A 113,434-nucleotide genomic window follows, 5' to 3' on the forward strand; every position below is an offset into this window, starting at 1 on the left:
ACGACTGGCTCGCCGGGCGGGACGGCAACGACCAGCTCAATGGCGGCGACGGCGACGACACGCTTTCGGGCGGCTATGGCAATGACGTCCTGACGGGCGGCAAGGGCAAGGACATCTTCGTCTTCGACGGCAAGCTGGGCACGGCCAAGACGGACCGCAAGGTCAACTTCGACACGATCAAGGACTACAGCGTCAAGGACGACTCGATCTGGCTCGACAACGCGCTCTTCAGCAAGAACAAGACGCTCTACAAAGCCATCATGAAGGCGACCGAGAACAAGCCCGTCAAGCTCGCCAAGAAGTTCTTCAGCCTGGACACGGCCAAGGACAAGGACGACTTCTTCATCTACGACACGAAGAAGCGCGTGCTGATCTACGATGAGGACGGCTCGGGTTCAAAGCAGGGCATCGAGATCGCCACCTTCTCCAAGAACAAGGCGCTGACAAAGTTCTCCTACACAGAACTGTTCTTCGTCTAAGCATCCAAGAAAAGCGACTGTCTCAAACGAGCCCCTGACTGCTCCCGCAGCCAGGGGTTCTTCGTTCACAATGACAGCGTTCAGATTTCAGGGGCCTCACCGCCCCGCCACCTGCTTCACCGTCTCCACCAGCTGGCGCAGGCTGAAGGGCTTGGGCAGGAAGTTGAATTCCTCGCCTTCGGGGAGGTTCTTCTTGAACGCATCCTCCGCGTAGCCGGAGACGAAGATGATCTTCAGGTCCGGGTAGCGCTTGCGCAATTCGCCGAGGAGCGTCGGGCCGTCCATCTCGGGCATCACCACGTCGGAGACGACGAGATCCACCGGCGCGCCGCGCTCGTCGATGATCTGCAGCGCCTCGACGCCGGAGGCAGCCTCCAGCACCGTGTAGCCGCGCGCTGTGAGCGCGCGGGCGTTCACAGCACGCACAGGGTCCTCGTCCTCTACGAGGAGAATAACCCCCTGCCCTGTCATGTCGGCGGCGGGTTTCTTGACCGTCTCGGTCTTCGTCTCCTCGACAGGCATCTCGGAGGGAACGTGGCGCGGCAGGTAGATGCGGAACGTCGTGCCCTGGCCGATCCTGGAATCGACGTCGATGAAGCCGCCGGATTGCTTGACGATGCCGAAGACTGTGGAGAGGCCAAGGCCCGTTCCCTTGCCAATCTCCTTGGTGGTGAAGAACGGCTCGAAGATTTTCTCCATCACCTCCGGCGTCATGCCGGTGCCGCTGTCGGCGATCTCGACCAGCACGTAATCGGCGGGCGGCATGCCGCTCACCTTGAGGCGCGCGGCCTCATGCGCGGAGACGTTCGCCGTGCGGATCGAAAGCTTGCCGCCACCGGGCATGGCATCGCGGGCGTTGACCGCCATGTTGACGATCACCTGCTCGAACTGGTTCACGTCCGCCTTCACGAACCACAGGTCGCGCGCGTGGGTGAGATCGAGCTGCACGCGCTCGCCGAGAAGCCGCTTGAGCAGCATGGAAAGGTCGTAGAGGCGGTCGTTGAGGTTCAGAACCTCGGGCCGCAGGGTCTGGCGGCGGGAGAAGGCCAGAAGCTGACGCACCAAGCTCGCGGCCCGGTTGGCGTTCTGCTTGATCTGCATGATGTCCTGGAAGGACGGATCGGTCGGCCGGTGGTTGCCGAGCAGCAGATCGCTGTAGCCGATGATCGCCTGCAGCACGTTGTTGAAGTCGTGCGCGACACCGCCCGCCAGTTGCCCGACGGCGTTCATCTTCTGCGATTGCGCGAGCTGCTCCTCGACGCGGCGGAAATCCGTGGTGTCTAGCGCGTAGAGGATCGCGTTCTCGCCCTCCGCCTCCGCGTCGCTGACCGGCGTGATCCAGACCCGAACGGATTTGTCGTCCTGTCCCGCCGGGTGCAATTCGAGAGGCTGCACCTCGCCACGGCCTTCAGCCACCGCCTTCAGAGCCGCCGCGATCTGGCCGCCTTCACCGTCACGGAAAGCGGAGGCGATGGGTGCTCCTTCCTCGCCAGTGGGCAGCGCGCCGAACAGCTTGGTGAAGGGCACGTTGGCCTGCACCAGATGGCCGGCGCGGTTCACGGTCGCAATCGCGATAGGCGTGTTGTTGAAGAAGCGGGCAAAGCGCACCTCGGCGGCGCGCTGGCCTTCATCGACGCCGAGCCCCGGCGAGCGGTTGAGCACCAGTGTGCGCGACGCGCCCATGCGCCCATCCTGCCCGAAGGCGATGCGATGATAGAGCCGCACCGGCAGGAACTGCCCATTGCGGCGGCGCAGGTCGAGATCGAAGGTTTCCGTGCGCACGCTGCCGGGTTCGCCGACAAAAGAGGTCATCATCGCCACGACATTGCGCGGCACTACATCGGAGAGGCTGAGGCCGCCAGAGCCGACCTGCGCAAGATCGTAATCGAGCCAGGATGCAAGCGTGGCGTTGAGATAGATGATCGCTCCGTTCGGGGCGATGGAGAGGAAGCCCGCGGGCGCATGATCGAGATAATCGATGGCGTGCTGGAGTTCCTGAAAGACATTCTCCTGCCGCTCGCGCTCATGCGTGATGTCGGCGACGGTCCACAACGTGGCGGGCCGGCCATTAGGGCGCTCGATCCCGCGAACGCGGACACGGTACCAGCCGAACTCGCGCGCCTTGTCGAGGGTGGGAGACAGCCGGATCTCCTCGCTCGCCGCGCGATGCTCCCGCGCCGCAAGAGCCAGACGGTAGATTGCCTCCGACACCTCCGGCGCGCCCGTGAAAAGGCGCTCGACGGGGCGCAGCTCATCTGCATGGGCGCTGCCCGACAACGCGAGATAGGCCTCGTTGGCATAAGAAATGCGCCCGTCGCTCTCCACCACGGCCATGCCCTCGGAGGACGTGTCGGCCATGATCTTGGTGATGTCGTTACGGGCGGACCTTGCGGAAAACCGGATGACGCCGATCACCAGGGCGAACAGGAAGAACACCCCGGCCATCGCGAAAAAGGCGAGCAGGGCGAGAATGAGCGGCTGGGCCTGGTCATTGCCGAGAAACCGCAGGCCGAAGATCGCGCCGGCGAGAACGGCGGCGAGCAGCAGCACCAACCCGGCATGGCCGGAACGATCAGACCGGTCGATGGGTGCGCCGGAGGGCGTATCGCCGTCGTGAGCCATGAAGTTCCCGAATCCTCGAAAGGTAATTGGTTATGCCGAACAAGAGCTTGGCCCGCAAGCGCACGCCGTGTGAGCCGATTGTTTGACCTTTCGGAATAAGGCCGAAGCTTTAACATCTCCCTTTCAAGATCGAAGACCACTGGCAAAGCCTGCCGCCGGGCTTTGAGGAGGCCAAGTTGTCAACATCCGGACACAGTATTGCGCCGCGGCTCAAAAAAGCCTCAAATCGCTTGTTCCAAGCCATCTCTTCCACTGACCGCCTGTCAGGCCGTGTCCAGCGACGGGCGGGCATTAACCATTCATTTACCTCTTTGCCCGTTTCGACTGGCATTGTGCTAAAAACTCCCGAACAGCCCTGTCTGGGCCTCAACGCTTGAGAGTTCATCGTGTTTTCTCAGATCGAAGGATCACGGGCCATCCTATACGTCATCGCCTTCGCGATCATTCTGGCCTTGGTCCTGCTTTTTGCCTGGGTTCTGCGCCGCCTGACCGGCGGTCGGCTTTTGCTGCCTGGCCAGGGTCGCGGCCGCTCGCGCCAGCCGCGCCTCGGCGTCGTCGATGTCTATGACCTCGACCGCCAGCGCCAGCTCATCCTCTTGCGCCGCGATAATGTCGAGCACCTGCTGCTCGTCGGCGGCCTCAATGACGTCGTCATCGAAACCAACATCGTCCGCGTGGCGGGAGCCCGCCTGCCGACCGGCCCAAGCGAGCCGGCCGTCGAGCGTGCAGAACCGGCCCTGGAAGCCGGCCCGCGTCCGCTGGTCGAGCCCTCGGTTCGCCCGAACATCGAATCCCAACTGGCCGCGCAACTCGGCGCCTTCATCCGTCGCCCGTCCGAGGAATCGGACATCGACGAGGAATTGGCCCCGGTCGCCTCCGTCAGCGCCCCGGTGACTTCCCAGCCCCTGCCCCAGGTGGAACCGCTGCTGAAGCCGACCCATGTGGAGCCCGCACATGTGGAGCCCGAGTTGAAAGTCACTCGCGAGGAATCCTTCTCGCGGCCCGCGCCGGCTTTCGAACCCAGGCTGCCCGAACCTCCGGCCCCGCGTCCGGAACCCCGCATCGTCACGCCTCCGCCCCCGCCGCCACCCGCACCGCCTGTTCCGCCGGTTTTCCGCGCAGAGCAGCCTGTGGCCCCGATCCCGCCGGAGCCCGCCCAGCCGGCAGCTCCGCGCGTGCCCGACGCTCTGATCCTGTCCGACATGGCCAAGCAGCTTGAGGAAGCCTTGAAGCGCCCTGCGGCTCCCGCACCGGAGCCGATCGTCGAGACCATCGTCGAAGAGATCGAGGAAATCGAGGAAACGGTTGAGATCGAGATCGCTCAGGTGGAGTTGCCTGAGCCTGAGATCGAGGAAGAGTATTTCGAGCCCGAGGAGGAACTGCCTCCCGCCCCGGCCCCCGAGCCGGTCGAGGAGCCCAAGGCGGCGGAAGCACCCTCCGAGCCAGAGCCCGCTCCGGCTCCCGCGCCGCGCAAGGTCAGCGACCCGTTCTCCGTCGAGGAGATCGAAGCGGAATTCGCCCGCCTGCTCGGCCGCCCGACGGATACGGGCAGCAAGGGCTGATCCTCGGCTCACGACTTACCAAATGAAAAGGGCTCCGTTTCCGGAGCCCTTTTTTATTGGTTCAGTCGTCCCGATGGACCCGCTCGTTGCGCTCGTGGCGTTCCTGAGCCTCGAGCGAGAGGGTCGCGATGGGCCGCGCTTCCAGGCGCTTGAGAGAGATCGGTTCGCCCGTCTCCTCGCAATAGCCGTAGGAGCCGTCGTCGATCCGGGCCATGGCAGCGTCGATCTTGGCGATCAGCTTGCGCTGGCGGTCCCGGGCGCGGAGCTCGATGGCGCGGTCGGTTTCCGATGAGGCGCGGTCGGCAATGTCGGGATGGTTTTCGCTCTCACTCTGAAGGGCGGCGAGGGTTTCCTGCGCTTCTCGCAGAATGTCCCCTTTCCACCGAATCAGCTTGCGCCGGAAATATTCCCGTTGCCGCTCATTCATGAAGGGCTCGTCCTCGGTCGGACGATAACCCTCATCGATTACGGTGTTCGTCATATGGGCCGTTCAATCCCCGTGAACTGTGCGGCCCCTATATATGGGGAGAAGCCCGACGACAACGCGTTCCGTGTCGCCCATTCAGCCAATTCGTCCCAAACCTTTGCTTATTTTCACGGCAGAATCCGTTTTTCTCAGACGAAAGAACGATTTGCCGCACCCTCCCTAGCGGAGCTTGCGCAGGGCCGCAGCCACATCGGTCTCGACCTTGCGGGCGATGGGGAGGCGGTAATGGGTCAGGTCGAAATAGAGATTCGGGTCCCGATTCTCCTCCCGGTCCACCCGCCAGTCGATCACGGTGGATTTCGGATGGGCCTCCATCGCCGCCCGCAAGGCCACCTTGCAGGCCTCGTCCTTGTAGGCGCGGGACGTCTGGGGCGGCGGCAGGTAGTTCTTGTAGTTCGGCGGGAAGACGAGAACGACGGCGAGGTCCGCCGGCATCGCCGAGACGACCTGTTTAAGCTTGTCGGCGACAGGGAAGGACCATTTCCCCTTCATCGGGTCGGACGGCAGGATCGTCTTGTCGGCGTCCGGGCGCGTCTCGAGGCGCTGACGCAGCACCGGGTCATTCGCATAGCCGAGGTCGATATAGTTCTGCTCGTAGTTCCAGTACCCGTCCGGGCGGGCCCGCTCGGCCTTGGCGTTGAACACATAGCCGAGGCGGCGCGGCACCTCTTCCAGAATGTCGTAGCGGACCAAGCCCTTGGCGTATTCGAGCGGGTTGGCGCTGAAGAGCCAGAACGGGAACGGCTTCGTGTTCGGCATCGCCGGGTCCTGCCCACACCAGCTCTCATCGGCGCTGATGACGAGAGCTTTGGCGGGATTCTGCCTGTGCCTCAGGAACCAGTCGATAATGACGAACTGCTCCTTCGGCCCGGATGCCGGCACGGAGAGCTGCACGAAGTCGAGCCCCGTCGTCTCCTTCAGATGCTCCGGCGAGAGAAGCTGGATATGGGAATTGCCGACGATGGCGGCGTTGTAGGACAGATCCCTGCCCCGGCTCGGCGCGGCGGTGCGCGGCCCCTGCGGGCGCACGCCCGCCTTGGCGAACAGCGAGGAGCGCCCGCTGTCGTAAGGATCGACCGCGTAGGCGAACACGACGATGCCGCAAAGAACGATGGCGGCGGTGGCGAGAAACGCCCCCGTGAAGCGCCGCCAGCGCCCGGCGTCAGAACTGGAAATAAATGAATTCATAGTTCGCATCATCGCCGATTTTGAAAAGGACGATCACGAAGAGGACTGCGAAAGCCACCGCGATCCAGCGGCGGGCCGGCAGCTTGTGGACAAAGGCCCATGCGGTCGGCCCGATCATCGCCACCGCCGCAGCGGCCGCAATGGCGCGCCACTTGAAGCCGGCGCCGAAGCCGCCGAAGCCGAAGAGCCCTTCATAGATCCGCAGCGCGCCTTCGAAAGTGGTGGCACGGAAGAGAACCCAGGTGAGCATGACGAAAATGAAGGTCAGCACCCAGCCGACGAGGTTCGGCATCGAGAGCCCGGCCTTGCGCCACAGCACTCCGGCGCAAAGGCCAAGGCCGTGCGCCGCGCCCCAGACCACGAAGGTGAGCCCTGCCCCGTGCCAGAGGCCGCCCAGCGCCATCGTCGTGAACAACGCGACGAGCTGGAGGGCAAGGCCGCGCCGGTTTCCGCCGAGCGCGATGTAGAGATAGTCGCGCAGGAAGCGCGAGAGGGTCATGTGCCAGCGCCGCCAGAAATCCTGCAACGAGACCGAGCGGTACGGCACATCGAAGTTCTGCGGCAGCACGATGCCGAACAGGAGCGCGAGGCCGAGCGCCATGTCCGTGTAGCCGGAGAAATCGAAATAGATCTGGAACGTGAAGCCGAGGGTCGCCTGCCACGCCTCTATCATCGTCACGGCCTTGCCCGCATCGGCAGCCTGGAAGATCGGATTGACGTATTCGGCAAGCTGATCGCCGATGAACACCTTCTTCGCGAGACCCGCCACGAGAAGCATGAGGCCGCGCGCAAACCGTTCAGCGGCGTCATGGCGCTGGTAGGGGCGCTCGTCGAGCTGGTGCATGATCTCGCTCCAGCGCACCAGGGGGCCGGCGAGAACCTGCGGGAAGAAGGCGATGTAAAGGGCGTAGCGGACGAGACCGTAACGGGGCGCTTTTCCGGCCCGCAGATCCGTCAGGTACATGATGTGGTGGAAGGTGAAGAACGAAATGCCGAGCGGCAGCGCGATATCGAATTTCGGCGCGTGAAGGCCGGGGATCAGGTTCGCGAAATCGGCGAAGAAATTGAAGTACTTGAAGACCGCCAGAACGGCGAGGTTGACCACGATAGCCACCGTCACCAGCCCGCTGCACTTCGATGCCAGGAAAGCCTGCGCGATCAACCAGTTCACCAGCACCGACGCCAGAAGAAGCGGCACGAAACGCCAGTCCCAATAGCCGTAGAACACGAACGACAGGAGAACGAGCAGCGGCAGCCGCCATTCGGGCCGGAAACGCTCGACCAGCCAATGCGTCAGAAGCGCGACCGGCAGGAAGGCGAAGAGAAAGATGAAGGAGTTGAAGAGCATCGAGGCGGGAACGTGATCGAACAACGAGCGGCGCTCTCGTCCGCGCCTGACGGGCCGCTGTTGTGGGGGAAGGCGGTGCCGACGTCAACCTTGAGGGCTGGAGGCCGCCTCCGCCCGGCTCACCAACTCCCCGGCCACATCCCCGATCCTGGGCGCATCTTCACGGATGAAGGGTAATGGGCGGCAGACGGCGAGCGCCGCGAGGCCGAAGCGCGCCGTCATCAGCCCGTTCAGTACCCCTTCCCCCAGCTTCGCCGAAATCCGCGCGGCGAGGCCGAGCCCGAGAACCTGCTGCATTAGGCTGTCGCCCACCGCCATGCCGCCCGTCACCGCCAGATGGTTGAAGGCGGCCCTCGCGAGCCGCAGGAACCCGAAGAGGCCGGGCCGCCCGCCATAGATGCGCGCGAGGGTGCGCAAAAGCCGCACGGCGGCGAAGATGACGAAGGCGACATCCACGATGGCGCGGGGGCTCACCGCCGTCACCAGGGAAACCTGCTTCGCCGCCGCCGCGATGGCGCGCTTGGCCTGTGCGTCGAGGGGCGCGAGCAGTTCCCGCTCGGCGATGGCGAGGCGGTCGTCGGCGTCGATGATCTCATCGTCGATATTCTTCAGGCGGGCCCGCCCGGGCGCGGCGCTCGCGCGCTTGTCGTAAAGCGCGACGAGGTCGGACACGATGTCCCTCGCGGCCTCGTGGTCCTTTACGGAAAGGGCATCGACCGCATTGTCGCGCAGCCGCTCGATCTTTTTCTCCCGCCAGATTCCGGCGGCCTCGCGGCCCACGATGGCGATGAAGGCGAGCGCGGCAAGGGCGGTCAGCGCGAGGGCGACCCACCCGAGCCAGGGCGCAATGGCATAAAGATCGACGATCAGCTTCTCGATCCCAAGACCAAGGCCGAGCAGGAGAAGGCCGGAGAGCGCCGAGACCAGAATGCCGACCCAGGGGGCGCGGCGCTTCTCACCCATCGGCACGACGATGCCGTCCGCCGCCTCGATGGCGTCGAAGGGTTCTTCCTCTACTTCGATGGAACCGCTCGCGACGTCGGGAGCGTTGAGGCGGAAGGCACGGGGTCGGCGGGTCATGTCAGGCGGTCCCCGATGAGAAATTCAAGGGCGCGGTCGAGGCGGATATGCGGCATCCGGGCCTGCCGGCCCGCCGCATCCACCGGCAGTTTCGGCGGCCTGAATCGCGGAAAGCGGAAAGAACCTACCGGGAGTGCGCCCTGAAACACCTCTTCCGGATTCTCGGGCAGCTCACCCGGAAAGATCGCCGCCTCGGTCTCGCCGTCGAAGATCTCGCCGTCGACCTCTTCCCCGGCCTCGGGCACGCCGGCGACAGCCTTGAGGGTTTCGCGGCCCTCGCGGACGGTCGTCTCGCGGGTCGCGCGCACAGAGGCCAGCGCCACCGTGCCAACCCGCGCGCCAGCCGCTTCCGTCCGCCGCGCGGCGCGGTTGACGAGAAGGCGCAGGATCGCGTCCAGCCGGTCATGATCCGTGTGGTGAATGTGGTCGGCCTTGGTGGCGGCGAACAGCACCCTGTCGGCGCGGGGCGCGAAGAGGCGGGAGAACAGGGTGTTCCGCCCCGTCCTGAAGGCGATGAGCACCTGATCGAGCGCCTCTTCCAGCTCCGCCAGCGCCACAGGCCCGGCATCGATCGCCGCGAGCACATCGACCAGGACGATCTGCCGGTCGATGCGCTGGAAGTGATTGCGGAAGAACGGCTTCACCACATGGGTCTTGTAGGCCTCATAGCGCCGCTCCATCAGCGCCGCGAAGCTGCCCTGCTGGATCGGCTGGCCGGCGGGTAGATCGAGCGGCGCGAAGGTCAGGGCGGGTGAGCCGGCAAGGTCTCCGGGCATGAGGAAGCGCCCCGGCGGGGTCGTCGCCACCGCCTCGGGCCCTGCGCGCAGAAGGGTCAGATAAACCTTGAACTCCTCGCTCGCCTTGGCCGCGAGAAGTTCGTCCGGAGGGCCTGAAGGGTCGAGACTTTTCAGGCTCTCCCGCCAGGGGGCGGCGATGTCCTCCCGCCCCGGCCTGCGGCTCGCCTCGATGGTACGTCGGGACCAGTCGGCATAGGAGGTTTCGACAAGGGCGAGATCGAGCAGCCACTCGCCGGGATAGTCGACGATGTCGAGGGCGAGCGAGGCAGGACCGGAGCGCCAGCCGCCCTTGCGCTCGTATTCCAGATCCACCCGCAACTCGCTGATGCGTTCCGTGGAAAGCGGCCAGCGGCGGGCATTGGTGAGAGCGTCGAGATGTTCCTCATAAGGAAAGCGGGCGACCTCATCGTCAGGCTGATGGGCGAGATAGGCGCGGCGGATGCGCCCCTCGGCGGAAGCCCTGAAGGCGGAAAGGTTCGTGCCCCGGGTCAGGTGGTGCACCAGGGCGGTCGTGAAAACCGTCTTGCCCGACCGCGCCAGCCCCGTCACGCCGATGCGCATGGACGGCTGGACGAACTGGCCGGAAACCTCCCAGAGCGATTGGGCCGCCGATCCGGCACGGGAGGCGAGATTGCTGATGGCGGACACGGACGGTTTCTGCCTTTTACAAGTCAAGCTTGAAGGTGGGGCCTCGGTCCCGAACAAGCAAGGCGGCGTCACCGGCCATCAAGCCTTGCTTCCGCATCGCGCACGGGCAAAGCCCTTGCGGCGGCGCGCTGCACGGCCCCTTCGACGAGATCGGGATGGGCCCGCAACATGCCAAGCTCGAACGCCGACATGGCAAGCATCACGGACTTGAGGTTCGGTTGCGGCAACCCTTCGGCGGAAAACAGCTTCAGATCGTCGTTCGGGCCGATGCCGAGGCCATCCACCATCTGCTGCGCATAGTTCTTCAGCCTCGCCTCATCGGGCGCGCAGGAGGATGTCGAAGCGACCTTTGCGGACGTGCCCGCCTGCCTGGATTTTTCCGGAAGACGCTGCGCGGCGGTCCGCGCGGCAGGCTTTGGCTTGGGATGTTCACCCATACCCTCCGCGATGTCCGGAACGCGGTAGATCGGCCCCGTTCGCGGAATGACGATGGAAACGCGCCCTGTTCGAGCGCCCTTCCCCGTTCCGCCCGCCGTGAGCTTAACCCGATGGGCGGCGAGCCAGCGGGCCCGCAGCGTGCCGCCGATGCCTTTGACCGCCAGCACCATACCGCCGATGCCGGTGATAGTACCGCATTCGGGTGGCGCCCAGCGGCGCACGATGTCGAGAGCGGACTTGCGGTTGAATTCGAGATAGTAGCGCCGCAGCAGTGTGGCGGCGGCATCCGCGCCCCGCTCGGCGGAGACGAAGCCCACATGCCCCTCGCCGTCCTTGCCGATCTCGCCCTCCCAACGGGCGCTCTTGATGCACCAGTAATTGTTGAGCTTGACGCAACGCGTGACGAGAGGCCGCTCGACGCCAAGAAGGGTTGCGAGAACGATCACGGGACCGGGCTTCAGTCCCTCGACCGCCTCTTCCCGCCAATTGGAAACCTGCCTCGCCCCGGCCTCGTAGCGCGCTTCGGCCGTGCCGGTGCTTTCGCCCTGCACACGCGCCGGCAAGGCAGGGACAACCCCGCTCAAGATAGCGTTACCGGCCAATACGATCGCCATGAAAGTCTGGGGCAGCATCGAAAAACACCATACCTGACCCGCCGACAAAAGGGCGCGGTCATTCCGTCGAAAGATAGGCGGGCCGATGCGATCGTCTAATCGTCCTCGTCCATACCAAGCTCCCGCGGCGTCACGAAGCGCTCCAACGTGCCCTCGCCCTGCGCGATATCGCTCCACGCATCCAGGTCGAAGTCGATGACGGCGAGGGCCGCCGTCGGGTATTTCTGCCTCATGTGCTGGCGCGTGCCTTTCGCGCCGTGGCCGACGAGCAGACCCGCCAATTCCTCGCAGCCGGGATTGTGGCAGACCAGAAGCAGGCTCTCGTTCTCGGGCTCAATTTCCTGCACCACGGCGAGAAGCTGCAAGGCATGCGCTGCGTAGAGCCGGGCGTCGTATTCGACCTTCACAATCCCCAGCGCCGGCTGGACGAAGCTCCATGTCTCGCGGGTTCTCAGCGAGGGCGAGACAAGCGCCAGATCCGGCACGAGCTTTTCGCCGCGAAGATAGGCTCCCATCCGCGTCGCGGCATCCTGACCCCGCTTCGCCAGCGGACGGTCGGTGTCGAGAACACCCGAGGGTGAGGAAGCCTTGGCGTGGCGCAGAAGCATGAGACGCAGCATGGGAAACATCCTCTCACGGAGAGCCGAGTCATGCGTTCTCCTGTGAATGACCCGGCCCGAACGAGTGACGCGGCTTTAGGCAGCCGCTGCCCTAGATTAAGCTCCACTCAGAATTGAGGATTGGAGTCCATGACACAAGATCGCTACCACAAGGATCGGATCGGCAACCGCAAATTGAAGCCGGAAACCCTTATGCTGGGCTACGGCTACGATCCGACCCTTTCGGAAGGCGCCGTGAAACCGCCGGTGTTCCTCACCTCGACGTTCGTGTTCAACAGCGCCGAGCATGGAAAGGAATTCTTCGACTACGTCGCAGGCCGCCGCGAGCCGCCCAAGGGCGAGGCGGCGGGTCTCGTGTACTCGCGCTTCAACCACCCGAATGCCGAAATCGTCGAGGACAGGCTTGCGATTTTCGAAGAGGCGGAAGCCGGACTTCTGTTTTCCTCCGGCATGTCGGCCATCGCGACAACCATTCTCGCCTACGCGAAGCCCGGCGACGTGATCCTGCATTCGCAGCCCCTCTACGGCGGAACGGAAACGCTGATCGCCAAGACGCTCGCCAATCTCGGCATCAAGGCCGTGGGCTTTGCCGATGGCGTCGATGAGGCGAGCGTACGCGCCGCCGCCAAGGAGGCCACGGCCAAGGGCCGCGTTTCGGTCATCATGATTGAGACGCCCTCGAACCCCCTGAACACGCTGGTCGATGTCGCGCTTATCAAGCGCGTCGCCGACGAGATCGGCAAGGAACAGGGCCATCGCCCCATCGTGGTTTGCGACAACACCCTTCTCGGCCCGCTCTACCAGCGGCCGCTGCGCAATGGCGCGGACATCTCCGTCTATTCGCTGACGAAATATGTCGGTGGCCATTCGGACCTGATCGCTGGCGCGGCGCTCGGCTCGAAAGAGCACATGAAAACCGTGCGCCTGCTACGCTCTGCCATCGGCACGCAGCTCGATCCGCATTCGTGCTGGATGATCGGCCGCTCGCTCGAGACACTGGCCCTTCGCATGCGGGAAGCCAACCGCAACGGCGAGATCGTCGCGAAGTTCCTGAACGAGCACCCCAAGATCACCAAGGTTCACCACCTCGCCTATCTGCCCAAGGGTTCGGCGGCGCTGAAGGTCTATGAGGCGCAAAGCGAAGCGCCGGGCTCGACCTTCTCGTTCGATGTACAGGGCGGCGAAGCGGAGGCCTTCAAGGTTCTGAACGCACTCAAGATCTTCAAGCTTGCGGTGAGCTTAGGGGGCACCGAATCCCTCATCAGCCATCCGGCCTCCACCACGCATTCCGGCGTGCCGAAGGAAACCCGCGACCGCCTCGGCGTCACGGACGCCACCATCCGCGTCTCCATCGGCATCGAACACCCGGACGATCTAGTGGCCGATCTCGCGCAGGCGTTGGACGTGTTGGGATAACAGCCGAGAGTTTGCTTTAAACCTCTGCTCGCACGACGTTCGTGCGAGCAGAGGCAAGTGCATCAGCTTTTCTGAAGCGCAACGTGAATGCCCAGGCCGACCAGCACCGCGCCGCCCATGCGCTGCGTGAGGCGTTGCGCGCTGCTCGATCGCCGTAGCCTTGCCGAAACGGCATCCGCCAAGACCACGCTGACAACGTCAGCGAGGGAAAACATCAAATTGACGATCGTTCCAAGCAGCACGAACTGAAGCCAGACGGGAAATGCGGCCGACGCATCGATAAATTGCGGCAGGAACGCCATGTAGAAAATCGCCGTCTTGGGGTTGAGAACCTCGACGGTGATGCTTTCGAAAAAGGCGCGCCATCCGGATTTCGGCTGGATGGCGGACATACCGGCATCTCCGTGCGCCTTTGCGCGAAACAGCAAGATGCCCAGCCAGATCAAGTAAGCCGCGCCGATAAACTTCACCGCCATGTAGATAACAGGCACGGCGTGAAAGAGGATCGCCAAGCCGGCAGCGGCGGCAACGACATGCACATAGCCACCGAGATGAATCCCCAATGCCGCCATGAGGCCGGGCAAGCGCCCGCGCGCGAGGGTCTGAGCCGCCGCGTAAAGCATGGCCGGCCCGGGAATGAAGGCAAAAATCGCCGTCGTGAGGAAAAAGGCGATAAGCAGCTCGAGTGACGGCATTCTCTCAATCCTTCTCAAAGGCCAACTTCGACGATTGTAGGCGAAAGAGAACTTCCCGCTATGGGAAAGCGTATTCTGCCTATCTGACATTCGGCGTGATCGCCCTTCAGATCAGGCCCTTCATCCGCAGCATGCCGAAGGACGCAACGGTTCCCGCGTCCTGAATGGTTCCGTTCAGGATCATTGCCTCGACTTCGGCAAGGGGGAAGGCCTTCGTGATCATGTCCTGCTCTTCCGGGGCAAGCTGACGCGGCCCCGGCGTGAGCTTCGTCGCGAGGAAAATCCGGAAGCTTTGCGACACTGTGCCGTAGAGCGGGTAAAGCCGCCCCGCCTCCAGGATTTCTCCGGCAAGAAGCCCGGTTTCCTCTTGCAGTTCGCCCCGCGCGAGATCTTCCGGGCACGCATCCGGCGCTTCCTCCCAGCTGCCTTGCGGGAACTCCCATTGGCGGCGCTGGATCGGGTAGCGGTACTGCTCCACGAGATGCACCACGCCGTTGTCGACGGGAACGATGATGGCGAAGTCCGCCTTGTCGATGACGCCGTAGATGCCGAGCGAACCGTCGCGCCTGCGGATATTGTCCTCTCGAACCTTCATCCAGCGGTTCTCGTAAACGATGCGACTATCGAGCGTCGTGATGTCTCGTTCCGACACGTTTTCCCCTTATTGTCTTGTATGGCTGAAACAGAGCCACGCCTTGCGGCAACCAGAAAACCAAATTCTGCGGCATTCGTGCAAGCAATGCTTGTAAGTGCTTGCATCCATATCCGCTTTCAAACCATCATGGGTGGAATCGGACAAATCAGATGGCAGCCGCAGTCGACCTGTACTCTTTTCAGGAGCCTATCCTTTTTCTCGCAACGGCGGCCATTGTCGTCCCTCTCTTCCATCGCTTGAAAGTCAGCCCCGTGCTCGGGTTTCTCGGGGCGGGCGCGCTGCTCGGCCCCTTTGGCCTCGGGCAATGGGTGAAGGAGCATCCCTGGCTCGACTGGATCACGCTGACCAACCCTGAGCGGGTTTCCCACATCGCGGAATTCGGCGTCGTGTTCCTGCTCTTCACGATCGGCCTCGAACTCTCGTGGAAGCGCCTGCGGAACCTGCGCCGTCTCGTGTTCGGCTTCGGTTTTCTGCAGGTCCTTCTTTGCGCCATTGCGCTGGGAGCGCTGGCCTACAACGCGTTCCACTCCGTCACCGCATCGGTTCTCGTCGGGCTTGCCCTCGCCTTGTCCTCGACCGCCATCGTCTTGCCGGTTCTGAACGAGCAGAAGCGGCTGAACGCTCCCGCCGGACGCGCCAGTTTCTCAGCCCTGCTCTTTCAGGATCTTGCCGTCGCGCCGATCCTCTTCGCCATCGCCGCCCTCGACACGAGCCGCCCCGAAGTGACCATGTCGTCCTTCGCGGTGCTGATCGCGCAGGCGGCGCTGGCCCTGTTTCTGCTCGTCAGCCTCGGACGGCTGGTGCTGCGGCCGTTCTTCAGGCTGGTTTCGGCCATGAAAAGCCCGGAATTCTTCATGGCGGCCTGCCTTCTGGTGGTGATGGTCACGAGCCTTGCGGCGGCGGCGACCGGCCTCTCCATGGCGCTGGGAGCCTTCATCGCCGGCCTTCTTCTGGCCGAGACCGAGTACCGGCGCGCCATCGACGCGATGATCCAGCCGTTCAAGGGGCTCCTGCTCGGCGTCTTCTTCATGTCGGTCGGCATGAAGCTCGATCTCTCCCATCTCGATGCGATGCCGAGACAGATCCTGGTGGCGGCAGCGCTGATCGTGATCATCAAGGCGGCGATCATCATGGGCCTTGGCCGCCTCGCCTTCGGGCTGAGTACGGCGGTCGCGGCTGAAACGGGCCTCCTGTTGGGACCGGGCGGCGAGTTCGCCCTCGTGATCCTCGGTGACGCCATCGCCGCCGGGCTCCTGCCCCGGGACATGGGGCAGAACCTCCTTCTCATCACGACGCTGACGATGATCGTCGTCCCGGTCATGGCGCGCCTTGGCCGCAAGCTCAGCCGTTCGCTGGAAGACCCCCGCGCACTCGACCCGGAAGCCAGAGTGCCGCCACCCTCCGACGAGGTAGGGCGCGTCATCATTGCCGGGTATGGCCGCGTCGGCCAATTGGTGGGCGAAATGCTGGAGCGCCACAACGTGCCCTATCTCGGCCTAGACCTCGACCCGTCTCGCGTCGCGGCGCAACGGAAGGCCGGAAAGCCGGTCTTTTTCGGCGACAGCGCCTATCCTGAGTTCCTGCGCGCCTGCGGCATCGAACATGCCCGCGCCCTTGTCGTGACCCTGGACACCCAAGCCTCCATCGAGGCCGTGGTAAGCGCCGCCCGACAAGAGCGGGAAGACCTCACCATCGTCGCCCGAGCGAAGGATGCACGCCATGCGGCGGAGCTTTACGAGTTCGGCGTCAATGACGCCGTGCCGGAAACCATCGAGGCCTCGCTCCAGCTCACCGAGGCGGTTTTGGCCGATGTCGGCATCCCGATGGGCCTCGTCATCGCCTCGATCCATGAGCGGCGGGACGAGTTCCGCAAGGAACTCAAGCAGAACATCCGCCAGGGGGATCCGGACCGCATCGAATTCCGCAGCCGCCGGACGGTCGGCAAATACGCGGACCCTGCCACAGAGCCGAACAACACGGCAGATGAAATCCGCCAGTCGGCCGGATAGAACTTTTCGCCCGCTTCGCACGGAGGCAAGGCCGGTCTAGAGGCTGACCAGCCTTTCGATTTCTATGACGCCGCTGCATTCAGGAATGAACGGTCCTATGGACGAAACCAAGCAGGAAACCGCCCTCACCTACACCCACAACCCGCGTCCCTTCAGCTCGCCGGTGTCCTTCTCCTTGAAGGGAGACCGCCTGACCGTCGATTCAGGCCGCAAGGTGAGCGAGGTCCGCCTCGACGCCGTCGAAGCGGTGCGGCTGAGCTTTGAGCCGGGGCGGTTCGGGCAGAAAGCCTTCAAAACCACGGTGAGGATGACCGATGGCAAGACCTTCCGGTTTTCCTCGCTAAGCTGGAGGAGTCTTGTTGAATCCGAACAGCTCACCCGGGAATACAGGGCCTTCGCTCAGGGGCTTTGCGGAGCCATTGCCACGGCATCGCCCAAGGCGCGATTCATCGCAGGACGCCCTTACCCGCTCTGGGCGGCCAATGCGGCGCTGGCGGGTTTGTGCCTGGTGGCGATGGCCATTCTGGTCTGGCGCGCCTTGCAGAATAACGCGACGGGCCTCGCCCTGCTCGGCGTTCTGTTTGCGGGAATTTGCATCTGGCAGCTGGAACCGATGATCCGGCTCAACAGGCCCCGGCCATTCGAGGCCGGGACCCTGCCGTCTGAGCTTTTGCCGCCGGAAACTTAATCCCGGACCACCAGCACCGAGCACTTGGCGTGGCGGACGATGGTGGCGGCGTTGGAGCCCAGAAGATAGGTCGCCATCGTGGGTCGATGGGAGCCGATCACGATCAGGTCGGCCCCGGTCTTCTCGGCCTCGTCCAGCACCTCGTTATAGACGGAACCGAGGCGCACGACGGCAGAGACGCGCTCGGACGGCAGCTTCACCTTGGCCGCGACCTCGGCGAGCTTCTTCTCCGCCTCGTCCTGCTGCTCGGTGTCGAAGGTCGGCGGCATGAATTCCATGTACGTGACGGGCACGAGCGAGCGCACATAGATCAGGCGGACGCTCCCCTCGGCGGCCTCGGCCAGGGCAACCGCCTTCTGGATGGCCGGCCTCGAGGCCTCGACCTCGGCCAGATCCACGGGAACCAGTAAAGTCTTGAACATGATGTCAGCCTTTTCTTGAGGTCAGTCTCTGGGGTCAGCCCTGGCGGGTCGGCGTGTGAACGATCAGGCCGTCCAGCTCGGGACGGACACGGATCTGGCACGAGAGGCGGGAATTCGGGCGCACGTCGTAGGCAAAGTCGAGCATGTCCGCCTCCATCGGCTGCGGCTCGCCCACCACATCCGTCCAGGCTTCGTCGACATAAACATGGCAGGTCGCGCAGGAGCAGGCCCCACCGCACTCCGCATCGATGCCCGGAATGCCGTTGCGGATCGCGTTTTCCATCACGGTCGAGCCTTCCTCAGCCTCGATTTCGCGCGCCGTGCCCCCGGCATCGACATATGTAATCTTGATCATTCTGGACCCTTCGGTTTCCGGTCCCTATCTAGAGCATGATCAGAACAAGTGGAAACCGGTTGTTCGCTCGGATCAGGCGGCCAATAAAGACAGACTTCGACGGAAAAACGAGTGCTTGGCGTCAAGCCGACAGTTACGTTAGTGTCGGTAAGCCTCCGACGGTTTTTTTGGTAACCAACTGGTTAAGACGTTAACGACGTTTAGAGGTGTCTGGGGACTTTGGGTTCCCCTGACCTCCCCCGAGGGCTAAAATCGTTTGATTGAATGGCGGGTTTTCCCTCGGAAAGCCTGTGCAGGAACGATTTTCAAGGCCCGGTCATTTTTCTCCGGCTCCTGATTTTCCGGCGCAGGCAGCGAGCAAGACCCACATGAGTTGCGTCATCGAGGGTGATCATGGCGATCGAAAACAAGAAGATGAAAGACCCGGCTGAGGCGGCATTGTCGGCCGTCGAGCATGCGCTCAACCTGGACGAGGCGTCCCTGGCGGGCGGCGCCGAGGGCTCGCTGAGCGAATTCGGTCCTCTTCCCGATCCGAAATTGCCGGATATCGACGATCACGATTTCACCCGTGGCCCGTTCCGTGATTTCGAAGGCGCCGACGAGTTGAAGATCTCCGAGCCCCTGCTCGAGTCGGAAAGCGGCGCGGCCCGCTCATCCTCCTTCCTCGCGCCCGACCGCACGGCCGTCGCTAACGACGACCGGCAGAATGTCGGCGTGATGCTGCAAGCGCTGCAGGTGCGCCCGTCCCGCCGCGCCTACACCATCGCGACCCTCGCCTCTCTCCTCTGGCTCGGCGGCGCCGGCGCCCTTGGTTACTCTCAGGGCATCACGACGCCGGAAGCCTTGCTCGCGGCCTTCTCGCCCCTGCAGCTCGCCATTGCCGGCTTCATGGTGCTGACGCCCGTGGTGCTGTTCTACGTTGCGGCCGTCATGGCCGTCCGCTCGAACGAGATGAAGCTCGTCGCCCGCGCCGTGGGCGAGGTGGCCGTACGCCTCGCGCAGCCCGAGAACTTCTCGACCGATGCCGTTTTGTCGGTTTCGCAGGCCGTGCGCCGTGAAGTGGCCGCCGTTGGCGACGGCGTGGAGCGTGCCCTCGCTCGCGCCGGCGAACTCGAAACCCTCGTGCGCAGCGAAATCTCGACCCTCGAGCGCGCCTATTCCGACAACGAAATCCGTATCCGCTCCCTCATCGACGAACTGGTCACGCAGCGCGAAGCCATTGTGACGACCTCCGAGCGGGCCCGCAGCGCCATCACCGGCGCGCACCAGAACCTGACCCATGAACTCGACTCCACCGCCGAGCGCGTCGCCGCCTCCGTGCAGCGCGCGGGCGATCATGTGTCCGAAGCTCTCGGCCAGCGCGGCGAGCAGATCACGCAGGCTCTCGGCCGCGCCGGCGAGCGCGTGGTCGAGGAAATGTCGAGCCGCGGCGTGGAACTCGTGGACCGCCTTTCGGGCGCAAGCGATGATATCAAGTCCGGCATTTCCGAAGTCGGCGTGACCATCACGACCGCCCTCGAAGGCAAGGCGCACGACATCACTGGCGCCTTCGAGCGCACGGGCGAACTCCTCACCCATCACCTTCAGGACGGCGCGAGCCAGGTGACCCGCACCTTGGCCGAAACCGGACGTGGCGTGATCGACGCCCTTGCCAAGCAGGGCAGCGACGTTCGCGAGGCGTTTGAAGAAACCGCGCGCAGCCTTGAAGACAGCTTCGCCCTGCGCGGCGGCGAAATCACCGAAAAGCTTGCCGCCACCGGCAACACCATCACGGACGACATCGCCACGCGGACGACGCATCTGCGCGATCAGCTCGCCGAGGCCGGCGTTCAGGTCGGCGAAGAGCTCGCGGCGCGCGGCTCCGTCCTGCGCGAGCAGATCACGTCCACCGGCACCTCGCTGGTGCAGCAGCTCGTCACCAGCGGCGAGACGGTGCGCAGCGAGTTCGCCACCACCGCGACCTCGGTTCTCGACGACCTGACGAGCCGTGGTTCCACCCTTCAGAGCCAGCTCTCCTCCACGGCGCGCGAAGTCGTCGACGAGATCGTCGAGCGTGGCGGCGAGGTGCGCGAGCAGCTTCAGGACGCCGTGCGCCTTGCGGATGAAGCCATCGGCAACCGTGTCGAGAATCTGGCCGACCGCCTTGAAACGGCAAGCCAGCGCGTCAGCGAGACCGTCTCGGTCCAGGGCGAGGCTCTGGAAAGCAGCCTGTCGCAGATGGGCACCAACATCACGACGCTCGTCGGCACGCAGGTCGAGCAGTTCCAGTCGGTCTTCGAGACTCGTGGCCGCGAATTCGCCGAGGCTCTGTCGCAGCACTCGAACGACGCGCAGCACCGCCTCGCCTCCACCGGCAAGGACATCGTGCTCGCCATCGCGACGCAGGGCGCGCGCGTCAATGAAGCGCTCAACCGTACTGTCGAGAACCTGTCGGATACCGTCACGCAGCGTAGCCGCGAGATCGAGGAAAACCTCGGCTCCCGCCTCACCGCCTTCGAGGATGTGGTGTCGCGCGGCAGCTCGATGGCCGAGCGCATGTCGAACGAGATCGGCAGCCTCACCGACACGGTCAACGGCCGTCTCGAGGAAATGGACCGTCTCATCACGGTTCAGGGCCGCACCGTCGCGGACACGCTCGCTGAGCGTACCACCGAGGCGACTTCCGCCATCGAAGCCAAGCTCCTGTCCTTCGAGGAACATGCGGGTCGCCGCACCTCCGAGATCGCGGCGAGCTTCGACAACATCGTCGAACGCGTCGACCAGACCCTCAGCGCCCGTTCCACGGCCCTCAACGAGGCTCTTGTGGTGCGGACCGGCGAGATGGCACGCGTCATGGCCGAAGGCGGCCGCGACGTGGCGAGCGCTCTCCAGACCCGCGTCGACGAGATCAGCCAGGCGATTGCCGCCAAGAGCACCTCGATCACCGATACGCTCGCCGCGAAGGCCGAGCAGATCGGCGAAGTGCTGAGCACCCAGGCGGACGAGATCAACCTCACCCTCGGCACACGCGCCGACCAGATCAACCAGATCCTCGGCGGCCGCGCCGACGAGATCGCCGCGGCGCTCGACCAGCGTGTGCTGGCCTTCGAGGACCGTGTGGTCAACCGCCTCGAGCGCGTGACTACCGCTCTCGACGAGAAGGGCACCGCCATCACTGGCTCGCTCGGCAACCGCATCGCCGAGATCGCGGAGATCTTCGACACGCAGGGCCAGTCGCTCGTGGCGACCCTGTCGGATCGCGGCGAAGCGATCAGCCGCGAGGTTCTCTCGGTCAGCGAGACGGCAGCCCGCATGCTCGCCGAGCGCAGCACTCTGCTCGTCGATACCCTGCAGGACCGCAGCGAAACCATGCTCTCCTCCCTGCAGGAGCGCACGACGGAGCTCACCTCGGTCTACACGCAATCGACCGAGTCGATGCGCGTCGCTATCGACGAAGGCACGACCCGCGCGGTCGCCACCCTCGTCGGCACCAACGACCGCCTGCGCAGCGAATTGTCGGGCGTGCTCGACCGTCTGCAGGACGCCAACCGCCTGCTCCAGCAGATCGCTGGCAGCGCTACAGCGGATCTCGGCGTCATCGGCGATGGTCTCTCCACCCGCGTCGAGCAGATCGAAGGCCTGCTCTCGGAAATCGCAAGCCAGACCGGCCGCGCTTCCGATCAGGTGGCCGAGCAGGTCGAGGCTCTGCGCACCGTCTCTTCGGGAGCGATGCAGCAGGCCTCGGAACTCACCTACAACCTCGAGGAGCGCAGCCGCTCCCTGTCGGAGAGCACCCGCGAGCAGCTGGAGCACCTCACGGATGCCGCCACCGCGCTGGAACGTGTCGAGGCCCGCATCAGCGTCGCGCTCAGCAGCCGTCAGAACGCCCTCGGCGATCTTCTGGCCCGCATCAACGAGCGCTCGGAAGATCTGGAGTCGGTCACAAGCGCCTTCACGAACCTCATCGAAGGATCGCTGCAGAGCGCGGAAGCCAAGGCTCGCCAGATCGGCGCCGTTCTTGCCGACACGGCGGAGGCGACCACCCACGCCATCGACGAGCAGTTCGAGCGCATCCGCTCCTCCAGCGGCGCGGAAAGCGAGCGCACCGCTGCTGTCCTGCGCAATGCCTACGAGCAGGCTGCCACGGAAATGGCCGAAGCGCTCAACGGCGCGACCGTCAAGTTCCGCGACACGATGGGCGATCTGCGCGGCATGACCGCCCAGATCCAGCGCGAGCTCGAGAACACCCGCGCCGAGCTGCGCCGTGGCGTCGTCGAGCTGCCGCAGGAAACCCAGGAAACCACGGCGAACATGCGCCGCGTCGTCGCCGACCAGATCAAGGCCCTCAACGAACTGGCCTCGCTGGTTTCCCGCTCGAACCGTGTCGTCGACGCGGCTCCGGCGGTGCAGCAGCGCCGCGTCAATGAAGCGCCTGCTGCGGCGGCCGTGGCTGCTGTTGCAGCCGCCGTGGCCGAGGCACGCCCGGCAACTCCGGTTCAGACGGTGGTGGCGCAGGCCCCTGCTCCGACCGCACGCTATGCCGAGACTTCGGCTGCAACGGCCCAGCCGGCTCCCGCGCCTGCCCGTCCGGTGCAGAAGGTCGCTGAAGTGCGCCCTGCTCCCGCTCCTGCTCCGGCTCCGCGCCGTGAGGAGATCGGCACGCCGCGTGACATCGGCGGCGGCGCTCGCAGCGGCTGGCTGTCGGACCTGCTCAACCGCGCCTCGCGGGACGATCAGCCCGAGCCGGCACGCCCCGCAGCCGGGCGCACCGATCGCTCGCGCGTGAACAGCCTTGAATCGCTCGACTCGATCTCGGTCGATATCGCGCGGATGATCGACCACGACGCGGCCGTCGAGCTGTGGGATCGCTACAAGAGCGGCGAGAGCAGCGTGTTCACGCGCCGTCTCTACACGATCCAGGGTCAGCAGACCTTCGACGAGATCCGCCGCAAGTATCGTCGCGACAGCGAGTTCAAGCAGACTGTCGACCGCTACGTGGACGAGTTCGAGCGCCTGCTCGCGGAAGTCTCTCGCGACGACCGGGACTCGATGCTGGCCAAGACCTACCTGACCTCCGAGACGGGCAAGGTCTACACCATGCTGGCTCACGCCAGCGGCCGCTTCGACTGATCGAACGCACCAATGAGATCATAAAAACGCGGCCTCCGGGCCGCGTTTTTGTTTTTGAAGGACCTTCTTCCACCATCTCCCCGGGGCGCGCTCCGACGAGGAGCGGCCAGCCGCGCCTCGAAGCCTCATTCTGAAGAGGTCGCGAGAGCGACCGTCTCGAAGGAGGTTCCAGCGCGCACTGGAGACGCCTCGCCCTTCGAGACGGTGCTGGCGCACCTCCTCAGGGTGAGGCTCCGGGAATGCGGCCCATCAAATGACGGAAGATCTATGCTGGCGACTGCCCTGCGGTCTGACTTGTCTGGGGCAGCGCATCCCGCACAGGGATGTGGCTGCCGCTGACCCATCGGACGATGTCGAGCATGACGATGGAGAGCGCGTCGTCGAGACCTCGCGCCGCGCCCGCGGCGTTTACGCCGGCCACCGGAACGCTCGCCCGGAAGATGCGGCCCGCCATGATGCGGCCCGTCTGATCGTTCACGAGCTTCACGGCGATTTCGACATAGGCCTCGTTGTTCGGCGTTACGACCTCGAAGCTGCGAAGCTCGGAGATCAGCTGCGCGTCGGCCACCGTGCCGCTGCTCGGGCGAGAGACGCCGCGGATCTGCGAAGCATTCTCGAACGTGTTAATCAGGCGCGTCTGAACGAGGCGGGGAAGGTTGTCTGACCACTGGCCATCCCCGAGGAAGGTGATGGTGCCTGAGACGTCCTTCACGATGATCTGCTGGGCCGAGAGTGCCTGAAGCGCCGCAGGCTCGTTGACCAGAACCTGGCGCCCTGCCCCCCCGATCCGCGCCGTCGGCGCCGAAAGATCGTACGTTGTCGGCGCGGCCCCCGACGAGCAGGCGCCCGTCAGAGCGGCAAGAACGATGACAGGCGCGAGAGCGCGCAGCTGCCTGCTCTTCTTTCTTGATAGGGGAAACACGGGGGACCAGCGCATTCAACGTCGTCCATTGTATTCGGGTAGCGGCGGCTTGCCGCCGAAAATCACCTGCTGCGGGTTGCGCTCCAGGCTGCGGACCGCGCGGCTGATGTCGGTGAGCGTCCGGCGCGCGTCCACGGCGAGCGCCTCGTATTCGCGCAGGCCTGAATCCGTGAAGCGGTTGACGCCGGTCAGCACTGCAGTCGAACGCTTGTCGAGATTGTCGGCAAGCTCGCGGATCGAAACCGCCGCCGCCTTGATCTCCTCGAACGCGCTCTTGCCCTCTTCGCCCGAGGCCGTACCGAGGAACTTCTGCACGCCATCGAGCACCGCGTCGACCTTGTCGGCCGAGTGGTTGAGCTTGTCCGTCAGGGAGCGCGCATCGGCAAGAATCTGGTCCACATCCGGGCTGCGGCGGCTGAGCGTCTGGCTGAAGGTGTCGATATTGTCGACGGCGCGCCCGATCTTCGCCGGGTCCACCGACTTCGTGAGGGTGCCGATCTGCGCCACGGCGGCATCGAGCTTGGGCGCGGTGTCCTTCAGGGTCTGGATGACGGAGGCTGCGTCTTTCAGCGCGTTGCTGATGACTTCCTTGTTTTCACCCAGCGACTGCGTGAAGCTCTCGACGTTCTGAACGATATTGGCGACCCGCTGGCGATCCACGGCGCGGACAAGCTCGTCCACGTTGGTGGCAAGCGTCTCGAGTTTTTCGGCAAGCGGGCCGACCTTCTCCGCCGCTTGGCCAACCTGCCCGAGGAAGCGGTCGATGCCGTCGGCGTTCTCGCCCAGGGCTTCCGAGAATTTCTCGACATTCTGGATGGTGCGGCCAACCGCGCCCTCGTTCTCGGCCACGACACGGCCGACACGCTCCAACACATCATCCGCCCGCCGGGCGATGTTGCGCGCGGTTTCGATGAGATCCTGGAAATCGGAACGGTCCGCAAAAATCGTCGGCATAGGCTGGCCGGGGCCGGCCACGAGCGGCGGCGCATTCGGCTCGCCGCCCGAAAGCGCGATCTGCGCCACACCCGTCAGGCCCTGATATTCGAGCCGCGCCCGGGTGTCCGCGCGGATGGGTGTGCTCTTGTCGATCTGGACGATGGAGACGACCCGGCGCGGATCTTCCGGCAAGAGGCTGATTTCCGTGACCTCGCCCACCCGCAGGCCGTTGAACAGCGCAAGCGAGCCCTTGGAGAGGCCGGACACGGAACCGGAGAAAACGATGCGGATGGATTGCTTGGCCTGGCCCCGGTCGCCGCCGCTGAACCAATAGACAAAGCCGAACGCCGCCGCGATCACCGCGAGGGTGAACACTCCGATCAGGGCGTAGTTTGCACGAGTCTCCATCGCAACCCTTAAGCCTCGCTGGCCGCAATGGCCCGCGCCCGCTTTCCATGAAAATAAGCGCGGAGCCAGGGATGATCCGATGCCAGCATCGTCTCGATCGGCCCTTCCGCCAGGATTTTGCCCTCCCCGAGCGCCGCGATTCGGTCGCAGACCGTGTAAAGGCTATCCAAGTCATGGGTTACCATGAATACGGTGAGCCCCAAAGTCCGCTGCAAAGTAGCGATCAATTCGTCGAATTCCCCCGCCCCGATGGGGTCGAGACCGGAGGTCGGCTCGTCGAGGAAGACGATATCCGGATCGAGCGAAAGCGCGCGGGCGAGCGCCGCCCGCTTGATCATGCCGCCGGAAAGCTCCGAGGGAAGCTTGTCGGCGGCATCGGGGTTCAGGCCCACCATCTCGATCTTGAGCATGGCGAGCTCGTCCAGAAGCCGCTCGGACAGGGAAAGATATTCCCGCATCGGCACCTGGACGTTCTGCTTGACCGTCAGGGATGAGAACAGCGCCCCCTGCTGAAACAGAACACCCCAATGCCGCTCGATCTCGCGCCGGGCCGCAGGAGACAGATTGTCGACGTTCTCTCCCAGAACTTCGATAGTGCCCGCCCGCTTCTGCACAAGCCCGAGGATCGTGCGCATCAGGACCGACTTGCCCTGCCCCGAAGCACCAACAAAGCCAAGGATTTCGCCCCGGTAAACATCAAGATCGAGATCCTTCATGATCGTGCGTTCACCGAACCCGACCTCGAGGCCGCGCACACGGATGATGATTTCCTTGTCCTGCTGGGCCGTGTGCTGACGAGTTTCGATCATGGCTTCAATACTTGATCGCCGCGAAGAACATGGCGAACAGGCCGTCGAGGACGATGACCATGAAGATCGCCTTCACCACCGACGAGGTAACGTGCTTGCCGAGCGACTCCGCCGAGCCTGCGACCGCGAGGCCTTCGAGGGTCGCGATGATGCCGATCACCAGCGCCATGAAGGGCGCCTTTATCATGCCGACCATGAAGGTGTTCATGCCGACGGCGCCGTTCAGGCGCGAGAGGTACACCTCATAGCTGATGTCCCCATAAATAAAGGACGTGATGCCGCCGCCGACGAGCGCCGCGATGGACGAGATGAAGGTGAGCAGCGGCAGGGCAAGAACGAGCGCGAGGATACGCGGAACGATCAGAACTTCGACAGGATCGAGCCCCATGACCCGCAAGGCGTCGATCTCCTCGCGCATCTTCATGGAGCCGATCTCGGCGGTGAAGGCCGAGCCGGAGCGGCCCGCCACCATGATCGATGTCAGCAACACGGCAAGCTCGCGCAGCACCAGAATGCCGATGAGATCGACCACGAAGGGCGTGGCTCCGAACCGGACCAACTGGAAAATACCCTGCTGCGCGATGATGCAGCCGACGAGGAACGAGATCAGCACGATGATCGGCACGCCCCGATAGGCGATCTGCTCCAGTTGGTTGACCACCGCCGGCGCGCGAAAGCGCCTCGGCTGAACAATCAACCGAAGCAGCGCGGCAACGATCTCGCCGAGGAAGGAGACGCCTTCGAGAAGATCCTTGCCCGCTCCGCTGACCGTCTTGCCCACATCGGCGAGGAACTCCATGACCTTGGAACGACGGACACGCGGCGCTTCCTGAAAACCGCGATAGGCGATTTCATTCAGGAGAATCTGCTGCTCGGGGCTGACACTGACGAAATCGGCGGAAACTTCGTGCCCGCCGAGCTCGTGCCGCGTGCGGTCGAGAACCCAGGCCCCCAGCGTATCGAGCCGCTTGATCTCTCCAAGGTCGATGATGACGCGGTGCTGCTTGGCCTCCGCAACCATTTTTGCGGCCAGGGTTTCGACACGGTTGGCGTGTTCGGCGGTCCAGAAACCGGCAAGTTTCACCGTCGTCCGGTCGCTTGTGCGGTCGAACTTCGCTTGCGGCTCTTGAGTGAGGCTGCTCCGCGTCACCTTTTCCCGTCGCCCCTTCGGCGCTGATTCCGCTTGGTGATACCGTGTCGCAGCGGCATAAGTCGAGCCGAAGTTCTGAGGATGTCCCAAATGGCTCGCAAATTGACCGTCTCCATCGAAAAATTCCCGATAGCAGGCAAATTCACCATCGCGCGCGGCTCCCGCACGGAAGCCGTTGTGGTGGCCGCGACGATTCGCGAAGACGGTGCCGTCGGTCATGGCGAGTGCGTGCCCTACCCCCGTTATGGCGAGACGGTGGAAGGTGTCGCCGCCGCCATCGAGGCCATAGCACCGCAAATTGAAGCCGGTATGACGCGGGAGGCCCTGCAATCCGCCATGCCGCCGGGCGCGGCGCGCAACGCAGTGGATTGCGCATTGTGGGATCTCGACGCCAAGCGCTCGGGCGTGCGTGCCCATCTAACGGCAGGCGTCAATCGCTGGCCTCCGGCCACCACCGCCTACACGATCAGCCTCGACACGCCGGAAAACATGGCCGAGGCCACCGCCAAAGCCGCAGGCCGCCCCATCCTCAAGATCAAGCTGGGAGCGCAGGACGGCGACATTACGCGCATTCAGGCCGTCCGCCGCGCCGCTCCCGACGCGACCCTCATCGCCGATGCCAACGAGGGCTGGCGCGAGGACAATCTCGCCGACCATTTCGCTGCCTGCGCGGAAGCGGGCTTCGCGTTGGTGGAGCAGCCCCTGCCCGCCAAGGAAGACGGGTTCCTGGCGAAGATCGCCCGCACCGTCCCGATCTGCGCCGACGAGAGTGTGCACGACCGCGCGACCCTCGACCGGCTGGTGGGCCTCTATGACGCCATCAACATCAAACTGGATAAGACGGGCGGGCTCACCGAGGCCCTGGCGATGGCCGAAGCGGCGGAGGCCCGGGGCCTTGCCATCATGATCGGCTGCATGGTCGGCACCTCGCTCGCAATGGCCCCGGCAATGGTGATCGCGCCCCGTGCGCGGTTCGTGGACCTCGACGGGCCGCTCCTTCTCGCCAAGGATCGCGAACCCGGCCTGCGCTATGAGGGAAGCCTCGTCTATCCGCCCGAGCCGGCGCTCTGGGGCTGAGCCTTTTCGACGCGCAGGGCGATGGCGGCCAGCACGAGGCCGACAAAGGCCAGCGGCACCATCGCCGCGAACACCATCGAACCCGCAACGCGGTAAACCTCACCGCTCGCCACCGTCGACAGAACTGTGGCGAGCGCGGTGATCGAGCCGTAGATCCCTTGTGCCCTGCCCCGCGCCGCCGCAGGCGCGAAGGCCGCGAAGCAGGCCATGATGCCGAGATGCGCGGCGGCGAAGGTCAACCCGTGCAACGTCTGCAGCATCAGGCTGGAAATCAGCCCCGGATGCAGCGACAGGCTCGTGAACCGCACGATGGCTGCAAGCCCTCCGACAAGCAGCAGGACAATGCCCGCATTCCCGCGTCCGACGAGACGTCCGAGAACCAGGAAGACGGCGATTTCGGCAAGGACGCCGACGGCCCAGAAATACCCGATGGTCGCATCGGAAAATCCTGCCGAGCGCCAATAGATGCTGCCGAAGGCATTGAGCGCACCGTGACTGCTTTGAATGAGAGCCCCACCGATCATGGCGAGCCACAACACTGCGGAAAGATTACGCGGCGCTTGCGGGACGGCTGCCAGTTCTCTCCCGGCCTGCCGACGCGCGACATCGGGCGGCAGCGCCAGAAGCACGACGGCGATGCCGAGCACGGGGATGAGGGTCAACGCCCAGACGACGACGTTCGCTCCAAAGAGGCCGACGAGATATCCGGCAAGAATGCTGGCAAAGAGGAACGCGATGGACCCCGCGCCGCGAATGCGGCCGTAATTGAGGCCGGGATGCTTCTGCACCTCGATTGTCGTCACGAGATCGTTGGCGGGAATGACGGCGGCCTGCGCAATGGAAACCGCAGCAACGATGGCCATGATGACAAGGCCGTTATCGGACAGCCACAGGAGCGGAAATCCCACAATCTGGCCGATATAGAACGTAATGAGCAAAAGGCGCGTCCCGACGCCCCGGTCGGACAGGCTCAGGAGCGGTGCGATCACGAAGACGCGGATGATGATCGGCACGGAGACGATCAGCCCGATCATCGTCGGATCGAGCGCCTTGCTCTGCAGCCACACCGGAAAGAACGGCAGATAAAATCCATGACTGAGGAAGGCAGCGGTGTGGAGGGCCGCAAGACGGGGCCCGAGCGCCTTCGCGTTGGACATGGTGAATTAGGCTTTCCGGAAACGTCGACGAAACTGTCTGAAGAATCGCAGGAAAGTTATCACCCGAATCCGGAGTGTTCCAGATCGCAAGACGGAGCCTTCGGCCGGCATTCATGCATTCTATGCAGGACCTATCCCGCGTTTCCGCTTTCGGGAATCAGTCGGGCGTGATTGTGTGCGCGCCTGGTTCGTTTGGCCGTTCGCCGTGAAGCCCGTTTTCGGAATTGTTCTCAAAGTCCTCTCCGCCCTTGCCTTCACGATGATGTCGGCGGGGCTGAAGATCGTGAGCGATCGTTATCCCACCGGAGAGTTGGTGTTCTTCCGCTCGGCCTTCGCGATGATCCCACTCATCGCCTGGCTGGGCTGGCAGGGTGATCTCATCAACGCGGTGAGAACGAAGGATGTGACGGGCCATTTCCTGCGCGGATTCATCGGCACCTGCGGCATGTCCCTCGGCTTTGCCGCGCTGGCCTATCTGCCGCTGCACGACACCATCGCCATCGGCTACGCGTCGCCGCTGCTTGCCGTCGTCCTCGCGGCGATCATCCTGAACGAGAAGATCCGCGGCTATCGCTGGACCGCCGTTGCCGTTGGGTTCACCGGCGTTCTGATCATGCTTTCCCCCTACCTCAACCCGAAAATCTTCACGGGCGCGATGGGGGCAGGCCCCACGCTGGGGGCTGGGCTTGCCTTCCTCGGCGCCCTGTGTTCGGCGGCGGCGACGATCCAGGTTCGTCGCCTGACGAAAACGGAGAAGACGGGAGCCATCGTGTTCTATTTCTTCGTCCTCTCGTCCGGTCTCAGCCTTTGCACCATCGTTTTCGGCTGGCGCATGCCGCCGGTTCAGGATTTCCTGCTGTTCATCCTCATCGGGATTCTGGGCGGCATCGGGCAGATCCTTCTCACACAGAGCTATCGCCACGCGGATACAGCCATCATCGCGCCGTTCGAATACACGACGATGATCTGGGCGGTACTATTTAGCTGGTTCATGTTCGGCGACCTGCCCGAACAGACCGTTGTGATCGGCGGCATAATCGTCGCCGGGGCCGGGCTGTTCGTTGTCTGGCGGGAGCACAAGTTGGGGCTGATGCGATCCGCCGAGCTGGAAGCCGCGTCAAGACGCCCCGGCGGCGGCTGAGCAAACAGCGGTTTTCCGGAACCCTTGACCGGGCAGCGCCTTTCCCCCACAACCGTTTTACGAAACGAACGTTCGGAATTCCGGAACGAGAGCGAGTTGTGTCATGGGCGTCGAAGGCAAAGAGCGGAACCGCGACTTGGATATGGGCGCGCAAGTCATCTCCGGGCAGATGGGCAAGACGATTCAGCGTCTGCGCAAGGCATACAACCTGTCCCTGTCGGAGCTGGCGGAGCAGTCGGGCGTTGCAAAATCGATCATCAGCCAGATCGAGCGCAATGAGACCAACCCCACCCTCGCCACCATCTGGCGCTTGAGCCAGGCGCTCGACGTCTCCATCGAGCGGGTGCTCGCCAGCGGGGACGAGGAGCCCTTCATCGAGAAGTCCTCGAAGGCCGACACGCCGATCCTCGTCTCGGACGACGGCAAGATGCGCCTCGCCATCGTGGGCTGGATCAAGACCATCGAGTGGCTGCAATGGTACGACGTGCAGTCCGATCCGGGCGGCGAGCTCGATTCCGATGGCCACCAGCGCGGCTCGGTAGAATGTCTTTCGGTTCTCGAAGGCGAGTTCGAAGTTCAGGTCGGCGACGTCACCCAACAGGCAAAGGCCGGGGAAACCCTGCGCTATCGCTGCGACCGGCGGCACATCGTTCGCTGTATCGGCGACACGCCCGGCCGCGCCACGATGGTCTGCATCCTCAAAGCCGCCGTGATGGACTAAAGCGGGGCGTTCAGCCTGAGTGCAAAAGCACCGCCTCTTCAGATTTCGAGAGGCGGCAACTTCCTGACCATCGTCCCTTCCCGAGTCGTGAAAAGCTGCCTGCGCTCCGGCTTGAGCGGCAGGAAAGCGTCGGGATTTTCCTCGATACGGTCCAATGCCGCGACCGGATCGTCCACGGGCAGGTCGGGCATCGATTTCAGGCTCCGGGGCAAGTCGTAGCGCCACCACTGCACCCGCTTGAAACGCTCGATCAAGGCCTCGTCGAACCGATATTTGACGACACGCCCCGGATTGCCGACGACGACCGCATAATCGGGCACATCCTTCGCCACGACAGCCCCCGCCCCGATGATCGCGCCGTTGCCGATCTTGACCCCGGGAATGACGATCACGTCCGTCCCCATCCAGACATCGTGTCCGATCTCTGTGCGCTTGGGATAACCTTCGAACGTCCGGGGCGGCGTGCCTTCGACGAAGCGGTTGAAGATGTTGACATGGGTGAATGGGTGGGACGACAGCCATTGCGTGGGGTGGGCGCTGCCGAAAAGCCGTATATTGGGCCCGATGGAGCAGAAACGCCCCAGCGTGACGGAATGAAGCTCGGTCCCGGGAGCGATGTAGGAATAAGCGCCGATCTCCACCTGCGTGGCATGAACACGCTCGTGAATCTTGGCGGGATATTCCCAGATCAGGCTCTCCGAGAAGGAGCCGCCCATGTCCAGGCCATTGTCCAGCAACAATTGCCGCGTCGAGGTTTTATTCTGGTTGGTCCCGGTCATCTGAATCAGAATGCGTAAGTGTTATTCAGTATCGTTACCACCTCACGCATTCCAGGGAAAGTTTTAAGCGGAAATCAGGGCTTCTTGGCGCTCGCCCGCGGTGCGAGCGAGAGAAGGTATTCCGCCATCGCCTCGCGATCCGCCTCTGAAAGCTGCGCTGTGTTGCGGATCACGGGAGACATCGCGCCGCCGACCGTGTCGTAGTTGGGCGTCTCGCCCGTCTTGAACAGGGTGGACAGTTCCTCCCTGCTCCACCCGCCGATCCCCGTCGGATCGGGCGTGATGTTGGGAACTGTGCCACGGCCGCCTTCGGGATCGGGACCGCCCGCGAACCGCCGGTCTTCGACGATCCCCCCCATGAAATTGCGCTCGCTATGGCACTCGGCGCAATGGCCGGGGCCGTTGACGAGATAAGCGCCGCGATTCCAGGCCGCCGACTTCGTCGCGTCCGGCTGGAACGGCTTTCCGTCGAGAAAGGCGAGCTTCCAGAGCCCCAATCCCCGCCGGATGTTGAATGGGAACGGCAATTCATGTGCTGGGGCACGTCCCTCAACAGGGGGAAGGGTGCCCATAAACGCGAAGAGATCCGCAAGATCGGCAGCACTCATGCGCTGGTACGACGTGTAGGGAAAAGCCGGATAGTAGTGCCGTCCGTCCGGCGCCACGCCCTCGCGCATGGCGCGGATGAAATCGGCCCTGCTCCAGGAGCCGATGCCGTCTTTCTTGTCGGGCGAGATGTTGGGAACGTGAAAGGTTCCGAACGGCGAGGTAAGCGCGTGTCCACCACCGAGGCGCGTCTTGTCGTTCTGATTGGGAACGGCGTGGCAGGAGGAGCAGCCGCCTGCGAAGAACAGCGCGTGACCGTTCTCGATGTTCGGCGAATAGCCGGCAGCAAGGACATCGCCCGCCCGGTCGCCCCCGCGCACGACCGCCCAGGCGGTGGGCGATGTGAGCGCGAAAAATCCGGCGACGCCGATGAGAGCCAGGATCAGCAAGGCTGCCAGCGTTTTTCTCATGCCCACACTCTCATGAATTGAAGCGGGCGGCCTGGAAGCCGCCCGTGAATGCTACGCTCAGCCCTTGCGGAACGTCTTGTGGCAGGTGCCGCAGTTCTGCAGAACCTTCGGGAACTCGGTCTTGAAGGTCGCCTCGTCCTTGATCGATGCAAGGGCGGTCTGCGCATCCTTCTCGAACTGGGAGAAGTTGGAGTCGAACGCGGCCTTGTTTTCCCACACGGTGGGCAGGGCATCAGACTTCTCTGCCTTGGATGAATCGGGGAACAGGCCGGGAGCCTGCTTCGCGACCGTGGAGAACGTCTCGAGGGCGGCCTTTGCCTGCCCGAGATCGAAAGGAGCCTGCCCCTTCAGCATGGCCGAGGCGGTGCGGACCTGAGAACCCAGTTGCTTCATGAGACCCTGACGCTGTTCGACCGGATTGCTCTGGGCAATCGCGGCGGAAACGCCAAGAACGACAAGACCGGCGACAAGAAGGCTACGCTTCATGGATACGATTTCCCCTTTGTGAAGGCCTGCGGGATTTGCCCCCCGCTACAAACCTGGGCCGCATCTTACACACTGCGCTCGGTCTGGCAGCCACCTGAAGGAACACATCTGTGTGACCAGCGCCGGCCCTATCGTTCGACAGGCCCGCCGGACATGACCCAATCCCTGAAGCCGCCCTTGTAATGCTCGTGAAGATCGAGCCCGAAAGCTTGTGCAAAACCAAGCGCGTGAAGGGAACGCACGCCCGCCGCGCAGGAAAACACGATCCGCCTGCCCGTCGGCAGGGCCGAGGGGTCGAAGGCGGAGAGCGGATTCGAGATCGCGCCGGGGATGTGCCCTGCGGCGTATTCGTTGGGTTCGCGTACATCGACAAGCAGAATGGAGCCGTCCTGCAGGCCCTGCCAGACGGTGTCGCGGTCGAGGTCGACGACGGCGCGTGATTCGCTCATGAATTCCTCCGGTTGCGGCGGACCATACCGACGCATCCCGGGGAATCGCAACAGATCAAGCTTGCAGCGCGGGAATACGCAGAACCCAGCCCGGCTGAATCATGTCAGGGTTCTTCACGGGCGGTGAATTGGCCTTCACGATCTCCGTGTACTTTGCGCCCTGCCCTTTGCCGTAGTGTTTTTCGGCAATGCCCCAAAGCGTGTCGCCCTTGACGACGGTGTACATGGTCGCCTCGGCAGCCGGCTTTTGAACCTGCAGGCCCGCCGTATCGACCTCGGCGACGCCAAAGGTGTTGCCGAGGGACAGGATGATCTTCTCGGCCTCTTCCTGTGTCATGGCCTGGCCGGAGAGCTTCACCTTTTCGCCGTCGACCTGGATGTTGAGCTTCGTCGCGTCGAAGCCATGCTGTTGAACCTCTTTCTGAAGGTTCTCGGCGGTGGCGGCAGTGGCGCTTCCGCCGAACAGCTTGGCGCCTGCATCCTTGATGAACTTGAACAGACCCATGATCGCCTCTCCTTCTGTCAGGCCCGACTGGCAAAGCCGTCAAGCTCGAAGGAGAGACGTCTGGAGGGTGCGAGAGGTTCCCGTTCCTAAAGGCTGATGCCGCCCTAGCCGATGGATGAGAAAATATCCGCCAGCGAAGGCAGCCGATCCTTCAATCGCAGGAGCGCGATGAGTTCGATCTGCACGACCGCCGTGTCGAATTCCTGTTGTTCATCGTGGTCGAGCCGCGTTTCGAAAGCGGAGAGGATCTCGCCCTTCGAGCGCCCCTTCACGGCCATGATGAAGGGAAAACCGAACTTCTGGCGATAGGCGTCGTTCAGGGCGAGGAACCGGTTCCGCTCCTCCTCGGTGAGGCTGTCGAGCCCGGCGGAAGCCTGCTCGTGCTGCGAATCCTCGGTGAGCTCGGCGAGCTTCAAGCGCCCGGCGAGATCGGGATGCACGCGGATGAGGGAGAGCTTCTGCTCCCGGCTTGCATCGGAAAGCACATGAACCATCGAAGCATGGAGCCCCTCCGCCGTGTCCTGCGCGGACGTCAATCCGGCATCATGGGCGCGCGCGGCGATCCAGGCCGAATGCTCGAAGACATCGCCGAAAGCCTCGACGAAAAGAGCCTTCGCCATCGTGCTCGGCTTGAGACCCATGGGCCTGTGGCTCTTGATCCAGTGGCGAGCAATGTCGATGCGCTTGGCCACCCACACGTCGTCATGGGAGGCGACGTAATCGAGGAAGCGGGCGAGCGCCGCCGCGCGTCCAGGGCGACCGACGAGACGGCAATGCAGACCGACCGAGAGCATCTTCGGAGCCGTCGCGCCCTCGGCATAAAGCGTGTCGAAGCTGTCCTTGAGATAGGCGAAGAACTGGTCACCCGAGTTGAACCCTTGAGGCGTGCCGAAACGCATGTCGTTGGCATCGAGCGTATAGGGCACGATCAGTTGCGGGCCCTTCGGGCCTTCGATCCAGTAAGGCAACTCGTCCGCGTAAGAATCGGCGCAGTAGAGAAAACCGCCCTCCTCCATCACCAGCCGGACCGTGTGCTCGGACGTGCGGCCCGTGTACCAGCCGAGAGGCCGCTCGCCCGTCACCTCGGTGTGGATGCGGATCGCTTCCTTCAGATGCGCCCGCTCCTCCTCGGCGGAGAAATCCTTGTAATCGATCCATTTGAGGCCGTGGCTCGCGATTTCCCACTCCGCCTCCTTCATGGCGGCGACGGTTTCCGGGTTGCGCGCGAGCGCCGTCGCGACGCCGTAGACCGTCACGGGCATGGAGCGCTCCGTAAACATGCGCCACAGCCGCCAGAAGCCGACGCGGGAGCCGTATTCGTAGATCGACTCCATGCTCATATGCCGCTGCCCCAGCCAGGGCGCGGCACCGACCATCTCGGAGAGAAAAGCCTCGGAGGCCCTGTCGCCGTGGAGGATGTTGTTCTCGCCGCCCTCTTCGTAATTGATGACGAACTGCACGCAGATGCGGGCCTTGTTCGGCCAATGCGGATGCGGCGGATTACGGCCGTAGCCGATGAGGTCGCGAGGATAAGAGGTGTCGGCCATACTCAACTGCCACGATAGGTGGAATAGCTCCAGGGGGAGACGAGGAGCGGAACGTGATAATGCCCGTCCGGCTCGGCGATGGAGAAACGGATCGGGACCACATCGAGAAACGGCGGATCGGAGAGAGGCGCGCCAAAAGAGCGGAAATACTCTCCGACATGGAAGAGCAGCTCGAAAGTCCCGGTCCGGAACGTGGCGCCGGTCATGAGCGGAGCATCCGTGCGGCCGTCGGCATTCGTCATCTCGGTCGCGACCGGGTGCCTCTTGTCGCCCTCGAGCGCGAAAAGCTCGATCCGGACGCCTTTCGCCGGCCTACCGTTGCTCGTGTCGAGAATATGCGTGGACAATCGGCCCATGTGATTTCCCTGGAATGAGGACAGGGAATCTCTTCTTGTGCCCTCGGAAGGTCAAGACTGTCGTAACAGCAGGGCCACCGGAGCCGGCCACGCCCCAATCTCCCTGTTGAAAAAGCGGTTCAGGGGCTCTTTCAGAACACAGCCCGCCATCCTAGGCTGGCTTTTTCACCCGCCGATGCAGAGTTCATGATCGACCCTCAAATCTCCGAATGGATCAGCCAGATCGCGCGCTGGATTCATGTCATTACAGCAATCGCCTGGATCGGCTCGTCCTTCTACTTCATTCACCTCGACCTCAGCCTGAAAAAGCGGGAGGGCCTGCCGGAAGGCGTCGGCGGTGAAGCCTGGCAGGTCCACGGCGGCGGCTTTTACAACATGCGCAAGTATCTCGTTGCACCGCCGGAGTTGCCCAAGGACCTCACCTGGTTCAAGTGGGAAAGCTACAGCACCTGGATTTCCGGGTTCTTCCTGCTGGTCTGGGTCTATTACCTGCAGGCCGACCTCTACACGATCAACCCCGAAATCCTGGCGCTGCAGCCCTGGCAGGCTTCTGCCATCGGCATCGGCGGGCTCATCGTGAGCTGGTTTATCTATAGCGGCCTCTGCCGCTCGCCGCTCGGCAAGAACGATGTCGCGCTCGGAGTGGTGCTGTTCCTCTATATCCTGCTCGCGGCCTATGCGTTCACGCATGTTTTCAGCGCCCGCGCCGCCTTCCTCCACACCGGAGCGATGATCGCCACGTGGATGTCGGCAAGCGTTTTTCGCGTCATCATCCCCAACCAGAAGAAGGTGGTCGCATCCCTTCTGGCGGGGCAAACGCCTGACCCTGCCTTGGGCAAGCAGGCCAAGCAGCGTTCGACCCACAACAATTATCTGACACTGCCCGTCATCTTCCTGATGCTGTCGAACCACTATCCGCTGGCGTGGTCCTCGAAATATGCCGTGGGCATCATCGGCCTCATCGTCATCGCGGGCGCGGTCATCCGCCATTTCTTCAACTCGCAGCATGCGGGCAAGGGCTCGCCCTGGTGGACCTGGGGGGTCGCAGCGGCGAGCATCGTGCTCGCGATCTGGCTGTCCATCATCGGCAAACCCGGCGCGGCGAACATGGCGGACGCCCAGAAGGACGTGACGCCTGCCACTATGGCGGCTGCGTTCGACGATGCCGTGCTCGCCATCCAATCACGCTGCTCCATGTGCCATGCAGGCGAGCCCGTGTGGGATGGCATACCCGTGGCGCCGAAGGGCATTCACCTCGACACGCCGGAGGCCATCGCACGGCATGCCGGCGCCATACGCGTTCAAAGCGTGCTGACGCATGCCATGCCGCCGAACAACATCACCGAAATGACGCTCGACGAGCGCAAGGCGGTGGCGACCTGGCTGGCGCAGCGCGATACCATAGCGCGCTAATACAAGGCCCCCGGCCCTCCCTTCGGCAAGCCTGCCGGCGGAGTGCCGGGATTCGCGCAAAGCAACTTAGTAAACAGGAGTTTTTGATGCCCGATCTCGATCTCAAGACGGCTCAAACCATTGTCGACGCCGCGCTCAAGACGGCCCGTGATAAGGGGTTCAAACCTCTTTCGGTTGCGGTTTACGATGCGCGCGGGGCCATTCGCGCTCTCGCCTCGGAAGATGGCACGAGCCTCAAGCGGGCGGAAATCGCGATGGGCAAGGCCTATGGCGCGCTGGCGCTCGGCGTCGGCTCCCGCGCTATCCACAAGATGGCTGTGGATCGTCCCTTCTTTGTCGCTGCCGCCACGCACGCGGTCGGAGGACAGCTGGTTCCGGTTCCGGGGGGCGTGCTGATCAAGGACGCCGCTGGCGCAATTCTCGGCGCCGTCGGCATTTCAGGCGACACTTCGGACAATGACGAGCTGGCAGCGGCATCAGGGATCGAGGCGGCGGGCCTCGTCTTCGACGCTGGGGCTTGACGCGAAATAAAATTTCGCGTTCATCAATGCCTAATTCACGAGCACCTCTAGACAGGAGGTCGCAAGTGAACAACTAATGATACTAGGTCACGCTTTCTCAAGCTTTTCCTAAAATCAGCCTGACAAACCTTCCAAAATCAGGGACGAGTCAAAATGTCATCATGGTTCAAAACTTTGGCCCTCGCGTCCGTCGCGACCGCGGCTCTCATGGGCTCCGCGTTCGCGGAGGTCGTCTATAACCGCGCCAATTCCGGCGAGCCGGAGACGCTCGACACGCACAAGACCTCGACCGTTCAGGAAGCCCACATCCTGCGCGACCTGCTCGAAGGTCTCGTGACTTACAACGCCAAGGGCGAAGCCATTCCCGGTCAGGCCGAGAAGTGGGACATCAGCGCCGACGGCAAGACCTACACCTTCAAGCTCCGCGACGGCATCAAGTGGTCGAACGGCGACCCGGTGAAGGCCTCGGACTTCGTGTTCTCCTACCGCCGCATCATGGACCCGGCGACCGGCGCGAAGTACGCGAACATCCTCTACCCGATCGTTAACGCGGAGAAGATCAACAAGGGTCAGGGCAAGGTTGAGGATCTCGGCGTCAAGGCAATCGATGACAAGACCCTCGAGATCAAGCTGGAAGCGGCTACCCCGTATTTCATCGAGCTGCTGACGCACCAAACCAGCCTTCCGGTTCATCCGGGCTCGGTCGAGAAGTTCGGCAAGGACTTCGTGAAGCCGGGCAATCTGGTGTCGAACGGCGCGTTCAAGCTTGCCGAGTTCGTGCCCAACTCGCACATCAAGCTCGTCAAGAACGACACCTATTACGGTGCGAAGGACGTCAAGCTCGACACCGTCATGTATTATCCGACCCCGGATTTCGCCGCGATGGTGCGCCGCTATGAGGCCGGCCAGCTCGACACCACCGACGATATCCCGGCCGATCAGACCAAGGCCCTGAAGGAAAAGTTCAAGGATCAGGTCAAGCTCGGTCCGTATCTCGGAACCTGGTATCTGGTAATCAACTCGTCCAAGGCGCCCTTCAATGACGTGCGCGTCCGCCAGGCCCTCTCGATGGGTGTGGACCGCGAGTTCATCGCTGAGCAGATCTGGGGCCAGACCATGCAGCCTGGCTATTCGTTCATGCCGCCGGGACTGGGCAATTATGGCGAGCCCGCCTATGTGGAGTGGAAGGACGCCTCGCCGATCGATCGCGAGGAGAAGGCCAAGGCCCTTCTCAAGGAAGCCGGCTTCGGCCCGGGCAAGCCGCTCAAGGTCGAAATCCGCTACAACACCACCGACAACAACCGCAATACGGTTGTGGCCGTGGCCGAGCAGTGGAAGCAGATCGGCGTCGAGACGTCGTTCATCAACACCGACGGCAAGACACACTTCGCGCATCTGCGTGACGGCGGCGACTTCGACGTGGCCCGCTACGGCTGGATCGCCGACTATTCCGATCCGAACGTCTTCCTCTTCCTGCTGAAGAGCGACAACAAGGGCTTCAACTACGGCAAGTACAACAACCCGGAGTATGACGCTCTTCTGAATCAGGCCGCTTCCGAACTCGACCTGAAAAAGCGCGCTGACCTCATGAAGAAGGCCGAGACCATCACCATGAAGGACATGCCCTGGATCCCGGTCATGTACTACGGCAAGAGCAACCTGATCTCGCCGAAGATCCACGGCTACGTCCACAACACCCGTGGCGTCTATCCGTCGCGCTTCCTGTCCAAGGACCAATAAGCTTTAAGCAATGGGGTGGCTCGTGCGAGCGAGCCACCCTTTTTTGTTTTTTGCTGTCCTGAGCATGGAGGCCTTCGCGTGCTCTCGTACATCTTGCGCCGATTGTTGTCGGCTATCCCTACGCTTTTGCTGATCGTTACGATCGCATTTTTCCTCATTCGCCTTGCGCCGGGCGGCCCGTTCGATCTCGAACGCCCCCTCGAAGCGAAGGTGATGGAAAACCTCAACAAGATCTATCAGCTCGATAAGCCGCTGATCGAGCAATACTGGCTGTATCTGAGCGCCGTCGTGCGTGGCGATTTCGGCCCTTCGTTCATTCTGCGCGACTTCACCGTGGGGGAACTGTTCGCCCGCGGCCTGCCCGTTTCCATGACCCTCGGCGGTCTGGCTCTGTCGTTCGCCATTCTGGTCGGCGGCACGCTCGGCGCAGTCGCGGCCCTGCGCCAGAACAGCCTCATCGATTATGTCGTGACCGGCATGGGGGCCCTCGGCCTCACGATCCCGAACTTCGTCGTCGCACCGGTCTTGCAGATCGTACTCGGCCTGGCTCTCGCCTGGCTCCCTATCGCCGGCTGGAACGGCGGAGCACCTCTCAATCTCGTCATGCCTGTAATCGTGCTGGCGCTGCCGCAAATCGCGGTGGTTGCGCGCATGACGCGCGCGGCGATGATCGAGAACCTGCGCTCCAACCACATTCGCACCCTGCGCTCTCTCGGCCTGCCGTCCCTGACGATCGTCGTCCACGCGCTTCGCGGCGCGGCCCTGCCGGTAATCTCGTATCTCGGCCCTGCGGCAGCGGCGCTTCTGACGGGTTCGGTGGTGGTGGAAACCATCTTCGGGCTTCCCGGCATCGGCCGCTACTTCGTCGAGGGCGCGCTCAACCGCGACTATACCCTCGTCATGGGCACGGTCGTCGTCGTTGCCGTGTTCGTTCTCTTGTTCAACCTCGTGGTCGATATCCTCTACGCGATCATCGATCCGCGCATCCGCTACGATTGAGGTTTGTGTCATGGTTGAAGGCGCTGTACTTCCCGCCGAGGTTTTGAAAGATCCTGTCGTCGGCCGCTCCCTGTGGGCGGAAGCGCGTGGGCGCCTCGTCCGCAACCGGGCCGCGATCACCAGCATCATCGTGCTGGGATTCATCGCGCTTGCTTGCATATTCGGCCCGTTATTGACCGGCCACCCCTTCGACAAGGTCTATCCTGACTACGTCAAGGTGCCCGCGAGCCTGGAGGCCTATCCAAAGGCGGATCAGATCGAGCCCAATGTGGAGCGCGTCGCCTCGCGCGTTCGCGCCAAGGCCGAGAACATCGCCGTCGAAGGCGACAAGATCCGCGTGACGCTCGTGGGGCAGCGCCCCATCGACGAGCGCCTCCTCGCCTACTTTGAACGCTCCGACCTTTTCGGGGCGGCAAAGGTCACTGAGCGCGCCGACGAAGGCCGCCGCATGGTCGTGGATGTCCCGATCAAGCGGAACTATTTCTTCTTCGGCACCGACACCAATGGGCGCGATCTTCTCACCCGCACTATGAAGGCGGGTCAGGTGTCCCTCGCCATCGGCCTTCTCGCGACCTTCGTCGCCATCGTCATCGGTGTGATCTACGGCGCGACCTCCGGCTATCTCGGTGGGCGGGCAGATCTCATCATGATGCGCGCGGTGGACGTTCTCTACTCGTTGCCGTTCATCTTCTTCGTCATCATGCTGGTGGTGTTCTTCGGGCGTAACTTCGTCCTGATGTTCATCGCGGTCGGTGCGGTGGAATGGCTCGACATGGCCCGCATCGTGCGCGGCCAGACGCTCTCCATCAAACGTCAGGAATATGTGCAGGCGGCGGAAGCGCTCGGCGTCGAAACCAAGGGCATCATCCGTCGTCACGTCATTCCCAACACGCTCGGCCCCGTGGTCGTCTACATGACGCTGCTCGTGCCGAAGGTCATCCTGCTGGAAAGCTTCCTGTCGTTCCTCGGCCTTGGCGTGCAGGAGCCGAACACAAGTCTCGGCGTGCTGATCTCCGAAGGCGCCAAGAACATTCAGGGCGCCACCTGGATGCTCCTCTATCCCTCCATCACGCTGGTCACGATTTTGTTCTGCCTGAACTTCATCGGCGATGGCCTGCGCGACGCTCTCGATCCGAAGGACCGCTGAGATGACGGAACCCGTTCTTGCCATCCGCGGCCTTCAGGTCCGCTTCCGTACCGGCGACGGCATTCTGCAGGCTGTGAAGGGTGTCGATATCGACATCAATGCTGGGGAAACCGTCGCCATCGTCGGCGAATCCGGCTCTGGCAAAAGCCAGACCATGATGTCCGTGATGGGGCTTCTCGCCTCGAACGGCTGGGCCGAAGGCTCGGTGAAGTATCGCGGCCAGGAGCTCGTCGGCCTCTCGCCCGAGAAGCTCAACAACTATCGCGGCTCCAAGCTCACCATGATCTTCCAGGAGCCGATGACCTCCCTCGATCCGCTCTACCGGATCGGTGATCAGCTCGCCCTGCCGCTCACCACCCACGGCGGTCTGAGCAAGACGAAGGCGCGCGAGCGCGCCATCGAGCTTCTGGAACTCGTGCGCATTCCCGATCCGAAGCGGCGCATCGACTCCTATCCGCATGAATTGTCCGGCGGACAGCGCCAGCGCGTGATGATCGCGATGGCGCTCGCCAACAATCCGGACGTGCTCATCGCCGACGAACCGACCACCGCGCTCGACGTGACGGTGCAGGCGCGCATTCTGGAGCTTCTCAGCGATCTCCAGAAGCGTCTCGGCATGTCCATCGTCTTCATCACCCACGACCTTGGCGTGGTGCGCCGCTTCGCGACACGTACCTACGTCATGAAGAGCGGCCAGGTGGTTGAAAGTGGCGAGACCTCCGCGCTCTTCGCCTCGCCGAAGCATCCCTACACGAAGATGCTGATCGACGCTGAGCCGCGCGGGCGGAAGGAGCCTGCTCCCGCAGGCGCGCCGATGGTCCTCGACGCCAAGAACATCGAGGTGAATTTTGCCACCAAGAGCGGATGGTTCGGCAAGACAAGCCATGTGCTGCGCGCCGTCGACAATGTGAGCCTGTCCGTGCGGGCGGGCGAGACCATCGGTGTCGTCGGTGAATCGGGCTCGGGCAAATCGACCCTCGGCCGCGCCGTCCTGCGTCTCCTGCCCGCCAGCGGCACGGTGCGTTTCGAGGATCGGGCGCTCATGCCCCTCGACCGTGCGGGCATGCGCCCCCTGCGGCGGCACCTGCAGCTGGTGTTCCAGGACCCGTTTGGTTCGCTCTCCCCCCGCATGACGGCAGGCGAGATCGTGACGGAGGGCCTTCTCGTTCACGAGCCGCGCATGAGCCGCAAGGAGCGCGACCGCCGCGCCGCGCAGGCCTTCGAGGAAGTGCGTCTGGAACCCGCCTGGCGCAACCGCTTCCCGCACGAGTTCTCGGGCGGCCAGCGCCAACGCATCGCCATTGCCCGTGCGATGATCCTGCATCCGAAGCTCGTCGTGCTCGATGAGCCGACATCGGCACTCGACCGCTCGGTGCAGAAGGAGATCGTCGATCTCCTGCGCGACCTGCAGAAGACCCATGGCCTCGCCTATGTCTTCATCAGTCACGATCTGGCCGTGGTGCGCGCGCTCTCCGACGAGATCATGGTGATGAAGAGCGGTAAGGTGGTGGAGCGCGGCACCGCGCAGGACATCTTCGAGCGGCCCAAGGAAGATTACACCCGCGATCTCATCGCGGCGGCCTTCCTGAACCAGCAGGAGCCGGACGCTACGCCCCTCGCCTCCTGAGCGGAACTCCCTGCCATGACGCGGATTGACTCCGCATCATGGCAAAGCTCGCCGCCTATCGCGCCAAGCGCGACTTCACGAAGACATCCGAACCGCGCGGCGGAGCGTCGAACGTGCGCGGCGCATCCTACGTGGTGCAGAAGCACGACGCGACGCGCCTGCATTACGACTTTCGGCTCGAACTCGATGGTGCCCTGAAAAGTTGGGCCGTCGCCAAGGGCCCCTCCCTCGACCCCAACGACAAGCGCCTCGCCATCGAGGTGGAGGATCACCCGCTCGACTATGGCGGTTTCGAAGGCACGATCCCGGAAGGGCAATATGGCGCGGGCACCGTCATGCTGTGGGATCGCGGCACATGGCAACCCGATGGCGATCCACACAAGGGCCTTGCCAAGGGGCATTTGAGCTTCACGCTCAATGGCGACAAGCTGAAAGGCCATTGGCATCTTGTGCGCATGCACGGCAAGCCGCGTGAGCGGCAGGTCCCGTGGCTCCTCATCAAGGGCGACGACGAGTATGCCCGCGCGGAAAACACTCCCGATATTCTCGACGAAGAGCCGTCATCCGTCGCCACGGGCCTCTCCCTCGGCGAGATCGCGGCAGGCACGCGCCCGAAGCAAGCCCAACGCAAAACCCGAAAAGCTCCACGCGATCCGCCAGCGTCAAAGAAAAGGCACGCACGAAGTCATGCTGCCGATCCGATGCCGAACACCATCGAGCCGTGCCTTGCAACACTTGTCGCGAAAGTACCGTCAGGCTCAGGCTGGCTGCATGAGATCAAATGGGATGGCTATCGCCTCATCGCGGTTCTTGAAGACGGACGGGCAAAGCTCCTCACCCGCAACGGGCTGGACTGGACCGCACGCTTTCCGGGGATCGCCAAGGCCTTCGCGGATCTTCCCGTCGAGACGGCGATCATCGATGGCGAGGCCATCGTGGAGGACGAGCGGGGAGTCCCTGACTTCTCAGCTTTGCAGCAGGCGCTTTCAAACTCCAACAAGGGTGCTGCTGATGCCGCAATCTTCTATGCGTTTGACCTGCTTTATCTCGATGGCCGCGACGTGAGAGCACTCCCCCTCATCAAACGTAAGGAAGCTCTCGTGCGATGCCTTGCCGGTGCGGCGAGTAACAGCGTGCTGCGCTATAGCGAGCACATCGTCGCGCATGGCGAGGAGATGGCGAAGGAAGTATGCCGGCAAGGCCTTGAAGGCGTTGTCTCGAAGCACATGGACAAGCCCTATCGCTCAGGCCGCAATGCGGACTGGGTCAAGATCAAGTGCATCAAGGATCAGGAATTCGTCATCGCGGGCTTTGTACCCTCGACCGCCACCAAGAACGCCATCGGCGCGCTGGTGCTCGGCTATAATGACGAAGGTCAGTTGACTTACGCCGGGCGCACGGGGACGGGCTTCACCGCCGATCTCGCACGCACGCTCTTCACGCGCTTAAAGCCCCTCAAGACCACCTCCTCTCCTTTCACCGAAAAGCTCACAACCGCGCAGCGCCGTGGTGTCGTGTGGGTGAAGCCCGAGCTCGTCGGCCAGGTCGAGTTTCGCAGTTGGACGGCGGACAATCTCGTTCGGCAGGCAGCCTTCAAGGGATTGCGCGAAGACAGGAACGCGCGGGAGGTGACGCGCGAGATGCCCGCTTCACCACAGAAAAGGTCTGTCAGAGCCATGCCCAATGCCGCGACCGAAATTGCCGGCATCACTCTCACACATCCGGATCGCGTGTTGTGGGAGGATCAGGATCTCACGAAAGAAGAGCTGGCCGCCTATTATCTCGATATCGCCGATTGGATCTTGCCGCACATCGTGGAGCGGCCCTTGACCTTGGTGCGTTGCCCGACAGGCACACGCCAGACATGTTTCGTGCAGCGGCACGCCTGGGCCGGGATAGACGATGCGGTTCATCGCGCAAAGGTGCGCGATAAGGACAGCGAGGAGGAAGTGGTTTTCGTTCGGGATATCCGGGGCGTGATCGCCCTCGTTCAGGCGAGCGCCCTTGAGATCCACACATGGGGCGCAACGCTCGCGAAGCTGGAACGTCCCGACCGCCTGACCTTCGATTTCGATCCCGGCGAACATGTGGAATGGCCGCTTATGATCGAAGCCGCACGCACCATGCGCGAGCGCCTGAGACTGCTCGGTCTCGAGAGCTTTCTCAAACTCACCGGCGGCAAGGGGCTTCATGTGGTCGTGCCGCTCACACCCAAGGCCGGCTGGGAAAACACTTCCGCCTTCGCGCGCGCGATGGCCCGCACCATGTCGGCGGACGAGCCGGAGCGCTACACTGCCTCATCCGTGAAGAAGGAGCGCGACGGCAGGATCTTCATCGACTATTTGCGCAACAATCGCAGTGCGACGGCGATAGCTCCCTACTCTCCCCGCGCACGCACGGGCGCTCCGGTGGCAACGCCCATCGCCTGGGACGAGCTGACGCCGCGCATGAAACCGAATGCCTTCAGCATCGCGACTTTGCCCAAGCGCCTCAAAGCGTTGCACCAGGACCCTTGGGCGCAGATCGGCAAGGTCGAGCAGACATTGCCGGATCTGAAGCGGCCTAGATGAAGGGCGCTTTCAACCCCTCGACTTCAAACGCCTCCTGCACTGCCGGGCGCGCCAGGACGCGGTCAGCGAGGCGTTGCAGGTTGGGAAGCTCTCTCGGCGGGCGCGGCATGGCGCGGCCCCAGCGGATCAGCATGAGCAGGAAAAGATCGGCGACGGAAAAACGCTCGCCCAGAAGCCACGTCCTGTCTTCGAGCTGATTGGAAATCACATCGAACATCCCGGTGAGGCGCTCGCCGGCCTTGCGCTTCACACTCTCGACGGCGGCTTCATCGGTGGTGTGCTCATGCGGATAGAACCAGGCGCGATATTCGGCCTGCGGCGTGTTCGTGAGGTGGATCATCCACTTGTAGAACTCCGCCCGTTCCGGCGTGCCGGGGGCGGGCGCAAGTCCGGCCTCCGGGAACTTGTCGCACAGGTGAAGCGCGATCGCCGCCGTCTCGTAAAGAACGAGATCGCCATCCACCAAAACGGGAATGCGCCCGTTCGGATTGAGCTTCAGATATTCGGGACTCTTCTGCGCGCGGTTGGGCTGATCGACGAACCGCATCTCGAAAGACGCGTTCGCCTCCCGCAAGATCATGTGCGGCAACAGGCTGGCGTTCCCGGGATAGTAATAAAGCGCAATCATCGGCTCCCCCTTTGTTCTTTGCCTCTTGGTACGCCCCTGGCCGCCCGCCGTAAAGCGCAGCGTCACAGTTTGCCGCAGGCCCATGAAGCTCTATTGTCTCTGTAGAGACTGGGAGGAAAGCCGACATGTCCGACACGCAGGCCCTCATCAAGAAGTTTCGGGTCAAGCCGGGCGAGCGCGTCAAGCTGCGCGACGAGGACGCGGGGCAAGAGTCGATCTTTCCCGACAAGGACATCGCAAAAGCGGCGACCGATGTTTTTGCGAAGGACATCAACAAGCTTCAGGACCGTCTCTACGCGGAGAACAAGCGCGCCCTGCTGGTCGTCCTGCAAGGCACCGACACGGCGGGCAAGGACGGCACCATCACCTCCGTCTTCCGCGAGACGAGCCCGCTCGGTGTTTCGGTCACGGCCTTCAGGCAGCCGAGCGAAGAGGAACTCGCTCACGACTTTCTCTGGCGGGTCCACAAGGCCCTCCCCCGTCGTGGCATGATCGGCATTCTCAACCGCTCGCATTATGAGGATGTGCTCGTCGTGAAGGTGCATCACCTCGTGCCGAAGGATGTGATCGAGCAGCGCTATGAGCAGATCAACGCGTTCGAGAAGATGCTGACGGAGAACGGCACCGTCATCCTGAAATTCATGCTGCACATTTCCAAGGGCGAGCAGAAGCAGCGCCTCCAGGATCGTGTCGACGACCCCAACAAGCGATGGAAATTCAACCCCGGCGACCTGAAGGACCGCGAGCATTGGGACGAGTTCCAGGACGCCTACGAGACCATGCTGCACCGCTGCTCGACGCCCTGGGCTCCCTGGCACGTCATTCCCGCCGACAAGAAATGGGTTCGCGACGCCATCGTCGGCTCCATCGTCAAGGAAACATTGGAGGAGATGAATCCCTCCTATCCCGAAGTTTCGTGGAAGAAGAGCGACTTCAAGATTTCTTGAAGCGCGCGTGCAGTCCGGTCTATGTGTCGCCTGATGGCACGAACGGGCGACCCGCGATGACGAACACCGCCGAAATCCTGAAGCTCTTCGACACGCACGTTCGCGGCTGGACGGGCGAGATCACGGCCGATTTCAGGTTCGAGAAAGACGGACCCGTCGTGCGCATGGTGGGGAACAGCCTGGAGGCTCACAGCAACGCCGTCCTCCTCACGGATCTTAACTCCTCCAATGCCGAGGCCATCATTGCGCGCGAGATCGCCTTTTTCGGCGCGCAAGGCCGCTCGTTCGAGTGGAAGCACTATAGCCACGACACACCTGCCGAACTGCCGGACCTGCTGACGAAGGCCGGCTTTCTGCCTGAGGCGCAGGAGGTCTTCGTGGCCTTCGACACCGAACAGAAGATCGAAAGCCCGGCCCTTCCTGCGGAGGTTGAGATCCGGGCCCTGACCGATGCGGCGAGCATTCAGAACGCCATCACATGGGTCAATGTCGCCGTATATGGCGATGCTGCTTATGCGGCGTGGCTTGCGAACACCATCGCCGCCGAGAAGCAGGCCAACCCGGACGGGCTGAGCCTTTATGCCGCCTACGCCGATGAGGAGCCCGTCAGCATCGCGTGGATGCGCCACCAGCGCGGCGATCTTTTCGGAGGGCTCTTCGGCGGCTCCACCGTCGAAGGCTGGCGCGGCAAGGGCATCTACTCCACCCTCGTCGCCATGCGGGCCGCCGAGGCGAAGGAACGCGGCGGTCGATGGCTCACCGTCGATTGCAGCCCCATGAGCCTGCCCATTCTGGAGCGGCGGGGGTTCCAGCGCCTGAGCGTCATCACGCCCTTTATCTGGGCCCCTCCGAAAGAATCGTAACAATACGAAGCGAAGCAGACTTGCCGGAACGACGGCGGCGGACAACATTAGAGGTATGAAGAACATACTCGTCCCCGTCGAAGACCACGGCGTTGTCGAGCAAGCGCTCGAGACCGCGCTTCTCCTTGCCCGCACCTTCGGCAGCTATATCGAAGGCATGGCCGTCTCCTCGGAATATCCCGTCGTCCTGCCGGTCGATATCGCCATCGGAGTCCCCTCCCCCTACACGCCCGAGAGCCGGGCGGACATCGCCAAGGCATGCCGCGAGCGGTTCGAGGGCCTCATGCTCTCGAAAGGCATCGCCCGTGCGGCACAGGGCGTCCCCGGGCCTTCCTTCGGCTGGCGGCAGGATGGGCTCATGGACGATGCCGATATCGGCTCCTATGGCCGCGTATTCGACATCACCGTGCTCGGGCGTCCGGACGGGTCCGACGGTCAAACGCGACTGGCGACAGTGGAGGCGGCTCTTTTCGAGACGGGCCGTCCCGTCCTGATCGCGCCGCCACAGGCTCCCCGCACGTTCGACCAGACGGCAGTGATCGCCTGGAACCGCAGCACGGAAACGGCGCGCGCTGTGTCGGCCTCCATGCCCCTTCTCACCAGGGCGCAGCGTGTGGTCGTGCTGGAACTCGAAGGATGGGGAACCAGCGGCCCTTCGGGCGGGGAATTGTCTCGCGCCTTGCGCAACCACGGCATCAATGCGGAAGCCGTCACCGCCGCCGATCCGCAGAACAAGCCCGGCGAGACGATCCTCACGGAAGCCGCCGCGCTGGGATGCGATCTCCTCATCAAGGGGGCCTACACCCAAAGCCGCCTCAGGCAGATGTTCTTCGGCGGCGCGACAAGCCACATCCTGGCGAACACGACCATTCCCGTGCTCATGGCGCACTAGGATCCAAGAGCGTCTGTCACGGCCAAGGTCTCGACTTTCCCGCACCACCTCATAAGTTTCCGTCAGCGACGAAGGAGACGATTATGCGACGTTCCGCAATCTGCTGTGGTGTGATCCTGGGTGCTCTCGCCCTGGCGGGATGTCAGTCGGCCAGGGCCCCCGGCGTCTTCAACGCGGGATCGGTCGCGCCTCCACCCTCGCTGGCCGCCACGAAGCAGAAGGCCACAGCCTCGAGCCCCGCAACGCCGAGAACCGGTGCATCGCGAAGGTCGCTCACGGTGCCTCAATAAAAGAGTTGGTCGAGGAACAACGTCTCCTCCAGGTGGATGGAAAATACCGGGCCTGCCCTAGAATTATTGTAGCACCCGGCATCCGACGCCTCGGAGATCGACCACGATGAACTTCGTGTCCGCTCTATTTCTCACCGGTCAGTTGATCCTTCCTGCAGCAGACGGACCACCCCGTCTGGATGTTCAACAAAGTTGCAAATCCGCCATGAAGCTCGACCCTCAAACCGGCAGCGTCGATGCATGCATGAAAGACGAGAATGATGCACTCGCCGAACTGAAGCGGTTATGGACAACCTTTCCCGCGGGCGACAGGGCGCGCTGTACCACGGAGACGAGCACCGGCGGCGCGCCAAGTTATGTGGAGTTGATTACCTGCCTCCAGATCGCGCAGGACGCGCGGCAGGCTCCAAAGAACTGACCGGCGAAGAAGATAAAGAGAACCCTAGGGAAAACACCTGATGGAAGCGGAGCGGCAGCGCCAAAAATAATGAAAGCGCGGCACCGCACGGGAGACTGTCTCATGAACGACATCTCAACACCCTCTTTCGAAGCCTATGAGAAACTCAGCCCGTTCGAGATCAAGGACAAACTGATCGAACTTGCCAAGGACAGCTCGAAAAAGGCCGCGCTGGTGATGCTCAATGCCGGGCGCGGCAATCCCAACTGGGTTGCCACGACTCCTCGGGATGCTTTCTTCCTTCTCGGGCAATTCGCGATGGAGGAATGTCGGCGAGAGAGGAACGAACCGAACATGGGTGGCATGCCGCAACCCAAGGGCATCGCCCAGCGGCTCGAAATATTTCTCAAGTCGCGACAGGACATGCCCGGCGCGGACATGCTCAAGCAGATGGTTCCGTTCGCCGTATCGAAGTTCAGCTTTGAGCCGGATGCCTTCGTCCATGAACTGGTCGATTCCATCGTCGGCGACAATTATCCAGTCCCCGACCGCATGCTGCGCCATGCCGAGAGGATCGTTCACGATTACCTGATCTGGGCGATGTGCGACAGCAAATCACCGGGCGGGCAGTTCGATCTCTTCGCGGTCGAAGGCGGCACGGCAGCCATGTGCTACACCTTCAAAGCGCTCATACAAAACCATATCCTGCACAAGGGCGACACGATCGCACTCGGCACGCCGATCTTCACGCCTTATCTCGAAATTCCGCATCTCAACGACTACGAGTTCAACGTCGTCCCCATTCGGGCCCCTCAAGAAAGCCTCTTTCAATATACCGACGAGGAATTGAAGAAGCTGGAAGATCCGAAGATCAAGGCGTTCTTCCTCGTCAATCCGGGCAACCCGACCTCCGCCGCGATCCTGCCGGAGGTGAGAGAGAAGATCGTCAAGCTCGTCAAAGAGAAGCGACCGGATCTCATCATTCTCACCGATGATGTCTACGGCACTTTCGTGCCGCATTTCCGCTCGCTCATGGCGGAACTGCCGCACAACACGATCGGCGTCTACTCCTACTCGAAATACTTCGGCTGCACGGGATGGCGGCTCGGCGTCATTGCGCTGCATCAGGACAACATCATCGACAAGATGATCGCCAAACACCCGAAGGCCATCACCGAACAGCTCAACAAGCGCTACGGCTCTCTCACGCTGAAGCCGGAGGAGATGAAGTTCATCGACCGCATGGTCGCCGATAGCCGAGACGTCGCACTCAATCACACGGCGGGCCTCTCCATTCCGCAGCAAGTGCAGATGACCCTGTTCTCGCTGTTCCAGATGCTGGACAAGGAGGAGACCTACCGCAAGGCGACCATGGAGATCTGCCACCGCCGTGCGGCAGCGATGATAGAGGGCCTGGGGCTAGATCCAAAGACCGGAACGCACCCGCAGTTCGCCGCCTATTACGGGCTCATCGACTTCGAATTCTGGCTCAAGAAATATCTGGGCGAGGATGTCGCGAAGTTCGTGCGCGAGCACTACCATCCGCTGGATATCGTATTCCGCCTCGCGCGCGAGCATGCCCTCGTTCTACTGAACGGCGGTGGGTTCGAAGCGCCTGACTGGTCCGTGCGCGTGTCCTTCGCCAACCTGCCGGACGATGTCTACGACGATATCGGGCGAATGGTCCGCTCCGTCGCCGCCGCCTATGTGGAAGCGTACCGTTTCTCGCACGGAAAAGCCGGCACGCCTGCCACAGCAAAGAAAAAGTGAAGGAACGCGCGCGGTAACTAACCGGACATCACCGACCGCCAGGGAGCGAAGCGATGATCGAGTGGTTCTTTCATACGTTGCGAAGCTATCCGGAGATTGCGATCTTTCTGTCGCTCGCCATCGGCTATTACGTAGGCTCCTTCACCTTCAAGGGTCTCGGCCTCGGCGCGGTGACAGCGACACTTCTTGCGGCGATCTTGATCGGGCAGATCGGCATCACGGTATCTCCGACCGTGAAATCCGTATTCTTCCTCATGTTCCTATTCGCCATCGGCTACAGTGTCGGCCCGCAATTCGTGCGTGGCATTGCGCGTGACGGTTTACCGCAGGCGCTGTTCGCAGCCATCATCTGCGTTCTTTGCCTCGCCACCGCTTACATCGCCGCACGCATTGCAGGGTACGATCTCGGCTCTTCGGCGGGTCTTTATGCGGGGGCCACGACGATCTCGGCTTCCATGGGTCTCGCGACGGACGCCATCAACCGGTTAGGTCTTCCCGCCGATCAGACCAAGCCGTTGCTCGATGCTATTCCGGTGGCCTACGCAGTGACCTACATTTTCGGCACGGTCGGCTCCGCAATCATTCTGGCGATCATCGGCCCTGCGCTTTTGCGCATCGATCTCGCAGCGGAATGCAAGCGCTACGAGGCGGAGCACGGTGGAAAGAAAGAACTCGGCGGGGCTGGTAGCGCATGGCATCGTTTCGCGTTGCGCGCATTCCGCGTGCGCGAAGGCGGCGTCGTCGTGGGTAAAAGCGTTCGCGAAGTCGAAGCCATGGTGCCCGAGGCGCGCGTCTTCATTGAGCGCATCCGGCGTGACGGTAAAATTCAGGAAGCCACGGAAGACATGGTCTTGCAGGCGGGCGATGTCATCGCCCTCGCGGGGCGGAGGGACATACTGGTTGATCTGGTCTCGCCTCCACCCAGCGGCGGCCCGGGGGGCATCAAGCCCGCAGGCGATGGTAAGATCCTGCTGCCGACCGGACAGGAAGTCGCGCCCGCAGACGAGGTGGACGATCCGGAGCTTCTCGCTGTTCCGGCAGGCGGCGTCGACATCTATGTCACCAATCGCGAAGCGGACGGCATAAGCCTGCTCGAGCTTTCACAATGGCCCACCGCGCGCGGCGTGTTCCTGCGCAAGATCACACGAGGCGCAACGGCGACGGAAATTCCGATTCTTGCCGACACCAAGATCCATCGTGGCGACATCCTCACTGTCGTGGGCCGTACGCAGGATATCGACAAAGCGGCGAAAGCTCTGGGTTATGCCGACAAGGCGACGGATGTCGCCGACGTCGCCTTCATCGGCGCAGCGATTACATTCGGCGCCTTGGTCGGCGCTCTCGTGTTCAAGATCGGAGCGGTGCCGCTCACACTTTCGACATCCGGCGGCGCACTCATCTCCGGCTTGTTCTTCGGCTGGCTGCGCTCGGTCCGCCCGACCTTCGGTCGCATTCCCTCGTCCACCGTCTGGTTCATGAACTCGGTCGGTCTCAACGTTTTCATTGCCGTCGTCGGCATCTCGTCCGGGCCGAGCTTCGTCGCAGGACTTCAGCAACTCGGCATCAGTCTCTTTCTGTGGGGGATTGTCGTCACCACGATCCCGCTCATCATCAGCATCTATATGGGCAAATACCTCTTCCGCTTCGACCCCGCGATCCTGCTTGGCTGCATCGCCGGTGCACGCACGACGACAGCGGCTCTCGGCATGATAACCGAACGCGCCAAGAGCCAGATCCCCGGGCTCGGCTACACGGTCACCTATGCCGTCAGCAATACGCTCCTCACGATCTGGGGCATGGTGATCGTGATATTGCTAAGCTGATCTCTCGAGGAGAGGACAATGACGACACCCACCCGTGCCGAGCGCCGTCTTCTGAGTGACGATGAATACGAACTGGTAGCGCAAACGCACCACCCGGCCCTTACCATGATCGAGACGCCGGAACTGTCGCGCCTGACATCGCTTATTCGCGAACGGCGCGACCGCGCAAAGGACATCGCCAACAAGCAACGCCGCGAGGTTCGTGGCAAAGGTCGTGCGAACACGAACTTCGCCGCAAAGGATCTCGGCAACCGCCGCAAGGCGGGTGTGTTGGGCGAAGCCTTGTCGCGGTTGAACAAGGAACGTTCGCGGCGCAATGCAAGGGCGCGCCTGAGCGAGAATGCGCACAAGGCGCTGGAGCTCAAACGAGACTCCGCTTCCCAGAAACGCCCTGCACCGGGACGGACAGCCGGAAAAGGCATGGCCTCCAGTGAGAACCCGAAAGCCGAGCGCATCGGGAGCGAGATGCACGCCGGACGGATCTCGCAAGCTGGGAAGACGGCGCAGGCCAAACGGGATAGCAAGTAGGACAAGGGCGCGCGTTGCTTGGAACGCGCGCCAGCCTTTCCCGTTGGCATGACGCATCACGGGAGCATGGTCCGAAACGAAGGATCATGGCCCGAAGATCGGAGGATCCGCCATGCTCACGAAAACCGATCTGGATGGGCCGGCCAGCCTCCAGTACGAACCGGTCGGCGGGAAAGTGGATGAAGCCCGCCTCGATTGGGAACACGCGCAAAACTTCACGTCGCTTCGCGAGGCCGTTCACTGGGCCATGACACAGGAGGCCCCAGCCGGGCAACACGCGGTCATCCGCACGTCGTCAGGAATGATCCTCAATCCCGACATGCTGGAAGGGATATGGTCGAGTCTGCAGGGGCCGTGACCTCAATCGCGTTATATGAAGAAGCCGAGGTCGGCGCCATCGTCGAGATGAGCGAACAGATGGCGCCCCACTATCAAGGGACGTGAACAAGCGCCGTCTCGCCATCAACGCAATGAAGAAGCTCGAGACTGGATGGGAGAGCACCCGAAAGCAACTGCTTGGAGGCACCGTCCATCGTCTGGTGAAGAACGCTTGATGAACGGAGTTTGGCAACCGTCGCGATATTTTGGCAACCGTCTCCGTATTGGAAACCCCTTATATCTGCCTAATTATCGATTTCATTGAAGATAAGTGGTGGGCGCACTAGGGCTCGAACCTAGGACCCGCTGATTAAGAGTCAGCTGCTCTACCAACTGAGCTATGCGCCCACTTACTTCTAAGTGTCTGGTGAAAGACACTTTATTTCTCTCGGCGGCTTGGTTTCCGCTGAGGTGGCGTGCGTGTAACAAACCGCACGGCCCCTGTCTACCCTTTTATTGGCCTCATGCCGCCGATTTTGGTTTTGTCCGGTGATAGCTGCCATCGCCCTTCGTCAGAACCTTGTCTACCGGCTGAAGATCGCCCGGTTCGATATCGGCTTCGGCCTCAAGTTCCTGCCAGAGCAGGATAAGCCGGTCGAGGTCGAGGGACGGCCATGCTTCGACACCGTCGAGGACGAAATAGGTCTCCTGGAAGTCGTCGATTCGATAGAGCGTGCGCATCACCCGCGCGAGATCGAAGGCGACCCGGTTGGGGGACGGGCTCTCCAGCGCGAAGACCGTCTCGGAGGGCGAGGACGCGATGCCCGCCCCGACGATCCTCAAGCCTTGCGGCGTTTGGGCGAGGCCGAACTCCACCGTGTACCAGTAAAGCCGTGCGAGGCGCTTCAAGGCCCCCTTCTCGGCGGCGACGAGGCCCGCCTTGCCATAGGCCTCGAGGTAGTCGGCATAAAGCGGCTGCATGATGAGCGGCACATGGCCGAATACGTCGTGGAAGACGTCGGGCTCCTCGATGTAGTCGATCTGTTCGGGCTTGCGGATCCAGAAGCCCGCCGGAAACTTGCGGTCGGCCAAGAGGCGGAAGAACGCGAGATCCGGAATGAGACCGGGCACGGCGACGACTTCCCAGTCAGTGGCGGCCCTGAGGCGCTGGTTCATCACCCTGAAATCGGGGATGCCCTCCTCCCCGATGCCGAGCCGGTCGAGCCCTTCCAGAAACGCATCGACCACCCGGCCTTGCAGGATCTCCCGCTGGCGCTTCGCAAGCGTGCGCCAGGTGGCGTGATCCGTTGGCGTGTAGTTCTCGAAACCTTGATCGACGAGATAATCGCGTGGGTCGTCGCTACCGGTCGCGGCATTCATGGCGTCCCTCCGTCATTGTCGAGAGAGAATATCACCCACGCGAGGGCAGAATGCGCCGAGTTGACCCGCAGGAGCCGCGAACTAGGTCACTTCATGACCTCATTGCGGATCAACGAGCATGACAAGGAAACGACCCCTCACCCCATCGGACCGGCGCATTCTTCGCGTGGTGCAAGGCGACGGGCGCATCACAAACGCGGCCCTGGCCGAGAAGGTGGGACTTGCCGCCTCACCGTGCCTGAGGCGGTTGAAGGCGCTGGAGGAGGACGGCGTGATCGAGGGCTATCGCGCGCTCGTCAACCGCAAGGCCCTCGGCTTCGAGGTCGAGGCCTTCGTTTTCGTCAAGCTGGAACAGTCCGAACCCGGATGGCGCACGCGCCTCGTGGAGCGCCTCAAGAGCTACGAGGAGGTCATCGCCTGCTATGCCCTGACGGGAGAGATCGATCTTCTGGTCCATGCTGTCGCCGAGGATATCGAAAGCCTCGGCGAGTTCACCATGAACCGCCTGCTCCCCCTGCCGGGCGTGGCGGATGTGCGGTCGAGCTTCGTGCTCTCGACCGTTAAGCCGCCAGGCGCCCTGCCGGTGCCGGAAGCGTGATGGTTCCCGCCGCTTACTCCGCCGCGTGCTGCGCGTGCAGGCGTGCGCCTCGGCTCATGAGCTTGTTGAGCGCACCGAGATAGGCCTGCGCGGAAGCAACCAGCGTATCCGGATCGGCAGCGCGGGAGGTCACGCTGCGCCCATCGGCGGCGAGCCGCACGGATACCTCGGCCTGCGCATCCGTTCCTTCGGTCACCGCATGGACCTGATAGAGCTCCAGCACGGCCTCGTGCGGCACCAGCGCCTTGATGGCGTTGAAGGTAGCGTCCACCGGGCCATTGCCCTCCTGCTCCTCGATCACCGTGTTGCCGTCCACCTGCAGGCGCATGGTAGCGCGCTGCGGGCCGCGCGTGCCGGCGACGATGGAGAGCGAGACCAGCTTGATGCGGTCATGCGCGGTGGCGATGTTCTGATCGACCAGCGCCTCGATGTCCTCGTCGTAGACGTGCTTCTTGCGGTCGGCCAGATCCTTGAAGCGTTCGAATGCATCCTGGAACTGGTTATCGGAGAGGTTGTAGCCCAGCTCTTCCAACTTGTTGCGGAAAGCCGCGCGGCCCGAGTGCTTGCCCATGACGAGGGATGTCTTGGACACGCCGACGCTCTCCGGCGTCATGATCTCGTAGGTCTGCGCATTCTTCAGCATGCCGTCCTGGTGGATGCCGCTTTCATGCGCGAAGGCGTTCCGGCCCACGATGGCCTTGTTGTACTGCACCGGGAACGAGGTGGCGGCAGAAGCGAGCTTCGAGGCGCGCGTCAGCATGGCCGCCTCGATGCCCGTCTCGTAGGGCAACACATCGCCACGCGTCTTGATCGCCATCACGATCTCTTCCAGCGCCGCATTGCCTGCACGCTCCCCGATACCGTTGAGCGTGCATTCGATCTGGCGCGCACCGCCTTCCAATGCCGCGAGCGAATTCGCGACCGCGAGGCCGAGATCGTTGTGGCAATGGGCGGAGAAGATCGCCTTGTCCGCATTCGGCACGCGCTCGCGCACGGCCTTGAACATGTCGCGATACTCGTCCGGCGTCGCATAGCCCACGGTGTCGGGCAGGTTGATGGTGGTGGCTCCCGCCTTGATGGCGGCATCCACGCATCGGCACAGGTATTCGATGGGCGTGCGCGTGGCATCCATCGCCGACCACTCGATGTCATCGACGAGGTTGCGGGCCTGGGTCACGGTCTTGATAATGATTTCCAGAACCTCTTCCTCGGTCTTGCGCATCTGATGCGCCAGATGGATCGGTGAGGTAGAGACAAAAGTATGGATGCGCGGGCGCGCCGCATGGCGCACAGCCTCACCGGCGCGCGCGATGTCGGCCGTGATGGCGCGGGCAAGACCGGCGACGGTCGAATTCTTGATGCGCTGAGCGATCAAGGACACCGCCTCGAAGTCGCCATTGGAGGCAATGGGGAAACCCGCCTCGATGATGTCGACGCCCATGGTGTCGAGCAGATCGGCGACCGCGAGCTTTTCTTCCAGCGTCATGGTCGCGCCAGGGCATTGCTCGCCGTCGCGCAAGGTGGTGTCGAAGATCAGGACGCGGTCTTTGGCGGAAACGGACATATTTTAAGCCTTCTCAGGGGGCGCTCACAAAAAAAGCGCTCAAGTGGTTTCGATGTCTTTTCGAACCCCTGAGAGCCCAGGCACATTCGCCCAGCCGACCCTCAGGGGCGACTAAGGAGAAGAAGGCCAAGGAGGCGCGCGCGACCGGCCGCGGAAGCGGCAAGGGTCGTCAGGGCGCTGGTGGAGCCGATGAACATCGCGGCCCGTTCCTCCTGGGAAGCGTCACCTTCAAAGCGACGCGATATCCGCTTTTATCGACCACCAGCCCGCCTGGCAAGCCGCATTGCAGATATGATGAGCTTGGCGGGACTTGAAAACCGCCTCGCCCAGCTCAAGCTAGGCCATGAGCGGGACATGTCCAACGAGGGGGATTTTCATGAGGAACGGTCTTTGCGCGCTGCCTGCGGCTCTTGCGGCTTTGATCCTGTCCGCCTGCACCCAGACTGGCGCGTCCGCCCCGCCCTCACCCGTCAACGCAGCGACAGGCTGCCAGGCCGAGATCGAAGAGTATCGGGCGATCATGGAGAACGATCGCCGGATGGGCCACGTCAATGCCTCGGTTTACAACCGCGTCGAGGCAGACATCGGCAAGGCCTCAGCGGCCTGCGCCGCCGGGCGCGATGCTGAGGCGCGCCGCATGATCAGCGCCACCAAGTCCCGCTACGGCTACCGCTAAGAAAAGCGCCACGCGAAGAACGTTTGCAGCCATTGCGGCATCGTCTTCGGATCGATGTCGGCAGGACCGCGAACGATCCTGACATCGGAGAGCTCGGGCTCCTCCTGCCGGACGATGTTCGCGCGGATCCGTTCGGCAAGAGCGTCAGCAGGCTCCGGCACGACGACCTGCCGGACCAGCGCCACCGCAGGCCAGCGGCGAACGACGATCCAGTCGTCGGACACGGCGTAGCCCGTCGCCAGCCCGGTTTCTTCTTCGAGTTCGCGAGTAAGGCTTGTCGCGAGATCGACCGTGCCATCTGGCAGAACGTCCGAGCGGTCCGGCGTCCCGGCGGCGAAATAAACCCGCCCGGCATTCGCCGTATGATCGGCCATGACGCCGCAGATGAAGCCACCGTCAGAGCCCTGCAAAGCCCCCACGGCAAAGCCGTTGGCGACGCCGGTGTCACGGTCGGGCAAATCGAGCCAGCCGACAAAATCGGAATAGTCCATCTCCGAATAGACCATGCGGCACTTGTCCGCGTTCAGCTCCATCTCGCGCAGGGCCAGAACGCGGCCATTGAACATCTTCGGCTTGAGTGCCTTGCGGCGCTGCCAGTTGGCTGCGATGCGCTCCCGGTTCGCCACGGCCCAAGGCCATTCCCGCTCTTCCACCCGCGCCTCCACGCTGGCGGCGTGAGTGATGAGGATTTCCTGATTCATAGGAGAAGTTCGCCCCGGCTCACCACAACGGCGCCACCGCCGATCTCGGCGGAGACGAGAGCGCCCTTCTCGATGGTGAGCTGCAGCGCGATCTGACTCGGACGCCCCATCTCGAAGCCCTGTTCGATGAGGACGTTGTGCTCGCCGTCGCCCAACGGCTCGCATTGCATCAACGCGCCGGCGAAGGCGGCTGCGGCGCTACCCGTCGCGGGGTCTTCGCCGATGCCCATGCCAGGGCCGAACATGCGCGCCCGGAAAGCAAGACCCGTCGCCGTTGCGGCGCGCGTGTAGACATAGGCCGCCGGATGGTCGCTGTCGCCGAACACCTTGTCGAAGGCTTCTCCCTGCGGCCTGGCGCGTGCAAGAGCATCGAGCGAGGAAACGGGGATGAGATCGTAAGCGACGCCCGCCGAATGACGGCTCGGCACATGGCGGTCAAACCCGATCTCCGCTGGATCGAGCCCGAGGGCCCACGCGCACTGGGACGCTTCCTTGCCATCGCCCCACACGGCGGGAAGTCGCGGCAGGCGAAAGCGCGCGTATCCCTTGCGGCTCGTCTCCACTTCCGCGACGCAAGGCACGATGCCGACCTTCTCCTTCAGGCCGAAAGCGAGAGCGCCGGCCTCGCCCTTCCTGTCGAGCACCGCCAGAAGCACTGCCGTGCCGACCGTCGGATGGCCTGCGAAAGGCAATTCACGCGCGGGCGTGAAAATGCGGATATCCGCACGTTGGCGCGGGTCCTGCGGGCGGAAGACGAACACCGTTTCGGAGAGATTGAACTCCCGCGCGATCGCCTGCATCCGGCCATCATCGAGCCCTTCGGCATCGAGAACGACGGCAAGCGGGTTGCCCGCGAGTTGCGTGTCCGTGAAAACATCGAGCGTGTAGAGGGGATAGGACATGAGGTCAGATCTCTTCGACGGAAAAACGGTAGGTCGGCGACACGAATTCATCCTGCGCCGCAACGGTGAGGATTTCGCGTGAGCCAGCCTCCTCGGTGCGCTTCAACAAGCCGTAGATCGAAGATGCCGCCTCTACAAGCGCCAACGCGGCAGAGCGCGTGCGCGCGTAGTGCACGAAGAAGAGCGCCGCAATCGCATCCCCCGCGCCATTCACGTTGACCGAGAGCCTCGGCGTCCGGATGGCCCAGAAGCGCCCGCCTTCGCCGACGACGAGATCCACGGAATCGCTCGGCGTCACATCGGTCTCGACCGACGTGACGAGAATGACCTTCGGGCCGATGTTCTGAACGGCGAGGATCGCTTTTTTCAGAGCCGCGACAGTGTTCGTCTCGATGCCGGAGAGATAATCGATCTCGAACTGGTTCGGCGTGATGATGTCGGCGGCAGGAACCGCCTGATCGCGCATGAATTCCGGAATGCCCGGACGCACGAAGATGCCTCGCCCCACATCGCCGATCACCGGATCGCAGCAATAGAGCATGTCGGGATTGGCCTCGCGCACCCGCGCGACCGTGCCGAGGATGGCGTTGCCGATATCGGCGGAGCCCATGTAGCCGGAGAGTACGCCATCGCAACGGGGTAGAACGCCGCGCTCGGCGATGCCTTCCACAAGATCCTCGATGGCGGGACCGTCAAAGACCCGCCCCTTCCAGGAGCCGTAACCGGTGTGGTTCGAAAACTGCACCGTGTGGATCGGCCAGACCTCGACTCCCAGGCGCTGCATGGGAAAGACCGCCGACGCATTGCCCACATGACCATAGGCGACATGCGATTGAATGGAGAGAATGTTCATTGCCGATGCCCCGTAGAAGGCTTCCGGGTTAACGCATTCAAGGTCCTGCATCAAATTGCGCAATGTGATCTGATCGATCACAGAATATGACAAAACCGCCTATCGCTCCTGTTCGACACGCCGGATCACCGACCCCGATGGACATCGAAACCCTCAAGACCGCCTTCGTCGCGTTCGTTCGCGCCAATCAGGACTATGCGCCGTTCGTCGTCGGGCTTCTGACATTCGGCGAGTCGCTGGTTTTTCTCTCCCTGCTGCTGCCGGCAACCGCGATCCTCGTCGCTATCGGGTTCATGCTGCCCGCAACGGATATTCCCTTTTGGCACGTCTGGCTGGGCGCAGCGCTCGGTGCGGGCGCGGGCGACTGGCTTTCCTTCGCTGTCGGCCAGCGCTTCAAGACTGCCGCTTATGGGCTCTGGCCGCTTTCGCGCAACCCGCATCTCGTCACTCGCGGCGAGCGCTTCTTTCTTCGCTTCGGCGCGTGGGCCGTCTTCATCGGCCGGTTCTTCGGCCCTGCCCGCGCAGTCATCCCGCTGATCGCCGGCGTCTTCCTCATGCCGCCCGTGCTCTTCCAGGCCGCGAACTGGGCGTCCTCGTTCGTCTGGGCCTTCCTTCTTCTCGCGCCGGGCATGGGCTTGATGGAGATCATCAGCCGCTGGTGAGCGGCGGACCTCTCGGCGAGTACGCAAGGGCTCAGGGCCGATCTTCAGCGCGTCCCTTCCCTAGGGTTGTAGGCTTGGGGCTTGGCGAATACGGCTCGGCGGCAGAGCCGGAAAGAAAATCAGGCCGCGCCCGCCCCTTTTATCGCTTTTCGCATCCATTCCTCTTTGTTTCGACAGGAGGCAAACGCTTCGTCCAATGTTACACAATTTCGATTATTGAATGATCGAAGTTGTCCCATGAGACATTTTTCTAACGACCATCACGATTGGTACGAAGACGACGAGCCTTTTGAAGTCGCCGACCAGCGGAAGGACCGGATTCCCGGCCTCCCCTTTTCCTGGCCGAGTTTCGGCTGGGGGCTGGCATGCTTTGCGTTTTCAGCCGCCTGGATTCTCAACAGCCTCAGCACGCTGGACAGCGCCAGCGATTTCGGTGGCATGAGCCGTGTTGCCGGCAGCTTGTGGAATCTGCTGCTCGCCATGCTGCTCTCGTACCTGCTGTTCCGGTTCAGCAGGCCTTACTTGCGTGGGCTTTCCTACGTTCTCTGCGGCTTAAGCGCGACTTACCTCCTTTTCACGCACAGCTTCTAAGCGATTACAAAGGAAGATTTTCACGTTTTCGCATCGTCACGTTAAGCAAATCCATTAAGCACGTTCGCACAAACAGCCTCAAGCTTGGCATATTTTGATTGAGATAACCTAAGGGAATGTCTTGAATTAAATAAACATTAACCAAACGCCGCTGCGGAGGCGGACTTACGATGAATTGCGGGGCTTCGTTTCGTAAAGAAGTATCGTTTCTACTTCTTCAGTCAAGCTTCGAAGAATTGTACGCTAGCGTACCAAGTATTTTTGGGAAAAATCATACTTCTGCCAAGAAAATTATTCCATTCTTCGGAGAAGCAAGCTTGCCAAGTTTATTTGGATTTCAATTCGACGCCGATCTTTCAATACCAAGGCAAGCTTTATTTGCCTCATATTAATTTTCGAGAGACGTTATGGCTATTAATCCAAATAATCTCGCCGGAACGGCAGTATTGACGTTCAGCGACGAGTTCAATGCGTTCAGCTATTGGAATGGCGCGGGCGGAACCTGGGACACAGGCTATCCCTGGGCGGCGGCGAACGGCGGCACCAACGAAAGCAACGGCGAAGAACAGTGGTATATCAACGCGAATTACGCGGCCACGCAGTCGCTCGGCACTTACAAGGTCAATAACGGCGTCCTGAACATCACCGCAGCGCCGACGCCGGCTTCGCTCAAGTCGGCGGTCAACGGCTACAATTACACCTCCGGAATGGTGACGACCTACCATTCCTTCAGCCAGACCTACGGTTATTTCGAGATGCGCGCCCAGCTCCCTGCCGGACAGGGCCTGTGGCCGGCCTTCTGGCTCCTGCCGACGGATCAATCCTGGCCTCCGGAAATCGACGTGATGGAGGTCATCGGCAGTCAGCCGAACACTCTCAACACGACGGTCCACTACGGCAATTACCAGCAGACCGGCAACGAGATCACCCTCTCGGGCCTGACAACCGGATTCCACACCTACGGCGTGGATTGGCAGAAGGATCTGATCTCCTGGTACTTCGACGGGCAACTGGTTTTTCAGACTGCGACGCCTGCCGGCATGGACAAGCCGATGTACATGCTCGCCAATCTCGCCGTCGGCGGGGTGTGGCCGGGAAGTCCAAACGCCAGCACCAGCTTTCCGGCGAGCCTTCAAATCGATTACATCCGCGCCTATGCGGCAATGCCTGGCGACATCGATACGGACACCGGTACGCCCTCCGAGCTCTTCGCGCTCAAGGCGAGCGCCAAGCCGACGAAGGCCATCACCGGGACTTACGATTGGGATACACTGACAGGCACCTCCGCCCGGAACTTGCTCGACGGAAAGGAAGGCGGGGACAGGATGCTCGGCTCGAAAGGTGACGACACCTACATCGTCGAGAACGTTGCCGACAGGGTCGTGGAAAAGGCCAATCAGGGAACCGATACGGTCAAGACCAATCTCCGCTCCTATCGGTTGCCGTCCAATGTCGAAAACCTGACCCTGACCGGCAAGGGCGATCAGACGGCGATCGGCAACAGCCTCAACAACTGGATCAAGTCGAACGGCGTCGGGGACAACACTCTCAAGGGCGGCGCAGGCAACGACATCCTGCAGGCAGGCTCTTATGCCGACACGCTCACAGGCAACTCGGGCAAAGATATCTTCCTCTTCACGAAGGCTCCCGTTCGCGCCGGCCATGTGACGGATTTCACGCCGGGCGTCGACATGCTCGATCTGCGCGCCCTTTTCAAAAACTACCAGGGGGCGGACCCGGTGTCGGACGGCCTGTTGTCCTTCACGTCGGACGGGAAAGGCAACACGTTGGTGAAATACAAGACGACGCCGATGGCAAAAGCGACGCTCGTCACCACGCTCGACCACGTCTCGCCCACGCAAATGCACCCGCAGGACGACTACTTCTTCGTCTGAGCGAAATTCTTGATCCTACAAGCGGCTTGCTGCGCGCCGGGTAAAACTGGGGCGCTCGACATGCTTTGCGAGTTGCAAATATCGCTGTTGGAGAGCGCCACTCGCGATTGGGAGGCGATTAGCGAAGCGAGAGCTTGGTTTGCCCCTTGACCGCAACGGCCTTCTCGCTGGTGCGACGCGCCTTGTTGCGGAAAGCCAGGGCGATGGCGGCGATTCCCGCCAGCAAGCTGCCGCCGAACGGCGCCGCGACGAGCGCCCATAACAGGCCGAACGACGACCACATGCCCGCAAACGTGGCGGCCCCGCCAATGAGAAGCGCCAAAACTATAGCCGCCATGCAACCATTCCTTCCAGGCCCACGCCTGCTTTCGCAGTTCCCCACGCGCGGACATGCACCAATAATGTTACGCAGAGGAACGTTGGTTTGGCAAGCCGCGCGGGGCTTCAATGGCCCACAAATGCTTGATTAGGTTAAGCTTTGCATAAGAACGGCGCTTTTCGACCACGCCGTTCAAGGCCAGTTGAGCCCGAGATTGCCGATTTCCCAGGGCAGGAATGGCACCCCGGAAAGAAGGGCGCGCAGGGCCGGCTCGGTCTGGTACAGCCCGTTGATGGAAACTCGCGGCAACGCCGTCAAATTCTGCGCGTGCTTTTGAAAGACATGCCCCGGACGTGTCGTGAGGCAAGTGGTGAACCCCGCCTCCCGGCTCAAGCGGAATTCGCGGTCGCCCGCCGAATTGCGATCCCCCAGCGGATAGGCCATGTGGCGAACCTGAATGCCGAGGCGCTCTTCAACGGCCGCTTTTCCTTGCAGCATTTCCCTGCGCACGAAATCGTCTTCGTGGCGCGCGAGAATGGGATGGGTGACCGTGTGCGATCCGATGGTGACATCGGAATCCTTCGCAAGGGCGCGCAACTCGTCCCATGTGGCGCAATAATCGCGCACGAGCCGGTTGGGATCGAGATTGATCTGCGCCGCAAGCTCGGCGGCAACCGCCCTCAGACGATCCTCAGGCCCAGCCTTCAACCGTTGAACAAGAGTTTCGAAAGCCGCTTTCTTCTCATCAAGCGTACGAACCTCCATCACTTCCATCGAGCCGTCGAGGCTGAAGCTGATCCTGTCCTGCCGTGCGATGGCGGCTTCGATCTCGTGCCACCACAATCGGCCATGCCCATCAGCAAAGTCCGCCACCACGAAGATGGTCCACGGCACCTTGTGGCGCTTCAGCACGGGCCACGCATATTCGATGTTGTCGCGATAGCCGTCATCGAACGTAATGACCGCGAAAGGCTTGTTCCCACGCGGGGACTTCAGACGTCGCGGAACCTCGTCGAGAGAGATGATGTCAAATCCCTCGCGCTTCAGAACCGTGATCGTCATGTCCAGGAATTCCGGCGTCACTTCCAGATACTGGTTCGGGCAGAACGGGCGCTCCCGTGCGGGCCGGACATGATGGAACATCAGGATCACGCCGTCCCCTTGAGCGAGCGGCCGCAGCCAGCGATCCGCGCGCGTCGCCTCGATGAGTGCAAAGCCTTTCGCAAAGAGATTGTGCCTGCGCGCAGCCGCGCCGCTGTCTTCGGCGACAGACGCAGGCATGTACGATGAAGAACTATTACTGTCGGGCATCGAGGCTTTCTTTCCGCTCATTTCGTGGAGGGAACGGGCGGAGCGAAAACACGTACGCTGTCGATACGATACTCTGCCGGAAAGAGTGTTGAGGAATCGGGAGGCCCGGGCCATCCACCGCCGACGGCGAGATTGGCAATGAGATACATGGGCTTGTGCATATCGGAAGGCGTCGGCGCATAACCAACGGCGCGTCCGTCGAAATACCAGACGATTTCCTCCGGCGTCCATTTGACGGCGTAGGTGTGATAGGCAGCGGAAAGATCGGGTGTTGAAATGCGCGCCTGTGATTGCACGCTTCCTCCGCTCCCGCTCGTGTGCATGGAGATGAACAGCGTTCGCGTTCTGTCGCCCAGAACCTCCATCACGTCGAGTTCCGGTGGCCAGCTGTGATCTTTCGGCGCCAGCCAGAAGGCCGGCCAGAGTCCTTTTCCATTCGGGAGCTTCGCCCGGATCTCCACATATCCGTAAAGCATGGTGAAGCTCTGCGCGGTCGAGATGAGGCCGGACACATAAGAGAACTTCACCTTTCCTTCCGCCGGACGTGCGCGAATGACGAGGCTTCCGTCCTCGATGGAAAACGGGTTGAGATCGTTGAAGTCACCCGCCTCTCCTCCCGGACGCGGATCGACGTAGTACTGCAATTCGTGATTGGGCGGGTTCGTCCGCGCGCCCCACGGATAATGCGGCTCCCAGATCCCGCCAGAGCCGTTCCACAACCGGAAACTCGAGAAGTCCTCGGAGAAGGCGAGCTTCCATCCCGTGGGCGGCATCTCGTGGCTCTCCTTGAGGCGACTTGGGACGGCGAAACTGTGCGTGATGGGGAACAGCCACGCGGCGACGGATGTGGCGGCAACAAGAATGATCTGAACTGCAATCACCCGCGCCATCGCGCGTCGTGAGAGCAGCCCGTGGACGTGCATGAGCATCGCGAGACTGATGACAAGCGTCAGCGCGGCGATGGTGCATCCCCATGCCTGGCCGGTTCCTCCGGCGAGCTTGTCTCCCATGAACATCGCACCGGCGAGAATGAGATAAGCCGGAACGAAAATCGTAAGCCCCTCGCGGCGCGGTCGCCGCGACATGGCCATCGAGATGGGAATGAGCCACGCGACGACACCGAGCGGAATGCACGAGATCGCGAACACGACAGTGAGCGAGGTCGCATCGCCATACGAAGGAAAGAGCCTGTCGATCACAGGCTCAACAAGCACGATGGCAAGCGCCGCAATGATCGTGAGGCCGAGCGCGACCAAGTGAGCCTCACGCTCGATAACATGCGAGCATGCTCCGCGCGGGGCATGCACGGCCTGTCCAAGAAGCTTCGGATAACGGACTTGCGCGATCGTCGAAAGAAGCCCGAGCCCGATGAAGGCGAGATTGGCGCCAAAGGCGAAAAGCCCAAGCTCGACGGGCGACGAAAAGATCGCGGCGATCCAACGATTGGCGGTCATATAAACCAGCCACAGGGCGTTGAACACGAAGAGTGGCAAGGCGCTTCGCAGAACTGGAAAGATCGGTGCGAGCGATCCGGAGCGCGGGCGCGGTGCCGGACGTGCAAGCGTTCCTGCCAGCACGCCGTACCAGACGAGCAGCACGACGAAGCAGCCCGTGACGCCCGCATAGAGAATGCCGCCAAGACGCGGAGCCGTCATCGCAACCTGCAGCAGAAGCGCAAGGACCGTGAACTCCCAAATCCGCGAACTTGCCCGATAGAGCGTTACAGGCGTGTTCGCGATCATGGCGAATGCGCCGCCCCCCACAGCCAGCGCCGTATCGATGGCCGAAAGGCGCCCGCTGAAGAAAGCAGCAAACGCCGCCAGCGGCACGACGACACTGAGGATGACAAGTCCGACGGCCCAACTGGCGCGCAGAATTTCGGCGCTCCGGGCCTGCGCTTCATCCGTTGATTTCGCCGCCGTCAATTCGCGATCCGCAAGCTGCGACAGGCCGAGATCGAATTTACCGGCATATTGGAACAGGCTGGAGAGAAGCGCGAACGCACCGAACGCGGATGGCCCGAGAAGGGTTGGCGCAAGAAGCGACGTTCCAGCGCTCAAGAGACTGAGAAGCGAAGTACCAACGGCATAGGCGAGCGGAACCCCCAGCCATGCGAGCGCACGGCTGTTCCGCAAACCTTGCACCGCACCCGGCAGCGCCAGAAAGTCCGCTGTTGTCGCGTCGGGCCTTAAGCCGGCAGGCATCGCTCGTTGCACCTTTCCGGTCGTGCCAGAACTTCCTGAACGATCTGTCCGACGCGCTCCGCAATGCTCTCCCAGCCGAGACTTTCCTGCGATGTACGCAAGGCGTTGGCAGAGCAGCTTTCGTAAAACTCCGCGTCATTCGCGAAGCGCGCGATGGCATCGGCGAGATCGCTCGCGGCCATGCCCTTCGCGATCACTCCCGTGCGGCCGTCGCTCACCTGCTCGACAAGGCCTCCGACCGGTGTCGCGACGATGGGAAGACCCGCCGTCAGCGCCGTTGCGGCAACGCCCGACTGGCTCGCTTCCACATAAGGCAGAACGGCAACATCCCCCCGCGCAAGCGCATTGGCGATCTCATCGTCATTGACCCATTTGTTCACGACGGAGATTCCGGGAAGCCCCTCCATCTGTGCGGCATGGGGCCCGAGATCGCCGGAGCCGACGATGTCAAGTTCCACACGAACGCCGCGCTCCACGAGAATGCGATAGGCATCGAGAAGATGCCCCAACCCTTTGTAAGCGACAATCCGTCCAAGAAAGAGCAGGCGCAACGGGCGCTCGCGCGGAAACGCACGGGGCGTGACGGCACCAGCACCATAGGTGAACGAACCGTGCGGCACGGTCCAGATCCGGTCGCGCGGGAAATTGTAAATGCGGTGCGCCTCGAGCCCCACATGGTCGGAGAGCACGATGAGCGCATCGGCAGCCTCGACCTCCCGACGGATCACCAGTTGGCGGAAGGGATACCAGTCGCCCGGATGCAGCTTGGCATCGTGCAGGACGAAAATGAAACGCTTCACGCGCCGCCGCAGCAGGGCGAGCGTTGCGGCATCCCAAATGGATTGCATGGTGCAGATGGCGACATCAGCGGAGCTTTCACGAAGAGCCCGCTGGAACTGGCGCTTCAGGCGCGGCAGGCCAAAGAGGCCGCGCGCGGCAGCAAGTTTTCCGGCCCACGTCGTCTTGTCGCCACGGAAAGTCTGCATGGCCCAGAGCGGCACATCCGGAATCGATTGCGCCAATGCCGCGAGCTCCGAACCTTCCGCCGCGGCGAGGAAGGGCAATATGCCCGGAACGCTTTTCAAGGCGCGCACGAGTTCATAGGTGAACTTCGAGCCCGCGCCTGCCCGCCCCCAATGCCAAAGCAGAACACGCCTGACACCAGGGCGAACAACAATACTTGCAGGCTGGTCAACACTTTGCGCCATGCTGCTCATTTCGTCTGTCTGGCTCGCTCCGATGCGGTTGAGAGCCATGTCGCAATCCATAGGTATGCTGCTCGCCATCGTTGTTCTCATCGTTAGGAATGAGCCGCAGGAAAAGCCATCGAACCGACGTGCCTTGCAGGAACATCGGATATCTTGTCGCCTTCGCGGGCGACAACCCAGAAGAACACCAGCGTCAGTAAAACGGGTGTCGCGAAAAGCTCTGCTTCACCAAGTCCATTGAGGATCAAGTAGGCGACCACGAGATCGCGCGCCGGATCGGGGTTGAACAGATAGCGCCCGAGCAGAATGGCAAGCATCGCAAAGCCGGGAATGGAGCCGACGATGCCCAGAGAGAGAAGGCTCTGGAGAAACATGTTATGCGTGTTGATGGCCGTTCCGGTGAAGTTCGCCCGCACGCTCCGCGCAATCAGATCCTCGGTGCCGTTGAAGCCCCAGCCAAAAAGCGGCCTCTCGAGAAGCCGCTCGAGCGCAACGCCCCATATTTCCGTGCGCCCGGTCAGGGTGAACACCTCGTCGGAGAGGCCCGTGCGGCTGAAGCTGCCGAGAAACTCCTTGATGAGCTCCCCGCCCCCGACCGCGATGATGAGCAGGAGAATGGCCAGCGCCAGCGCCGCCAGGAAGACGACGATAGGGCCAAGCGGGCTTTTCCGGAAAAAGACGACAGCGCCCGCTGCGCCGACGGCAATGAGTGCGGTTCGGCTCTGTGCGGCAAGAAGAACGAGAACACCGAACAGGAGCAGCGCCGCGAAAGCGGATTTCGAGATCAACTGCCGCCGAAAGCTGATGATGACGAGAACGATGAAAATACCGACCTGTTGCCCCAGCACATTCGGATGCCCGGCAAGTCCGCGGAAACGCCATGCCGTCTCCTCTACGGAGGGCGGCAGCCATGCGATGTCGGGAGCAGCGAACAGGGTAAGAATGGAACAAGCGATGTAGGCGAACAGCGTCCAGAGCATGACGCGCAGCGCCCTCTCCTCGCCGAGATCGACGACGGCGAGGCAGGCCAGCGCAAGATACGCAAAAAGCCCGAACGCACTGGCCGCCGAGTAGAGCATAACCTCCGACCAGAGAGCAGAGACGAAAGCCACTCCCGCATAAGCCAGCGCGAAAAGGACAACAGGCTCCCTGAACAGATATACGATCTGCCGCCAGCGCAGAAGGGCAAAGGCGACGATGGCAGTCCATGCGGCGAACTTCGTGCCGTTCTGCCAATCAAGACCAACCTCGCCCAGAGGTCTCACCCGAAAGTTGAGGCTCAAGAAGAATATCGCGAAGATCAGCAGGAACGCCGTGGTCCGGGTGTGGTCCTTCGTCAGCGTTCTGAGCGCAAACCCGCCCACAAGAACTCCGGCAACAAGCAAAGGAGCCGTGTAGGCAGCGTTTCCGTAGTTCGCCGTTTGCGTGAGAAGCAGAACCCAGCAGAACGCAAGGGCCGGCGGAAGCCAGGCCAATGGCGACGCGCAAAGGTTCCGTATCGCCGTCATGCCCTGCCTCGCAACAGGCCGGACAATGCTGTGATCACAGGCCGCCAGATCATCGTCAGACCGGCAAGAGTCGCCAACAGCAAAGTGCCCAGCGCGGTCAGGAGCGGATCGGGAAATGTCGCGCGCAGCGGCATTTCGGGTTGCGCCAGAACTTCGATATCAGGACGCAGCGCATCGGCGCGAGCGGTCTGGTCACGAAGCCGCGTCAAGGCATCGTCGAGAACGGTCTTGTCGATGGAAGCCTCACGGCGCAGCTCTTCGAGTTTGATTTCAGCCTGGCGCCGCTGGGAAACGACGCTGCGGAGGGACTGGATTTCCTGCTGCAGAAGGACATCGCGCTGAGCGAGATTTTGCGCTTCGGCTTCCGCCGCCTGCCAGATCCGGCTTGCTTCCAGCGTGATCTCGGCATTGATCGCCTGCAGATCGCGCGCCAGCACGACAGGCTTCGCGAAAGTCGCTGCAAGGCTCTCCTTTAAACGTTGAACGGTGGGCGACGACAGAACCTCAGGCGATTGTTCGAGCAATCCCGCTTTCTGCAGCTGCGTGAGCGCCTGGGCCCGAGTCTTCGCTTCGATCGCGCGGGCGCGGACCTGCGCCGCTTCCGTGCCGAGGGATGTCAGTTGCTGGTCCAGGGCGATCTGCTCGCCGCTGTCGATGAGATTCGACTGAACCATGAACTGACTGACCGTCCGCGAGGACGCATCGTACTTCGAACGCAGGATGGCGACGCGCTCGTTCAGCCAGCGCGTCATGCTGTCGATGCTCTGGCGCTTGCGGGCGAGCTGATCGTCCACATAGGCGGACAGCAGTGTCGAGGTCAGGGCAACAGCCTTCGCCGGGTCCGACGACCAGTATCCGAGCTTGACCGTGTAAGAACGCCTGTCACGCGACACGTTGAGATGCTGTTGAAGCTTCTGCCGCAGTTCGGCTCGAATCTGGTCGGAATTTCTGGACGGTCCAGCGAGCGAAGGGACGACTACGCTCGCCCATTGACGCAGGCGACCGCTCACACCGCCGATGCGCCGGTTGAACTCAGGATCGTCTATGAGCCGATGGCGGTCTATGACCGTCGCGGCGACACCGGGCGAGCCGATGATGTCGACCTCTGACTGGATGGCGCTCTCATCCAGAGACTGCCTCAATGCCGGCGCACGATCAGCGCGTCCCTCTTCATCGGTCGGGCGCATCACGATTGTCGCGTAGGATTCATAGCGACGCGGCAGAAGCGGCCAGGCGACAATCGCGACCAGAACGACAACTGAAAAGCCAAGCAAGAAACGTTGGGCGTTGGCCCGCCAATCCGCTCTCAACACATTGGGATGCCGGGGTGCTGCGCGTCCGATGGTCTCGAATGACATGTTGAACTTAGGGGTAATCTCGTCCATGGCGCCTCTCCGATTACCGCTTCACGGATGCGGAACAGGTTTCAAGATCGAGGATGCGGAAATCAGGTGCGTGCGAGAACATAGAGGTGGCGCCTCATCGGCCCCGATACGAGGCGGAACGCTGCATACATCGGTGCCACCACCAGAAACTGACCAAAGTTCAGAAAGCCCGAAGCAAGGCAGTCGAGGCGGAAGCGCATTTCCTTGAGGCAATAACGCAATCCCCCGCGCCTGTTGTGAAGAGCGGCGGATGCACGAACGCGCACAAGAACCTTGGGGATCACATGAAACCGCGCTCCGGACAGAGCGAGGCGCACGAAGAGATCGTAATCCTCGAGCATGCCGTATTTTGCACGATACCCGCCCACGCGGCGCAGCCATTCCGCCTTGATGAAGAGTGTCGGGTGAACGATGACGTTTCGCCAGCGCAGCGCGCTCACGACCGCATCATGAGAGACAGGCGACACCTTCATCCGGGACGGCGACCCATCCTCGAAAAACTCTTCTGACCATGACGAGATTACATCCGTACCGGGGTGAGCCTCCGCATAAGCGAGCTGCACCTGGATGCGGTCCGCATCGCACAGATCGTCGCTGTCCATCCGTAGGATGAACGTGCCGATGCAGGAACCGAGGCCAGAATTCATCGCCTCGGCGAGCCCCTGTGACGTCTCATGTCGGATGAGAGTGAACAAGGGAACACGCTTGTCTTCCCTGTAGCAAGCGATGACGTCCTCCTGCTCCCCGTCTACAGGACCGTCCACCACGAGCACTATCTGGTCCGGTCGGCGGGTCTGCTGGAAAAGGCTTTCGAGCGAAGCCTTCAGGTTGCACGCCTTTTCCTTCGCATATGTCGACATCAGGACGCTGATCGTCGGCGACGAAAACGCATTGTTCATGGAACGACCCGCCGACATGATTACCGCGCTCCCTGCCGCGACAGCACGACCATCGGAGTCCGTAAAAGGATGCTGGCATCGAGTGCCAAGTTCCATTCGCGCACATACCGTTCATCGAGCGCGACGCGCGTTGCATACCCGACATCGTTGCGGCCGCTGACCTGCCAGAGGCCCGTGATGCCGGGGCGCACACTCTTGTAGAACTCCACAGAGCTTCCGTAATGGGTGAGCTCACTGCTCGTCACAGGGCGGGGGCCGACGAGGCTCATGTCGCCGAGCAGTACATTGATGAGCTGGGGCAGCTCATCCAGGCTCGAGCTGCGCAGAAAGCGTCCAATCGCCGTCACGCGCGGATCGAAGTTCAGCTTCTGCTCGCGCTGCCACTCGATAGCCGCATGCGGATGGTGGGAAAGATACTCGTTGAGGCATCCTTCCGCATCGAGGATCATGGTGCGGAACTTGAGGCACCCGAAAACCTTGCCGCCACGCCCGATCCGCTTGTGCGCGAAGAAAACCGGACCGCCGTCCATCGCGACGAAAAGCGCGATGACCGCGAACAGCGGAAGAGCCAAAAAGAGAAGAAGCGCGGACGAGACGATATCGAATGCACGCTTTACGGCCAGTGCCAACCAGCGAAAGTTCAACTCGACCGGTGCGAGTGATGCGGTGAAGGAACCGGCCGCCTGCGGTTCACGAACCAGGACTGACGACGTTATCGACAACGAACGCTTATGACTCATTTGGCAATCCCTCCTCGGGGATCTCACGCATACCGACAGTAAAGCCTCACTCGGCGAACCTTCTGGCAATCAGCAACGCAGCTCATCATTCGCTGCATCTGCTGTCGTGAAACGCTGTCTTTGCAACGTTATTTTCACTCGCCAGCTAGTTTGCTTGGGTGCAAGGTTTGTTGTTCATGGAAATAGTTATTCAGGCGGTAGCTTAGCAATGACAACAAAGGGGTATTCGCCCTAAGGGAAAAGCCGCACCGAAGCGTAGCGCTTAAAGCCTACCTCTCTTCAGCGGAGTACCTCTTTGGGAGCAACGGCGCAGGCCGTGGCGATGGCTGCGGAGGTAATCCGAATCCCCATTGGTTCAGAGGTAGCCCAATCACTACAGTGCGTTTGATGAGGGGGAGAGGCTGCTCTCGCGGTGCGCCCCGCTTACGGCTTTGGCCCCATCTGCAGAAGAATGGAACAACGGAGGCATCGAGCGGCATTTTCCTCGAAGGTGGCCTGCGCACAAACACAAGGCCACACGCTTTAGCCGGAAAGTTCAAAAGCAATAAAACTGACTAAACCGGACTTTCTTTTGATTGGAGCAAGGCGGGCATGACAAGCGGGAACCTGCTCTATGAGCAATCAAGGTCAGATACCGGGACCTGGTGATGCGCAGCCTGGCGAGCACATCCGCCGGCACATCGCCCAGATTCTCAACCAGTTGTCGTCTAAATCCCACAAAGCGGGAAAACCGAACGACTGAATGGAGGGTGGTCAGGTCAGCTCGATGGAGAACATCGCCCGCCCGCCGGAATCGACAACCTCTAACCGCCAGTCTTCCCAATTGGCGATATCGTCGCCGATCTCCTCGCGCATTTCCTCAACCGCGCGGAGGGCTTGGGCGTGAGCCTGCATGATGTCCTCGACCTCGATCCCAACAGGGTCCGGGATCACCTCGTCCCCTCGCACGAGATTGAAAAAGCACCGCATCTTCAAAAGCAGAGGCTCCTATTCTGCATGCGGCAGCATCATGATCGAACGCGACCACCCCCTGCCTCTCTCGAGCAGGTGAGTTCTGTGTAATTGCCCCGCTGCACCATGTCCAGCAACTGCCGACGGTACGAAAGCAGTACCCCCAGCAGGGTCAGAAAGGTCGCGAAAGGCTTGCCGCCTGCCGAAAGCTGGCTTTCACTCGCGAACCCGAGTCGCACGCACCCCACAACGTCTCGCTGAAAAAAAGCCTCACCAAAATCTGACATGCGCACCTCGTCACTATTGACGATTGAAACCGCCTGCTTGATAGGCCGTTAGTATAAAACCAAAGAAACAACATTTCGCAACGTTATTTCTCTCTTTGATGCAAATCGATATCTTTATTGACGCAAGAAACGATTTGCATATTTAAACGTTTGTACGAAAGCGTACCTTAGGTTACCCTTTGGTTAACGTGGTGGTTGATAACTTGAAACCTTGTTTCGAGAACGGGCCCAGAAAGGCTCTACAATGCGCAAGTATAACGAACATATCAGCCTTGAGACCCCGATCCTATCGTCGGCCTCTGTAGCGCGCTCTTCGAACGCGTCGCCCATCGAATTTCCGCACGGCTCGCAAATGCCACGGCGAACCGCGACGTTCCTGGTCGAAACCAACATGCTTTTGCGTGAAGGCCTGGCCAGAATTCTTTCTGAGACGACATACAGCGTTGTGATGTCGGCCACCCGCTTCGGAGATCTGCAGGAAGCGCTGATCCCGCAGAGCGACAATGTTCTTCTTGTGATCGGTGCCTCGGTCGGGAGTTCCGACTTCGCCGGGGCTGTTCAATCCTTCAAGCAACGCCGGCCCGGCGCGAGGGCTGTCGTCCTTGTCGACGCTTATGACCTTAAGCAAGTTCAAACCGCATTTCGCGCGGGCGTCGACGCCTTTCTGCTCAAGACGATCAGCTGCGAAGCGCTCATCAAGACACTCGATCTCGTGATGCTGGGAGAGTCGGTTTACCCCGCCGCAATTCTGATGCTCAGTCGGGAAATCGCCACCTCGCAGGCGGCCCTCTCTGCCGGCACAGTCGACGACCACGAGGAGCGTGCATCCGAGCCGGAAGTTTCCGAGGTGCAGAGCCTTGCCGAAAAGCAGCAACTGGAACGCCTCTCCTCGCGCGAGACGGTGATCCTCCGTTGCCTCATGGACGGTGAATCCAACAAGCTGATCGCGCGCAAGTTCGACATTGCCGAAGCGACCGTGAAGGTCCACGTCAAAGCCATCTTGCGCAAGATCCGTGCGAAGAACAGAACCCAGGCGGCGATCTGGGCGGTGAACCACCTGCGTCAGCAACACACGCACGCCTGACCGACGGCGCGCACCATATTGGCCTACGCGACCTCTATCCCGCGTAGGCCTCTTTGGCGGTCGCGATCAGTTTTCGCCTGTTCAGAATGATGACAAGCGCGCGCCTGTGCTCGATCATCTTTTGCTCCGTGAGTTTTTGGAGCGCCACGGTCACTGTTGCGCGGCGCACGCCCAGCATTGCCGCGAAGAACTCCTGGGTGAGCGGAATCTCGTTGTCGTCCAGGCGATCCTGCGCCATCAGCAGCCACCCTGCCAGACGCTCACCCACACTGCAGCGGCCATTGACGAAAGCCGCGTGCGCCAATTGAGCATTGTAAGCATGCGCGTAGAGCAAAGCCTGCCGCTTCAGGGCCGGGATTTGCTCCATGGCGAAACGCAAGTTCTGCGCCGTCATGCGCTGCGCCACTCCTGACACTTGAGCGTAGCAGTGATGATGGGCATAAGCCGCGCCGAGGACGACCGGAAGGCCGACCATGCCCTCGCGCCCGATGAGGGCGACTTCCATCTGCGACTTTGCGCTCCCGACCATAATTGAAGCGAAGCCCTTCTCGATGAAGTAGATATACTCGACAGGCCTTGAAGGATTGGCGAGGTGATCGCCGACGTCGATGCGAACAAGCTCGAGATGGGACCACAGCCGATCAAGATCCGTTTCCGGAAGCGCGGAAAGAATTTCGTTCCGGGAAAGTCCCTCTCGATCCGCGAGCCTCATGGGGTTCACCTATGTGGGAAGAGGGTTCCTTTCGTATCACGCCGATCGGTAGGGCACCGACCAGCGCGCCATTTCTGCGATGATCCCCGGTCGAATTTCCGGCGGCAGAATCCGTGTGGGTGGAAGCAACGCCTCCAACCCGACGAGCAGCGGCGTCTTCGGCTTGAAATTCAAGAGCGTGCTCAATCGCGACGTGCTGCCCACCGATGTGAGAATATCGCCCGCCCGTGCCGGCCCGTTGGTGAGTTCGAGCGGGCGGTGAAGAAGCTGGGAGATGTACTCCGCCAACGTGCGGATGGACGTGCCTTGACCCGTGCAGACATTGCTCACTTCAGCGGCGGCGTCGGAGCGATTTTGAATACGGCGCATGGCCGCGCAGCAGGCGGCAACAGCATCGCCCACGAACACGAAGTCCCTTGTCTGCCGTCCGTCTCCGTTGATGAGAAGCGGCTGCTCCTGCAAGGCCTTTTGCATGAAAATCGAGACGACGCCGGAATAAGGTGAGCTCGCATCCTGCCGAGGGCCGTAGATATTGAAAAAGCGAAGGCCGAAGGAGTTCAGTCCACGCACGCGCGCGCCTGCATAAGCATGCAACTCCATCGCCAGCTTGTCAGCGCCATAGGGAGAAATCGGGCGCTTCTGATCCTCTTCGTCGATGGGCGTGTGAGGAGCATCGCCATAAACCGCCGACGAAGACGCGTAGACGACTGGCAAGTCCCTGTCGCTGGCCACCTCGAAAACGCCGATGGAGGACGAGAGATTCACGGTGTGCGCGGCATGCCATTGCTTGGTGCATTTCGGAACAGATGCAATCGCCGCCAGATGGAAGATGCCGTCGCAGCCCGTCGCGACCTTGCGCACGAGCGTCCTGTTGCGCACATCCCCGACGACGAGATCAGCTGCGATGGAAAGATTCTCGAAACGCCCGGTCGACATGTTGTCGAGCACGACCACATCGGCTCCACCGGCGATCAGCGCATCGACCAGATGCGAACCGATAAAGCCACATCCCCCCGTGACGAGATATCGCTCCATGCCGTTGTCCCCTGCAAATCGTCGTTGAGAGACAGCAAGAAACGGCCAGGAGATCAGGTTGTCAGGTCAATCGCATGGTCGGAGTTTCTTCTTGTCTTCGACTGCATTTAACGCCGCGCAAGCGTTGCAACCAAGCCGCTACGAAGTGGTACCCCCTTTGCCAAAAGAATTATTTCCGATGAACGAGCATCGATCTCGCCCATCGAAAGCTTCGGCAAAAAGAAAAGGGGCGGCCAAAGCCACCCCTTTCCAATCGGACGCTTGAAGCAGGCAAAAGCCTGCCGTCGCCTGTTTAGTTACGGCTCTTGTCCACGAGGGCCTTGGCCTTGATCCACGGCATCATGTCGCGAAGGCGGCCGCCGACTTCCTCGATGGGATGCGCGGCGTTGCGGGCGCGAACGGCCTTGAACGAGGTCTGGTTGACCTTGTTCTCCAGCATCCAGTCACGCGTGAACTTGCCGGTCTGGATGTCGGTGAGAACGCGCTTCATCTCGGCCTTGGTCTCAGGCGTGATGATGCGCGGACCGGTCACGTACTCGCCGTACTCGGCGGTGTTCGAGATCGAGTAGTTCATGTTTGCGATGCCGCCTTCATAGATGAGGTCGACGATCAGCTTCACTTCATGCAAGCACTCGAAATAGGCCATCTCGGGAGCGTAGCCCGCTTCGACCAGGGTTTCGAAACCGGCCTTGATGAGTTCGACAAGGCCGCCGCAGAGCACGACCTGCTCGCCGAACAAATCGGTCTCGCACTCTTCCTTGAAGGTCGTCTCGATGATGCCGGCGCGGCCGCCGCCGTTGGCGGAGGCGTAGGACAAGGCGATGTCATGAGCGTTGCCAGTCGCGTCCTGATGGATCGCGATCAGGGTCGGCACGCCGCCGCCGCGCTGGTATTCCGAACGCACGGTGTGGCCAGGGCCCTTCGGCGCGACCATGAGCACGTCGAGGTCCTTGCGCGGCTCGATCAGGTTGAAATGAACGTTCAGGCCGTGGGCGAACAGCAACGCCGCGCCGTTCTTCATGTTGGCCTGGAGATCGTCGCGGTAGATGTCCGACTGAAGCTCGTCCGGGGTGAGCATCATCACGACGTCGGCCCACTTGGCAGCCTCGGCCACTTCCATGACCTTGATGCCTTCCTTCTCGGCCTTCGCAGCGCTCGGCGAACCCTTGCGGAGAGCGACAGCAATGTCCTTCACGCCGGAGTCGCGAAGGTTCAGCGTATGGGCATGCCCCTGGCTGCCATAGCCGACAATGGCGACCTTCTTGCCCTTGATGAGGTTGATGTCGGCATCGCGATCATAATAAACGCGCATAATATTCCAGTCCCTTTATTTACGAGGGCGTTGCCCCCTACCCCAATCCGTGCTGCGCGAGCTTTGACCTTGCGCAACTTTTGTTTTCTCAGGGCCGCTTTTAGCGAACAAAACTGCCCTGACAAGTCGTCATTCGAAGGAAAACTTCGCATCGCCATGAAGGCGGTGCATCACATCCCCTCCGCACCCCGTGCCATTGCGGCAACGCCGGTGCGGGACACTTCCACGAGGCCGACAGCCGTCATCAGCTTGATGAAGCGTTCGATCTCATCCGTCGCGCCCGTCAGTTCGAAAACGAAGGATGTCAGCGTGGCGTCCAGCGTGCGTGCGCCGAAGGCGGAAGCGAGGCGCATGGCCTCCACGCGATGGTCGCCCTTGCCGACGACCTTCACGAGGCAAAGCTCACGCTCCACCGCCTCGCCAGTGAGCGTGAGATCGACGACCCGGTGCACGGGCACGAGGCGTTCGAGCTGGCTCTTGATCTGCTGAATGATGCTGTCAGTGCCATTCGTGACGATGGTGATACGCGAGATATGCGCCTCATGCTCCGTCTCGGTGACCGTAAGGCTTTCAATGTTGTAGCCGCGTCCGGAAAAAAGGCCGGCGATGCGGGCGAGAACGCCCGGCTCGTTATCGACAACGATTGCAAGCGTGTGCCGGTTACTCGTCTCGACGCGCGTCGGTTCGGGATAATGCGTACTCATCTGGGTCATTGGTTTTCTTTTATCCTGAGCGTGATGCGCTTACGCGACCTTGCGGAAAATGGCGATGGGTTCTTCATCCACCTCGTCGGCATCGACGATCCAGGGCTCTTCAAGCCCCGCGTTGCGCCATTCCTGGAACGAGGGAAGCGAAAGGACGGCATCCACATAGGCGCGCGTGGGTGCGTCGAGGTCGAAGGAATAGGTATCGAGGCGCGTCACGAGCGGTGCGAACATCGCATCCGCGCCGGAGAACGCACCGAACAGGAACGGCCCGCTTTGCCCGAACTTACCCCGCGCCTCTTTCACGATCTCCACGAACCGCGCCACGTCGCGGGCGACCGCCTCGCCGCGATCCTTGCGCGCAAATTTCTTGCCGAGATTCATCGGGCAGTTGGAGCGGAGCCCCTGGAACCCTGCATGCATCTCGGCGGCGACGGCGCGCGCCAGCGCGCGAGCCTTGCGGTCCTGCGGCCAGACCGGCACACCGAACGCATCGGCGACATATTCCATGATCGCGATGGTCTCGAACACCGTCACGTCGCCGTCGATGAGAACGGGCAACTTGCCGGCGGGCGAGTGCTTCAGCACCTGCGCCCTCGTGTCCGGTGTATCGAGGGGAATGAGAATTTCATCGAACGCCACGCCGAGCTGCTTCATGAGCAGCCACGGCCTGAGCGACCAGGACGAGTATAGTTTGTTGCCGATGACGAGGGTGGGCATTTGTGTTTCTCTCTCGCTCGATCAGACCAGCATCTTGCCCTTCTCGTCGATGACCGAGCCGATATCCGCCCCGCCCTCGCTGAGATAGTCATTCAGCAGCATCTCGTTGTGCGCCTTGCCCGAAGGGATCATCGGGAGGCAGTTTTCCGTCTTGTGGACGATGCAGTCGAAGATGACAGGACGCTTGACGTTGATCATCTCCTGAATCGCGCCGTCGAGATCCGACGGCTTATCGCACCGGATGCCGACGCCGCCGTAAGCCTCCGCGAGCTTCACGAAATCGGGGAGTGAATCGGAGTAGCTCTCCGAATAGCGTCCGCCGTGCAGCAGATCCTGCCACTGGCGGATCATGCCCATGAACTGGTTGTTGAGGATGAAGACCTTCACCGGCAGACGATACTGCATCGCTGTCGACATCTCCTGCAGCATCATCTGGATGGAGGCTTCGCCCGCGATGTCGATGACGAGCGCATCGGGATGCGCGAGCTGCGCGCCGATGGCCGCCGGCAGACCATAGCCCATCGTGCCGTGCCCACCGGAGGTCATCCACCGGTTCGGCTTCTCGAAATGGAAGTACTGGGCCGCGAACATCTGGTGCTGACCCACTTCCGTCGTGACGTAGGTTTCGCGATCCTTCGTCATCTCGTAGAGGCGTTGCACCGCATATTGCGGCATGATGATATCGGGCGAGTTGCGATAGCCCAGGCAGTTGCGCTGCCGCCATCCCTCGATCTTGCCCCACCAGTCCTTTAACGCGCTCTTGTCCACCTGCGACGCGCTCTGCCGCCAAAGGCGCACTATGTCCTCCAGCACATGCGCGCAATCGCCGATGATCGGAATGTCCACGGCCACGTTCTTGTTGATCGAGGACGGATCGATATCGACGTGAATGCGCTTGGAATAAGGTGCGAACGCATCGAGGCGGCCGGTCACGCGGTCGTCGAAGCGCGCGCCGATGTTGATCATCACGTCACAATCATGCATCGCGAGGTTCGACTCGTAGGTGCCGTGCATGCCGACCATGCCGAGGAACTGCTTGTCGGATGCAGGATAGGCACCCAGCCCCATCAAGGTCGAAGTGATGGGAAAGCCCGTGAGTTGAACAAGCTCGCGCAGCAGGGCCGATGCATGTGGACCCGAGTTGATGACACCGCCGCCCGTATAGAAGACAGGCCGCTTCGCATTCGCCATGAGTTCGACGGCGGCGCGGATCTTGTCCATGTCCCCCTTCACGATGGGGCGGTAGGTCTTGTGCTGGTTGCTGAGGGGGCGCGCGTAAGCTGCCGACTTGAACTGGATGTCCTTCGGCAGATCCACCACCACGGGGCCCGGACGTCCGTTGGCGGCGACATAGAACGCCTCATGCAGGATGCGCGGCAATTCCTCGATGGATTTGACGAGATAGTTATGCTTCGTGCAGTGGCGCGTGATGCCGACGGTATCGCACTCCTGGAAGGCATCCGAGCCGATGAGGTGCGTCGGCACCTGCCCGGTGATGCACACAAGCGGGATGGAATCCATCATCGCATCGGCAAGGCCCGTCACCGCGTTGGTCGCGCCAGGGCCGGACGTCACCAGCGCCACGCCCACCTTGCCGGACGAGCGCGCATAACCTTCCGCAGCATGTAGGGCAGCCTGCTCGTGACGGACGAGGATGTGCTTCACGTTGTCCTGATGGAAAAGCGCATCGTAAATCGGGAGAACCGCACCGCCGGGGTAGCCGAAGATATGTTCGACTCCCTGGTCCTGCAGAGCTCGGATCACCATTTCGGCTCCGGTCATCATCTCGCTCATCTGTCTCGCTCCGTCACGGTCCGCTTTGAGGGAATTCCTGGAATTCGGCGGACCTGCTTTTCTTGGGTTCTTAGGGTTTTCGGGGGAATTTAGGCAATAAAAAAGGCCCCAGTGGGGGCCTGTGCGCCATCGCCGGACCTGCGGGGTTATACCCGCTCCGTCGATGGCGTTCGTACTACGAGAATAAGATTGCGCATTGATGCAGCTCTCGGATCAAAAGTTGCGCAAACGCTAGCCGATCGAGATCTTTCGGTCAAGCGCCATCGAGCTTGGCGAAAAACGACCTAGCTTCTATGTTCAGCTTATCCCTCGTCTCCAACGTGCATCATGACCCCTGCCATTGCGTCCGGCCCACCGGGCACCCGAATTACCGCCCGTGCCCTTCTTCTCGGCGACCGCCTCGACCTGACGGGGCTTGAGCGCAGCGACGTTCTTTCCACCGCCCCCCTCGCCTTCCGGGCCGGTCAGGACGGTTTCGTCGCCCTCTTCCGCTACGGTGTCGCCGTCCTCGTCGGGCTGACCCCTCTGGAGGAAGACGAGGTGATTCGGGGGCTTGGCCAGCGCACAGCCGGTGAGTTCCCGCGCCGCGAAGAGGAAACCGCGATCATCGAACTGTCTCCGGACAAGGATGACCAGATCCCGCCGGGAGGCCCCATCTACATCAAAGGGCTTTCGACCGAACGCCTGATCGTCATTGCCGACGCCCTCTCCAAGAGCGCGGTTCTCGCCCATGACGAACGCGAAGCGGCAGCCTTCTTCGACGTGGTCGAACCTCTCGCCAAGCAGCTTGCCGAAAAGGGCCGTCGCCCTGGCGGTCGCCGCGAAATCCTCAAGCATGTCGGTAACGCGCTTCTCGTCCGCCAGCGCATTTCCGGCCGCGTGGCGGTGGAGGAAAAGCCGGACGTCCTCTGGGACAGGCCGGACCTTGAGCGCCTTTATGCGCGCCTTGAGGACGAATACGAGTTGAAGGAGCGAGCCGCCGCCCTCACCCGCAAGCTCGAAGTCATCGGCGACACGGCTCAGGCATTGACGGATCTCATCGACACCGAGCGCTCGCTGCGCCTCGAATTGATTATTGTCCTTCTGATCGTGTTCGAGATCTTCATCTCGTTCTATCAGATGTTCTCAGGCAGCCTTGGGCATTAAAGCGCTTCCATAGCAGCGTCGAACCCCGCTTCCGGTGTCACCCATGTCCAATCGGACAATTGGTGCCGGAACCAGGTGAACTGGCGCTTGGCATAGCGGCGCGTGTCGCCCTGCCCGCGCTCGATGGCGTCCTCCAGCGTAGTCTCGCCACGCAAATGAGCGAGCAATCCGGGAACGCCATGCGCCCGCATGGCCGGAAGCATGGGATCGAGGCGGCGCTCGCCCAAGGCGCGGACCTCTTCGAGCGCGCCCTGATCCATCATCGCGACGAAGCGGCTGTCGATGCGCCGCCGCAATTCCTCCCGCTCCGGCTCGAGGAAGAGCTTGAGAACCTTCCGGTCGTGCAAAAGGCCCGGCTGGCGCAGGCCGTGGAACGACACCAAGGGCTTTCCCGTCGCCGCGAAAATTTCCAGCGCCCGCATGATCCGCATGCGGTCCGAGGGACGCAGCGTCGCAGCGGTCTCGGGGTCGCGCTCGGCAAGAAGGCGGTGAAGGTCCGGCGTCTCGCGGCTCTCGCATTCCAGCCGCACGGCCTCGCGGATCTCCTCCGGGACAGGCGGGATGTCGGAAAGCCCTTCCGTGAGCCCCTTGAAATAGAGGCCGGTGCCGCCGACGAAGATCGGCAAGGCTTTGCCTTGAATCTCTTCCAGCAGTTGCGCCGCATCCGCCAGATAGCGCCCGACTGAGTAATTCACCGCCGCGTCCACATGCCCGTAGAGTCGGTGCGGCACCAGAGCCTCGTCCCCCGGCGTCGGGCGCGCAGTGATGACTCGCAGATCGCGGTAGGTCTGCATGGAATCGGCGTTGACGACCACGCCGCCGAGGGCCTGCGCCAATCTGATAGCCAATGCCGACTTGCCTGATGCGGTCGGTCCTGCGATGAGAACCGCGCCGACCCGATCGTTCCTCAAGCTCCGGTCCTCACGATGGCGATGCCCCACACTCTCGTTGCTACCCTTGTCGCAAACCCGTCCAATCCCGGCGTCACGGACGAGGTTATCGCCGCCGCCGCGCGCGCGCTTGGACATGAGCCGGAACACTCCGTTCTGGCAAGAGGCATCGCCGCCGACCTAATCTTTTCCGGCGAGGCCAAAGCGGCGGAACACGCGATCCGCGCAGCCTTGAAGGGGCTTTCCATCGACGTGATCGTCCAGCCCCTCGCCGACCGGCGCAAGCGCCTTTTCCTGGCGGACATGGATTCCACCATGATCGGCCAGGAATGCATCGACGAACTCGCCGATTTCGTCGGCCTCAAGGCCGAAGTCTCGGAGATCACCGAACGCGCCATGCGCGGTGAAATCGCCTTCGAGCCCGCCCTGCGGGAGCGGGTTTCTCTTCTGAAAAACTTACCCGTCGGCGTCGTGGACGAGATCATCCGTGAGCGCATCACCCTCACCCCCGGCGGCCGTGCGCTTGTCGAGACGATCCGCGCCAAGGGAGGCTATACCTGCCTCGTCTCCGGCGGGTTCACCCTGTTCACGGGGCCGATCTCCGCCATGATCGGGTTCAACGAGCACCGCTCCAACCTGCTCCTCGTGGAAGACGAACGCCTGAGCGGTGAAGTCGCCGAGCCGATCCTCGGCAAGGCAGCAAAGCTCGCGACCCTGAGAGAACTGCGGGAGCGTCTCGGCCTGCAAGCCCATGAAACGCTGGCGACGGGCGATGGCGCCAACGACCTCGCCATGCTCGAAGAGGCCGGCCTCGGCGTCGCCTTCCACGCCAAGCCCGCCGTCGCAGCGGCAGCCCACGCACGCATAGAGCACGCAGACCTTTCGGCGCTGATCTATGCTCAGGGATACCGGGCTGAGGACATCGTTAGCGGCTGAGAGCCGACGAGAACCGATAAACAAAAAAAGGCGGCCCGGAGGCCGCCTTTTTATTGTCATTCGCTGACGTTTATTCCAGCGGCAGGGCCACGAAGCGAACCTCGCCTTGTGCGTTCGCCACAAGAAGCAGCGCCGACTTGCGGCCTTCCTTCTTCAAGGCGTCGATGCGCTTGGTCACATCGGCGGGGTTTGAAACCGGCTCCTGACCGACTTCGACGATCAACTCGCCAGCCTGGATGCGCTTGTCGGCGGCGCTGGAGTTCGGATCGACGCGTGTGATCACGACGCCCTTCGCATCGTCCTTGAGGTTGAAGCGGCGGCGCGCCTCGTCCGTGATCGAGGACATGCTGAGGCCAAGGGCCTGACGGGTCACCGTCGGCGTCTCGGTGGAAGGCTGCTGCGCGTTGGCCTGCTTCTCGCCATCCTCGAGTCGGCCGAGGGTCACGCGCTTCGTCTCTTCCTTGCCCTTGCGGACGATGATGACATCGACGGCCTTGCCGACCGGGGTTGAGGAGACAATGCGGGGCAGATCCCGCGAGTCCTTCACCTCCTTGCCGTCAAAGCGGACGATGACGTCGCCCACATCGAGGCCGGCGGGCTTGGCCGGGCCGCTGTCGTCGATACCGGCGATCAGGGCGCCGCGCGGCGAGCCGAGGTTCAGGGCCTCAGCCGTCGCATCGTCGACGCTCTGGATGCGCACGCCGAGCCAGCCGCGACGGGTTTCGCCGAACTGGCGCAATTGCTCGATGACGGGAACCGCCGAAGACGCCGGAACGGCGAAGCCGATGCCGACCGAGCCGCCCGTCGGCGAAAGGATCGCCGTGTTGATGCCGATGACCTCGCCGTTCATGTTGAACAGCGGGCCGCCGGAATTGCCCTTGTTAATGGCCGCATCAGTCTGGATGTAGTTGTCATAGGGGCCGGAATCGATGTTGCGGCCGCGCGCGGAAATGATGCCCGCCGTCACGGTGCCGCCGAGGCCGAACGGATTGCCGATGGCCATCACCCAATCACCCGGGCGAATGGCATCGGAATCGCCGAACTTCACCGCCTTCAGGGGCTTGTCGGTCTTCACCTTCAGGACCGCGAGATCGACCTTGGAGTCCTTACCGATGATCTCGGCCTTGAGCTTGGTGCCATCGGAAAAGATGACGCTGATATCGTTGGCGTCGCCGATCACATGGTTGTTCGTGACCACGATGCCGGAAGGATCGATCACGAAGCCCGAGCCCAACGAATTCGACCTGCGCGGCCGGGCCGGTGCATCGCCCTGCCCACGGCGATTGAAGAATTCCTCGAAAAGATCCTCGAAGGGCGTGCCCGGCGGAAGCTGCGGCAGGGTGCGGTTCTTGGTCTCGACCGTGGTCGACGCCGAGATGTTGACGACCGCGCCTGTCACTTCCTCAGCGAGGTCCGCGAAGGATTCAGGTGCGGAGCGGGCCAGGACCGGCATCGGCATCGCGGTCGCCACCAGTGCGACGACGGCGAAGCAGGAGGCGGCAATACGGCCCACCGTGCGCTTGCCCGACGCAGCCTTGGGAGGCGCGAGTGCTGTCATGACTTGGGTCATCGAGGGTTATTCTCCTGAGAGGTATAGGACAATAGATTGTCGGTCCGATCCGTCATTCAAGCGCAGATTACGGCGGAAGCGCGGCGGCCGGGCTTGTCTTCTCGCATCCCATCCTAGCCGAACTGCCGCACGATCCAGATGATCGCGATGCCTGCAAGCGCCGACGCGATCCCGACGAGGCGCATACGGTCGCTCGGACTGTGGGCGGCCTCGTACATGGCCTTGCGCATGCCGTCAGGGAAGGCTGCAAACAAAATGCCCTCGACCGCGAGAGCGAGGCCGAGGGCTGCAATAAGGTCCAGCATGCTTCGTTCGAACGGGCTTACTGAGCCGGCTTGGCCGGAGCAGCAGCGGACGCGCCGCCTGAACGGCCCATCGGATCGTTGAAGTATCGGAAGAAGTCCGAGTTCGGGCTCAGCACGAGACGAGTATCTCCAGATTTGAGGCTGACCTCATACGCCTGCATCGAACGATAGAAGGCGAAGAAGTCCGGATCCTTGCCAAAGGCGGCTGCCAGGATTCGGTTTTTATCCGCATCGCCCTGTCCCCGCAATTCCTCCGCCTGACGGTTGGCGTCAGCCCGGATGACGGTCGCGTCGCGCTCGGCCTTGGCACGGATCGCCTGTGCCCGCTGCTGGCCGTTGGCCCGCAGGTCCGCCGCCTCGCGCTCGCGCTCGGTGCGCATGCGCTGATAAACGGCCTGGCTGTTCGCCGCCGGCAGGTTGACGCGGGTGAGGCGGACATCGACCATTTCGATGCCAAGGCTCTGCGCCTGCCTGTTCACATCGTGCTGGATGCGGTTCATCAACTCTCCGCGATCCGTGCGGACGATCGCATCCCGCGACGCGCTCGCCAGAACGTTGCGCATCACGGCGTTGGTGAAGCTCGTCAGCCGCTGATTGGCCAGGGTGATGTTGTTGACCGCCTGGTAGAACTTCAGCGGATCCGTGATCCGGTAGCGGGTGAACGCATCCACCTCCAGGTTCTGCCGGTCGGCGGACAGAAGCGTCTGCACTGGGAGGTCGAGATCGAGAACGCGCTTGTCGAAATAGGTCACGGTGTCGATCAGCGGCACCTTGAACTTCAGGCCCGGCTCCCGAATGTCGGACTGCACCGCGCCGAAGCGCAGGACGAGGGCGTACTGCGTCTGCTGCACGGTGAAGGCCGAGGCATAGAGAATCACCGCCGCCAGCGCGAGCAAAGCAAGGATACCTGTGCGAAGCACGGAGTTGTTCATCGCGTCGCTCCCTGTTGCGCCGGCTGAGTGGCCGCGGAGCCCGTCGCCGGGGCCCTGCGCTGCAATTCGTTCAAAGGCAGGAAGGGCAGGACGCCCTGTCCGTTCTGGTCGATGACGATCTTGGGCACCTCTCCGAGGACCCGCTCCATCGTCTCGAGGAAAATGCGCTCGCGGATGATGTTCGGAGCCTTGCGGTATTCCTCATAAACCTTGCTGAAGCGCGCCGCCTGGCCGCTGGCGTCGGCAACCGATTGCTCGCGGTAGGCCTCGGCCTGCTGGACGGTGCGCGCCGCCTCGCCGCGCGCTTCCGGCACGGTACGGCTCGCGAAGGTCTCGGCCTCGTTCTGCACGCGCACGGCGTCCTGCTGTGCGGCGTTCACGTCGAAGAAGGCCTGACGCACATCCGCCGGAGGCTGGGCCGCCTGCAGCTGCACGACATTGATGAGAACGCCCGCGCCGTAGCCGTCGAGGCTGCTCTGCGTGATCTGGCGAACCTCCTGCGCGACGCTCGCCTGCTCGGTCGTCAGGATACCCTGAATCGTGCGGCGGCCGATCACCTCACGCATCACGCTTTCCGCGACGGCCTTGATGGTGCCCTGGGGGTTCTGAAGATTGAAGACGAAATCCTGCGCCCGCGCCGGGTTGACCTGCCACACCACGTCGAAATCGATATCGATGATGTTCTCGTCGCCGGTGAGCATGAGGCTTTCCTCAAGCATGTCGCGGTTGCGGCCTCCCGCGCCGGAGACATAGCCGACCTCGATCCGCTCCTGACGGGTCACGTCAGGCTTGCGCACCTGACCGATGGGGTACGGCCAGTTGTAGCGCAGGCCCTCGCCCGAACTGCCGGTATATTTGCCGAACAGCATATTGATGCCGATCTCATTCGGACGGACCGTGTAGAATCCGGTCAACAGCCAGACGCCGACCACGGCGAGCGCGAGGAGAAGGATGCCCTTGCCGCCGCCGAAGGAGCCGCCGGGGATGAAATCCTTCAGGCGGTCCTGACCGCGCCGCAGAATATCCTCAAGGTCGGGGGGCGTGCCGCTGTCTTGCGGGCCCGAGCCCCAGGGGCTCTTGCCCCCTCCCGATCCGCCACGCTGGCCCCACGGACCACCGCCGCCGCTCTGGTTACTCCAAGGCATAGGGTGCCTTTCCTCCTGATGAGAAGCCCGGCTGAAACCGCCGTAGGAATGAATGGCGGTTTTGGGTTGTGTATCCGCCGCCTGTCAAGGTTCCGAGGTGGGGATTCCGGAGGCGTTCGTCAACCTTGGCCGTTCCGGGCGCGCCGCTCAAGGTCGATGAAGGTAAACGCATGCTCGTCATCCGCGCCCTTGGGGTGTTCGCTCCGGGCAACCTCCCGAAAATCCGCACGGTCATAAGAGGGGAAGACCGCATCCCCTTCCGGGGAGGTGTGAACCTCGGTCAGATAAATGGCCCGAACATGCGGCAGAGCAAGGGCGTAGATCTCGCTGCCGCCCACCACGGCAACGCGGTCAGCCCCCATTTTTTGCGCCAGGGCGGAGGCTTTTTCGACCGCCTCGTCCCAGCTGCGCGCCACATGCACCCCCTCCACCGTGAAGGCGGGATCGCGGGTAAGCACGACGGTCTCACGGCCCGGCAGAGGCTTGCCGATGGAGTCAAAAGTCTTGCGGCCCATGATCATGGGCTTAGCCATTGTGAGCTCGCGGAAGCGCCGGAGATCCGTCTTCAGCCGCCACAAAAGCTGGTTATCGCGCCCAATCACGCCGTTATCGGCGACTGCGACGACGATATCGAGGGGGCTCGTCATTGTCCCGCCAGCCTTTCCAGAGCGTCGCCCGTCACGCGCTGCACCGTCCACTCGTCCATCGGCGTCGCGCCGATGGAACGGTAGAAACGCAAGGCAGGCTCATTCCAATCGAGCACCCACCATTCGAGGCGGGCGAGCCCTTCCCTCAGGCAGCGCTGCGCCAAGTGCCGCAGCAGCGCCTTGCCGACGCCCTTGGAACGGAAGGCGGGCCGGACGAACAGGTCTTCGAGATAAAGCCCGTGCCGCCCCCGGAAGGTCGAGAAATTGTAGAACCAGAGGGCGAAGCCCGCAGGCTCCCCCTCCCATTCCGCGATTTCCGCGAAGGCCCGTGGATTTTCACCGAAAAGCGCCTGCGCCACGTCGTCCTGCGTGGCGTCGACCTCATGGGCGAGCTTTTCATATTCCGCGAGTTCTCGGATGAAGGCGAAAACCAAGGCGGCGTCGCGGGGTTCGGCGGGGCGAATAGTCAGGGTCATGACTGTGATTTGACCGCCCTCAAGGATTCTGTCCAGCCTCGTCCGCCTGCCCCTCGACGCGACGCGGCGAGCCCCAGCGTTCGAGGACCGCGTTCATGTCGTCGAGCACGAAGAACCGGGCGCTCTCCACGTCATAGCCTTCATTGAGGAGGCTGTCGTAATCGGTGAAGGTGTGGCGGATATAGGCGACGAGCGACAACCACGCCGCCGTCTCCGGCGTTGCCTTGTGAAGCCCTCGGCTTCCCAGGGCGTGGTCCGTCACCGCCTCGAACTCGAAATCGGGAATGCGCGGGGCGAGAATGCGGACCGCGCTCTCGATGACCTCACGCCGGTTCATCCGCCCCTCAGACCGCCACTGGCGCCTTGATGGCCGGATGAGGATCGTAATCCTCGATGGCGATATCCTCGAATTTAAAGTCGAACAGGGACCGTACATCCGGATTGAGCCGCAGCTTCGGCAGCGGGCGCGGCGCGCGGGACAATTGCAGCTCCGTCTGCTCGAGGTGGTTCACGTAAAGATGCGCATCACCGAACGAGTGCACGAAATCGCCGGGCTGAAGGCCTGTCGCCTGCGCCATCATGTGCGTGAGGAGCGCATAGGAAGCGATGTTGAACGGCACGCCGAGAAAGACGTCGGCCGAGCGCTGGTAGAGCTGGCACGACAGCTTGCCCTCTGCCACGTAGAACTGGAACAGACAGTGGCACGGCGCGAGCGCCATCTTGTCGAGGTCAGCCGGGTTCCACGCGGAGACGATAAGGCGGCGCGAATCGGGATTGCGGCGAATCTCGTTCAGCACCCACTGGATCTGATCGACCGTGCCGCCATCGGGCTTCGCCCAGGACCGCCATTGCTTGCCGTAGACAGGACCGAGATTACCGTTCTCATCCGCCCATTCGTCCCAGATCGAGACGCCGTTTTCCTTCAGATAACGGATGTTCGTGTCACCCTTCAGGAACCACAGCAACTCGTGGACGATCGACCGCAGATGCAGCTTCTTCGTCGTGACGAGAGGAAAGCCCTCGCTCAGATCGAAGCGCATCTGATGGCCGAAAATCGAGATGGTGCCGGTTCCCGTGCGGTCGTCCTTGCGGACGCCTTCCTTGAGAATTCGGCGAAGCAGGTCTTGATAGGCTTGCATGGGTCGCTCCTGTCTCCACCTTATCGCAACGGGAAGCGCATTTGAGAATGGGGGCTCCGTCCCCGGCGAACTTGTCCCCCGGTCTTTCAAATCGGTTCCGCTTTTCTTATATTGGGTTTGCCGGTCGCAAGGCCGGCTATGGCGATAAACGGCTATCGAAATAAACCCATCGGACCCGGGGGCGGTACCCGGCGCCTCCACCAAAACTCAAGTGTCGCTTGGGTTTCGGCGGGGGCGAAATAGGATCGACGAGGGCGTAAAGGGTAGACTTTTGCTCGGCATGGTTCCGCCGTTATCGGGCCGATTCAATAGTTGCCAACGACAACTATGCTCCGGTTGCAGTGGCTGCGTAAGCGGTCCCTAATACCGACTCAAAGTCCTAACGGTTAGCACCGTTAGGCGGGGTTCGGAGGCACCTGGCAACAGAAGCCTCCACTTCTTTCTCTTCAAGGGCTCGCTCATGGCCGGTAAAGACCTGATCCGCTACGACCTTCTGGTGCAGGATGCGCTGAAAGGAGTCGTACGCAGGGTTCTCATCGACGCGGCGAAGGACGGCCTGCCCGGCGAGCATCATTTCTACATTTCCTTCCGCACGGATTTTCCCAGCGTTCGCCTCTCGAACCGCCTGCGTGAAAAATATCCGCAAGAAATGACGATTATCCTCCAGCACCAGTTCTGGGATCTGATCATCACCGAGCCCACCTTCGAAGTCGGCCTGTCCTTCTCGGGCGTTCCCGAGCGCCTGCTGATTCCCTTCGACGCGCTCACCGGCTTCTTCGACCCCTCCGTCCAGTTCGGCCTGAAGTTCGATCAGGAGGGCGACGAGGATGAGGAGGAAGAAGACAATGCCGCTGAAGCGCCGCCTCCCCCTGCCCCCATTCGCGGTGCGGCTTCCGAACCCGTTGAACTGAAGCAGCCGAAAAAGGGGCCGACCCCGGTGGCGAAGAAGGACGAGTCGGCCAAGGAGGCCGCCGCTCCCGCTTCGGACCAGACCGAAGAAAAGCCCGCGAAGTCCGAAAAGTCCGACGGCAACGGCGCGGAAGTCGTCAGCCTCGACGCGTTCCGCAAGAAGAACTGAACTCGGCGGTCCGCCGCGTTGGGCCCAGGGACGGCGTATTAGACGAAATGCCGCCCGGGCGATACCGCGCGGCGCCGTTTCTCCCGCCCCTTCAAAACATCAACGAAACCAAGAGCTTGACCGACCGCCTCATGGGCAGTTGTCGCAACTGCGGCGCGTCGAGCATGGCTGCCATGACAATATGCGGACCTTCGCTGTTGCGAGCGCGAAAGTTTGAGATAAGAACACGATCCCCCACCGAAAGAGGTCAGGATGTCGTCCTCAACCCGCATCGAAACAGATACCTTCGGCCCCATCGAAGTCCCCTCCGACAAGCTCTGGGGCGCGCAGACGCAGCGTTCGATCCAGAATTTCCGCATCGGCGGCGAGCGCCTGCCGATCCCGCTGGTGCACGCGCTTGCCATCGTCAAGCAAGCCGCGGCCCTCGCCAACAAGGACCTTGGTGAGCTGGACGGCAAGCTTGCCGACGCCATCGCAACCGCTGCCGCCGACGTGGTGCAGGGCAAGTTCGACGGTGAGTTCCCGCTGGTGATCTGGCAGACGGGCTCGGGCACGCAGTCGAACATGAACATGAACGAGGTGCTCTCGAACCTCGCCAACGAACGCATGGGCGGCGAGCGCGGCGGCAAGAAGCCCGTTCACCCGAACGATCACGTCAATCGCGGCCAGTCCTCGAACGACTCGTTCCCGACCGCCATGCACATTGCCGTGGCGCGTGAGATCAACGACCGCCTTCTTCCATCGCTCAAGCACCTTTTGAAGGCGCTGAACGCGAAGGCCGAGGCTTTCAAGGACATCGTGAAGATCGGCCGCACGCACCTGCAGGATGCGACCCCGGTCACCCTCGGCCAGGAATTCTCCGGCTATGCGGCGCAGGTCCAGCTCGGCATCGACCGCATCGAAGCGACGCTGCCGGGCATCTATGCCCTCGCGCAGGGCGGCACGGCTGTCGGCACGGGCCTCAACGCCCATCCGAAATTCGCGGAACTCTTCGCCAAGAAAGCGAAGGAGCTGACTGGCCTTCCCTTCACCTCCGCGCCGAACAAGTTCGAGGCCCTTGCCTCGCATGACGCTCTCGTCTTCACGCAGGGCGCGCTCGCGAGCATCGCAACCGGTCTCTTCAAGATCGCCAACGACATCCGCCTCATGGGCTCCGGCCCGCGCTCGGGCCTCGGCGAAATCTCGCTGCCCGAGAACGAGCCCGGCTCGTCGATCATGCCTGGCAAGGTCAACCCGACCCAGGCCGAGGCGCTGACGATGCTTTGCGCGCAGGTCTTCGGCAATCAGGCGACGGTGACCTTCGCCGCGAGCCAGGGCCATTTCGAGCTCAACGTGTTCAAGCCGGTGATCGTCAACGCCGTGCTGCAGTCGATCCGCCTCATTGCGGACGGCGCGGTGAGCTTCACCGACAATTGCGTCGTCGGCATCGAGCCGAACACGGACCGCATCGCCGACCTGATGCAGCGTTCTCTGATGCTGGTGACGGCGCTTGCGCCGACCATCGGCTACGACAAGGCCGCCGCCATCGCCAAGGCCGCTCACAAGAACGGCACGACCTTGAAGGAAGAGGCGGTCAAGTCCGGCGCGGTGACGGCGGAGCAGTTCGACGCCGTCGTTCGCCCGGAAGACATGCTGGCCCCGTAACGGGAAAGAGCCGTGGCACAGATCATCAATCTGCGCCAGGCGCGCAAACATAAGGCGCGGGCCGACAAGGAGGCCCGCGCCGCTGAAAACCGCATCGCCTTCGGGCGGACAAAGGAGGAGCGCCAGCTGACGCAAGCCCGGCGCGACCTCGACAAAAAGAAACTCGACGCGCACAAGCGCGACGACGAGACGCCGACATGACGAGCGGCGTCGTCAAACGCTCCCTCTCCATCGCGGGTCACCGGACGAGCGTTTCTCTCGAAGAGCCGTTCTGGGAAGAATTGCGCAGCATCGCGCAGAAGCGCTCTCTCTCCATTCAAGCACTCGTGCAAAGCATCGATGCGGGCCGCGGCGAGCAGAATCTCTCTTCCGCCATCCGCGTTTTCATCCTGCAGGTTTTGCGCGACGAACTCAGCCGCCAGGAGCACCCCGCACCACCGGCGGTGGCTTGAGATCGATTGTCGGCGTCAAGGCCGGCATGGTGAAGGGCGATGAGCCCCCCGCCTGCGGCGGCGACGCATCCGCAGGCTGTTCCTGCTGGCGCTGCGCACGCTCCGCATCTTCCCGCGCTTTTACCTGACGCGCGGCCTCCTCGGCTGCGGCTTTCGCGCGTTGACGCTCCGCTTCCTGCTGCTGAAGCTGTCGCTGCCGTTCCGCCGCCGCTTTCTCGAAGGCTTCGATCTTCTCGAGTTCTCGCTTCAGCACGACGGCGGCCAATCCATTGCGGAAGGATCCGGAATCGACCTCCCGCACAGGCGCGCCGAGTGTTCCTTTCCAGGCCAATCCAGTGGAAGGAGGAGCGCCTGTCCAACCCTGTGGCGCAGCCTTTGCCGTCAACGCGCCGCGCGCATCGAACGTCATCGTCCTGAAATCGTACGTGACGGCTCCCTGCCAGTTCGCGCGCTGGCTCTCGACAACGAACGGAGAGAGGCGAAGCACGCCGCCGACAAGCGCGGCGGAGGTCGTGACTGAGGCGGCGGCGAGCGGAGCACGGCTCAGTTCTTCCCCGAGGATCGCATCGACCCTGCCGGCAGCGAGCGGGTCACTCTCGGCAAGCGCACGCTTCAAGGCGCGGTCGAGGGCTGTAGGATCGGCGCCGGGAATTTTCAGATTGGCGATGCGCCAATCGCCCGCGCCGCCGAGATTGGCGACGAGCCCCGCGATGTTCTGCGCCGACGTGCCAAACTTCAAAGAACCGGACAGACGCCCTTCGAGAGGCGTCGTTCCGGCAAAGGCCTGGAGCGAGACATCGCGCAAAGCTCCTTCGCCCACGATGGAGGCCAGCGCGCCCTGTCGCGAGATCGAAGCCGAGCCGGTCAGCCGGCCATCGCCCAGACCGGCATCGAGATTGTTGATCGCGATGCCATCGAGCATGGCGCTTAAGTTGAAGCTGGCTTTCGTGGCCTGGATGCCGCGCCCGAGATCGAGAGTCGCCGTCTTGACGGTGACCTGCCCGCCGGTCATCAGCCGCGCGCTTGGCCCAAACCCGACGGTGGACCACAGCGTGTTGGGATCGCCCGCCGCGTTGAGGCTCAACACGTTCGCGAGCCACGGCAGGGAGAGGCGTTGAAGCGAGATCTCTCCATTGATTTCCGAGCGCGCGCGCGCCGTGAGACGCGCTTGAACCGGCTCGCTGGCGACGGTGCCGGAAATGTCGATCAGGGTCGCATCGCGCTCGCGCCCCAACACCATCCGCCCACTCGCCGGAACGGGCGAAACGATGCCGCTGCTGTCACCCATGAGGCGTAGGAAGGGCAAGATATCCGCGCTCTGGACTTCAACCTCGCCACTGTCGACCACATCGTCCGCCGCGCTCAAGGCGAAGGGGCGCTTCGTCGTGACGGTCAGGCCGCCGACATCGCCGGAGAGCGTGACGTTGAAACGGCCCGATGCGACGCGCGCACCGCGCATGGTGATGCTGGAAGGCCGCTTGAGCGAGGGCGCATCGCCCTGCCCGAGCCATAGCCCCGTGTTGTCGGTGGCGAGCAGTACATCGAGGTTCTCGGTCTTGCCGTCGGCGGATTCGACCTTGCCGTCGAAGCGCCCGCCCGCGACGGTTCCTCGCGCCGTCGTGCGCAGGTGGAAGGCCGTGGACCCGGCGGGAGGCGCAATGCGCTCCGTCACCACATCGAGATTCACGTCGCCTTCGCGCACGAACGGAGGCGTCAGTTGCGAAATGCCGCCGACCCACACGCTACCGAGAATATCGAGCAGCGGCGCGGCGCGCTGGGCCGTGACCTTGCCGGCGATCCGGCCCGATCCATTGGGATCGATACGCCCGTTGACGCGGGCATTGGCGCCGGCGAGATCGACGATGTCGAGCGTCTCCACCACAAGCGCCTTGCCGTCGGAGAGAACGCGCGCGGAAATGCGCCCCGCGCCGGGGCGGTTTCCGGCGCGCACGTTACGCGCATCGAGAGTGAAGCCGACATCGACATTCTGCGTGGCGTCGAAGACGCTCGACAGCTGCGGCAACTGATCGAGGTTGAGATCCTGAAGGGCCAGCTGAGCCTCAAGACGGCCGCGCTGCCCCGCCTCCGGAGCGGCGAAGCGCACATTGCCCGAAAGCACCGTGTCACCCGCCTTCACGCGCATGCGGCTCAAGGACAGGATCGGGCTCGCGAAAGAGATGTCGGACGCCACCTCGACGGGACGCCCGTCGAGAGCTTTTAGAAACGGCGAGCGAATATCGATGCGTTCGAGATAGCGTGCGAGCCTGTCGGAGACGTTAGAGGTGATGGCGACGCGCCCCTCAAGGCCGATCTGGCCCGAGAGATCGGTTTCTCCCTGCACCGTTACACGGGTCTCGCCCGGCGCCATGAACTCGAACCGTTCCAGCTTCACCTGCCCGCCGATGAGGGACGCGCGCAGGACCGCGCTCGACAGGTCCTCCTGCCCGAGGCCGATGCTGTCGAGCTTGAGGTCGAGATCGATGGGCAGGGTGTTGGCCGGCAACGACCAGGCCGCGATGCGGCTTTTGAAATCGCGCCCGTTCGATGAAATGATGAAGCTGTCCGCATCGAGCCGCCGCCCTTCGAGCTTGAGCGAGATGCGCGGATCGCTGAGCTGGATCTCGCCCTGCCCTATCATGCGCAGGCTCGCGCCGCCCTCCCCCGCCTCTAGGCTCGTATTGTCGAGAGCAATGCGGCCCTGTTTCGTCTTGAAGCCGGTTTCAAGGATGATGGGGATCGGAATGCCCGCCGCCGCCACCTGGGCCGGGGGGCCGAAAAGGATCTTCGCCTTGCCGGCGGCAAGAGAGGCCGTGTCCGCGCCGAGGGCCAGCTTTGCGTCGATGTCGAAGCGCGGATGATGGTCTCCCCCGCCCGCGAGCTTCACCTGGACGGTCTTGTCCTCGCCGAGTTCCGCCGTCACGAGGCGGAACGGGATACCCCGGGTCGTCCCCTCCACCCGCCAGGGCCCGGTAAGCTTTTGCCCCTCGACCGTGACGTTGTCGGCAAAGATCTGGTCGGTGCGTCCGGTGTCCGGGCGCTGGGTCGTCACCAGCAGCTGCGAGATCTTCAGGTTCTCGACCGCCAGTTCACGTCCGCGAAGGCCGGAAAAGACGTAAGGCGGCGCGAAGGTGCCATCTTTGGCGACGGGGATATGCAGATCCGCCCGCCCGATCCGGGTTTCGGTGAACCGCACCTCACCGCGAAGGAGGGGCATCAGCTCCACTTCGGCCCAGATGTAATCGGCCACCAGGGAGGGAGCTTCGGGGGCACCTGAGCCGAGGCGCAGGCGGTCGACGCGCAGGCGCGGCGACGGCAGGAGACGGACGGCGATCCGCCCCTCCGTATGGGCCTCGATGCCGGACGCGCGGGAAATCGTCTGATCGATAAGCTCGCGCCGCCCCTCCCAATCCATCAAGGGCGGCGCCGCGACGGCGGCCGCCAGGACCAGAATGATGATGGACGCGACGACGGTCAGAATGTCACGCAAGAGGCGCTTTCTCCCTTTTTGCCCTAAAGGGTTAGCTCAAGGGCAAAGATCACGGTAGCATGGCCGCCCCGCCGTCCACCGTCAAAGCGTAACGATCTTGCCCGGGTTCATGATGTTGTGCGGATCGACCGCCCGCTTCAAGACGCGCATCAGGTCGAGCGCCTCGGGGCTGTATTCGATTTCGAGGTATTTCATCTTTTTCTGCCCCACCCCGTGCTCGCCCGTGCAGGTGCCTTCCATCGCAAGGGCACGGCGGACAAGCCGGTCGATGAAGGCTTCGCAGGCGGCGATCTCAGCAGGATTGTCCGTGTCGATGAGCGGCTGGACATGGAAATTCCCGTCGCCCACATGGCCGACGATGGGGGCAATGAGCCCGCTTTCCAGAATGTCCTGCTTGGTTTCATCGACGCATTCGGCGAGCCGGGAAATCGGCACGCATACATCGGTGGCGACCGACTGCGCGCCGGGCCTGAGGCCCCGGGCCGCCCAATAGGCATCGTGCCGCGCCTGCCACAGGCGGCTGCGGTCCTCGGCCTTCGTCGCCCACTCGAACGGCCCGCCGCCGTACTCGGCGGCGATTTCGCCGAAGCTTTCCGCCTGCTCCTTCACCCCGGCGTTCGAGCCGTGGAATTCCAGCAGCAGCAAGGGACTCTCCGGCAGGGCGAGCTTTGAATGGGCGTTGACCGCCTTCACCTGCACCTCGTCGAGTAGTTCGATGCGGGCAACCGGGATGCCTGACTGAATGGTGATGATCACCGCATCGCAGGCGGCCTTGACCGAGGGAAACGGGCAGATGCCCGCTGAAATAGCCTCCGGAATGCCGTTCAGCTTCAGCGTGATCTCGGTCACGATGCCGAGCGTGCCCTCGGCCCCGATGAAAAGGTGTGTCAGATCGTAGCCCGCCGAGCTCTTCCTGGCGCGGCTTGCGGTTTTCACGATTTCACCGTTGGGCAAAACGACCGTCAGCGCGAGAACGACGTCCTTCATCGTGCCGTAGCGGACGGCATTGGTGCCGGAGGCGCGCGTGGACACCATGCCGCCGATAGAGGCATCCGCACCGGGATCGATGGGGAAGAACAGGCCGCGATCGCGCAGGTATTCGTTCAGTTCCTTGCGGGTGACGCCCGCCTCGACGACGCAGTCGAGATCTTCCTCATGCACCGCGACGATCTGTTTCATGAGGCTCACATCGACGCAGACGCCGCCGAACGGCGCGTTGATGTGGCCCTCGAGGGACGTGCCCGTGCCGAAAGGCACGACGGGGACGTTGTGCGAGGCGCAGAGCTTCACGATGTTCGCCACCTCCTCCGTGGTGCGGGGATAGACCACGAGATCCGGTGGCTGGTTCTTCACCCATGTCAGCGTGTGGCCGTGCTGCTCGCGCACGGCCGCGGAGGTCGCGACCCGCTCACCGTAGCGCTCGGTCAACGCGGCGGTGACGGAAGCCAGCGCCGCCTCGGGCGGCCGGGAGCGAGGGGATGTGAGCGGTGCGTTCATGAATGTTTCAGATCTAACTGGGAATGTTCTCACCCGTTACCTACCAAAACAACCGCCTTGGCAACACTCACGATGGCAGACGCGTTCCGACAATCCTGCATGGCTGACAAAATGTGCTATTGTTCGCGAGCGGTTTTAGGCTGCATAGTGAGAGGGCAAGAGCGGAAGGAGAGCGCCGACGATGAGTGAACGGGCAGCCCCAATCTTCTTCTTTGCCCCGTTCGTATCCTCCACGATGCGGGTCGAGCCCGCTTGGATCGACTACAACGGCCACATGAACATGGCCTACTACCATGTTCTGTTCGACAGGACCGTGGAGGAGGCCTTCTCCACCATCGGCCTTGGCCAGGAATATGCGGAGGAACGCAAGGCCTCCGTCTTCGTCGCCGAGGTGCATACGCTCTACAAGCGCGAGCTGACGATGCACGACCGGGTCCGCGTCACCCTGCAGCTCATCGATTTCGACGAGAAACGCCTTCACCTCTACATGGAAGCCCGCCACATCGAGGAAGGCTGGGTCGCGGCGACCTCCGAGGCTCTTTTCCTCCATGTGGACCTCGAAAGCCGCAAGGTCGCGCTTTTCCCCGAGGACATTCTGAACAGCCTGTCGGTGATGAAGGCCGCCCACAAGCGCCTTGCCACCCCTCCGGCTTTGGGCCGGGTAATGGGCATTCCCTCCAAGACGGAAATTCAGGAAACCATGCTCGCGACGGGTACCCGGCACTGATCCGGCCTTTTTACCCTTGACGACGCGCTCAAACTGGCGATGATCGCCGCCATGACCAAGACCTCACCCACGTTCTTTTCGTATTACCGCCGCTCTCCATAGAGGCGCGGCACGAGATCGATTGGTTTTTTCGTCGAAACAATGCCGCCGCAAGGCGGCTTTCTTGTTTCGAAATGTCCTTGCGGCGGCCAGCCCCCGAGGACCGCATGTTGGAACAATCTCTTGAAATCGCTGACCGCAGGCCCCTGAGGCCAAGCCGGGAAAGCATCTCGCCCGCGCCGCAACGCAGGCCGAGCCTCGGGCTGATCGGCGTCGGGGCTTTCGGCGAATTCTGCATCGCGCATCTGGCGGGGCATTTCGATGTTTCGATTCACGATCCACGCCGTGACCTCGGCGTGCTCGAGAAGAGCCAGGGCGTGCGCGTCACCGATCTCGCGACGGCGGCGCAGAAGGACATCGTGCTCCTCGCCGTCGCACCTCGCGACCTGCGGGACGTGGCGAGGAAGATCGCGCCGCACCTCAAGATCGGCAGCCTCGTGATCGACGTCTGCTCGATCAAGACGAAGCCCCTTGCCATTCTGGCCGAGGAACTGCCCGCCCATGCCGAGATTGTGGGAACCCATCCCCTCTTCGGTCCGCGAAGCGGCAAAGACGGGATCGAGGGGCTGACCATCGCGGTCTGCTCATCGGGCAGCCCGCGCGGGCGGCTCGTCACCCGGTTCTTGAGGAAAAAGCTAGGCCTTCGCGTCGTTCCCACGACCCCCGAGCGGCACGACGAAGAGATGGCCTACGTGCAGGGCCTGACGCACCTTCTCTCCCGCATCGTCCTGGCCATGGACGTGCCCGCGATCGAGCACACCACGGCGACCTTCGATCATCTGATGCGGATGGTCGGGATGGTGCGGGACGATTCAGACGAGATCTTCCGCGCGATCACAGAGGAAAACCCCTTCGCCGCCGAAGTGAAGCGTCGCCTTCGTGAGGCGGCGCAGGCTGTTACCACTTTCTAGCAACCCACCGATCCAGGCGGGCAAAACCTGCGAAGGGTGTTCGGTTGCGGCGGGTTCGTGAACATCTGCTGCCGGTCGACCCGCTGGCGAAGCTGGTTGTTGTCGATCTGCTGCTGTTGCTGCCGCCGCAAGGATCGCTCCTCCTGTATGATGGAGCGGTTGATATCGTCCACCGTGCGTTCGGACGAGCTCTTGCGCGGCAGACGCTGCGTTTGCGCGAGAGCGGGCGCGGCTAGGCTGACGAGGACGAGAAATGCCATCACGAGACGCATGGGACATCCCTTTACGAACGAACAATCCCTATATGGAAGCGAAAGCACGCTCCTTCAACGCGGTTACCCACGGAAGTTACCCACGCCTGCGGCAGCCCGCCCCTGCATTCCGGCCTCGACGCCGTTCGCCTTTTGATCCATGTTCGCGCCGATGAATCAGCCTGACGATAACCCCGATCCGCATCGCGACCTTGCCCACGAGCCGGCCTCCGGCTCCTTGAGCGCGCGCGCCCGTGCGACGGTCGCCCCGCAATCGCCCTATCTTTCGGGCCTCAACCCCGAGCAGCGTGCCGCCGTGGAGGCGACCGAAGGGCCCGTGCTGGTGCTTGCGGGCGCGGGAACCGGCAAGACCCGGGTTCTGACCACCCGCATCGCCCACCTGATCGCGACCGGCAAGGCCCGCCCCTTCGACATTCTCGCCGTGACCTTCACCAACAAGGCCGCGCGAGAGATGAAGGAGCGCGTCTCCAGCCTGATCGGCCCTGTCGCGGAGGGCATGCAATGGCTCGGCACCTTCCACTCCATCGGCACCAAGATCCTGCGCCGCCACGCGGAGCTGGTGGGCCTGCGCTCGGACTTCACGATTCTCGGCACGGACGACCAGCTTCGCCTGATGAAACAGGTGATCGAGGTCGAGAACATCGACGAGAAGCGCTGGCCGGCCCGCCAGCTCGCCTCCTATATCGACGGCTGGAAGAACCGGGGTCTTGGCCCCGAACAGGTGCCCGCCGGTGAGGCGGGAGCATTCGCCAACGGCAAGGGCGGCAAGCTCTATGCCGCCTATCAGGACAGGCTGAAGGTTCTCAACGCCGCCGATTTCGGCGACCTCCTGCTCGAATGCCTGCGCCTGTGGCGCGAGCATCCGGACATTCTGGAGCAGTACCAGAACCGTTTCCGTTACATGCTGGTGGATGAGTATCAGGACACCAACGTCGCGCAATATCTCTGGCTGCGTCTTCTTGCCCAGAAGCGCAAGAACATCTGCTGCGTCGGCGACGACGACCAGTCGATCTATGGCTGGCGCGGCGCGGAAGTCGACAACATCCTGCGCTTCGAGCACGATTTTCCCGGCGCGGTGGTGATCCGTCTGGAGCGCAACTACCGCTCCACCGGCCACATCCTTTCCGCCGCCTCGGGCCTCATCGCCAAGAACAAGGATCGCCTCGGCAAGACCCTGCGCACGGAGGATGAACCCGGCGAGAAGGTGACGCTGACGGGCGCGTGGGATTCCGAGGACGAAGCGCGCTTGATCGGTGAGGAAATCGAGTCGCTGCAGGCCAAGCGCCATCCCTTGTCGGAAGTCGCGATTCTCGTGCGCATCTCCGCGCAGATGCGCGAGATCGAAGACCGGCTCGTGACTCTCGGCGTGCCCTATCGCGTGATCGGCGGCCCGCGCTTCTACGAACGCGCCGAAATCCGCGATGCGCTGGCCTATCTTCGCGTCGTCAACCAGCCCGCCGACGATCTCGCTTTCGAGCGCATCGTCAACGTGCCAAAGCGCGGGCTCGGCGATGCCACGATCCAGATTCTCCACAACCATGCCCGCGCTGCGCGCGTGCCGTTGACGGAAGCCGCGCGCTTCATGATCGAGACGGACGAGCTGAAGCCAAAGCCACGCGCCACCTTGCGCGATCTTCTCACCTCGTTCGGCCGCTGGGCGAAGCTTTCGGAGACCATGACGCAGTCTGAAGTCGCGCAGATCGTTCTGGATGAATCCGGCTATACCGAGATGTGGCAGAAGGACCGTTCGGCGGATGCCGCGGGACGCCTCGAGAACCTCAAGGAACTCGTGCGCTCGATGGAGGAGTTCCCCGATCTCCAGAGCTTCCTCGAGCATGTCTCTCTGGTGATGGAAGCCAACGAGACCGACACCACCGAGCGCGTGAGCCTGATGACGCTGCACGCCGCGAAGGGGCTAGAATTCGACACGGTTTTCCTTCCCGGTTGGGAGGAAGGCCTGTTCCCGAACCAGCGCGCCCTCGATGAGAGCGGCCGCGCCGGCCTCGAGGAAGAACGCCGCCTGGCGCATGTTGGCCTCACCCGTGCGAAGCGCCATGCGAAGATCTATTTCGCCTCCAACCGGCGCATCCACGGCATGTGGAACTCCACCGTCCCCAGCCGCTTCATCGACGATCTGCCCGAGCACAATGTGGAGGTGGTCGAAGCCCCCGCGAACTTCTCGCATGGCGGCGGATACGGCGGCGGCTCGCGCTTCGACAGCAAGCCGACTTTCAGCGGCTCGACCTATCAGACGCCCGGCTGGCAGCGCGCACAGGCGCATCGCACGGGCGGGGGCGAGGACGGCGGCTATTCCGCCCGCCGCTCCGGCGACCGGCGCGGGCCGATGCTGATCGAAGGCGAACTCGTCGCCAAGTCCACCGGCGGCTCGGCCTTCAAGGTCGAGGGGCGCATCCTGCACAACAAGTTCGGCCCCGGCACCATCATCGCCATCGACGGCAACAAGCTGACAGTCGAATTCGACAAGGCGGGACGCAAGATGGTGCTGGACAGTTTTGTCGAGGCGCTGGGGTAGGCATTCGGCCAGCAGAGCCGTTTAGCGCAGAGGTTGCAAAGCGTTTTTGCAACGATATACTGAAACCACTTTAGAGGTCTTCAGGGATTGAATTGCGTTCGATATCAACTCGTCTCCTGCGCCCTTCAACGTTTCGCCCTTCCCCGCTTCTTTCGAAAAAGGCCTGGACATGGCAACGCCATTCTTGAGCTCGTTTGGCCCCTCCTCAATCAATCTGAACGGCTCTTCGCAATTGGTGAAGTTCGCCCTTACGGGGAGTGACGACATCCTGAATGCGGCGGTCTACTTCGACAGACCTCTCGTCATCGAAATTGACGGCAAAACTCAGGTGACTGACTACCTTTGGATCTCCGGTCCATTCGACAACGGCTCTCCTTCCATCGCAACCATCATCAGTCCGTATACGTCGGCCGGCTCCTACACCGTTACATCCGTCACACTCGTCAGTAACACCGCATATTATAGATATTACAATTCTTCGGAACTCGCGGCGCTACCGGGAGGAACGCCGACATTTGAGATCACGGGCACGCTTCCCGACACTCCCCCCTCGCTCGTAGACATCGACATGCCAGCGCTCATCGATCTCGCCCAGGAAGATCAGATCGTTACGTTCAGCGCGCGTGGAACCGATGCAGAAACGAGTGTCTCGTCTGTGGAGGTCTTTTTCGACAAGCCGTTCAGAGTGGACGCTTACAGGAGTTTCGACTCTCTCACGTTTGAAGCTTCCAAGAACTTCATGCTCTCATTCCCTCTCTCGAAATATAACAAGCCGGGAACATTCACGATCACCAAGGTTCTGGTTCACGACACGACGGGGGAAACAACAGTTTATGAGGCTGGCGATCTCTCTTCGATCCCAGGCTTGCAAACATCCTTCACTCTCACCGGTGGTCTGGACGTAGCACCGGAAGTGCGTCCGGCTGGCATCACGATCGGCGAAGATCAAATCGGCTCGGGAAATATACTCACTGGCAGTGCATACGATCCGAACGGCGATATGATTTCCGTGCTCAGCGTGAACGGTTTACCGCCGGGACAGGCCGTCATCGGACTTTACGGAACTCTGACTTTCCAGGCTGACGGCAGCTTCACGTACATCGCCAATCGCTCGGGCTCCGTGTCCAAGTACGAGCCCGGCCAAGACGTTTTCTCTGCGATAATTTCAGACGGCACGCATGAAGTCTCCTTCATCTTCACAGCTTATGTCATCGGAGACGACAGCATCGAAGGGACATCCGGTGACGACTATCTTCAAGGGACGCCATTCGACGATCTGATCTTTGGCTACGATGGAAATGATTTTCTGGATGGCGGAGAATCCTACGACAATCTCTTCGGCGGTGCAGGTAACGACGTCTACGTCGTCGACGATGTAGATGACATCGTGGTGGAAGAGCCCGGCGAAGGGCAGGACCAAATCATATTAAAAGGCAAGAGCTACACCCTGGGGGGATCTGTGTCCGTCGAAACGATCTCCGTTCAAAGATCCAACGGAGCAACCTTCAAGGGCAATGAGCTATCTCAAACCATCCTGGGGAATGGTGGAAATGATCGTCTCTTCGGTGGCGGCGGTCATGACACTGTGCGCGGCGGCAGCGGCAAGGATATCATCAAAGGAGAGGCCGGATCTGATCGGCTTTTTGGCGATGCGGGAGCGGACAGGCTGTACGGCGGGCCTGGAAGCGACACATTGAGCGGCGGCAGCGGCAAGGACATATTCGTGTTCGATAGCCGGCCAAGCCGATCAACCTATGACAGGATCACGGACTTCTCCGTCCGGGATGACACTATCGAGCTGGACTTTTCTATCTTCAATCGGTTGGGCGGGCTCGGCAGATTGCAAGACACTGCATTCGTTCGCGGTGCCAAGGCGAGCGAGATGGATCACCGAATAATCTACGATCCGAAGTCCGGATTTCTGTTCTATGACCAGGACGGCTCCGGCCCTGCCTCTCAGGTGCCGATCGCGAAACTCGCGAAAAAGCTCAAAATGACCGCAGCCGACTTTATGGTCATGTAGCTTCAGCCCCTCTAGCTTCCCGCCCACAACTGTGGAACGATCACCTCACGGCAAAACAACCGTGAGGTCACGATGTTTCCCTTGTCCCACATGCTCAAGTCCTTCGTGCGCGTCGGCTCGCTGAAGGTGATCGACGCGGACAACAAGGTGCATGTCTTCGGGGGAACAGCTCCCGGCCCGGACGTCACCATGCGGCTCACCGACCGCTCGCTCTATCACAAGCTCTTTTTCAATCCGGAGCTGAACGCGGGCGAAGCCTATATGGACGGGCGCATGAGCTTCGAGAGCGGCTCGACGCTCAAAGACTTCCTGACCCTGTTTTCCATGAACCGCATCGCCCTCGGCACCTATCCTTTGCAGAAGGTGCTGCGGAGCATCTCGCGCGGGTTGAAGCGGTTTCAGCAGGCGAACAAGGTCGGCAAGGCGCAGGCGAACGTGGCGCATCACTACGATCTCGGAAACGACTTCTACAAGCTCTTCCTCGACAAGGGCATGCAGTATTCCTGCGCCTACTTCACGAGTGAGAATGACACGCTGGAGGAAGCGCAGCAGAACAAGCTGCGCCTCATCGCATCCAAGCTCCAGCTGAAACCCGGATTGAAGATCCTCGACATCGGCAGCGGCTGGGGCGATCTCGCGCTCTACCTCGCCGCGATGGAGGATGTGGACGTCACCGGCGTCACGCTCTCCAAGGAGCAATACGCGCTCTCCAACGAGAAGGCGCGCAAGGCCGGGCTTTCACACCGCGTGCGCTTCGAACTGCTCGACTATCGCAAACTCGACAAAAAGTTCGACCGTATCGTTTCCGTCGGCATGTTCGAGCATGTGGGCGTGCATCATTACGGCGAGTTCTTCGCCAAGATCAACGCGCTCATGAGCGATGACGGGCTGATGCTGCTGCACTCCATCGGCCACATGAGCCCGCCCGGAACGGCAAGCCCGTGGCTGCGCAAATACATCTTCCCCGGTGCGTACTCACCCGCGCTCTCGGAGGTGTTTCCCGTCGTGGAGCAGAACAGCCTGTGGGTGACGGATCTCGAATTCCTGCGCCTGCACTACGCGGAAACCCTGCGCCACTGGCACGAGCGGTTCGAGGCCAACCGCGCCAAGGTAGCCGAAATGTACGACGAACGCTTCTGCCGCATGTGGGAGTTCTACCTCATCAGCGCGGAGATGATGTTCCGGACCGGCAGCCAGCTCGTCTTCCACATGCAGCTCTCCCGCAAACGAGACGCCGCCCCGATCGTGCGGGATTACATCACCGACCTGCAGCGGGAATACAAAAAGCTCGAGCAGAAAAAGCTCTCTACCCTCAAGCCTGCCGAGCCCGTCCCGGCATGATCCGTAAAGGGTGACGGCGGCGCAAAGCGGTGGTAAGCGGTTTTCATGCTTGAAGGACTGCACCCCAACCGCCCGACCCATGTCTTCCGGATCTCCACGGACGAGCGCTCCGCGCGCGCCATGACGGAGCTGATCGGCGAGATTTTCGACCCCGCCGAGACGGCCGTGGCCGCTTTCGAGATCGAGGACGACGGCCCGTGGCTGCTGGAGGCCTATTTCGCCCGCGAGCCCGACGAGAAGGCCGTGCGCGATCTCCTGCGGCCCATCGTCGGCGACGAGGCCGACAAGGGCGTCTTTGAGCCCCTCGAGCAGCAGGATTGGGTAAAGGCGTCGCTGGAAGGGCTGAAGCCTGTCCGCGCGGGCCGCATCTTCGTGCATGGCTCGCATGACCGCGACCAGCGCCGCCCGAACGATCTTTCCATCGAGATCGAAGCCGCGCTCGCCTTCGGCACGGGTCATCACGGCACCACCAAGAGCTGCCTCGATGCTTTTGCGGATGAATTGAAGCTGCGCACGCCGCGCAACGTTCTCGATGTCGGCACCGGAACCGGCATTCTCGCTTTCGCCGCGGCAAAGGCGCTCAAGCGCCCCGTCGTCGCTGGGGATATCGACCCGGAAGCGGTGCGCGTCGCGCGCGAGAACGCGAGACTCAACGGCATCTCGCCCTGGCTGAAGCTTTATGTCGGGCCCGGCGTCAGGAATGCGATGGCCGACAGGCCGGGGCATTTCGACCTGGTCTTCGCCAACATTCTGGCAAAGCCCTTGCGCATGCTTGCGCCGTCGCTCTCGCGCGTAGCCTCGCACGACGGCACGCTGATCCTGTCTGGGCTTCTGGTGAAGGACGTGCCGGGGATTCTCTCGTCATACGCGGCGGAAGGCTGGCATCTGCAACGCCGCTACGATCTCGAAGGCTGGGTCGCCCTCGTCATGAAGCATGGCGGGGCCGCGCAGCAGCCCCGCCGATATTATCACTGATTATTCCTGCTCGGCGAAGGGATAGCGCTTCGCAAGCTCGCGGCGCAGTTCGAAGGCTTCGACGACAACGTCGCGCACGGCCTTCATGATCACGGCGATCAACATGGTTCGCTCCTTTCAGCTCGACCGGGCGGATAGGCGAATGCCCGGTCACCAATGACACAGGGAAGATTCTCGGGGGCGTTACATTCCGTAGCGGCGGATGGCGAGCTCGGAAATCAGGCTCTGATGGCGGCTCAGTTCGAGAGCGACGCTCCTCGAGCGGCTCGCGATCATTGCGTCCACGAGGCGCTTTGCGAGAAGAACGACACCCACCGAAAGAACCGCACTGCCGGCCCAGGAGGGGTTAAGAACACTGCTAGACATGGGACATCTCCAACTTTCTGTGTTGCGATGACCCTTCCGCGTTCCTCTGTATTATTGTTGATAAAAAGGTAAGCTTGACTGACCTTTTTAGTTAGGCCCGGCAAAGCATGCGAGCCATGCTTTTCTTGCATTTTACTTTTCTCAAAGCGCGAAATCAGGGCACTCGATGCCCAAGCACAAGCCAAACCGCTTGCTGCATCATCAACTCGGGCGTTGCGATCTGGCGGACGGCCCCCTAGCGTAAGCCAAATTCCCTCATTGGCACGACTCTCATGGCTCAATTCCAGTCCTTCGACTCTTCCACGTCTCCCTCCCAGGGTCCGGAGCGCATCGCGAAGCTGCGCGCGGAAATGGCCCGACGAGGATTTTCCGGGTTCGTGGTGCCCCGGGCAGACGAGCATCAGGGCGAGTACGTGCCGAAGAACGCGGAACGCCTGGCCTGGCTCACCGGCTTCACCGGCTCGGCGGGCGCCGCCGTCATCCTCGCGGACAAGGCGGCTCTGATTGTGGATGGGCGCTATACGATTCAGGCCGCGGAGCAGGTCGACACCGCCGTCATCACGCCTGTGCAACTGGCTGACAAGACGGCGGAAGACTGGATCGCCGAGAACCTGCCGCCGGGTACGACGCTCGCCTACGATCCCTGGCTGCATACCAACGAAGGGCTCAGCCGCCTCGAAAAGGCCGTCGCCCGCGCAGGCGGCAAGCTCGCCCCGGTCGACCTCAACCTGATCGACGTCATCTGGGTTGACCGCCCTGCCCCGCCGCAGGCCCCCGTTCGCCCACACCCACTGGAATACGCAGGCGTGACGGCGAAAGAGAAGCTCGAACGCATCCGTCAGAAGATGGCGGACGAGAAGCTCGACGCCATCGTGATCTCCGATCCGCACAACCTCGCCTGGGCCTTCAACCTTCGCGGAGGCGATGTGGGGTGCACGCCGCTGCCCCTCGGCTATGCGATCATCCCGAAAGAGGGCCGCGCCGATCTCTTCTTCGATCCCGCCAAGATCACCAACGAGGCGGGCGCTGCGGTGGGCGATCTCGCGCAGTTTTCCCCCATGACGACATTCCAGCACACGCTCGACAAGCTGGGTGAAAAGAAGGGCAAGGTCCGCATCGATTCCGCGACCGGCGCCGTCGCGCTCACCCGCCGCATCGAGAGCGCGGGCGGCACGGTCGATGTCGGCCCCGATCCGATTTCATTGATGAAGGCGGCCAAGAACAAGGCCGAGATCGCAGGGTCGCGCGCCGCGCATCTGCGCGATGGCGCGGCAGTGGCGCGTTTTCTCGCCTGGTTCGACGCCGAGGCTCCGAAAGGCAACCTCACCGAGATCGACGCGGTTGAAAAGCTCGAGGCGTTCCGCGTCGAGACAGGCGCACTCAAGAACGTTTCCTTCCCGAGCATTTCGGGGGCAGGCCCCAACGCCGCCCTGCCGCATTACCGCGTAACGCGCGAGAGCAACCGGCGCATCGAGACAAATGGAATCTTTCTCATCGATTCCGGCGCGCAATACGAGGACGGCACGACCGATATCACGCGCACCATGATCGTCGGCACGCCGAGCGCGGAAATGAAGGACCGCTTCACGCGCGTTCTGCAAGGCCACATCGCCATCGACCGCGCGGTGTTTCCGAAAGGCACGAGCGGCGCGCAGATCGACGCCTTCGCGCGCAAGCCGCTGTGGGAGGCCGGGCTCGATTTCGACCATGGCACCGGCCACGGCATCGGGAGCTATCTCTCCGTGCATGAAGGCCCGCAGCGCCTCGCCAAGACCGGCCACACACCGCTCGAAGTCGGCATGATGCTTTCCAACGAACCCGGCTACTACAAGGCTGGAGATTACGGCATCCGCATCGAAAACCTCATCCTCGTCGAGCCGCGTTCCATTCCGGGCGGCGACCGCGAGATGCTCGGCTTCGAGACGCTGACCTTCACGCCCATCGACCTGCGCCTTGTCGAACCCGCCATCATGACGGCGGAAGAGATCGGCTGGCTCAACGATTACCACGCGAAGGTGCGCGAAAAGATCGGCCCGCTGCTCGACGGCGAGGCGAAAGCCTGGCTCGAGAACGCGACGCGACCGATCGGCTAGATTACCATCCGCAGCAGCACGACTGACGCGACGCCGACGATAATCGTTGCAAGAAGCGGAAGGCGGAAGGCAGCGATGATCGTGATGGCGGTGGCGATGGCCTCCGCCCAGCCTGTCGTGAGCGCGGTCGGCGCGATAACGGCGACGAGCACGGCGGGCGGAATGGCGTCGAACGCGGCTTTCGCGCGCCCGGTCAGCACGAGCCTGTCGGCCACGAACAGGCCCGCGATGCGGGTCGCATATGTCACGAGCGCCATCGCGATGATGGCAAGGAAAGTGACGGGATCGACGTTCATGGCTCAGCCCTCTCTGGCCGCGAGATAGGCCGCGCCGATTCCGGCAAGCGCGCCGGACGCTACATGCCAAGGCGCGCCGATGAAGTAATGCACGAGCGCGGAAACCGCCGCGCTGACGGCCACCGTCACGACCGTGACGCGGCTCCTTCCAAAACCCGCGACGAGACCAATGAACAAAGCCGTGAAGGCGAAGTCCGCCCCGAACCGCTCCGGCGCGCCAAGGAATGAACCGAGCACCGCGCCGAGAACGGTTGAGACGGTCCAGTTGAAAAACAGCACCACCACCATGGTCGCCCAATAGGCTCCTGTGATCGGCCGGTTCATGGAGCGGCGCTCCGACAGGGCCCAGCTCTCATCCGTCATGAAGAAGAAAGCCAAGAGCTTTTCGCGAAATGTCAGGGCGACCTTGGGCGCAAGGGATGCGCCCATGAGGACGTGGCGGACATTGATGAGGAGCGCGGAGAAGGCCAGCGCGAGAATGGGAGCCGGGTGCACCCAGCTCTCGATGGCCGCGAACTGCGCGCCACCGGCGAAAACGAGAGCGGACATCAAGCCGATCTCCGCCACGGACAGGCCCTTGCCGACGGCGACCGCGCCGAACAGGAGGCCGATAGGCACGGCGGCGATAGCGGCAGGCGCGATGTCGCGAAGCCCCGCCCTCGCCTCCTGCCCGTGAAGCGAATGCGCTTTCGTCATTCTGTCGAGAAGAGTGCTCATGGCGCGCTTATGCGCGAGGGCGGTTCCGCCGTCTTGGACGAAAGTGCTCTTTCCCACACCTCAAGCGGCGCGAAACACGCCCGGCGTCACGCCCATGCGCGCCTTGAAGATGCGGTTGAGATGGCTCTGGTCGAAAAAGCCGCAGGCCGCCGCGACATCGACAGGCGTCTGGCCTTGCTCGAGAAGATGGGTTGCCTTGCGAAAGCGGCGGTCGAGCAAGTAGGCATGCGGCGCAAAGCCCGTTTCCCGCCGGAAGGCGCGGATGAAGTGACTGCGTGACAACCCGGCAAGGTCCGCAAGCCTGGCGAGATCGGTTTCCTCACCCAGATGAGCCTCGATGTAATCGCGTGCGCGGGCAATGCCCTTCGGCTCCGCGCGCATGGGCGGCAGCCTGTCGAGATCGGCCCAGCGGGCGATGAGCTTTGCCAAAAAGCCGATGAGGCGCGTGTCCTGCTCTAGCTCAGAGGTCCAGCCACCACCTTGAGCAAGGCTCGCATGAAGGCCGACGAGAGCCTGCAATAAATCGGGATCGATCACGACCGAATGGCGAAACCACGGCGGCGATGAGAGCGGACGCC

Annotated in this window: 104 protein-coding genes, 1 tRNA gene, 1 other RNA gene and 1 pseudogene (1 of these 107 cut by a window edge); 44 read left to right on the forward strand and 63 right to left on the reverse strand. The window is 62.5% G+C overall.

What is annotated here, in order from left to right; translation table 11 throughout:
* A pseudogene (locus DQW91_RS17195) lies at positions 1 to 479 on the forward strand (hypothetical protein); the annotation flags it as partial.
* A 96-nt stretch (positions 480 to 575) separates the two neighbouring features.
* Here the strand turns inward: DQW91_RS17195 and cckA are convergent.
* Entirely contained in the window at positions 576 to 3,101 is a 2,526-nt protein-coding gene (gene cckA, locus DQW91_RS04810) for a cell cycle histidine kinase CckA (protein WP_112662477.1), read from the reverse strand.
* A 386-nt stretch (positions 3,102 to 3,487) separates the two neighbouring features.
* On the opposite strand from cckA, the gene DQW91_RS04815 reads away from it, so the two are divergent.
* The gene (locus DQW91_RS04815; RefSeq protein WP_245410909.1) at positions 3,488 to 4,663 is read left to right on the forward strand and encodes a flagellar biosynthetic protein FliO; all 1,176 of its coding nucleotides are present in this window, start codon (positions 3,488 to 3,490) and stop codon (positions 4,661 to 4,663) included.
* Positions 4,664 to 4,724: 61 nt separating this feature from the next.
* On the opposite strand, the gene dksA is transcribed toward DQW91_RS04815, so the two are convergent.
* The 7 genes from dksA to DQW91_RS04850 all read right to left on the reverse strand — a co-directional run bounded on the left by dksA (position 4,725) and on the right by DQW91_RS04850 (position 11,883).
* Complete coding sequence (gene dksA / locus DQW91_RS04820) at positions 4,725 to 5,144, reverse strand: RNA polymerase-binding protein DksA (RefSeq protein WP_112662479.1); 420 nt, start codon at positions 5,142 to 5,144, stop codon at positions 4,725 to 4,727.
* Positions 5,145 to 5,309: 165 nt separating this feature from the next.
* Complete coding sequence (locus DQW91_RS04825) at positions 5,310 to 6,338, reverse strand: hypothetical protein (RefSeq protein ID WP_112662480.1); 1,029 nt, start codon at positions 6,336 to 6,338, stop codon at positions 5,310 to 5,312.
* The gene (locus DQW91_RS04830; RefSeq protein WP_112662905.1) at positions 6,313 to 7,686 is read right to left on the reverse strand and encodes an MBOAT family O-acyltransferase; all 1,374 of its coding nucleotides are present in this window, start codon (positions 7,684 to 7,686) and stop codon (positions 6,313 to 6,315) included. The genes DQW91_RS04825 and DQW91_RS04830 overlap by 26 nt, the downstream gene beginning before the upstream one ends.
* Before the next feature lie 84 nt (positions 7,687 to 7,770).
* On the reverse strand, positions 7,771 to 8,766 hold the full coding sequence (locus DQW91_RS04835) for a YcjF family protein (RefSeq protein WP_112662481.1): 996 nt from the start codon (positions 8,764 to 8,766) through the stop codon (positions 7,771 to 7,773).
* Positions 8,763 to 10,211, reverse strand: a complete 1,449-nt coding sequence (locus tag DQW91_RS04840) for a YcjX family GTP-binding protein (protein WP_112662482.1) — start codon at positions 10,209 to 10,211, stop codon at positions 8,763 to 8,765. Before DQW91_RS04840 ends, DQW91_RS04835 begins: the two co-directional genes overlap by 4 nt.
* 68 nt (positions 10,212 to 10,279) lie before the next feature.
* The gene (locus tag DQW91_RS04845) at positions 10,280 to 11,281 is read right to left on the reverse strand and encodes a hypothetical protein (RefSeq protein ID WP_157961343.1); all 1,002 of its coding nucleotides are present in this window, start codon (positions 11,279 to 11,281) and stop codon (positions 10,280 to 10,282) included.
* 77 nt (positions 11,282 to 11,358) lie between these two features.
* Positions 11,359 to 11,883, reverse strand: coding sequence for a SixA phosphatase family protein (locus tag DQW91_RS04850; RefSeq protein WP_112662906.1), 525 nt, complete (start codon positions 11,881 to 11,883; stop codon positions 11,359 to 11,361).
* A gap of 129 nt (positions 11,884 to 12,012) precedes the next feature.
* Between DQW91_RS04850 and DQW91_RS04855 the strand changes: the two genes are divergently transcribed.
* A complete protein-coding gene (locus DQW91_RS04855; RefSeq protein WP_112662484.1) occupies positions 12,013 to 13,299 on the forward strand; it encodes a cystathionine gamma-synthase family protein in 1,287 nt (428 codons plus the stop codon).
* 62 nt (positions 13,300 to 13,361) lie between these two features.
* On the opposite strand, the gene DQW91_RS04860 is transcribed toward DQW91_RS04855, so the two are convergent.
* Positions 13,362 to 13,994, reverse strand: a complete 633-nt coding sequence (locus DQW91_RS04860) for a LysE family translocator (RefSeq protein ID WP_112662485.1) — start codon at positions 13,992 to 13,994, stop codon at positions 13,362 to 13,364.
* 106 nt (positions 13,995 to 14,100) lie between these two features.
* On the reverse strand, positions 14,101 to 14,646 hold the full coding sequence (locus tag DQW91_RS04865) for an NUDIX domain-containing protein (RefSeq protein ID WP_342633207.1): 546 nt from the start codon (positions 14,644 to 14,646) through the stop codon (positions 14,101 to 14,103).
* Positions 14,647 to 14,798: 152 nt separating this feature from the next.
* Between DQW91_RS04865 and DQW91_RS04870 the strand changes: the two genes are divergently transcribed.
* Complete coding sequence (locus tag DQW91_RS04870) at positions 14,799 to 16,658, forward strand: cation:proton antiporter domain-containing protein (RefSeq protein ID WP_112662486.1); 1,860 nt, start codon at positions 14,799 to 14,801, stop codon at positions 16,656 to 16,658.
* Between the two features lie 97 nt (positions 16,659 to 16,755).
* Positions 16,756 to 17,346, forward strand: a complete 591-nt coding sequence (locus DQW91_RS04875) for a hypothetical protein (protein WP_112662487.1) — start codon at positions 16,756 to 16,758, stop codon at positions 17,344 to 17,346.
* Here DQW91_RS04875 and DQW91_RS04880 read toward each other — a convergent pair.
* A complete protein-coding gene (locus DQW91_RS04880; protein ID WP_112662488.1) occupies positions 17,343 to 17,768 on the reverse strand; it encodes a universal stress protein in 426 nt (141 codons plus the stop codon). The genes DQW91_RS04875 and DQW91_RS04880 overlap by 4 nt on opposite strands.
* Positions 17,769 to 17,802: 34 nt before the next feature.
* A complete protein-coding gene (locus DQW91_RS04885; protein WP_112662489.1) occupies positions 17,803 to 18,123 on the reverse strand; it encodes a 2Fe-2S iron-sulfur cluster-binding protein in 321 nt (106 codons plus the stop codon).
* Between the two features lie 393 nt (positions 18,124 to 18,516).
* Between DQW91_RS04885 and DQW91_RS04890 the strand changes: the two genes are divergently transcribed.
* Positions 18,517 to 23,232 carry an apolipoprotein A-IV repeat region-like domain-containing protein gene (locus DQW91_RS04890; RefSeq protein ID WP_112662490.1) on the forward strand — a complete coding sequence of 1,572 codons (4,716 nt, stop codon included), beginning with the start codon at positions 18,517 to 18,519 and terminating at the stop codon, positions 23,230 to 23,232.
* Between the two features lie 265 nt (positions 23,233 to 23,497).
* Here the strand turns inward: DQW91_RS04890 and DQW91_RS04895 are convergent, their stop codons facing one another.
* The 4 genes from DQW91_RS04895 to DQW91_RS04910 are packed head-to-tail and all read right to left on the reverse strand — an operon-like array spanning position 23,498 to position 27,457.
* Positions 23,498 to 24,169, reverse strand: coding sequence for an ABC-type transport auxiliary lipoprotein family protein (locus DQW91_RS04895; protein ID WP_112662491.1), 672 nt, complete (start codon positions 24,167 to 24,169; stop codon positions 23,498 to 23,500).
* Positions 24,170 to 25,498: an MCE family protein gene (locus DQW91_RS04900; RefSeq protein WP_112662492.1), complete on the reverse strand. Its 1,329-nt coding sequence runs from the start codon at positions 25,496 to 25,498 to the stop codon at positions 24,170 to 24,172.
* 8 nt (positions 25,499 to 25,506) lie between these two features.
* Positions 25,507 to 26,307, reverse strand: coding sequence for an ABC transporter ATP-binding protein (locus tag DQW91_RS04905; RefSeq protein WP_198411790.1), 801 nt, complete (start codon positions 26,305 to 26,307; stop codon positions 25,507 to 25,509).
* A 4-nt stretch (positions 26,308 to 26,311) separates the two neighbouring features.
* Positions 26,312 to 27,457, reverse strand: coding sequence for an ABC transporter permease (locus DQW91_RS04910; RefSeq protein WP_425373376.1), 1,146 nt, complete (start codon positions 27,455 to 27,457; stop codon positions 26,312 to 26,314).
* Positions 27,458 to 27,547: 90 nt separating this feature from the next.
* Between DQW91_RS04910 and dgcA the strand changes: the two genes are divergently transcribed.
* Positions 27,548 to 28,534, forward strand: coding sequence for an N-acetyl-D-Glu racemase DgcA (gene dgcA / locus DQW91_RS04915; RefSeq protein ID WP_112662493.1), 987 nt, complete (start codon positions 27,548 to 27,550; stop codon positions 28,532 to 28,534).
* Here dgcA and DQW91_RS04920 read toward each other — a convergent pair.
* The gene (locus tag DQW91_RS04920; protein ID WP_112662494.1) at positions 28,504 to 29,691 is read right to left on the reverse strand and encodes an MFS transporter; all 1,188 of its coding nucleotides are present in this window, start codon (positions 29,689 to 29,691) and stop codon (positions 28,504 to 28,506) included. The two genes, dgcA and DQW91_RS04920, sit on opposite strands and share 31 nt — an antisense overlap.
* 175 nt (positions 29,692 to 29,866) lie before the next feature.
* On the opposite strand from DQW91_RS04920, the gene DQW91_RS04925 reads away from it, so the two are divergent.
* Together DQW91_RS04925 and DQW91_RS04930 are read left to right on the forward strand one after the other, a co-directional pair.
* Positions 29,867 to 30,832, forward strand: a complete 966-nt coding sequence (locus tag DQW91_RS04925) for a DMT family transporter (protein ID WP_245410910.1) — start codon at positions 29,867 to 29,869, stop codon at positions 30,830 to 30,832.
* 103 nt (positions 30,833 to 30,935) lie between these two features.
* Positions 30,936 to 31,553 (forward strand): helix-turn-helix domain-containing protein, encoded by a 618-nt coding sequence (locus DQW91_RS04930; RefSeq protein WP_112662495.1) that lies wholly within the window; start codon positions 30,936 to 30,938, stop codon positions 31,551 to 31,553.
* Between the two features lie 38 nt (positions 31,554 to 31,591).
* Here the strand turns inward: DQW91_RS04930 and DQW91_RS17200 are convergent, their stop codons facing one another.
* The 7 genes from DQW91_RS17200 to uraH all read right to left on the reverse strand — a co-directional run bounded on the left by DQW91_RS17200 (position 31,592) and on the right by uraH (position 36,691).
* Positions 31,592 to 32,332 (reverse strand): CatB-related O-acetyltransferase, encoded by a 741-nt coding sequence (locus tag DQW91_RS17200; protein WP_112662496.1) that lies wholly within the window; start codon positions 32,330 to 32,332, stop codon positions 31,592 to 31,594.
* A 74-nt stretch (positions 32,333 to 32,406) separates the two neighbouring features.
* A complete protein-coding gene (locus DQW91_RS04940) occupies positions 32,407 to 33,348 on the reverse strand; it encodes a c-type cytochrome (protein ID WP_112662497.1) in 942 nt (313 codons plus the stop codon).
* Between the two features lie 57 nt (positions 33,349 to 33,405).
* Positions 33,406 to 33,834 carry a c-type cytochrome gene (locus DQW91_RS04945; RefSeq protein WP_112662498.1) on the reverse strand — a complete coding sequence of 143 codons (429 nt, stop codon included), beginning with the start codon at positions 33,832 to 33,834 and terminating at the stop codon, positions 33,406 to 33,408.
* Positions 33,835 to 33,962: 128 nt separating this feature from the next.
* Positions 33,963 to 34,283, reverse strand: coding sequence for a rhodanese-like domain-containing protein (locus tag DQW91_RS04950; protein WP_112662499.1), 321 nt, complete (start codon positions 34,281 to 34,283; stop codon positions 33,963 to 33,965).
* 55 nt (positions 34,284 to 34,338) lie between these two features.
* Complete coding sequence (gene lysM / locus DQW91_RS04955; RefSeq protein ID WP_112662500.1) at positions 34,339 to 34,788, reverse strand: peptidoglycan-binding protein LysM; 450 nt, start codon at positions 34,786 to 34,788, stop codon at positions 34,339 to 34,341.
* 104 nt (positions 34,789 to 34,892) lie between these two features.
* Entirely contained in the window at positions 34,893 to 36,335 is a 1,443-nt protein-coding gene (gene puuE / locus DQW91_RS04960; RefSeq protein WP_112662501.1) for an allantoinase PuuE, read from the reverse strand.
* Between the two features lie 2 nt (positions 36,336 to 36,337).
* Positions 36,338 to 36,691 (reverse strand): hydroxyisourate hydrolase, encoded by a 354-nt coding sequence (gene uraH / locus DQW91_RS04965; protein ID WP_112662502.1) that lies wholly within the window; start codon positions 36,689 to 36,691, stop codon positions 36,338 to 36,340.
* Positions 36,692 to 36,877: 186 nt separating this feature from the next.
* Between uraH and DQW91_RS04970 the strand changes: the two genes are divergently transcribed.
* From DQW91_RS04970 to ligD, 7 genes are all read left to right on the forward strand, one after another.
* A complete protein-coding gene (locus DQW91_RS04970) occupies positions 36,878 to 38,104 on the forward strand; it encodes a urate hydroxylase PuuD (RefSeq protein WP_112662503.1) in 1,227 nt (408 codons plus the stop codon).
* Positions 38,105 to 38,190: 86 nt separating this feature from the next.
* Positions 38,191 to 38,625, forward strand: a complete 435-nt coding sequence (locus tag DQW91_RS04975) for a GlcG/HbpS family heme-binding protein (protein WP_112662504.1) — start codon at positions 38,191 to 38,193, stop codon at positions 38,623 to 38,625.
* 153 nt (positions 38,626 to 38,778) lie between these two features.
* Complete coding sequence (locus DQW91_RS04980) at positions 38,779 to 40,365, forward strand: peptide ABC transporter substrate-binding protein (protein WP_112662505.1); 1,587 nt, start codon at positions 38,779 to 38,781, stop codon at positions 40,363 to 40,365.
* Positions 40,366 to 40,443: 78 nt separating this feature from the next.
* A complete protein-coding gene (locus DQW91_RS04985) occupies positions 40,444 to 41,364 on the forward strand; it encodes an ABC transporter permease subunit (protein WP_112662506.1) in 921 nt (306 codons plus the stop codon).
* Positions 41,365 to 41,374: 10 nt separating this feature from the next.
* The gene (locus tag DQW91_RS04990) at positions 41,375 to 42,511 is read left to right on the forward strand and encodes an ABC transporter permease subunit (RefSeq protein ID WP_112662507.1); all 1,137 of its coding nucleotides are present in this window, start codon (positions 41,375 to 41,377) and stop codon (positions 42,509 to 42,511) included.
* Position 42,512: 1 nt separating this feature from the next.
* Positions 42,513 to 44,138, forward strand: coding sequence for an ABC transporter ATP-binding protein (locus DQW91_RS04995; RefSeq protein ID WP_112662508.1), 1,626 nt, complete (start codon positions 42,513 to 42,515; stop codon positions 44,136 to 44,138).
* Between the two features lie 38 nt (positions 44,139 to 44,176).
* On the forward strand, positions 44,177 to 46,708 hold the full coding sequence (gene ligD / locus DQW91_RS05000) for a DNA ligase D (protein WP_112662509.1): 2,532 nt from the start codon (positions 44,177 to 44,179) through the stop codon (positions 46,706 to 46,708).
* Here the strand turns inward: ligD and DQW91_RS05005 are convergent.
* On the reverse strand, positions 46,701 to 47,336 hold the full coding sequence (locus DQW91_RS05005; RefSeq protein WP_112662510.1) for a glutathione S-transferase family protein: 636 nt from the start codon (positions 47,334 to 47,336) through the stop codon (positions 46,701 to 46,703). The genes ligD and DQW91_RS05005 overlap by 8 nt on opposite strands.
* A 125-nt stretch (positions 47,337 to 47,461) precedes the next feature.
* Here DQW91_RS05005 and DQW91_RS05010 point away from each other — a divergent pair, with 125 nt between their 5' ends.
* The 3 genes from DQW91_RS05010 to DQW91_RS05020 are packed head-to-tail and all read left to right on the forward strand — an operon-like array spanning position 47,462 to position 50,038.
* Positions 47,462 to 48,283, forward strand: a complete 822-nt coding sequence (locus tag DQW91_RS05010) for a polyphosphate kinase 2 family protein (protein ID WP_112662511.1) — start codon at positions 47,462 to 47,464, stop codon at positions 48,281 to 48,283.
* A gap of 56 nt (positions 48,284 to 48,339) precedes the next feature.
* Positions 48,340 to 49,146: a GNAT family N-acetyltransferase gene (locus tag DQW91_RS05015; protein WP_112662512.1), complete on the forward strand. Its 807-nt coding sequence runs from the start codon at positions 48,340 to 48,342 to the stop codon at positions 49,144 to 49,146.
* A gap of 55 nt (positions 49,147 to 49,201) precedes the next feature.
* The gene (locus DQW91_RS05020; protein ID WP_112662513.1) at positions 49,202 to 50,038 is read left to right on the forward strand and encodes a universal stress protein; all 837 of its coding nucleotides are present in this window, start codon (positions 49,202 to 49,204) and stop codon (positions 50,036 to 50,038) included.
* A 142-nt stretch (positions 50,039 to 50,180) separates the two neighbouring features.
* On the opposite strand, the gene DQW91_RS17205 is transcribed toward DQW91_RS05020, so the two are convergent.
* Entirely contained in the window at positions 50,181 to 50,315 is a 135-nt protein-coding gene (locus tag DQW91_RS17205) for a hypothetical protein (protein ID WP_281024008.1), read from the reverse strand.
* A 119-nt stretch (positions 50,316 to 50,434) separates the two neighbouring features.
* Here DQW91_RS17205 and DQW91_RS05025 point away from each other — a divergent pair, with 119 nt between their 5' ends.
* From DQW91_RS05025 to DQW91_RS05045, 5 genes are all read left to right on the forward strand, one after another.
* On the forward strand, positions 50,435 to 50,746 hold the full coding sequence (locus DQW91_RS05025) for a hypothetical protein (protein WP_157961344.1): 312 nt from the start codon (positions 50,435 to 50,437) through the stop codon (positions 50,744 to 50,746).
* A 102-nt stretch (positions 50,747 to 50,848) separates the two neighbouring features.
* On the forward strand, positions 50,849 to 52,495 hold the full coding sequence (locus DQW91_RS05030) for a bifunctional aspartate transaminase/aspartate 4-decarboxylase (RefSeq protein ID WP_112662515.1): 1,647 nt from the start codon (positions 50,849 to 50,851) through the stop codon (positions 52,493 to 52,495).
* Positions 52,496 to 52,548: 53 nt separating this feature from the next.
* Positions 52,549 to 54,318: an aspartate-alanine antiporter family protein gene (locus tag DQW91_RS05035; protein ID WP_112662516.1), complete on the forward strand. Its 1,770-nt coding sequence runs from the start codon at positions 52,549 to 52,551 to the stop codon at positions 54,316 to 54,318.
* Positions 54,319 to 54,336: 18 nt separating this feature from the next.
* Positions 54,337 to 54,846, forward strand: coding sequence for a hypothetical protein (locus DQW91_RS05040; protein WP_112662517.1), 510 nt, complete (start codon positions 54,337 to 54,339; stop codon positions 54,844 to 54,846).
* A gap of 112 nt (positions 54,847 to 54,958) precedes the next feature.
* Positions 54,959 to 55,204, forward strand: a complete 246-nt coding sequence (locus DQW91_RS05045; RefSeq protein WP_112662518.1) for a hypothetical protein — start codon at positions 54,959 to 54,961, stop codon at positions 55,202 to 55,204.
* Between the two features lie 292 nt (positions 55,205 to 55,496).
* On the opposite strand, the gene DQW91_RS05050 is transcribed toward DQW91_RS05045, so the two are convergent.
* Both DQW91_RS05050 and phhA read right to left on the reverse strand, forming a co-directional pair.
* Positions 55,497 to 55,572: transfer RNA gene (locus DQW91_RS05050), tRNA-Lys, on the reverse strand.
* 114 nt (positions 55,573 to 55,686) lie between these two features.
* Positions 55,687 to 56,544, reverse strand: a complete 858-nt coding sequence (gene phhA / locus DQW91_RS05055; protein ID WP_112662519.1) for a phenylalanine 4-monooxygenase — start codon at positions 56,542 to 56,544, stop codon at positions 55,687 to 55,689.
* A gap of 118 nt (positions 56,545 to 56,662) precedes the next feature.
* Here phhA and DQW91_RS05060 point away from each other — a divergent pair, with 118 nt between their 5' ends.
* The gene (locus tag DQW91_RS05060) at positions 56,663 to 57,142 is read left to right on the forward strand and encodes an Lrp/AsnC family transcriptional regulator (protein ID WP_112662520.1); all 480 of its coding nucleotides are present in this window, start codon (positions 56,663 to 56,665) and stop codon (positions 57,140 to 57,142) included.
* Between the two features lie 13 nt (positions 57,143 to 57,155).
* On the opposite strand, the gene DQW91_RS05065 is transcribed toward DQW91_RS05060, so the two are convergent.
* Positions 57,156 to 58,706 carry a 2-isopropylmalate synthase gene (locus tag DQW91_RS05065; protein WP_112662521.1) on the reverse strand — a complete coding sequence of 517 codons (1,551 nt, stop codon included), beginning with the start codon at positions 58,704 to 58,706 and terminating at the stop codon, positions 57,156 to 57,158.
* Between the two features lie 376 nt (positions 58,707 to 59,082).
* On the opposite strand from DQW91_RS05065, the gene DQW91_RS05070 reads away from it, so the two are divergent.
* The gene (locus DQW91_RS05070) at positions 59,083 to 59,382 is read left to right on the forward strand and encodes a hypothetical protein (RefSeq protein WP_112662522.1); all 300 of its coding nucleotides are present in this window, start codon (positions 59,083 to 59,085) and stop codon (positions 59,380 to 59,382) included.
* On the opposite strand, the gene DQW91_RS05075 is transcribed toward DQW91_RS05070, so the two are convergent.
* Genes DQW91_RS05075 through pdxY form a run of 3 tightly spaced genes read right to left on the reverse strand, consistent with a single transcriptional unit; the run spans position 59,379 to position 61,838 of the window.
* On the reverse strand, positions 59,379 to 60,083 hold the full coding sequence (locus tag DQW91_RS05075) for an NUDIX hydrolase (RefSeq protein WP_112662523.1): 705 nt from the start codon (positions 60,081 to 60,083) through the stop codon (positions 59,379 to 59,381). The two genes, DQW91_RS05070 and DQW91_RS05075, sit on opposite strands and share 4 nt — an antisense overlap.
* The gene (locus tag DQW91_RS05080) at positions 60,080 to 60,985 is read right to left on the reverse strand and encodes a PhzF family phenazine biosynthesis protein (RefSeq protein ID WP_112662524.1); all 906 of its coding nucleotides are present in this window, start codon (positions 60,983 to 60,985) and stop codon (positions 60,080 to 60,082) included. Before DQW91_RS05080 ends, DQW91_RS05075 begins: the two co-directional genes overlap by 4 nt.
* Before the next feature lie 4 nt (positions 60,986 to 60,989).
* Positions 60,990 to 61,838: a pyridoxal kinase PdxY gene (pdxY, locus tag DQW91_RS05085; RefSeq protein WP_112662911.1), complete on the reverse strand. Its 849-nt coding sequence runs from the start codon at positions 61,836 to 61,838 to the stop codon at positions 60,990 to 60,992.
* Positions 61,839 to 61,975: 137 nt separating this feature from the next.
* On the opposite strand from pdxY, the gene DQW91_RS05090 reads away from it, so the two are divergent.
* From DQW91_RS05090 to DQW91_RS05100, 3 genes are all read left to right on the forward strand, one after another.
* On the forward strand, positions 61,976 to 62,500 hold the full coding sequence (locus DQW91_RS05090; protein ID WP_112662525.1) for a DedA family protein: 525 nt from the start codon (positions 61,976 to 61,978) through the stop codon (positions 62,498 to 62,500).
* Positions 62,501 to 62,737: 237 nt separating this feature from the next.
* Positions 62,738 to 63,091 carry a hypothetical protein gene (locus DQW91_RS05095; protein WP_112662526.1) on the forward strand — a complete coding sequence of 118 codons (354 nt, stop codon included), beginning with the start codon at positions 62,738 to 62,740 and terminating at the stop codon, positions 63,089 to 63,091.
* A gap of 407 nt (positions 63,092 to 63,498) precedes the next feature.
* A complete protein-coding gene (locus DQW91_RS05100) occupies positions 63,499 to 64,986 on the forward strand; it encodes a family 16 glycosylhydrolase (RefSeq protein ID WP_112662527.1) in 1,488 nt (495 codons plus the stop codon).
* Positions 64,987 to 65,104: 118 nt separating this feature from the next.
* Here DQW91_RS05100 and DQW91_RS05105 read toward each other — a convergent pair whose 3' ends face one another.
* From DQW91_RS05105 to DQW91_RS05145, 9 genes are all read right to left on the reverse strand, one after another.
* Positions 65,105 to 65,323, reverse strand: a complete 219-nt coding sequence (locus DQW91_RS05105) for a hypothetical protein (RefSeq protein WP_157961345.1) — start codon at positions 65,321 to 65,323, stop codon at positions 65,105 to 65,107.
* Between the two features lie 174 nt (positions 65,324 to 65,497).
* Positions 65,498 to 66,586, reverse strand: a complete 1,089-nt coding sequence (locus DQW91_RS05110; RefSeq protein ID WP_112662529.1) for a polysaccharide deacetylase family protein — start codon at positions 66,584 to 66,586, stop codon at positions 65,498 to 65,500.
* Positions 66,587 to 66,633: 47 nt separating this feature from the next.
* The gene (locus DQW91_RS05115) at positions 66,634 to 68,820 is read right to left on the reverse strand and encodes a family 16 glycosylhydrolase (RefSeq protein WP_112662530.1); all 2,187 of its coding nucleotides are present in this window, start codon (positions 68,818 to 68,820) and stop codon (positions 66,634 to 66,636) included.
* On the reverse strand, positions 68,805 to 70,076 hold the full coding sequence (locus DQW91_RS05120; RefSeq protein WP_198411791.1) for a glycosyltransferase family 4 protein: 1,272 nt from the start codon (positions 70,074 to 70,076) through the stop codon (positions 68,805 to 68,807). Before DQW91_RS05120 ends, DQW91_RS05115 begins: the two co-directional genes overlap by 16 nt.
* Positions 70,077 to 70,120: 44 nt before the next feature.
* On the reverse strand, positions 70,121 to 71,536 hold the full coding sequence (locus tag DQW91_RS05125) for an O-antigen ligase family protein (RefSeq protein ID WP_112662532.1): 1,416 nt from the start codon (positions 71,534 to 71,536) through the stop codon (positions 70,121 to 70,123).
* A complete protein-coding gene (locus DQW91_RS05130) occupies positions 71,533 to 72,921 on the reverse strand; it encodes a GumC family protein (protein WP_112662533.1) in 1,389 nt (462 codons plus the stop codon). The genes DQW91_RS05125 and DQW91_RS05130 overlap by 4 nt, the downstream gene beginning before the upstream one ends.
* Positions 72,922 to 72,983: 62 nt before the next feature.
* Entirely contained in the window at positions 72,984 to 73,838 is an 855-nt protein-coding gene (locus tag DQW91_RS05135) for a glycosyltransferase (protein WP_245410911.1), read from the reverse strand.
* A 2-nt stretch (positions 73,839 to 73,840) separates the two neighbouring features.
* Positions 73,841 to 74,560 carry a sugar transferase gene (locus tag DQW91_RS05140; RefSeq protein WP_112662534.1) on the reverse strand — a complete coding sequence of 240 codons (720 nt, stop codon included), beginning with the start codon at positions 74,558 to 74,560 and terminating at the stop codon, positions 73,841 to 73,843.
* 753 nt (positions 74,561 to 75,313) lie between these two features.
* Positions 75,314 to 75,529 carry a DUF6894 family protein gene (locus tag DQW91_RS05145; RefSeq protein ID WP_112662535.1) on the reverse strand — a complete coding sequence of 72 codons (216 nt, stop codon included), beginning with the start codon at positions 75,527 to 75,529 and terminating at the stop codon, positions 75,314 to 75,316.
* A 717-nt stretch (positions 75,530 to 76,246) separates the two neighbouring features.
* Here DQW91_RS05145 and DQW91_RS05155 point away from each other — a divergent pair.
* Positions 76,247 to 76,882, forward strand: a complete 636-nt coding sequence (locus DQW91_RS05155) for a LuxR C-terminal-related transcriptional regulator (protein WP_198411792.1) — start codon at positions 76,247 to 76,249, stop codon at positions 76,880 to 76,882.
* 34 nt (positions 76,883 to 76,916) lie between these two features.
* Here the strand turns inward: DQW91_RS05155 and DQW91_RS05160 are convergent, their stop codons facing one another.
* The 6 genes from DQW91_RS05160 to DQW91_RS05185 all read right to left on the reverse strand — a co-directional run bounded on the left by DQW91_RS05160 (position 76,917) and on the right by DQW91_RS05185 (position 83,159).
* On the reverse strand, positions 76,917 to 77,594 hold the full coding sequence (locus DQW91_RS05160; RefSeq protein WP_112662538.1) for a Crp/Fnr family transcriptional regulator: 678 nt from the start codon (positions 77,592 to 77,594) through the stop codon (positions 76,917 to 76,919).
* 36 nt (positions 77,595 to 77,630) lie between these two features.
* On the reverse strand, positions 77,631 to 78,629 hold the full coding sequence (locus tag DQW91_RS05165; protein ID WP_112662539.1) for an NAD-dependent epimerase/dehydratase family protein: 999 nt from the start codon (positions 78,627 to 78,629) through the stop codon (positions 77,631 to 77,633).
* A gap of 292 nt (positions 78,630 to 78,921) precedes the next feature.
* Positions 78,922 to 79,941 carry a ketol-acid reductoisomerase gene (gene ilvC / locus DQW91_RS05170; RefSeq protein WP_112662540.1) on the reverse strand — a complete coding sequence of 340 codons (1,020 nt, stop codon included), beginning with the start codon at positions 79,939 to 79,941 and terminating at the stop codon, positions 78,922 to 78,924.
* 170 nt (positions 79,942 to 80,111) lie between these two features.
* A complete protein-coding gene (ilvN, locus tag DQW91_RS05175; protein WP_112662541.1) occupies positions 80,112 to 80,654 on the reverse strand; it encodes an acetolactate synthase small subunit in 543 nt (180 codons plus the stop codon).
* A 30-nt stretch (positions 80,655 to 80,684) separates the two neighbouring features.
* Positions 80,685 to 81,365: a glutathione S-transferase family protein gene (locus tag DQW91_RS05180; RefSeq protein ID WP_112662542.1), complete on the reverse strand. Its 681-nt coding sequence runs from the start codon at positions 81,363 to 81,365 to the stop codon at positions 80,685 to 80,687.
* A 21-nt stretch (positions 81,366 to 81,386) separates the two neighbouring features.
* Entirely contained in the window at positions 81,387 to 83,159 is a 1,773-nt protein-coding gene (locus DQW91_RS05185) for an acetolactate synthase 3 large subunit (RefSeq protein WP_112662543.1), read from the reverse strand.
* 327 nt (positions 83,160 to 83,486) lie between these two features.
* Between DQW91_RS05185 and DQW91_RS05190 the strand changes: the two genes are divergently transcribed.
* Entirely contained in the window at positions 83,487 to 84,305 is an 819-nt protein-coding gene (locus DQW91_RS05190; protein WP_112662544.1) for an RMD1 family protein, read from the forward strand.
* Here the strand turns inward: DQW91_RS05190 and miaA are convergent.
* On the reverse strand, positions 84,302 to 85,216 hold the full coding sequence (gene miaA, locus DQW91_RS05195; RefSeq protein ID WP_245410913.1) for a tRNA (adenosine(37)-N6)-dimethylallyltransferase MiaA: 915 nt from the start codon (positions 85,214 to 85,216) through the stop codon (positions 84,302 to 84,304). The two genes, DQW91_RS05190 and miaA, sit on opposite strands and share 4 nt — an antisense overlap.
* A gap of 21 nt (positions 85,217 to 85,237) precedes the next feature.
* Between miaA and serB the strand changes: the two genes are divergently transcribed.
* A complete protein-coding gene (gene serB, locus DQW91_RS05200; protein ID WP_112662546.1) occupies positions 85,238 to 86,131 on the forward strand; it encodes a phosphoserine phosphatase SerB in 894 nt (297 codons plus the stop codon).
* A 70-nt stretch (positions 86,132 to 86,201) separates the two neighbouring features.
* Here serB and DQW91_RS05205 read toward each other — a convergent pair whose 3' ends face one another.
* The 8 genes from DQW91_RS05205 to DQW91_RS05240 form a co-directional block, all read right to left on the reverse strand.
* Positions 86,202 to 87,701, reverse strand: a complete 1,500-nt coding sequence (locus tag DQW91_RS05205; protein ID WP_112662547.1) for a DegQ family serine endoprotease — start codon at positions 87,699 to 87,701, stop codon at positions 86,202 to 86,204.
* Positions 87,702 to 87,814: 113 nt separating this feature from the next.
* The gene (locus DQW91_RS05210) at positions 87,815 to 88,006 is read right to left on the reverse strand and encodes a DUF2065 domain-containing protein (protein WP_112662548.1); all 192 of its coding nucleotides are present in this window, start codon (positions 88,004 to 88,006) and stop codon (positions 87,815 to 87,817) included.
* 17 nt (positions 88,007 to 88,023) lie between these two features.
* On the reverse strand, positions 88,024 to 88,938 hold the full coding sequence (hflC, locus tag DQW91_RS05215; protein ID WP_112662549.1) for a protease modulator HflC: 915 nt from the start codon (positions 88,936 to 88,938) through the stop codon (positions 88,024 to 88,026).
* Positions 88,935 to 90,083 carry an FtsH protease activity modulator HflK gene (hflK, locus tag DQW91_RS05220; protein ID WP_112662550.1) on the reverse strand — a complete coding sequence of 383 codons (1,149 nt, stop codon included), beginning with the start codon at positions 90,081 to 90,083 and terminating at the stop codon, positions 88,935 to 88,937. The genes hflC and hflK overlap by 4 nt, the downstream gene beginning before the upstream one ends.
* A 119-nt stretch (positions 90,084 to 90,202) precedes the next feature.
* Positions 90,203 to 90,730 (reverse strand): dihydrofolate reductase, encoded by a 528-nt coding sequence (locus DQW91_RS05225; RefSeq protein ID WP_112662551.1) that lies wholly within the window; start codon positions 90,728 to 90,730, stop codon positions 90,203 to 90,205.
* Positions 90,727 to 91,206, reverse strand: coding sequence for a GNAT family N-acetyltransferase (locus tag DQW91_RS05230; protein ID WP_112662552.1), 480 nt, complete (start codon positions 91,204 to 91,206; stop codon positions 90,727 to 90,729). Before DQW91_RS05230 ends, DQW91_RS05225 begins: the two co-directional genes overlap by 4 nt.
* Positions 91,207 to 91,225: 19 nt before the next feature.
* Positions 91,226 to 91,543, reverse strand: coding sequence for a DUF2293 domain-containing protein (locus tag DQW91_RS05235; RefSeq protein WP_112662553.1), 318 nt, complete (start codon positions 91,541 to 91,543; stop codon positions 91,226 to 91,228).
* 7 nt (positions 91,544 to 91,550) lie between these two features.
* The gene (locus DQW91_RS05240; protein ID WP_112662554.1) at positions 91,551 to 92,345 is read right to left on the reverse strand and encodes a thymidylate synthase; all 795 of its coding nucleotides are present in this window, start codon (positions 92,343 to 92,345) and stop codon (positions 91,551 to 91,553) included.
* A gap of 80 nt (positions 92,346 to 92,425) precedes the next feature.
* Here DQW91_RS05240 and ssrA point away from each other — a divergent pair.
* From ssrA to DQW91_RS05265, 5 genes are all read left to right on the forward strand, one after another.
* Positions 92,426 to 92,782: a transfer-messenger RNA gene (gene ssrA, locus DQW91_RS05245) on the forward strand.
* A gap of 23 nt (positions 92,783 to 92,805) precedes the next feature.
* Entirely contained in the window at positions 92,806 to 93,423 is a 618-nt protein-coding gene (locus DQW91_RS05250; RefSeq protein ID WP_112662555.1) for an SspB family protein, read from the forward strand.
* A 252-nt stretch (positions 93,424 to 93,675) separates the two neighbouring features.
* Positions 93,676 to 95,067, forward strand: a complete 1,392-nt coding sequence (gene fumC, locus DQW91_RS05255; protein ID WP_112662556.1) for a class II fumarate hydratase — start codon at positions 93,676 to 93,678, stop codon at positions 95,065 to 95,067.
* A 12-nt stretch (positions 95,068 to 95,079) separates the two neighbouring features.
* Complete coding sequence (locus DQW91_RS05260; protein WP_112662557.1) at positions 95,080 to 95,268, forward strand: DUF4169 family protein; 189 nt, start codon at positions 95,080 to 95,082, stop codon at positions 95,266 to 95,268.
* Positions 95,265 to 95,519 carry a ribbon-helix-helix domain-containing protein gene (locus DQW91_RS05265; protein WP_112662558.1) on the forward strand — a complete coding sequence of 85 codons (255 nt, stop codon included), beginning with the start codon at positions 95,265 to 95,267 and terminating at the stop codon, positions 95,517 to 95,519. Before DQW91_RS05260 ends, DQW91_RS05265 begins: the two co-directional genes overlap by 4 nt.
* Here the strand turns inward: DQW91_RS05265 and DQW91_RS05270 are convergent.
* Both DQW91_RS05270 and DQW91_RS05275 read right to left on the reverse strand, forming a co-directional pair.
* Entirely contained in the window at positions 95,479 to 99,006 is a 3,528-nt protein-coding gene (locus tag DQW91_RS05270) for an AsmA family protein (protein WP_112662559.1), read from the reverse strand. The two genes, DQW91_RS05265 and DQW91_RS05270, sit on opposite strands and share 41 nt — an antisense overlap.
* 81 nt (positions 99,007 to 99,087) lie before the next feature.
* Positions 99,088 to 100,503, reverse strand: coding sequence for an FAD-binding oxidoreductase (locus DQW91_RS05275; protein ID WP_112662560.1), 1,416 nt, complete (start codon positions 100,501 to 100,503; stop codon positions 99,088 to 99,090).
* 181 nt (positions 100,504 to 100,684) lie between these two features.
* Here DQW91_RS05275 and DQW91_RS05280 point away from each other — a divergent pair, with 181 nt between their 5' ends.
* Entirely contained in the window at positions 100,685 to 101,230 is a 546-nt protein-coding gene (locus DQW91_RS05280) for a thioesterase family protein (RefSeq protein ID WP_112662561.1), read from the forward strand.
* 206 nt (positions 101,231 to 101,436) lie between these two features.
* Positions 101,437 to 102,240: a prephenate dehydrogenase/arogenate dehydrogenase family protein gene (locus tag DQW91_RS05285; protein WP_157961346.1), complete on the forward strand. Its 804-nt coding sequence runs from the start codon at positions 101,437 to 101,439 to the stop codon at positions 102,238 to 102,240.
* On the opposite strand, the gene DQW91_RS05290 is transcribed toward DQW91_RS05285, so the two are convergent.
* Complete coding sequence (locus tag DQW91_RS05290; protein ID WP_112662563.1) at positions 102,237 to 102,512, reverse strand: hypothetical protein; 276 nt, start codon at positions 102,510 to 102,512, stop codon at positions 102,237 to 102,239. The genes DQW91_RS05285 and DQW91_RS05290 overlap by 4 nt on opposite strands.
* A 151-nt stretch (positions 102,513 to 102,663) precedes the next feature.
* Here DQW91_RS05290 and DQW91_RS05295 point away from each other — a divergent pair, with 151 nt between their 5' ends.
* From DQW91_RS05295 to DQW91_RS05310, 4 genes are all read left to right on the forward strand, one after another.
* On the forward strand, positions 102,664 to 105,045 hold the full coding sequence (locus DQW91_RS05295; RefSeq protein WP_112662564.1) for an ATP-dependent helicase: 2,382 nt from the start codon (positions 102,664 to 102,666) through the stop codon (positions 105,043 to 105,045).
* Between the two features lie 169 nt (positions 105,046 to 105,214).
* Positions 105,215 to 107,068, forward strand: coding sequence for an Ig-like domain-containing protein (locus tag DQW91_RS05300; RefSeq protein ID WP_112662565.1), 1,854 nt, complete (start codon positions 105,215 to 105,217; stop codon positions 107,066 to 107,068).
* A gap of 72 nt (positions 107,069 to 107,140) precedes the next feature.
* Positions 107,141 to 108,409, forward strand: a complete 1,269-nt coding sequence (locus DQW91_RS05305; RefSeq protein WP_112662566.1) for an SAM-dependent methyltransferase — start codon at positions 107,141 to 107,143, stop codon at positions 108,407 to 108,409.
* A 45-nt stretch (positions 108,410 to 108,454) separates the two neighbouring features.
* A complete protein-coding gene (locus DQW91_RS05310; RefSeq protein ID WP_112662567.1) occupies positions 108,455 to 109,384 on the forward strand; it encodes a 50S ribosomal protein L11 methyltransferase in 930 nt (309 codons plus the stop codon).
* Positions 109,385 to 109,567: 183 nt separating this feature from the next.
* On the opposite strand, the gene DQW91_RS05315 is transcribed toward DQW91_RS05310, so the two are convergent.
* Positions 109,568 to 109,750: a hypothetical protein gene (locus tag DQW91_RS05315; RefSeq protein WP_112662568.1), complete on the reverse strand. Its 183-nt coding sequence runs from the start codon at positions 109,748 to 109,750 to the stop codon at positions 109,568 to 109,570.
* 272 nt (positions 109,751 to 110,022) lie between these two features.
* On the opposite strand from DQW91_RS05315, the gene DQW91_RS05320 reads away from it, so the two are divergent.
* On the forward strand, positions 110,023 to 111,843 hold the full coding sequence (locus DQW91_RS05320) for an aminopeptidase P family protein (RefSeq protein WP_112662569.1): 1,821 nt from the start codon (positions 110,023 to 110,025) through the stop codon (positions 111,841 to 111,843).
* Here DQW91_RS05320 and DQW91_RS05325 read toward each other — a convergent pair.
* The 3 genes in view from DQW91_RS05325 to DQW91_RS05335 are tightly spaced (at most 60 nt apart) and all read right to left on the reverse strand, a layout consistent with a single transcriptional unit that may run on beyond the window.
* Entirely contained in the window at positions 111,840 to 112,139 is a 300-nt protein-coding gene (locus DQW91_RS05325; protein ID WP_112662570.1) for an AzlD family protein, read from the reverse strand. The genes DQW91_RS05320 and DQW91_RS05325 overlap by 4 nt on opposite strands.
* Positions 112,140 to 112,142: 3 nt before the next feature.
* Positions 112,143 to 112,856, reverse strand: coding sequence for an AzlC family ABC transporter permease (locus DQW91_RS05330; RefSeq protein WP_245410914.1), 714 nt, complete (start codon positions 112,854 to 112,856; stop codon positions 112,143 to 112,145).
* 60 nt (positions 112,857 to 112,916) lie between these two features.
* Positions 112,917 to 113,434: the 3' portion of an AraC family transcriptional regulator gene (locus DQW91_RS05335; protein ID WP_198411793.1), read on the reverse strand. It continues 343 nt past the right edge of the window; 518 of the gene's 861 nt are visible here — the last part of the coding sequence; the start codon falls outside the window, past its right edge; its stop codon occupies positions 112,917 to 112,919.

The sequence above is a fragment of the Microvirga flavescens genome (assembly GCF_003290125.1).
Classification (GTDB): domain Bacteria; phylum Pseudomonadota; class Alphaproteobacteria; order Rhizobiales; family Beijerinckiaceae; genus Microvirga; species Microvirga flavescens.

Bases quoted from the DNA above. Each gene is read 5' to 3' on its own strand.
- DQW91_RS05130 (WP_112662533.1), bottom strand. From the start codon at position 72,921: ATGGACGAGATTACCCCTAAGTTCAACATGTCATTCGAGACCATCGGA.
- DQW91_RS04980 (WP_112662505.1), top strand. From the start codon at position 38,779: ATGTCATCATGGTTCAAAACTTTGGCCCTCGCGTCCGTCGCGACCGCG.
- DQW91_RS05095 (WP_112662526.1), top strand. From the start codon at position 62,738: ATGAGACATTTTTCTAACGACCATCACGATTGGTACGAAGACGACGAG.
- DQW91_RS05315 (WP_112662568.1), bottom strand. From the start codon at position 109,750: ATGTCTAGCAGTGTTCTTAACCCCTCCTGGGCCGGCAGTGCGGTTCTT.
- DQW91_RS04845 (WP_157961343.1), bottom strand. From the start codon at position 11,281: ATGCTGCCCCAGACTTTCATGGCGATCGTATTGGCCGGTAACGCTATC.
- DQW91_RS05310 (WP_112662567.1), top strand. From the start codon at position 108,455: ATGCTTGAAGGACTGCACCCCAACCGCCCGACCCATGTCTTCCGGATC.
- DQW91_RS05165 (WP_112662539.1), bottom strand. From the start codon at position 78,629: ATGGAGCGATATCTCGTCACGGGGGGATGTGGCTTTATCGGTTCGCAT.
- DQW91_RS05125 (WP_112662532.1), bottom strand. From the start codon at position 71,536: ATGACGGCGATACGGAACCTTTGCGCGTCGCCATTGGCCTGGCTTCCG.
- DQW91_RS04920 (WP_112662494.1), bottom strand. From the start codon at position 29,691: ATGTCCAACGCGAAGGCGCTCGGGCCCCGTCTTGCGGCCCTCCACACC.
- DQW91_RS04950 (WP_112662499.1), bottom strand. From the start codon at position 34,283: ATGAGCGAATCACGCGCCGTCGTCGACCTCGACCGCGACACCGTCTGG.
- DQW91_RS05075 (WP_112662523.1), bottom strand. From the start codon at position 60,083: ATGAATCAGGAAATCCTCATCACTCACGCCGCCAGCGTGGAGGCGCGG.
- DQW91_RS04890 (WP_112662490.1), top strand. From the start codon at position 18,517: ATGGCGATCGAAAACAAGAAGATGAAAGACCCGGCTGAGGCGGCATTG.
- pdxY (WP_112662911.1), bottom strand. From the start codon at position 61,838: ATGAACATTCTCTCCATTCAATCGCATGTCGCCTATGGTCATGTGGGC.
- DQW91_RS04885 (WP_112662489.1), bottom strand. From the start codon at position 18,123: ATGATCAAGATTACATATGTCGATGCCGGGGGCACGGCGCGCGAAATC.
- DQW91_RS05250 (WP_112662555.1), top strand. From the start codon at position 92,806: ATGGCCGGTAAAGACCTGATCCGCTACGACCTTCTGGTGCAGGATGCG.
- DQW91_RS05275 (WP_112662560.1), bottom strand. From the start codon at position 100,503: ATGAACGCACCGCTCACATCCCCTCGCTCCCGGCCGCCCGAGGCGGCG.
- DQW91_RS04835 (WP_112662481.1), bottom strand. From the start codon at position 8,766: ATGACCCGCCGACCCCGTGCCTTCCGCCTCAACGCTCCCGACGTCGCG.
- cckA (WP_112662477.1), bottom strand. From the start codon at position 3,101: ATGGCTCACGACGGCGATACGCCCTCCGGCGCACCCATCGACCGGTCT.
- lysM (WP_112662500.1), bottom strand. From the start codon at position 34,788: ATGGGTCTGTTCAAGTTCATCAAGGATGCAGGCGCCAAGCTGTTCGGC.
- DQW91_RS05225 (WP_112662551.1), bottom strand. From the start codon at position 90,730: ATGACGAGCCCCCTCGATATCGTCGTCGCAGTCGCCGATAACGGCGTG.
- DQW91_RS05240 (WP_112662554.1), bottom strand. From the start codon at position 92,345: ATGCAAGCCTATCAAGACCTGCTTCGCCGAATTCTCAAGGAAGGCGTC.
- DQW91_RS04830 (WP_112662905.1), bottom strand. From the start codon at position 7,686: ATGCTCTTCAACTCCTTCATCTTTCTCTTCGCCTTCCTGCCGGTCGCG.
- hflK (WP_112662550.1), bottom strand. From the start codon at position 90,083: ATGCCTTGGAGTAACCAGAGCGGCGGCGGTGGTCCGTGGGGCCAGCGT.
- serB (WP_112662546.1), top strand. From the start codon at position 85,238: ATGCCCCACACTCTCGTTGCTACCCTTGTCGCAAACCCGTCCAATCCC.
- DQW91_RS04825 (WP_112662480.1), bottom strand. From the start codon at position 6,338: ATGAATTCATTTATTTCCAGTTCTGACGCCGGGCGCTGGCGGCGCTTC.
- DQW91_RS05045 (WP_112662518.1), top strand. From the start codon at position 54,959: ATGCTCACGAAAACCGATCTGGATGGGCCGGCCAGCCTCCAGTACGAA.
- dksA (WP_112662479.1), bottom strand. From the start codon at position 5,144: ATGACGAACACCGTAATCGATGAGGGTTATCGTCCGACCGAGGACGAG.
- DQW91_RS05090 (WP_112662525.1), top strand. From the start codon at position 61,976: ATGGACATCGAAACCCTCAAGACCGCCTTCGTCGCGTTCGTTCGCGCC.
- DQW91_RS05030 (WP_112662515.1), top strand. From the start codon at position 50,849: ATGAACGACATCTCAACACCCTCTTTCGAAGCCTATGAGAAACTCAGC.
- DQW91_RS05290 (WP_112662563.1), bottom strand. From the start codon at position 102,512: ATGCGTCTCGTGATGGCATTTCTCGTCCTCGTCAGCCTAGCCGCGCCC.
- DQW91_RS05185 (WP_112662543.1), bottom strand. From the start codon at position 83,159: ATGAGCGAGATGATGACCGGAGCCGAAATGGTGATCCGAGCTCTGCAG.
- DQW91_RS04875 (WP_112662487.1), top strand. From the start codon at position 16,756: ATGGACGAAACCAAGCAGGAAACCGCCCTCACCTACACCCACAACCCG.
- uraH (WP_112662502.1), bottom strand. From the start codon at position 36,691: ATGGGCCGATTGTCCACGCATATTCTCGACACGAGCAACGGTAGGCCG.
- DQW91_RS05035 (WP_112662516.1), top strand. From the start codon at position 52,549: ATGATCGAGTGGTTCTTTCATACGTTGCGAAGCTATCCGGAGATTGCG.
- DQW91_RS05040 (WP_112662517.1), top strand. From the start codon at position 54,337: ATGACGACACCCACCCGTGCCGAGCGCCGTCTTCTGAGTGACGATGAA.
- DQW91_RS05205 (WP_112662547.1), bottom strand. From the start codon at position 87,701: ATGACCCAAGTCATGACAGCACTCGCGCCTCCCAAGGCTGCGTCGGGC.
- ilvC (WP_112662540.1), bottom strand. From the start codon at position 79,941: ATGCGCGTTTATTATGATCGCGATGCCGACATCAACCTCATCAAGGGC.
- hflC (WP_112662549.1), bottom strand. From the start codon at position 88,938: ATGAACAACTCCGTGCTTCGCACAGGTATCCTTGCTTTGCTCGCGCTG.
- DQW91_RS05230 (WP_112662552.1), bottom strand. From the start codon at position 91,206: ATGACCCTGACTATTCGCCCCGCCGAACCCCGCGACGCCGCCTTGGTT.
- DQW91_RS04975 (WP_112662504.1), top strand. From the start codon at position 38,191: ATGCCCGATCTCGATCTCAAGACGGCTCAAACCATTGTCGACGCCGCG.
- DQW91_RS05265 (WP_112662558.1), top strand. From the start codon at position 95,265: ATGACGAGCGGCGTCGTCAAACGCTCCCTCTCCATCGCGGGTCACCGG.
- DQW91_RS05155 (WP_198411792.1), top strand. From the start codon at position 76,247: ATGTCGGCCACCCGCTTCGGAGATCTGCAGGAAGCGCTGATCCCGCAG.
- DQW91_RS05210 (WP_112662548.1), bottom strand. From the start codon at position 88,006: ATGCTGGACCTTATTGCAGCCCTCGGCCTCGCTCTCGCGGTCGAGGGC.
- DQW91_RS05305 (WP_112662566.1), top strand. From the start codon at position 107,141: ATGTTTCCCTTGTCCCACATGCTCAAGTCCTTCGTGCGCGTCGGCTCG.
- DQW91_RS05020 (WP_112662513.1), top strand. From the start codon at position 49,202: ATGAAGAACATACTCGTCCCCGTCGAAGACCACGGCGTTGTCGAGCAA.
- DQW91_RS04900 (WP_112662492.1), bottom strand. From the start codon at position 25,498: ATGGAGACTCGTGCAAACTACGCCCTGATCGGAGTGTTCACCCTCGCG.
- DQW91_RS05025 (WP_157961344.1), top strand. From the start codon at position 50,435: ATGAACTTCGTGTCCGCTCTATTTCTCACCGGTCAGTTGATCCTTCCT.
- ilvN (WP_112662541.1), bottom strand. From the start codon at position 80,654: ATGACCCAGATGAGTACGCATTATCCCGAACCGACGCGCGTCGAGACG.
- DQW91_RS05320 (WP_112662569.1), top strand. From the start codon at position 110,023: ATGGCTCAATTCCAGTCCTTCGACTCTTCCACGTCTCCCTCCCAGGGT.
- DQW91_RS04855 (WP_112662484.1), top strand. From the start codon at position 12,013: ATGACACAAGATCGCTACCACAAGGATCGGATCGGCAACCGCAAATTG.
- ligD (WP_112662509.1), top strand. From the start codon at position 44,177: ATGGCAAAGCTCGCCGCCTATCGCGCCAAGCGCGACTTCACGAAGACA.
- DQW91_RS05140 (WP_112662534.1), bottom strand. From the start codon at position 74,560: ATGAGTCATAAGCGTTCGTTGTCGATAACGTCGTCAGTCCTGGTTCGT.
- DQW91_RS05110 (WP_112662529.1), bottom strand. From the start codon at position 66,586: ATGCCTGCGTCTGTCGCCGAAGACAGCGGCGCGGCTGCGCGCAGGCAC.
- DQW91_RS05070 (WP_112662522.1), top strand. From the start codon at position 59,083: ATGAGGAACGGTCTTTGCGCGCTGCCTGCGGCTCTTGCGGCTTTGATC.
- DQW91_RS04870 (WP_112662486.1), top strand. From the start codon at position 14,799: ATGGCAGCCGCAGTCGACCTGTACTCTTTTCAGGAGCCTATCCTTTTT.
- DQW91_RS05005 (WP_112662510.1), bottom strand. From the start codon at position 47,336: ATGATTGCGCTTTATTACTATCCCGGGAACGCCAGCCTGTTGCCGCAC.
- DQW91_RS05100 (WP_112662527.1), top strand. From the start codon at position 63,499: ATGGCTATTAATCCAAATAATCTCGCCGGAACGGCAGTATTGACGTTC.
- DQW91_RS05080 (WP_112662524.1), bottom strand. From the start codon at position 60,985: ATGTCCTATCCCCTCTACACGCTCGATGTTTTCACGGACACGCAACTC.
- puuE (WP_112662501.1), bottom strand. From the start codon at position 36,335: ATGGCCGACACCTCTTATCCTCGCGACCTCATCGGCTACGGCCGTAAT.
- fumC (WP_112662556.1), top strand. From the start codon at position 93,676: ATGTCGTCCTCAACCCGCATCGAAACAGATACCTTCGGCCCCATCGAA.
- DQW91_RS05190 (WP_112662544.1), top strand. From the start codon at position 83,487: ATGACCCCTGCCATTGCGTCCGGCCCACCGGGCACCCGAATTACCGCC.
- DQW91_RS04930 (WP_112662495.1), top strand. From the start codon at position 30,936: ATGGGCGTCGAAGGCAAAGAGCGGAACCGCGACTTGGATATGGGCGCG.
- DQW91_RS04945 (WP_112662498.1), bottom strand. From the start codon at position 33,834: ATGAAGCGTAGCCTTCTTGTCGCCGGTCTTGTCGTTCTTGGCGTTTCC.
- DQW91_RS05065 (WP_112662521.1), bottom strand. From the start codon at position 58,706: ATGTCCGTTTCCGCCAAAGACCGCGTCCTGATCTTCGACACCACCTTG.
- DQW91_RS04940 (WP_112662497.1), bottom strand. From the start codon at position 33,348: ATGAGAAAAACGCTGGCAGCCTTGCTGATCCTGGCTCTCATCGGCGTC.
- DQW91_RS04860 (WP_112662485.1), bottom strand. From the start codon at position 13,994: ATGCCGTCACTCGAGCTGCTTATCGCCTTTTTCCTCACGACGGCGATT.
- DQW91_RS05010 (WP_112662511.1), top strand. From the start codon at position 47,462: ATGTCCGACACGCAGGCCCTCATCAAGAAGTTTCGGGTCAAGCCGGGC.
- DQW91_RS05105 (WP_157961345.1), bottom strand. From the start codon at position 65,323: ATGGCGGCTATAGTTTTGGCGCTTCTCATTGGCGGGGCCGCCACGTTT.
- DQW91_RS05135 (WP_245410911.1), bottom strand. From the start codon at position 73,838: ATGTCGGCGGGTCGTTCCATGAACAATGCGTTTTCGTCGCCGACGATC.
- DQW91_RS05115 (WP_112662530.1), bottom strand. From the start codon at position 68,820: ATGCCTGCCGGCTTAAGGCCCGACGCGACAACAGCGGACTTTCTGGCG.
- DQW91_RS05280 (WP_112662561.1), top strand. From the start codon at position 100,685: ATGAGTGAACGGGCAGCCCCAATCTTCTTCTTTGCCCCGTTCGTATCC.
- DQW91_RS05295 (WP_112662564.1), top strand. From the start codon at position 102,664: ATGAATCAGCCTGACGATAACCCCGATCCGCATCGCGACCTTGCCCAC.
- DQW91_RS05145 (WP_112662535.1), bottom strand. From the start codon at position 75,529: ATGCGGTGCTTTTTCAATCTCGTGCGAGGGGACGAGGTGATCCCGGAC.
- DQW91_RS17200 (WP_112662496.1), bottom strand. From the start codon at position 32,332: ATGACCGGGACCAACCAGAATAAAACCTCGACGCGGCAATTGTTGCTG.
- DQW91_RS05325 (WP_112662570.1), bottom strand. From the start codon at position 112,139: ATGAACGTCGATCCCGTCACTTTCCTTGCCATCATCGCGATGGCGCTC.
- phhA (WP_112662519.1), bottom strand. From the start codon at position 56,544: ATGAATGCCGCGACCGGTAGCGACGACCCACGCGATTATCTCGTCGAT.
- DQW91_RS05180 (WP_112662542.1), bottom strand. From the start codon at position 81,365: ATGCCCACCCTCGTCATCGGCAACAAACTATACTCGTCCTGGTCGCTC.
- DQW91_RS04995 (WP_112662508.1), top strand. From the start codon at position 42,513: ATGACGGAACCCGTTCTTGCCATCCGCGGCCTTCAGGTCCGCTTCCGT.
- DQW91_RS04880 (WP_112662488.1), bottom strand. From the start codon at position 17,768: ATGTTCAAGACTTTACTGGTTCCCGTGGATCTGGCCGAGGTCGAGGCC.
- DQW91_RS04850 (WP_112662906.1), bottom strand. From the start codon at position 11,883: ATGCTGCGTCTCATGCTTCTGCGCCACGCCAAGGCTTCCTCACCCTCG.
- DQW91_RS05060 (WP_112662520.1), top strand. From the start codon at position 56,663: ATGACAAGGAAACGACCCCTCACCCCATCGGACCGGCGCATTCTTCGC.
- DQW91_RS04990 (WP_112662507.1), top strand. From the start codon at position 41,375: ATGGTTGAAGGCGCTGTACTTCCCGCCGAGGTTTTGAAAGATCCTGTC.
- DQW91_RS05120 (WP_198411791.1), bottom strand. From the start codon at position 70,076: ATGGCTCTCAACCGCATCGGAGCGAGCCAGACAGACGAAATGAGCAGC.
- DQW91_RS05235 (WP_112662553.1), bottom strand. From the start codon at position 91,543: ATGAACCGGCGTGAGGTCATCGAGAGCGCGGTCCGCATTCTCGCCCCG.
- DQW91_RS04895 (WP_112662491.1), bottom strand. From the start codon at position 24,169: ATGCGCTGGTCCCCCGTGTTTCCCCTATCAAGAAAGAAGAGCAGGCAG.
- DQW91_RS05285 (WP_157961346.1), top strand. From the start codon at position 101,437: ATGTTGGAACAATCTCTTGAAATCGCTGACCGCAGGCCCCTGAGGCCA.
- DQW91_RS04905 (WP_198411790.1), bottom strand. From the start codon at position 26,307: ATGATCGAAACTCGTCAGCACACGGCCCAGCAGGACAAGGAAATCATC.
- DQW91_RS05015 (WP_112662512.1), top strand. From the start codon at position 48,340: ATGACGAACACCGCCGAAATCCTGAAGCTCTTCGACACGCACGTTCGC.
- DQW91_RS05300 (WP_112662565.1), top strand. From the start codon at position 105,215: ATGGCAACGCCATTCTTGAGCTCGTTTGGCCCCTCCTCAATCAATCTG.
- DQW91_RS04970 (WP_112662503.1), top strand. From the start codon at position 36,878: ATGATCGACCCTCAAATCTCCGAATGGATCAGCCAGATCGCGCGCTGG.
- DQW91_RS05330 (WP_245410914.1), bottom strand. From the start codon at position 112,856: ATGAGCACTCTTCTCGACAGAATGACGAAAGCGCATTCGCTTCACGGG.
- DQW91_RS05160 (WP_112662538.1), bottom strand. From the start codon at position 77,594: ATGAGGCTCGCGGATCGAGAGGGACTTTCCCGGAACGAAATTCTTTCC.
- dgcA (WP_112662493.1), top strand. From the start codon at position 27,548: ATGGCTCGCAAATTGACCGTCTCCATCGAAAAATTCCCGATAGCAGGC.